The following is a 112,322-nucleotide window of genomic DNA, read 5'->3' as shown; positions in this document are numbered from 1 at the left end:
CAAGGCCGTCGTCGTGCGCACCGCCAAGGAGGTCCGTCGCGAAGACGGCACCGCGATCCGCTTTGATCGCAACGCCGCCGTCATCCTGAACAACAACAACGAACCCGTTGGCACACGTATCTTCGGGCCGGTTGTTCGCGAACTGCGCGGCAAGAACTTCATGAAAATCATCTCGCTCGCCCCGGAGGTGCTGTGATATGGCTGCCAAACTGAAAAAAGGCGACAAGGTCGTCGTTCTCGCTGGCAAGGACAAGGGCAAGGAAGGCACCATTTCTTCCGTGAACCCCAAGGCGAACAAGGCCGTTGTTGATGGCATCAACATCGCCATCCGCGCCACCCGTCAGACCCAGCAAAGCCAAGGTGGTCGCATCCCCAAGGCGATGCCGATCGACCTTAGCAACCTTGCGCTGCTCGACTCCAACGGCAAACCCACCCGCGTGGGCTTCAAGATGGATGGAGACAAGAAAGTGCGCTTTGCCAAGACAACAGGGGACGTGATCTGATGCTCGACACAGCCAACTACACCCCGCGCCTGAAGGCCCAGTACAAGGACAGCATCCGCGCTGCCCTGAAAGAGGAATTCGGCTACAAGAACGACATGCAGATCCCGCGTCTGGACAAGATCGTTCTGAACATCGGTTGCGGCGCTGAAGCTGTCAAAGACAGCAAGAAAGCAAAATCCGCACAGGAAGATCTGACCGCCATCGCCGGTCAAAAGGCCATGACCACCCGCGCCAAGAAGTCCATCGCTGGCTTCCGCGTGCGTGAGGACATGCCCTTGGGTGCGAAGGTTACCCTGCGCGGCGACCGCATGTATGAATTCCTGGACCGTCTGATCACCATCGCGCTGCCCCGCGTCCGCGACTTCCGCGGCGTGTCCGGCACATCCTTTGATGGCCGTGGCAACTACGCCATGGGCATGAAAGAGCACATCGTCTTCCCCGAGATCGACTTCGACAAGGTCGACGAGACCTGGGGGATGGACATCGTGATCACCACGACAGCCGACACCGATGCCGAAGCAAAATCCTTGCTGAAGCACTTCAACATGCCCTTCAACTCGTAAGCGCGGGAGAACAAGATATGGCGAAAAAATCCATGATCGCGCGCGAAGTGAAGCGCGAAAAGCTGGTGAAGAAGTACGCGGCAAAGCGCGCGGCTTTGAAAGAGATCATCAGCGATGAAAGCAAACCGATGGAAGAGCGTTTCCGCGCCTCGCTGAAGCTGGCAAAACTGCCCCGCAACAGCTCGGCCACGCGCCTTCACAATCGCTGCCAGCTGACCGGTCGGCCGCACGCTTACTACCGTAAGCTGAAGATCAGCCGGATCGCGTTGCGGGAGCTTGGCTCTGCCGGCCAGATCCCCGGTCTTGTGAAATCAAGCTGGTAAGGGAGAGATAGTCATGAACGATCCTATCGGCGATATGCTCACCCGTATCCGCAACAGCCAGATGCGCGGCAAATCCGTGGTTGAGACGCCTGCGTCGAAACTGCGCGAGCGCGTGCTGGAAGTGCTGGCGGACGAGGGTTACATCCGTGGTTTCGAGAAAACCACCGGTGCAAACGGCCACCCGGCCATTGAAATCAGCCTGAAGTACTATGAAGGCGAGCCTGTGATCCGCGAACTGAAGCGCGTGTCCAAGCCCGGCCGTCGTGTGTACATGGGTGTGGGCGAGATCCCGCAGGTCCGTCAGGGCCTCGGTGTCGCGATTGTCTCCACCTCCAAGGGCGTGATGTCGGATGCAAGCGCGCGCAGCCAGAATGTTGGCGGCGAAGTGCTTTGCACGATCTTCTAAGGAGAACAGCAGATGTCTCGTATTGGTAAGAAACCGGTCGATCTGCCCTCGGGTGTCTCCGCCACCCTCTCCGGTCAGACGATCGAAGTGAAGGGCCCCAAGGGCACCCGCAGCTTCACCGCCACCGACGACGTGACCCTCAAGGTCGAAGACAACGTTGTCACCATCGAACCCCGCGGCAAGTCCAAGCGCGCGCGCCAGCAGTGGGGCATGTCCCGCACGCAGGTGCAGAACTGCGTGACCGGCGTGACCGAAGGCTTCAAGAAAGAGCTGGAGATCCAGGGTGTGGGTTACCGGGCGCAGATGCAGGGCAACACCCTGAAGCTGAACCTGGGCCTGTCGCACGACGTGGATTTCGTGGCGCCCGAGGGTGTCACCGTGACTGCCCCCAAGCAGACCGAGATTGTGGTCGAGGGCATCGACCAGCAACAGGTTGGCGAAGTGGCCGCGAAAATCCGCGAGTGGCGTAAGCCCGAGCCCTACAAGGGCAAAGGCATCCGCTACAAAGGTGAATTTATCTTCCGCAAGGAAGGTAAGAAGAAGTAAGGACCAGACAGATGGCAAACAGCAAACGGACCCTGTTCCTCAAGCGCCGCCTGCGCGTCCGGAACAAACTGCGCAAGGTCAACGCTGGCCGCGCGCGCCTGAGCGTGCACCGTTCCAACAAGAACATCAGCGTTCAGCTGATCGACGATGTGAACGGCGTGACCCTCGCCTCGGCCTCTTCCCTGGAAAAGGACCTGGGCGTTGTCGGCAAGAATAACATCGACGCGGCCACCAAGGTGGGCACGGCGATTGCCGAGCGCGCGAAGAAAGCTGGCGTGGAAGAAGCGTATTTCGACCGCGGTGGTTTCCTCTTTCATGGCAAGGTGAAGGCTCTGGCCGACGCTGCGCGTGAAGGTGGTTTGAAGATCTAAGACCCTGTGAGGGGCGGCACCGCCCCTCCGATGATCCGGGAGCCTTTGGTTCACTGGGATTGAGTTAAACTGGCGAAAGCCACCTGAGTAAGGATGTGTTCTGATGGCAGAACGTGAAAACCGCCGGGGCAACCGTCGCGACCGCGACGAGGCACCGGAATTTGCAGATCGCCTGGTTGCGATCAACCGCGTGTCGAAAACAACGAAAGGTGGCAAGAACTTCGGTTTCGCCGCGCTCGTCGTTGTGGGCGACCAGAAGGGCCGCGTCGGTTTCGGCAAAGGTAAAGCGAAAGAGGTCCCCGAGGCCATTCGCAAGGCCACCGAGCAAGCCAAGCGCCAGATGATCCGCGTGCAACTGCGCGAAGGCCGCACGCTGCACCACGACATGGAAGGCCGTCACGGCGCCGGTAAGGTCGTCATGCGCACCGCGCCTGAGGGTACCGGGATCATCGCCGGTGGTCCGATGCGTGCCGTGTTCGAGATGCTGGGCGTCAAAGACGTTGTGTCGAAGTCCATCGGTTCGGCCAACCCCTACAACATGATCCGGGCCACCATCGACGGTCTGAAGAAAGAGCAAAGCCCCCGTGGCGTTGCCCAGCGTCGTGGCAAGAAGGTCGCTGACATCCTGCCCAAGCGGGACGAAGCGCCGTCCGAGCAAAGCCAAGTGGCTGAGGAGGCCTGAGACAGATGGCAAAGACAATCGTCGTCAAACAGATCGGCTCGCCCATCCGTCGTCCGCAAGACCAGCGCGCGACCCTGATCGGCCTGGGCCTGAACAAGATGCACAAGACCCGTGAGCTGGAAGATACGCCTTCCGTCCGCGGCATGGTCCGGAAAATCCCGCACCTGGTCGAGATCATCGAAGAGAAGGGCTAAACGCCCCGGCTGTCTGGCGCTGTGCCGGATGACAGACTTTGAACGCCCCGCCTTTTGGTGGGGCGTTTTCGTTTGAGTGCCTACGATACTGTGCGCCTGGGGGTGGTTGATCCGATCAGAGCGCAGCCCAGCGTGGCGCGCAGCGCGTCCGCGAGTTCGTCCACCGTTTCTGTCGAGACGTAGAGCCCACCTGTCCGGTCCGCGAGGCATTTGGCCACCGTGTTGCCTGCGCCCACGTCCACCTGTTCCGGGTTGTCCCAGCTGAAGAAGTCCACGACCACCTGGAAGCCGATGACGTGGACGGTGAGGTCTTTGGCCTCGGACGCGAGTGCTGTTCCAAGCGCGCAAGGCCGTCCGCCGCAGGTCTCATTACCGTCTGTCACCAGCACGACGATGCCGGATCGGTTGCGGTAGTCGAGCGCGTCTGCTGCCGCGCGGACGGAGGCGGCGAGGGCCGTCAGCCCCTTGGGTTGCATCGCGTCGATTTCGGTCAGGATGTCGGTGGCGGCATCGGCGCGAGGGCCGAAGCGGAGGTCGATATTGGCGCAGCTGTCTGCGTTGCTGCCGGGGCCGTAGGTCAGAAGGCCCACGCGGCGGAAGGGGGTGATGTCGGGCAGCGCGTCGCGCAGCGCCTGCCGCGCGTCCACGATGCGGGTCTTGCGCGAGATGTCGAAGCTGAGCTCGTCCATGGAGGCGGAGCCGTCAAAGACCAGCATCGCGTCTCTTGCGCATCCTGCGGCTGTGAGTGCTGAGGGCAGGGCGGTTGCGAGGGCAGCGGCGAGGGTGAGGGCGCGGAACATGGATGCAGAGTGGCATTGCCCGACCCTCATGCGCAACGGTGCATTGTGTGCTTGTGCGTTGCACCCTAGCCTGTGGATCATGACCGAATTGACCTATTACTATTCCGCGCATTCCGCCTTTGCTTATCTTGGTTCAAAACGTGTGATGCAGATTTGTGCCGCGCACGGGCTGACGCTGGTGCATCGCCCCATTCCCCTGTCGCCGGTGGTCGAAGCGCAGGGCAGTCTGCCGTTTCGGCAGCGGACGCAGGCGCATGTGGACTATTTCTTTGGCCGGGAGATCGAGCGGTGGGCGGAGCTGCGGGACGTGCCGGTCGTGTCGTTCCGCCCGACGCATCACGATGCGGATTATACGCTGGCCAGCCACTTAATCCTCGCTCTTGGGGATCGGGGGCCGGATATCGATGCACTGGCGCATGCCATTCTGGAGGCGCACTGGCGGGACGATGCGGACTTGTCGGATGCGTTCACGTTGCGCGCGCTCGTGGCCCGGTTGGGGCATGATGCGGATGCGCTCTTTGCTGCGGCCAGTGCGCCTGATGTGGCGGTGCAGTATGAGGCGAACGCACAGGCCGCGTTGGCGGCCAGTGTGTTTGGCTCACCGACCTATGTGCTGGAGGGGGAGGTGTTTTATGGGCAGGACCGGCTGGAGGTGCTGGAACGCGCGGTCACGCAGCCGTTCACTCCGACGCGCTGGGTGAACCCGCCCGTTGAAACGACATGACCGACAGGGTCAGCTGCTGGCGATGCTCGGGCTCTTCTGCGACCGGGCGCCGCTTTTGCACGAGCCGCCCTGCGGCCATACAGGCCATGATCCCACCAGACAGCGCCATGACATAGAGCGGGTAGGCCAGCAGCAGCCAGTCCGCGCGCCCGACGGCCACGACGGCCAACAGGGCAGAGACGAAGAATGCGGCCCATGTGGCCCACGTTTCAGATTGCGGGTCGAGGAACGCCTTTTTCATCGTCAGAAGCCCGCCCATCATCGACATGGTGATGGTGACGAAGAGGGCATAGGCGGCACTTTCCATCTCGGCCCAGAGCCAGATGCCGACGGCGGTTGCCGTCAGAACCTGGCTGTCCTCGGTCTGGAACTTCAGGCCGGTCGTTTTCCAGAAGGTCAGGGCGCAGATGATGACGGTGCCCGCGGTCTGGATCGCGGCGAAGCCGAGCGACCTGTCGGCGCCTTCATAGACCTGACTGAGCAAGGACACAGCGCTGAGTAGCGCCCAGATCAGCCATGAGGCTCGTTCGGGTCGTGTGCGGTTTGTCAGGATGTCGCGAATGTAGGGCCAGAACGCATAGATGCTGAGCAGGGCCGAGGCGAGCCCGGCGCGGTATGCGACATCAGGATGCTGTGCAATGGCGTGCAGCAAGGGGGGCTCCGGTTGTGTGTGGTGGCCTGTTTCGGTGTGCGTTTGTGCCCATTCGGGTCTGTATTGGGCTGCGAGTATACCCGAAATCTGCCCAAGAACAGCTATATCTTGCGCTGGCCCGCGCTTTTTCTACATGAGGTCCCCGGCGGTTCGCCTTGTGGTCGAAAATACCACCTGACGTCCGCGATTGCGGCCCATGGCCATGGCGAGGATGATCCCGGTGTAGAGGCACAGAAGGTAGAGCGGGTAGGCCAGCAGCACCCGGTCGAGGCTGCCGACCGCGCAGATCGCACAGGCCGACGCCGCCCATGAGATGACCCATGTCGACATCGTCTCGGTCCCCGGCGCGCGGTAGGCTTTGGCGATGGTTGCTGCACCACCCAGCATGGAGATCGAGATGGTGATGAAGAGCGCATAGGCCGCGCTGTCCGTCGTGGCCCAAAGGCCCAGACCGATGGCGGCGGCGGCGAGGATCGACTCGTCACCCGGGTTCAGGAACCGGCCCTGACCGCGCCAGATGGCCAGGCCGAAGATCACGACGGTCCAGCCGACCTGAATGGCCGCAAACCAGAGCGACTCGGTTGCGCCTTCGACGATCTGGGAGACAAGGGCGATGCTGCCGAGGACCGACCAGATCAGCCAGCATGCCCGTTGCGGCTGTGTTCGGCCACGCACCACATCGCGGGCGTAGGGGTAGAAGGCATAGATGCTGAGGACGGCCGAGGCGATGCCGAAAAGGCGCAGGGGGTCGCCGCCTTGGGTAATGGCGTCAAACAATGGATTTCTCCAAAATCAAGTTCGCCCAGCCGGGCAAAAGCGTCATCAAAAAATATGCGGACCACATCCGCCGTGCGTAGGCGTAGCTTTTTCATTGGCGGCGGGGCAGTCCGGTTTTCCATACCCTGGCGAATTGTGCATGCCGGTCGATTCCATATGTGACGCGGCGGCCTGCTTTATTGATTTGCATCGTGGCCAATGCCAAAAAAGTGAAAGGATTGACGATAGAATTGAACCAATTCGCTCGCGTTGGTTGAAGTGAATCCACTGCGGGTAGAATGATTAACGAACGATTAAGTAAACCCTGTACTTCCAGACGATTCGACCGAATATGACTTGTGAATGTTTGGTGTGGATAGTGTGGAAGGGTATAGTTTCATGCGGATTATTCGGAATACTTTGGCAGGCGCAGCCTTTGCAATTGCGGCTATGGGAAGTGCTGCGAGTGCATTGAGCGTGGATTTCACCGGGTCAGATCCGGCTCCGGCCAACCAGTTGATGTTTGACTTTGGCAATCTGACGTTGACCGTTACGGCGGGCACGTTTCCCAGAAATCCAAACCCGGGCAATATCAACTTCAACACCCGCCTCGTCGATCAGGACAATGACGGGCTTGGTGCGGATGCGCCATTTTTTGACAGCGATCAGATTGACGGGTTCTTCGGCAATGATGTTCTTGTGTTCAGCTTCAGCCGCGAGGTGACGCTGGATTCGATCCTGTTCGGGAATGTGGACGGTAACGATGACTTTGCCTTTGGCTCCGTCGTGGGCAGTTCGTTCTCGCGCATCGTGAGCTTTCAGGATGTCCCGACCACATCGTTCGATCTGGCCGGCATTTCGCCCAATGGTGAGAATATCGGCCTGTCCTTCGGGATCGGTGCGATCGGGCGCAACGACGACTTTACGGTTGCCGGTCTGAGTTTCACGCCGACACCCATTCCGCTGCCCGCAACAGGGTTCCTGTTGCTGGGTGCACTTGGCCTGGGTGCTGCTGGAGCCCGGATGCGTCGCAAGCAGGCATAGAATTGTGTGTTAACTGGTGATGGGTCGCGTCCCTTTTGGGGCGCGACTTTTGTTTTGTGTGGTGCCCTGTTGCGCATGTCTGAGGGTTGCCTGAACCGATTGGCCCGTCTATACGCGCCCGGTGGCGCACTGCGCCGCGAGAATCAAAACCAAGAAACGCCGTGGTTGTCCTGTTCACGCTTCGTGGGGCACATCCGGCAAGGAGAAGCGATATGAAACTGAACGAACTGCGCGACAATCCTGGCGCAACCAAGAAACGCACCCGCGTTGGCCGCGGTCCCGGCTCTGGCAAGGGCAAGATGGGTGGCCGTGGTATCAAAGGTCAGAAGTCCCGTTCGGGTGTGGCCATCAACGGCTACGAAGGCGGCCAGATGCCGCTTTACCAACGTCTGCCCAAGCGTGGCTTTAACAAGCCGAACCGCAAGGCTTTCGCCGTTGTGAACCTGGGCCTGATCCAGAAGTTCATCGATGCGGGCAAGCTGGACGCCAAAGCAGCTATTGACGAGGATGCGCTGATCGCATCCGGCCTCGTGCGCCGCAAGCTGGACGGTGTCCGCGTTCTGGCCAAGGGTGAGATCACCACGAAAGTTGAACTTTCGGTGACTGGTGCGTCGAAGTCCGCTGTGGAAGCCGTTGAAAAAGCGGGCGGGTCGCTGACGACCACCGCGGCGGCCGCCGAGTAAGCCAGTTTGACGCCTTGTGAGCTGCAAATTTGCGGCTTACATAGTCTCTAGTCTTTCCTACGCCGCCCGCCGGGAAACCGTGCAGGGCGGCGTTTCGCCATAAAGGAACACACCCGCATGGTATCTGCCGTCGAGAATATGGCCGCCAACACGAGCTGGAGCGCTCTGGGCAAGGCCACCGACCTGCGCAACCGCATCCTTTTTACCCTCGGTCTGCTGATCGTCTACCGCCTTGGCACCTTTATCCCGGTGCCCGGCATTGACGGCGCTGCCCTCCGCGAGTTCATGGAAACCGCGGGTCAGGGGATCGGCGGTATGGTGTCGATGTTCACCGGTGGCGCGCTGGGGCGGATGGGCATCTTTGCCCTGGGTATCATGCCCTACATCTCGGCCTCGATCATCGTGCAGCTTCTGACCTCGATGGTGCCCAAGCTTGAACAGCTCAAGAAAGAGGGCGAGCAGGGGCGCAAGAAGATCAACCAGTACACCCGCTACGGCACAGTGGCGCTGGCCACCTTGCAGGCTTACGGTCTGGCCGTGTCGCTGGAATCCGGCGATCTGGTGACCGATCCGGGCATGTTCTTCCGCATTTCATGCCTCATCACGTTGGTCGGCGGCACCATGTTCCTGATGTGGCTGGGTGAGCAGATCACCGCACGCGGCATCGGCAACGGTATTTCGCTGATCATCTTTGTCGGCATCATTGCCGAGGTGCCTGCAGCACTGGCGCAATTCTTTGCCTCGGGCCGCTCGGGCGCGTTGAGCCCTGCGATCATCGTCGGTGTGATCGTGATGGTCATCGTCACCATCACATTTGTCGTGTTCATGGAACGCGCGCTGCGCAAGATCCACATCCAGTATCCGCGCCGTCAGGTCGGCATGAAAGTCTATGACGGCGGCAAGTCCGACCTGCCGGTCAAGGTGAACCCCGCTGGTGTGATCCCCGCGATCTTTGCATCGTCGCTCTTGCTGTTGCCGGTGACCATCTCGACCTTCTCGGGGGGCTCGACGAGCCCGATCATGTCGTGGCTGCTTGCCAACTTCGGCCCCGGTCAGCCGCTGTATCTGCTGTTCTTTGCGGCGATGATCGTGTTCTTTGCTTACTTCTACACGTTCAACGTCAGCTTCAAACCGGATGACGTGGCGGAGAACCTCAAGAACCAGAACGGCTTTGTTCCCGGTATCCGTCCGGGCAAGCGCACCGCCGAATATCTGGAATACGTGGTCAACCGTGTGCTGGTTCTGGGCTCTGCCTATCTGGCGCTGGTCTGTCTGCTGCCGGAAATCCTGCGTGGTGAGTTTGCCATCCCGTTCTATTTCGGCGGCACATCCGTGCTGATCGTGGTGTCGGTGACCATGGATACGATCCAACAGGTTCAAAGCCATCTGCTGGCGCACCAGTACGAAGGTCTGATTGAGAAATCGCAACTGCGCGGTAAGGGCAACAAGACCCGCCGCAAACGGAGCCCTGTGCGCCGCTAAGGCGGCACAGGGAGGGGACAGCTGATGAACATTATTCTCTTGGGCCCGCCGGGCGCGGGAAAGGGAACGCAGGCGCGTTTTCTGGTGGAAGAGCGCGGCATGGTGCAGTTGAGCACGGGCGATATGCTGCGCGCGGCCAAAGCGTCGGGCACCGAGATGGGCCGGATAGTGGCTGACGTCATGGACCGCGGTGGGCTTGTGACCGACGAGATTGTCATCGGCCTGATCCGCGAACAGCTTGAGACGGTCAAGGCGAACGGCTTCATCTTTGACGGCTTCCCACGCACGCTGGCGCAGGCGGATGCGCTGGCGGATCTGCTGGCGGAGAAGGGCGAGACCCTCGATGCCGTGATCGAACTTGAGGTCAATGACGAGGTTCTGGTGGACCGCATCGTTGGCCGCGCCGCCGAGGCTGCTGCCGCAGGCCAGCCCGTACGTGCGGATGACAACGCCGAGTCGATGAAAGTGCGCCTGATGGAGTACTACAAGAAGACGTCTCCGCTGATTGGGTACTACTATGCCAAGGGGCAGCTGACGAAGGTCGATGGGCTGGGCGAGATCGCGGATGTGAAGGCGGCGATTGCGGGTGTTCTTGGCTGAGTAAGTAAGCCGGTCGAAAAGGGCAAACACTGTGAAAACGAAAGGTTCATACAGAGATGAACTCACGGTGGGAGCCGACGACAGTTTACAGGAACGAGTAAGCCAAGCGTGCTATTTTCTTCTCAGAAGTAAAGGTAAGTATCGCGATAGGCTGGTTGACGTATCGCTAGAGCTCGACCCGCTAAGGCCGGAAGACTTTACGTCCGAAATTGGACCGGCGTTCGCGGAACTTCTTGGCGAGATCGAAGGGTTGCGGAGTGGGATCAACGTTGGATTTGGTCACTTCAATGATCCGACGCCGAAGCAAAAAGATAAAATTGCCAAACTACTCCTGCAGATTCTAAAGGCCTGCTCGGTTGCCGAAAGCTTGTACGACCGCCTCCATGATCAAACAGGCTGATGAGCGCTTGATGGCAGGGGTTGACGCACCCTTAATCAACGCCTATCTCACGCCATCTATAACGAGAATCAAAGACCGGAACGCGTCCGGTCGGATCACCTGATCAGCGGCAGGCCCGGGGGCAAAATCCTTGGGCCTTATGTTGTGAAAAAAGGACCCGGAACTACGGGTTCGCAACGAAAGGAAGCCTTACGTGGCACGTATTGCAGGGGTCAACATCCCCACCGCCAAACGTGTTCCGATCGCCCTGACTTACATCACGGGTATCGGCAACACCTCCGCTCAGAACATCTGCGAAGCTGTCGGCATCGACCTGACGCGCCGCGTGAACGAACTGAGCGATGCAGAAGTTCTGAAAATCCGCGAGCACATCGACGAGAACTACACCGTCGAGGGTGACCTGCGTCGTGACACGCAGATGAACATCAAGCGCCTGATGGACCTGGGCTGCTACCGTGGCCTGCGCCACCGTCGCAACCTGCCTGTCCGCGGTCAGCGCACAAGCACCAACGCTCGCACCCGCAAAGGCCCCGCAAAGGCCATTGCCGGCAAGAAGAAATAAGGAGGCGCACCAATGGCACGTGATACCCGCCGTGGGGGCAAGAAAAAGGTCTCCAAGAACATCGCCGCTGGTGTGGCGCATGTGAACTCTTCGTTCAACAACACCAAGATCCTGATCTCGGACGTGCAAGGCAACGCGATCAGCTGGTCGTCGGCTGGCACCATGGGCTTCAAGGGCTCGCGGAAATCCACGCCTTACGCCGCCCAGATGGCTGCCGAAGATGCGGGCCGCAAGGCGCAGGACCACGGTGTGAAGACGCTGGAAGTCGAAGTGCAGGGCCCCGGTTCGGGCCGTGAAAGCGCACTGCGCGCCCTGGCCGCCGTTGGCTTCAACATCACGTCGATCCGCGACGTGACGCCGATTGCCCACAATGGCTGCCGTCCGCCCAAGCGCCGCCGCGTCTAAGCGACATCTGAACACTCTTTGGGGCCTGCGTTTCGCATGGCCCCAAACCGCTTTTTGAAACCTCGGGAGTTTGCGCGTTTGGACATGGCACGCAGACAGGAATGGAGGGACGCATGATCCACAAGAATTGGGCCGAACTGATCAAGCCGCAGCAGCTTGACGTCAAGCCGGGCAACGAACCCGCGCGACAGGCCACTGTTGTTGCCGAACCGCTGGAGCGCGGCTTTGGCCTGACCATGGGCAACGCGCTGCGCCGCGTGCTGATGTCGTCGCTGCAAGGTGCCGCCATCACATCCGTGCAGATCGACAACGTGCTGCACGAATTCTCAAGCGTGGCCGGTGTCCGCGAAGACGTCACCGACATCATCCTGAACCTCAAGCAGGTGTCCTTGCGCATGGAAGTCGAAGGCCCCAAGCGCCTGTCGATCTCTGCCAAGGGGCCGGGCGTTGTGACCGCTGGTGACATTTCCGAAAGCGCTGGGATTGAGATCCTGAACCGCGATCTGGTCATCTGCCACCTCGACGATGGTGCCGACGTCTACATGGAACTGACGGTCAACACCGGAAAGGGCTATGTGTCGGCAGACAAGAACAAGCCGGAAGACGCGCCCATCGGTCTGATCCCGATCGACGCGATCTATTCGCCCGTCAAGAAGGTCAGCTATGACGTGCAGCCCACCCGCGAGGGCCAGGTGTTGGACTATGACAAGCTGACCATGAAGGTCGAAACCGATGGCTCCATCAGCCCTGACGATGCTGTGGCCTTTGCCGCGCGCATCCTGCAGGACCAGCTGGGCATCTTCGTCAACTTCGACGAGCCGGAAAGCGCCTCGCGTCAGGACGACGACGATGGTCTCGAGTTCAACCCGCTTCTACTGAAGAAAGTGGACGAGTTGGAACTGTCGGTCCGTTCGGCCAACTGCCTGAAGAACGACAACATCGTCTACATTGGCGATCTGATCCAGAAGACCGAGGCAGAGATGCTGCGCACGCCGAACTTCGGCCGCAAGTCGCTGAACGAGATCAAGGAAGTGCTGTCGGGCATGGGCCTGCACCTTGGCATGGATGTCGAGGACTGGCCGCCGGACAACATCGAAGATCTGGCCAAGAAGTTCGAAGATAACTTCTAAGCCATGGTGCGCCCATAGGGCACACCCTACGGTCCATCCGACCGATAAGAACCGTAGGGTGCGCATTCACTGCGCACCTGCCCTGGGTCCAAGACCCCAAGGAGAGTCCGTGACACGCATCGCGGGCCAGACAAAGCAAAACAGCCCGTAGAGGGCACAAAGGAGAAAAGAAAATGCGTCACGCACGTGGTTACCGCCGCCTGAACCGGACACATGAGCACCGCAAGGCTCTGTTCGCAAACATGGCTGGCTCGCTCATCGAACATGAGCAAATCAAGACAACCCTGCCCAAGGCCAAGGAACTCCGCCCGATCATCGAAAAGATGATCACGCTGGCCAAGCGCGGAGACCTGCACGCTCGCCGTCAGGCCGCGGCCAAGCTGAAAGAAGACCAGTATGTCGCCAAGTTGTTCGACGTTCTGGGTCCGCGCTACAAGGACCGCCAGGGCGGTTACGTCCGCGTTCTGAAGGCTGGCTTCCGCTATGGTGACATGGCGCCGATGGCCATCATCGAATTCGTAGACCGCGACCGCGACGCCAAGGGTGCCGCTGACAAGGCCCGCGTTGCTTCTGAGGATGCGGCCGAAGAATAAATCAGGATGTGATGCCTGATCAGAAGCCCTCGCCCCGCGGCGGGGGCTTTTTGTTTTGATGGGCCGCTGCGCTTGTATTGCCCGTACTGGATTTGCATATTTTTGGAACAATGAAGTTTCTGATCCCCCTCCTTCTCTGCTGTCTTCCCTTTGTGGCCAGTGCCGAGACGCGCGTGCCGCAAAGCCAGTCCGAGATTACGCTCAGCTTTGCGCCCCTTGTGCGCGAGACGGCTCCGGCGGTAGTGAACATCTATGTCCGCTTCGTCACGCAGGCCCGCGCGCGGACGCCGTTCATGGACGATCCGTTCTTTGAGCGTCTGTTTGAAGGGTTTGGTCAGCCACAGCCGCGGGTGCAGAACTCCCTCGGCTCTGGCGTAATCCTGAGTGACGATGGGATTGTCGTGTCCAACTATCATGTGGTGGGGCAGGCGACCGACATCCGGATCGTACTGAATGATGGGCGTGAATATGACGCGCGGGTGCTTCTGGGTGATCAGGAGAGTGATCTGGCCATCCTCAAAATCGATGACGTGGATGATCTGCCTTTCCTAGCCCTGCGCGACAGTGAGACGGTTGAGGTCGGCGAGTTGACCCTTGCCATCGGCAACCCCTTCGGTGTGGGGCAGACCGTGTCGTCTGGTATCGTGTCGGGGCTTGCCCGGTCGGGCGGCTCCAACGGGCGTGGAGCGGGCTACTTCATTCAAACCGATGCGCCGATCAATCCTGGCAATTCGGGTGGGGCACTGGTGGACATGCGCGGCGATCTGCTGGGCATCAACACTCGTATCCTGAGCCGCTCGGGTGGCTCGAACGGGATCGGCTTTGCAATCCCGGCTGATCTGGTCGCAGCGTTTGTCAAACAGGCGCGCGATGGGAACGACCGGTTTGTACGGCCCTGGGCCGGAGCGACTGGCCAGGCAGTAGACATTGATCTGGCCGAGACACTGGGCCGTGACCGCCCCGGTGGCATTATGTTGGCGGGATTGCATCCTGCGAGCCCTCTGGCGGATGCTGGTTTCGAAGTGGGCGATGTGGTTCTCTCCGTCGATGGCGCGCCGGTCGGCAGCCCGGGTGAGATGCTGTTCCGCATGAGCGTCGCCAGCGATCAGAACAGCGCCACTATGACCCGCCTGCGCGGTGGGGAAGAGGACGACCTGAACGTCGCCCTGATCCCGCCGCCCGACGATCCGCCGCGGGACGAGACGGTGCTGCCCGAGGACAGCAGCCTGCCCGGGCTGACGCTTGCGCGCATAAACCCGGCGGTGCTGGCGGAGTTGAACCTGCCCATTGCCGCCGAAGGGGTCGTGGTTTTGGACGAAGGGCCAATTGGCCGCCGCGTCGGCCTGCGGAGCGGAGATGTCCTGCAGCGTATCGACCGGCAGGATGTGGATACGCCCGCGCAGGCGGCGGCCATCCTGTCCGAAGCGAGGCGCGGGACAACCGTGCGCGCCATTCGCGGCAACAGCCGCATCGTGTTGCGGTTCTGACGTGACCGATCTCTTTGGATCAGTGCCCGCTGCACCCGATACCGGGCCGCGCCCTCTTGCAGACCGGCTGCGCCCGCAAAGGCTGTCGGAGGTCATCGGACAGGCCCAGGTGCTTGGCCCGGAGGCAGCGCTCACCGTCATGCTGTCCTCGGGCGCGCTGTCGTCGCTGATCTTCTGGGGGCCGCCCGGCGTGGGCAAAACGACCATCGCCCAGCTGCTTGCGCATGAGACAGACCTGCATTTCGTCCAGATCTCGGCGATTTTCACAGGTGTCCCGGACCTAAAGAAAGTGTTCGAGGCGGCCAAGATCCGGCGTCAGAACGGGCAGGGCACGCTGCTGTTCGTGGACGAAATCCACCGCTTCAACAAGGCGCAGCAGGACGGGTTCCTGCCGCATATGGAGGATGGGACGATCCTGCTGGTGGGGGCCACGACCGAGAACCCCAGCTTCGAGTTGAACGCCGCTGTGCTCAGCCGCGCGCAGGTGCTGGTGCTGGAACGGCTGGACCTCAAGGACCTCGAACTGCTGGCCCAACGGGCGGAGCAGGAGTTGGACAAGGCCCTGCCGCTGGATGGCCCCGCCCGCGAGGCGCTGCTGGAAATGGCAGACGGCGATGGGCGCGCGCTGCTCAATCTCATCGAACAGGTCACCGCTTGGACGGTCGCGGGCAAGCTGGATAGGGACGCGCTGGCCACCCGCCTGATGCGCCGCGCGGCGCAATACGACAAGTCGGGCGATGCGCATTACAACCTGATCTCGGCGCTGCACAAATCGGTGCGCGGGTCGGACCCGGATGCGTCGCTGTACTGGTTCGCTCGGATGCTGGAGGGCGGAGAAGATCCGCGCTTTCTCGCCCGCCGTATCACCCGCATGTCGGTTGAGGATATAGGCCTCGCTGACCCGCAGGCGCAGGCGGTGTGCTTGCAGGCGTGGGAAACATATGAACGGCTGGGCTCGCCCGAGGGTGAGTTGGCTCTGGCGCAGGCGCTTGTCTACCTTGCCCTCGCGCCGAAATCGAACGCGACCTACGTGGCCTACAAAGGCGCGCGGAGGGCCGCGAAACAGACCGGGTCGCACCTGCCGCCCAAGCACATCCTGAACGCGCCAACATCGCTGATGAAGGATCAGGGATATGGCAAGGACTATGCCTATGACCACGATGCCGAAGACGGGTTTTCGGGGGCCAGTTACTTCCCCGACGGGATGGAGCGGCCCGAGCTTTACCAACCGGTCGAGCGCGGGTTCGAACGCGAATTGCGCAAGCGGGTCGACTATTTTGCCAAGCTGCGGGCCAAGCGGAACAGCTAGCGCGGCTTGACTCTTTGCGGCGGACCGACGACAGACCGGCCATGTTTTCAACCCTCTCTCTCGTGGCCCTTGGCGGGGCGATTGGCGCGTCTCTGCGTTGGCTGACGGGCGTGGCGATGCTGCGCGCGCTTGGGCCGTCCGACTTTCCGCTCGCCATCATCACGGTCAATATCGTGGGCTCGTTCCTGATGGGTGTCTTTGTCGTGGCCGCAGCGCAAAAGGGGCTTACGCACCTGTCGCCGTTCGTGATGACCGGGGTGCTGGGCGGCTTTACCACGTTCAGCGCTTTTTCACTCGAAACCATGACGCTGATCGAGCGCGGGGAAACAGCCTCCGCCGCGCTTTACATTGCGCTCTCCGTTGGCCTGTCTGTTGGCGCGCTGGCAGTGGGGCTGCTCATCGCAAGGGGGCTCTTCGCATGAGTGGGGTTCAGACCGTGACCGTCGAAGCGGGTGAAGGCGATCAGCGTCTTGACCGCTGGATGAAGCGCCGCTTCCCGCAAGTCAGTCAGGGCATGATCGAAAAGATGTGCCGCAAGGGCGAATGCCGGGTCGATGGGGGCCGCGTCAAATCTTCGACGCGGGTCGAGGAAGGCCAGCAGGTGCGTATCCCGCCGCTGCCCGACCGGCCTGCGCCAGTGGTGAAAAAGACCCGCATTTCCGACAAAGACGCCAAGATGATCCGCGACTGCGTGATCTACAAGGACGATCAGGTCATCGCGATCAACAAGCCGTCGGGCCTGCCGACCCAAGGCGGCTCCGGGCAGACCAAGCACGTCGACGGGTTGGCCGAGGCGTTGACCTTTGATGCCGACGAAAAGCCGCGCCTGGTGCACCGGCTGGACAAGGACACGTCGGGCGTTCTGCTGCTGGCGCGCACCCGCCTCGCGGCCAAGTCGCTGACAGCCGCCATGCGCCACCACGACACGCGCAAGATTTACTGGGCGCTCGTTGCGGGCGTGCCCACGCCCTATCTGGGCGAGATCAAATACGGTCTGGTCAAGGCCCCCGGACGGGGCCGTGGGGGCGAGGGCGAGAAGATGATCGCAGTACACCCGCGTGACATCGACGGCACGCCGGGCGCGAAACGGGCGCATACGCTCTATGCCACGCTCTACCGCGTTGCCTCCCGCGCTGCATGGGTCGCGATGGAGCCGATCACAGGCCGCACCCACCAGTTGCGCGCGCATATGGCCGAGATCGGGCACCCGATTGTCGGTGATGGCAAATATGGTGGATCGAGCCAGGAAAACCTCGGCGATGGCTGGGGGGCCAAGGTCGGCGGCATCATCTCGCAAAAGCTGCACCTGCACGCGCGTATGATGCGGTTCGAGCAGCCAGAGACGCGCAAGGTCATCACCGTGACGGCAGAGCTGCCCGACCACATGAAGCAAAGCTGGGACACGTTCGGCTGGACCGAGGATCTGGCTGCCGAAGACCCGTTTGAGGCGCTTTGAATGAGGCTTGTCGTTTTCGACGTGGATGGCACGCTGGTCGACAGCCAAGCGGATATCGTCGCCAGCATGGCAGCCGCCTTTGGCGCGGTCGAGATGCCCGCACCAACGCGGCAGGACATTCTCGGCATCGTCGGTCTGTCCTTGCCTGTGGCCATGCGGACCCTCGCGCCGGAGGCCGATCACGACCGCATGGTCGCGGTCTACAAGGACAGCTACGCTGATCTGCGATTGAGCAAGGGCGCGGCATCCTCGCCCCTTTATCCCGGTGCGCGCGCGGCACTTGATCGCCTGAATGGACGGGATGACATCCTGTTGGGCATCGCGACAGGCAAATCCAAGCGTGGGCTCGATGGTTTGATCGAGATACATGGGCTGGAGGGGATGTTTGTGACCCGGCAGGTGGCCGACTTCCACCCGTCAAAGCCGCATCCGTCCATGCTGCAGGCCGCGATGGACGAGGCGGGGGTGTATGCGGCGGATGCCGTGATGATCGGCGACACAAGCTTTGATGCCGATATGGCGGAGGCCGCGCGCATGCCATTCATCGGCGTAAGCTGGGGCTATCACCCGGCCTCGCGACTGAACGGTGCGCGGGCGGTTCTGAACAGTTTTGATGACCTTGATGACGCGCTGGGCGCGCTATGGGTGGAATGACATGAGTGAGTGGAAGCAAAAACGGTTCTGGACAGCAGCCACAGCCGAGGAAGTGCCGGGTGGCTGGACGGTCAAGCTGGATGGGCGCGCGGTCAAGACACCGGCCAAGGCGGCCCTGACTCTGCCGACGCGCGCCATGGCTGCGGCCATTGCTGCCGAATGGGACGCGCAGGATGAGGTGGTGAACCCGCTGTCGATGCCGTTTACACGCAGTGCCAATGCAGCGATCGACAAGGTGGCCGTTCAGCACGCCGAGGTGGCGGATATGCTGGCAGCCTATGCTGACGCCGATCTGCTGTGCTACCGGGCGGATGCCCCGCAGGCGCTGATCGACCGGCAGGCGGCGATGTGGGATCCCTATCTGGACTGGGCGGCGCAGACATTGGGCGCGCGCCTGATGCCGCGCACGGGCCTGATGCACGAATCACAGGACGCGGACGCACTTGCCGCCCTTGCGGCACCTGTCCATGCGATGTCGAATTTCCAGCTTGCGGCCTTTCACGACCTGGTCAGCCTGTCGGGGTCCTTGATCCTGGGTTTCGCCGCCGCCCAAGACCTACACCCGCCGCTCACAATTTGGGCAGCTTCCCGGCTGGATGAAACCTGGCAGGAAGAGCAATGGGGCGAGGATGAGGAGGCGCAGGAGGTCGCGAAGCTCAAGGAAGGGTCATTTTTGCACGCAAAAGCCTTTTTTGACGCAACAAAAGCGGCCTGACGTCACGTCAAGGTCTTGCCGTGAAAAGCGCACAATTATGCATCGTTTTTGATGATGCCGCCCTTGACGTTTCGCGATGAATCCCCGCAAACTAACGCCCACCAGTTGGGGATAACCCCGGCTGGATCGCTTTCGACGTGGCATGGGCACTCAGGCTGCGTTGATCGGACCGCTGAAACATGGCGGACAATCAGGAAGAGGTAAAAATGAAAAAAACCGTACTCTTTGGCGCGCTGACCGCCGCTGGCTTGGCTGCCGGCGCTGCGGCTGCTGGCACGCTTGATGACGTGAAAGCACGCGGCACGCTGAACTGCGGCGTTGCTACCGGGCTTGTGGGCTTTGCGACACCTGACGCCAACGGCGAATGGCAAGGCTTTGACGTGGCCGTTTGCCGCGCTGTTGCTGCTGCCGTTCTGGGCGACGCAACTGCCGTCGAATTCGTACCCACCACAGGCAAAACGCGCTTCACCGCGCTCGCCTCGGGTGAAATCGACATGCTGGCACGTAACACCACATGGACCTTCTCGCGCGACGTGGACCTGAAATTCACCTTCGTCGGCGTGAACTACTATGACGGCCAAGGCTTCATGGTGCCCAAGGATCTGGGCGTTTCGTCGGCCAAGGAACTGGACGGCGCGACCGTCTGCATCCAGACCGGCACCACGACCGAGCTGAACCTGGCGGACTTCTTCCGCATCAACGGCATCAGCTACGAGCCCGTTCCGATCGAAACCAACGCCGAAGCGCAGCAGCAGTACCTGGCCGGTGCCTGCGACGTCTACACCACGGACGCGTCCGGCTTGGCCGCGACACGTGCCGCGTTCGAAGCGCCGAACGATCACGTCCTGCTGCCCGAAATCATCTCGAAAGAGCCGCTGGGCCCGCTGGTCCGTCACGGCGACAACGAGTGGGGCGATGTGGTTCGCTGGACTCTGAACGCGCTGATCTCGGCAGAAGAGCTGGGCATCACCTCGGCAAACATCTCCGAGATGTCGGCTGGCACCAACAACCCGGAAATCAACCGTATCCTCGGCACCGAGGGCACGCTGGGCGAGATGCTGGGTCTGGACGCTGACTGGGCCGCGAAAGCCATCACAGCTGGCGGCAACTATGGCGAAATCTTCGAGAAGAACATCGGTGAATCCACTCCGATCGGTCTGGCCCGCGGCCTGAACGCTCAGTGGACCGACGGCGGCCTGCTCTACAGCCCGCCCTTCCGCTAAGATACCAAGCCGAGGGGCGCAGGTTCATCCCTGCGCCCCTCGCGCATCTGGGCACAGGATCGCTGAAAACAGCGGCAGAGATGCCTCAAGGACAGCCAACTTCTGAAAACCCGGCCCCGCGCCTCGGCGCGACAAAAATCAAGGGTCGGAACCACGGGGACCCTCTCCATGACCACGATGACCGACCCTCCACAGGAGTCGTTCCGCCTGTCGATGCTTCTCAACGACACGCGCTACAGATCTTACACATTTCAGTTCATTGCGCTTTTGGCCCTTGTGATGGCCATCGCGTACCTGATGAGCAACATGTTCGCGAACCTGCGCGATCAGGGCCTGTCCCTGAGTTGGGCGTTTCTGGGCGAGCCTGCGGGCTACGACATCAACCAGCGTCTGATTGAATACACCAGCCAGTCCACGCATTGGCGGGCGACTGTGGTGGGTGTGCTGAACACGCTGCTGGTGGCGTTCCTCGCCTGCGTTTCGGCCACTGTGCTGGGGGTGATCGCGGGCGTTCTGCGCCTGTCGAACAACTGGCTCGTGTCCAAGCTGATGTCGGCCTATGTCGAAGCGTTCCGCAACGTGCCGGTCCTGATCTGGATCATCATCATCTTCACCATCATGACGGCCGTCATGCCCGCCCCCCGCGCGTTCCGCGGGGACGAGCCTGACGCCACCATGTTGCTGGGTCTTTTCGCCTTCACCAATCGCGGCGTCTATGTGCCTGCGCCCATCCTCGGCAATCCGCTCTTCGGATCGGCGGCCATGGGGTGGCTCTTGATCCTGCTGGGGCTGGTCGGCTCCTTCTTCGGGGCCAAGGCACTGGGCGCATGGGCCAGTGCCAAACAGGAATTGACGGGTGTGCGTCCGACGACGTGGTATTTCACGCTGGCCATCTGGTTTGTGCCGTTGATCGTCTTGCTGACGATCATGGGCCTGAGCTGGGACATTCCCGCGCTGCGTGGCTTCAACTTCGGCGGTGGCCTGACCATTCGCGGATCGCTGATTGCGCTTTGGTTCGCGCTTGCGATCTACACCGGCGCGTTCATCGCTGAAAACGTGCGCGCAGGCATCCAGGCCATCAACAAGGGTCAGAGCGAGGCCGCGGCGTCGCTTGGACTGCGGCCCGGTCGGATCATGAACCTTGTGATCCTGCCGCAAGCCTTGCGGGTCATCATCCCGCCGCTGATCTCGCAGTATCTGAACATCACCAAGAACTCGTCGCTGGCGATTGCCGTGGGCTACATGGACATCACCGGCACGTTGGGGGGCATCACGCTGAACCAGACGGGCCGGGCCATCGAATGCGTCCTTCTGCTGATGCTGTTCTACCTCACGATCAGCTTGCTGATCTCGGCGGTGATGAACGTCTACAACACCTCTGTGAAGCTGAAGGAGCGGTGAGATGAGCGATACACACGCACAAACCGTCGCTTACGTCCGCGACACACAACTCCCCCCATCCCCGCCGCCCGCGTCCGAGGTCGGACTGGTCGGCTGGCTGCGCGCCAACCTGTTCAACGGTGTCTGGGGCACGGTGCTGACGCTGCTGTCGCTCTATGCGATTTATTCGATCCTGGCGTCATCGCTGCCGTGGATCTTCAACGGGGTCTGGACCACCAAGAGCCTCGCGGAATGCCGTGAAGTGCTGGACGGGGTTCGGGGCGGTTGTTTCTCGGTCCTGACGGAGCGGGTTCACCAACTGCTTTATGGGTTCAAGTACCCGGCCGCCGAATACTGGCGCCCGAACCTGGCCCTGATCCTGCTGTTTGTCGCAGCTCTGCCGGTGCTGATCTACACGTTGCCGCGCAAGCTGCTGATCATCACCGCGCTCTACCCCTTCGTCGCCTTTTGGCTGATCTGGGGTGGCACGATTTTGACACCGCTTCTGGCGCTGGTCGGCTTTGTTGCAGGCTACTTCGTGTTCCAGAAGTTCAGCACATCGAGCTTTGCAGCGGGCTTTTTCGGTGCCGTGATCGTGGCCATCGTGGTCTGGACGATTGGCGGCTGGCTCATCCCCGACAATGCCAATGCCAACGCGATGCTGCGCTATGTGCCCAGCCGTGACCTTGGTGGCTTCATGCTGAACATGATGCTCGGCGTGACCTGCGTGTCGCTGTCGATCCCGCTGGGCATTGTGCTGGCGCTGGGCCGTCAGTCCGACATGCCGATCATCAAGTGGATCTGCGTGGTCTTTATCGAGTTCGTGCGGGGCGTGCCCCTCATCACTTTGCTCTTCGTGGCATCAGTGATGCTGGCCTTTTTCTTCCCGCCGAACAGCACCGTGGATCTGTTCCTGCGCGTGGTGATCATGATCACCATGTTCTCGGCTGCCTATATTGCCGAGGTGATCCGGGGTGGCCTCGCTGCCCTGCCGCGCGGGCAGTACGAGGCGGCGGACAGCCTGGGCCTCGACTATCCGCAGGCCATGCGTCTGATCATCCTGCCGCAAGCGCTCAAGATCTCGATTCCGGGCATCGTGAACGTGGCCGTGGGTCTGTTCAAGGACACGACGCTGGTGTCGGTGATCTCGATGTTCGACCTGGTGGGTATGATCCGCGGACCGATCCTTTCTGCGCAAGAGTGGAACGGCGTTTACTGGGAACTGCTGGGCTTTGCCTCGCTGCTGTTCTTCGTCGTCTGCTACGGCATCTCGCAATACTCGCAATGGCTGGAACGCCAGCTTGCGACAGACCACCGTTAAGGAGTGGGTAACAATGACTGAGACAACAACAAACCTGCCCAACACCGATCTGCCCCACGTGGCGGCCAATGTGTCTGACGAAGTGGCCGTATCCATCGACAAGATGAACAAGTGGTATGGCACCTTCCACGTGCTGCGCGACATCGACCTGACGGTTTATCGCGGCGAGCGGATCGTGATTGCGGGCCCTTCGGGGTCGGGCAAATCCACATTGATCCGCTGCATCAACGCGCTGGAAGAACATCAGCAGGGCACGATCACTGTCGATGGGACGGTCCTGTCCTCGGACCTCAAGAACATCGACAAGATCCGGTCAGAGGTTGGTATGTGCTTCCAGCACTTCAACCTGTTCCCGCATCTGACGATCCTGGAAAACTGCACGCTGGCCCCGATCTGGGTGCGCAAGACGCCCAAGAAGGAAGCCGAGGAAACGGCGATGCACTTCCTGGAAAAGGTGAAGATCCCCGACCAGGCCGACAAGTATCCCGGCCAGCTCTCCGGTGGTCAGCAGCAGCGTGTGGCCATTGCCCGCTCGCTCTGCATGCGGCCGCGGATCATGCTGTTTGACGAGCCCACATCGGCGCTGGACCCTGAGATGATCAAAGAGGTGCTCGACACTATGGTTGAGCTTGCCGAAGAGGGGATGACCATGCTGTGCGTGACGCACGAGATGGGCTTTGCCCGTCAGGTGGCGAACCGCGTGATCTTTATGGATGAGGGCCAGATCGTCGAACAGAACGAGCCCGAAGAGTTCTTCAACAATCCGAAGTCCCCGCGGACGCAATTGTTCCTGAGCCAGATCTTGGGGCACTGACACGTAAGGCGGATCAGGATCCGCCTTACCCCATCACCTCTCGCGGTATCGCGAAATCAATCGGCTGGCCCTCGCGCCAGCCGATGTCGTTCCAGCCCTCGACATCGAAGCGGATCACAGTCGTGGCGCAGGTTGGGTAGTCGGCAAATCTGGGATGCCTTGGCGGTTGCGCGACGAGGCGGTCGGCGAAGTCGGCAATACCTGGGTTGTGCCCAAGCATCAGAACTGTTTCCGCGTTTTGTTCTTGCAGGACCTCCATTATCACCTCTGGTCCGGCATGGTAGAGCGCGCGGGTGAAGGTGATGGGGATGTCTAGGCCTAAGCCGAGGAAGGTCTGCCCGGTGCGTTCGCTGCTGGAACTGACGGCTGCGTCCGGCAGGTGCCCGTTGTCCCGCAGCCATTGTCCCATGGCCTTGGCCGATGCGATGCCCCTGTCATTGAGCGGGCGGTCGTGGTCAGTGAGGTTGGGATGGTCCCAACTGGACTTCGCGTGGCGCATGAGGATGAGTGTGCGGGTCATCCGACGAATGCTCGCATGTGGAAGGCTGATTGCGCCTCGGGTCGGGCGAAAGACTGGCTGACCGGGCAGGCACGGCGGGCGAGGCAGCCGCCTGTCATGCAGGTCGTGCCCTCGGGCGTATCGAGATACGCCTTACAGGCTGGGACGTCGTAGAAATGGGCGTCTGACAGGGCGTCTACGGGGCAGGCGGAGACGCAGGGTTTGGTGGAGCAGGAGGTGCATGGATTTGTCCCCGCGGGGACAGATTGAAATTCTTCAATGAATTCAAGCGCGCAACGTAAAGAAATCATTAAACCGGCTGTTTCGTGGATCATCATGCCGGTTGGGCTTTGCCAGAAACGGCCCGTGTCGAGCGCCCACGCGATGAAGGGGGCGTAGGGTGGGCCGTCGGATGGGTAGTGGGCCTTCGCCCCCATCTCTTTCGCGATGCCGCCCATGACACGCTTGGACCACGTGTCGACGGGATCTTTGACCTTTTTAAGGTATTCGGGGCTTTGCGTGAAGACGTCCCACCAGCCTGCGTCGGTGCCAATCAGGATGCGGTTGCCGCTGTGACCCATGACCATCAGGCCATGTGGCCTCACTGCCGCGGCGACATCCTGAAGTGTCATTTCCGGGCGAAGGGGAGGGCGAGGGACCAGCCGAGCTTGGCAGGGCGGTCGTCTTGCCATTCGAGACCCACCTGCATGTCGTCATGCCCGGCCTCGGGCTGCGCGATATAGGTGCCGAACATGCGGTCCCAGATCGACAGGGAGAAGCCGTAGTTGCTGTCATGCTCGTGCCGGTGGACCGAGTGGTGGACGCGGTGCATGTCGGGCGTGACCAAAACCCGCCGCACGATGGCGTCGAGCCAGAGGGGCAGGCGGATGTTGGCGTGGTTGAACATGGCGGTGCCGTTCAGGATGATCTCGAACAGGATCACGGCGAGGGCGGCGGGGCCGAGCAGGTAGACGGCGCCGATCTTGATCAGCATGGACAGGCCAATTTCGATCGGGTGAAAGCGGATGGCGGTGGTCACGTCCATGTCCACGTCGGCGTGATGGACGCGGTGAAGGCGCCAGAGGAGCGGGACCTTGTGGGTGATCAGGTGCTGCGCCCAGATGATGAAGTCTAGGATCAGGATGGCCACGACGATTTCGATCCAGACGGGCAGCGAGAGTGCATTGAACAGGCCCCAGCCTTGGGTGCTGGCGTCGATGGCGGCACCGACGGCGAGGACCGGCAAGAGGAATGCCATGATCCGGATGAAGATCGTGTTGGCGATGGTGATACCCCAGTTTGTGACCCAGCGTTGCTTGCGCGATTGGGTGCGGGTACGGCGGGGCAGGATCGCCTCGGTCAGTGCAAAGAGTGCAAAGAGGCCGATGAAGACGCTCAAACGGATCAGGGTTTCGTTTTCCATGACCCATATCTACCGCGTCGCCCGTGTCAGGCAATGCGGCGCGCGGACACGTTTGTGTCAGCGTGGGCGGATGATGGAGCCTGCGCCGTGGTCGGTGAAAAGTTCGAGAAGACAGGCATTTGGCGCGCGTCCGTCGAGGATGACGACCGCACGCACGCCGCTTGCTATGGCGTCGAGCGCGGTTTCTGTCTTTGGGATCATGCCGCCTGCGATGGTGCCGTTTGCGGTCAGGTCGCGGATTTGGTCGGCGGTGAGTTCTGTGACGACTTCACCTTCGGCGTTTTTGACTCCGGAGACGTCGGTGAGCAGGAGCAGGCGGTCAGCCTTGAGTGCCCCCGCGATGGCGCCGGCGGCGGTGTCGCCGTTGATGTTGTAGGTTTCGCCGTTCTTGCCCGCGCCGAGGGGCGCAATGACGGGAATCATGGAGCGTTCGAAGAGGGTGGACAGGATCGTTGGGTCCATCTGCGCCGGTGTGCCTACGAGGCCGAGGGCGGCGTCCGTCTGATCGCAGGTGATCAGGTTGGCGTCCTTGCCCGACAGGCCCACGGCCTTGCCGCCTGCGCGGTTAATGGCTTGGACGATCCGTTTGTTGACCACACCCGACAGCACCATTTCAACCACTTCCATGGTGGCCGCGTCCGTCACACGCTTGCCGTTCACGAAGTCGGATTTGATATCGAGCCGCTTGAGCATGTCGTTGATCATGGGGCCGCCGCCGTGGACGATGACCGGGTTCACACCCACCTGCCGCATCAGGACGACGTCATTGGCAAAGCTCTCCATCGCCTCGTCCGAGCCCATGGCGTGACCGCCGAGCTTGATGACGACGGTCGCGCCGGTGTAGCGCTGCATGTAGGGCAGCGCCTGACTGAGCGTGCGGGCGGTGGCGATCCAGTCGCGGTTCATGTTTTGCGTCTTCATCTTGTTGCGGCCTTGGCGGTTTCGCCGCTTATCCGGAATTGCGCGCTGGCGCGCAAGACATGTCCTGCCCCCACCCTGGCCCTCCCCCATGGGGAGGGGACCGCGTGGCGTGGTTGTCCGGCTATTCGAGCGTGGCGATGATGGCGCGGAGGGTTTCTATGCCGTCGCCCTTTTCGCTGCTGGTGAGCACGATTTCGGGGAAGGCTGCTGGGTGTTTGGACAGCGCTTGTCGGACCTGCGCCAGTACCGCCTCGCGGTCCTTGGCCTTCACTTTGTCCGCCTTGGTCAGAACGCATTGGAAGGTGACGGCGGAGTTGTCGAGGAGTTTGAGGATATCCTCATCCACCTTCTTGATCCCGTGGCGCGCGTCGATGAGGACAAAGGCGCGGCGTAGGGTTTGGCGGCCGGACAGGTACTGTTTCAGGAGGCGCTGCCACTTTTCGACCACCGGTAGGGGGGCGTTGGCGTAGCCGTAGCCTGGCAGGTCGACGAGGTAGTGGTCGTCGCCTGCGGTGAAGTAGTTGATTTCCTGCGTGCGGCCCGGCGTGTTTGAGGCGCGCGCAAGCCCTTTGCGTCCCGTCAGTGCGTTGATGAGGGACGACTTGCCCACATTCGAGCGCCCGGCAAAGCAGACCTCGAGCCGGTCGGCGGGGGGCAGGCCGGACATGGCGACCACCCCTTTGACGAACTCGGTTTCGCCCGCGAAGAGGATGCGGCCCTGTTCCGCAGTTTGCGGGTCGGGTGTTTCGGCGATGGGGAAGGGGAGTATCATTGCAGTGTGTCGCCGACGGCGACGGTGCCGCCGGATTTTACTTTGAAATAGACGCCGAAATTACGTGTGTCCCAGCCATCTTCGAGAGCGCGGAGCATGCCGATGTCGCGCTGGCCGTTTTGCGGGTTGGCGTCGGGGGCGCGGCAGCGCTCGATGGGTTCGACCGGTGAGAGCGTCGCGCCGCCGAGGGTGATGTCGCCGCTGAGCAGGTCAATCTCTGCCCATGGGGCGAGGCCGTCGAGCCAGAGGTTGATGCGGAAGCGGCGCATGTCGATGTGCATGCCTGCCTTTTGGCTGAGCGCGCGGAGCGACGAGAGGTTGCCGATGGAGACGGAGGCAAACTCGACATCCGTCATGCCTTGGGTCGGGGATTTGACCAGCCGGGCGGGGCCGGGGCGGTTGCCTGGCCAGAGGTCGCCGACCCATGTGCCGAGGGCTGTCGGGTCGGTTTCTGGTTTGAAGTCCAGTGGGGCGCGGTCGGGGTGCGTGAGCAGCACGCCGTCCGCCGTGGACACTGCGCCGACAGCCGCGAGGGCCGGACCGGAGGCCACTTGCAGGAAGTTGCGGCGCGGTTGCCAGGCGTCTGTATCTTCGGCCTCAGCGTTCAGGAGCGCCCATGCCCGATCGCCCACAACGGCCTGATCCGGGGTAAGGTCAGCGCGCTCACAGGCTTCGGACCCGATCCCTTTGATCGGGTGCCGCCAGATATGGGCGAGGGTGCCGGTCACTTCTTGGCGTCCTCGGCCTGCTTCTTCTTGAAGCCGCTGGTGATGTTGCCCATTAGGTCGGGTTTGTAGCCCTGGCTGCGCATGATCAGGTATTGCTGGGTGAACGTGATCACGTTGTTGGCGATCCAGTAGACGACGAGGCCACTGGCAAAACCGCCCAGCATGAACATGAAGACCCAGGGCATCCAGGCAAAGATCATCTGTTGCGTGGGGTCGGTGGGCGCCGGGTTCAGCTTTTGTTGCAGCCACATGGAGATGCCCAGGAGGATCGGCAGGATGCCGATGAAGATGAGCGCCATGAAGCTGGTCGGATCGGGTGCTTCGTTCGGCAGGAGGCCAAAGAGGTTGATGATCGAGGTGGGGTCAGGCGCACTGAGGTCCTGGAAGGGGCCGAAGAAGGGCGCGTGGCGCAGCTCGATCGTGACGAAGATCACCTTGTAGAGCGAGAAGAAGATCGGGATCTGCAGAAGGATCGGCAGACAGCCCGCGGCGGGGTTCACCTTTTCCTTCTTGTAGAGCTCCATCATGCCTTGCTGGAGTTTCTGCTTGTCGTCGCCTGCGCGCTCTTTCAGCTCCTCCATCTGCGGCTGGAGTTCCTTCATCTTCGCCATGGAGACGTAGGATTTGAAGGCGAGAGGGACGAGCACGGCTTTGATGATGAGCGTGAGGCCGATGATGGCCCAGCCCATGTTGCCGATCAGCAGGTTCAGTTCGTGCAGCAGCCAGAAGATGGGCTTGGTCAGGAAGAAGAACCAGCCCCAGTCGATGCTGTCGATAAAACCCTCGACGCCCGCGGCCTGGTATTCGCGGATGGCTTCCCATTCCTTGGCGCCCGCGAAAAGTTGCGTTTGGATGGCCACGGTTGCACCGACGGCCACATCCTGCGCGGGCAGGCGGGTGACGGCGCGGTAGACATCGCTGCGCGGGTCATAGGTGAGCGCCTGGTCGAAGCTTTGCACGCCGGTGGGGACCAGGATCGACTGCCAGTAGTGGTCGGTGAAGCCGATCCAGCCTTGTGTGACGCCTTCGGTCACAATGGCGGGGCGGCCCCAGGCGGGATCGACGCTGGCATCGGGGATTTCGTCCCAATCGGTTTCGGCCAGTTCGCCATCGGCCATGGCAACCGCACCTTCATGCAGGATGAAAAAGTTCTTGAGATCGGACGGCTCGCCGTGGCGTGTCAGCATGCCGTAAGGTGCTGCGCGGACGGTCGTGTCGCCGTTGTTGGTCACCGACTGGGTGATGCTGAACATGAAATCGGCGTCGATGCTGATTTCGCGTTCAAAGACCAGGCCAGTGCCATTGTCCCATGACAGCGTGACGGGGGAGCCGACGCCGAGGGTGTCGCCCCCTGATTGGGTCCAAAGCGTGTTCGGGCCGGGTACGGCATCTGCATCGAGACCGCCCCCGGGCGCCCAGCCGTAGACGGCATAATAGGCATCCGCAGAGCCAACGGGCGACAGCATCGTTACGATGTCGGCGCCGGGTTCCTGGCTGACACGGTAGTCTTTGAGTTGCAGGTCGTCGATGCGGCCGCCAAGGAGTGAGATCGAGCCCGCCACGCGGTCGGTTTCGATGTCGATGCGGGGCGCATCTGCGGTTTCGGTGGCTGCCTCGGATGCGGTTTGAGGGGCGCCCGGTGCCGGGGGTGCGGCTGGCACTGTGCCCGCATCGTCGGTTTGCGCCGTCGTCGGCGCTGCTGCGTCCAGGGGAACGTCGGGTTCGGGGGGGGGAAACACCACGAACCACACCAGAATGACAAGGAAACTGAGCGCCGTTGCAAGAATGAGGTTCTTGTTCTGATCGTCCATCGGGGACTGCCACCTGCTGTCTGAAACGTTGCACGGGTTCAACAGAGTGCAGGGGCAAAGGTCAAGCGGATTCGGGTGTGAGGCAAGGCCCAAAAGCCGGGGATTTGTTCACGATCAGGCCAAGGTTGGGCGTCGCTTCGGCGCGGGTTTGCAAACAAGCAGGGGGTCAGCCGGTCAGTTTGTGCGCCGGACAGGAAGCGAGGGCGTGTCCTTCAGCTTGGCCTCGTGTGCGCGGACCCAATCCAACGTCTTTTCAAAGGGCATGGGCCGCGCGATGCCAAAGCCTTGTACATAGTCGCACCCAAGCTGCGCCAGCAGGGCGTGTTCCCCCACAGTTTCGACCCCTTCGGCGAGGGTTTCGATCCCCATCCGCTCTGCCATCGTCAGTACGGCGCTGATCATGCGTTGTTGTTCGGGGTCGCGGTCCGCCTTCATCACGAAGGAGCGGTCGATCTTGATCCGACCGACGCCGAACCGCCGAATGGATGAAATCGAGGCATGGCCGGTACCGAAATCGTCAAGATCGACGCGGCAGCCCAGTTTGGTCAGCGCGTTGATGTTGCGCGTGATCGTGTCGCCGGTGTTGTCGGTCACGACGGTTTCAAGGATTTCGACGGCCAGCCGATCTGGTGTCAGGTCGAAGCGGTCGAGTTCCCAGCGCACCTTGTCCACAAGCTTGGGGTTGTTCAGCTCAGATCCGCTGAAGTTCACACCCACATGCGGGACGTGCAGCCCAGCGGAATCCCATGCCTTGAGCGCGGTGAAGCTGTGGTAGATCATGATCTCGGCCAGCCGTTCGAGAAGGCCTGCATCCTCAATCGCGGGCAGAAACTCGGCCGGAGAGATGGCGCCGCGGTCGGGATGTATCCAGCGTGCGAGCGCTTCGAAGCCTCCGACTTTGCCCGTATCGGTCGAAATCTGCGGCTGGAACCAGGGTTGAATATGACCCTGTTCGAGCGCCGTTGCGACCTCGTCCCGCAAATTGGCGCGGTTTTTAAGCCGTGAGTGGAGTTCGGTGGAATAGGCGCGGACGGAGGACGGGCCGCGCCGCTGCGCTTCGGTCAGGGCGGCAAGCGATGCGTTGAGCCAGTCGCGACCCGACCCGCCTGGGGCGCGGTTCAGCAGGCAGAAGCCGACGCTGACAGACACATAGACAGTTGTGCCGTCGAGCGCGATCGGTTCTTCAATCGCTTGTTGGTAGCGCCCTGCCAGTTGAATGCAACTTTCAAGATCGAGATGCTGGACCTGACCCAGACACAGTGAAAAGCGAAAGTCGCCAGTTTTGCAGAGCGTGTCGTGGTCGCGCATCGTCGTGACCAAGCGATCTGCGACGGCCTTGAGAATCCGATCAATCGCTGCCGGTTCGAAGCGGTCGGCAAGCGTGGTGTGGTCATCAAGTTCAATGGAGAAGATGGCGCTGTTTCTGTCTGCGCCAGGCGCATCCTGTCGGATCGTATCGACCTTGTCGCCAAAGGTGTCTTGCGAGACGAGGCCGGGTTGCAGGTCGCGGGCCCTGCGCTGGCGTATCACATCGTCGATCCCGCCGACGGCGAACCAGCCGAGCGGCAGGGCCACCGCCACGGTTGTCAGGGCGATTTCGCCGCCCAACCAATATGCCGCGAGCATAACGGCAGGCACAAAGGCCAGCATTTGCGGACCAGCCAAGGCCGCAGCCATCCTGTGGCGCAGTGTTTTCAGCATCTCTGGCGCGCGGAATTGCATCTTTGACCCCTTTTCCGTCCTGCCCGGTCGCAACCGCAGGCGAGACAAGGACTAGGGGCCCAAGGTAAGTCAGCGCTTAACGCAAATCTGGAATGTTCACGTTTTTTTCTTCAAATTGTTCCGAGCTGCGCATCAGTCCCGCAAAGTCGAACAGTTTGGGGTCCAACAGATGGGACGGGCGCGCGTTCATCAGCGCCCGGAACATGACCTGGCGGCGACCGGGGCTGTTGGCTTCCCATCCGTCGAGGATCTGCTTGACCTGTTGCCGTTGCAGCCCGTCCTGGCTGCCGCAAAGGTCGCAGGGGATGATCGGGTAGTTCATGGACCGGGCGAATTTTTCGCAATCGGCTTCGGCCACGTGGGCGAGGGGGCGGTAGACGAACAGGTCTCCTTCCTCGTTCACGAGCTTCGGGGGCATCGTGGCCAGCCGTCCGCCGTGGAAGAGGTTCATGAAGAACGTCTCGAGGATGTCGTCGCGGTGGTGGCCCAGAACGACTGCGGTGCACCCTTCCTCGCGCGCGATACGGTAGAGGTTGCCGCGTCGGAGCCGCGAGCAGAGCGCGCAGTAGGTGCGCCCTTGCGGGACCTTGTCGACAACGATGGAATAGGTGTCTTGGTATTCGATCCGGTGGGGGACCTGCATGCGTTCCAGGAACTCGGGCAGGACTGTCGCGGGAAAGCCCGGTTGGCCCTGGTCGAGGTTGCAGGCGAGGATGTCGACTGGCAGGAGGCCGCGCCATTTGAGTTCGTGGAGCACCGCGAGCAGCGTGTAGCTGTCCTTGCCCCCCGACAGGCAGACCAACCATTTGCCGCCCGGTTCAATCATCCCATACTGCTCGATCGTCTCGCGCGTGTGGCGGACGATGCGTTTGCGCAGCTTTTTGAATTCGGTGCTTGTTGGCGCACCGGCAAAGAGGGGGTGGATGTCGTCACTGTCGTCAAGCATGGGCCACCTTGAGGGCTGGGATCGCGCTCTCTTACACCAAGGGCGGCGTGAACCAAAAGAGTGCGTGCGCCGTATCCCATGCAAAGCACGAAAGGGCATGCGATGCGGTGGATGATCTTGGTTTTGGGGCTGTTTGTCCTTGGTGCCTGTACCGGCAAGCCGTCGCTGGATGATGAGGTGCTGTCGGATCGTCAGTTGAACCTTGAGGAGTTCTTTGACGGGCGGTTGACGGCCTATGGCCAGTTTCAGGATGTGTTTGGCACGGTGCGCCGTCGCTTTACCGTGGATATTGAGGGGATTTGGGATGGCGAGACGCTGACGCTGGTCGAGGATTTTGTCTACGAGGATCAGAGCACCGAGCGGCGGGTTTGGACCCTGACAAAAACGGGGCCTGACAGTTGGCAGGGGACGGCGCCGGGGGTGATTGGGATCGCGATCGGCGAGGAGAAGGGGGATACGTTCAATTGGCAATACACCATTGATCTGCCGGTGCCGGACGGAACGCTGCGCGTGACATTTGACGACTGGATGTGGTTGCTGAGCGACGACCGATTGCTGAACCGCGCGTATATGAAGCGGGCGGGTGTGGATATTGGCGATGTGATCATCACTTTTGAGAAAGAGCGGTGATCACTTTGTCCACAAAGTGATCCACTAGGGATCGTCGCGCTCGCATTTGCATCTTGGCACCGGGTCATAGCCGCTGCTGCCCCATGGGTGGCAGCGGGCGATGCGGCGGGCGGCGAGCCATGTGCCTTTGATCGCGCCGTGCGTTTCGAGGGCTTCCATTGCATAGGCGCTGCAGGTCGGCTGGTAACGGCAGTTGAAACCGACCCAAGGGGAAAAGATCAGGCGGTAGGCGCGGACGGGCAGGGATACGATGAAGGCGAGGGGCGTCATGGGAGACGTGCCAGCGCGGCTGTGCAATCTGCGATCAGTTGTGCGAAGGGGCGGGTGGCGGTAACTTCGGCGCGGCCCACAAGCACGTAGTCGGTGGCGGGTTTGCCGTGGCGCGTGATGACTTGGCGGGCCACTTCGCGCAGGCGGCGTTTGGCGCGGTTGCGGGCAACTGCGTTACCGACCTTTTTCGAACAGGTGAAGCCGACGCGGATGGGGCCATCGTCGTTGCGGCTGCGCGCCTGAAGGATGAAGCCGGGCATCACGACGCGGCGCCCACGGGACGCCCGAAGGAAATCGGCGCGCTTTTTCAGAACCTCAAAACACAAAGGCCCCGCCGGCGGCATGTCTTCGCCAGCGTCAAAGCTGGGCAAAGCGGCCTCCGGCGGGGTCATTGTCATCCCTTTCGGGGAAAGCTTACGCGCTCAGCGACTTCCGGCCGCGGGCACGGCGGGCGTTGAGGATCTTGCGGCCAGCCTTGGTTGCCATGCGGGCACGGAAACCGTGACGGCGTTTGCGCACGAGGTTCGAAGGTTGATAGGTGCGTTTCATCGCATTGGCTCCGGATGTGTTGACCCATGCACCCGCGGATTCGGGGAAGGGTAGTATTCGAAGCCCGTCCTCTAAAGCCGCATGTGGCTCAAGTAAACCCTTTGGACACCGAAATTCGGCATCCTTGCAACAAATCGGTGCGCGTGCCGGTTGGTATGTTTCAATGCGGTGGTCTGGGCCGAAAAAACCTCACGGAAAGTGGGTTATCCGTTCAAGGGGCTGTGAACACCCTGTTTTGCGGCGTGCGGCAGGCGCATTTTCAGGTCACAAACCGCCGAACATGCGCCGCCCTGATGCTGTGCGATCAAAGGATACGGAATGACTGACACGAGCCAACCCCGCAAGTCGGGCCTGATGCGGAACCTGCCGCTGATCGGTATTCTGATCGTTGCAGCCATAGGCGCATTTACCCTGCGCGACTATCTCAGCTTTCAGACGCTGGCGGACAATCGCGAGGCGCTGATTGATTTCCGCGATACGAACTATCTGCTGACGGCGCTGGTTTACGTTGCGATCTACATCCTGATTGTTGGCTTTTCGCTGCCGGGGGCGAGCATCGCGACCCTGACCGGTGGGTTCCTGTTTGGCACGGTGTTCGGGTCTGTCTTTACCGTGACGGCGGCGACCATTGGCGCGACGGTCATATTCCTTGCCGCGCGTCACGGGTTTGGCGAGACGTTGGGCCAGCGCATGGAAGCGTCCAAGGGCACGATCAAGAAGATCAAGGACGGCATTGATGAAAACCAGTGGTCGATGTTGTTTGTCATCCGGTTGGTGCCTGTGGTCCCGTTCTTTGTGGCTAACCTTGTGCCCGCCTTCATGCAGGTGCCGCTTCACCGCTATGTGATTTCGACCTTTCTGGGCATCATTCCGGGATCGGTTGTATATACATCCGTGGGCGCTGGGTTAGGTGAGGTGTTTGCCCGCGGCGAGACGCCAAATCTCGGCATTATCTTTGAACCTCATGTTCTGCTGCCCATCCTCGGGCTGGCGGCGCTGTCCCTGCTGCCGGTGGTGGTGAAGGCCGTGACGGGCAAGAAAGGTCTGTAATCCCAATGAAACGTATCAAGACCGATATCCTGGTGATCGGCGCCGGGTCAGGTGGCCTGTCCGTTGCAGCCGGTGCCGTGCAAATGGGCGCCAAGGTTGTCCTGCTCGAAGGGCACAAAATGGGTGGCGACTGCCTGAACTATGGGTGCGTGCCGTCGAAGGCGCTGATTGCAAGCGGGAAGGCGGCCTATGGCCAGACCCACAGCGCGGAGTACGGCGTGGCCAATGCCGCCCCGCAGGTGGACTATGCCGCGGCCAAGGATCACGTGGCGCAGGTGATTGCGCAGATTGAACCCGTGGACAGCCAGGAACGGTTCGAGAGTTTGGGCGTGCAGGTCATTCGCGAGTTTGGCGTGTTCATTTCCGAGACCGAGGTGCAGGCGGGAGATACCGTCATCAAGGCCCGGCGCGTGGTGATTGCGACGGGGTCGAGCCCGTTTGTGCCGCCTATCGATGGCATCGATACTGTGCCGTACCTGACGAACGAGACCTTGTGGGAGTTGCGCGAGCGCCCGGATCACCTGCTGATCATTGGCGGTGGTCCTATCGGTATGGAAATGGCGCAGGCGCATCGGCGTCTCGGGTCAAAGGTGACCGTGATCGAAGGCGACAAGGCGCTGGGCAAGGATGATCCTGAGATGGCCGAGGTCGTGCTGACCAACCTGCGCCGCGAGGGGATCGAGATCGTTGAAGGCGCTTTGGCCAAGAAGATCGAAGGTTCGGATGGCTCTGTCACCGTGCACACCAAGGACGGGCGTCGTTTTGATGGCTCGCATCTTTTGGTGGCTGTGGGCCGCAAGTCGAACACCGACAAGCTGAACCTTGAGGCTGCTGGCATCGAGACGACGAAGACTGGCATCAAGGTCGACGACGGCCTGCGCACGACCAACAGTCGTGTCTATGCAGTGGGTGATGTGGCCGGTGGACTGCAATTCACCCATGTGGCGGGCTACCACGCGGGCGTCATCATCCGCTCGCTGCTTTTTGCGCTGCCAGCAAAGACGAAGACCGCGCATATCCCCTGGGCCACCTATACCGACCCGGAATTGGCACAGGTGGGACTGACAGAGGCGCAGGCGCAGGAGCAGTACGGCGACAAGGTGGAGGTGGTGCGCTTTCACTACAACCACAACGACCGCGCTATCGCAGAGCGCAAGACGGACGGGCTGATCAAGGTGATGGTGGTCAAGGGGCGGCCTGTGGGCGTGTCCATTGCTGGGTATCAGGCGGGCGAGTTGATCAACCTGTGGTCGCTGGTCATCGCCAACAACATGAAGATGAGCCAAGTCGCGGCCATGGTGTCACCCTATCCCACCATCGGCGAGGTCAATAAGCGCGCGGCGGGTGCCTATTTCAGCCCGCGACTTTTCGAAAACCCGACGGTGAAGCGCGTCGTGGGACTTGTGCAGCGCCTTATTCCCTGACCACATAGCACGATGATGAATTCACTCTCCGGCCGGTTCCTAATCTTGACCACGATCTTCGTCATGCTGGCGGAGGTGTTGATTTTTGTCCCGTCTATCGCGCGCTTTCGGGAGGAGTATCTTCAGAACCGGCTTGAGCGCGCACAGATTGCATCTCTGGCCTTGCTCGCCGACGACATGATCGACAGCGATCTGGAAGAGGAATTGCTGGAGAACGCGGGTGTCTTCAACGTGGTTCTGCGGCGGGATGAGGTGCGGCAATTGATGCTCGCCTCGCCCATGCCGCAGCCCATCGATGCGACCTTTGATCTGCGTGACGGGACTGCGCCGGTGCTGATCCGCGATGCGCTGATGCGGATTGTCGAACCTGAGAACGAGGTGATCCGCGTGATCGGGGCCCCCACGCGCGAGGCGGGGTTGCTCATCGAGGTGACGATGGAAACCGAGCCGCTGCGCGCGGCGATGATCGACTATGGGATACGCATTCTGGTGCTGTCGGCGGTGATCTCGATTGTCACAGCCGGGCTCTTGTTTATCGCGGTGCGGGCCATTCTGGTGAAGCCTATTCGCGGTGTTGTGGGCCATATGCAGCGCTACGCCGCAGCGCCAGAGGATGCGCGCCGGATCATTACGCCGAATGCGGGTGTGACCGAGTTGCGCGAGGCCGAAGAGGCGTTGCGGAGCCTGCAAACGGAACTTATTTCGGCCCTGCGCCAGAAGGATCGGCTTGCACAGCTTGGGAGTGCGGTTTCGAAGATCAGCCATGATCTGCGCAATATCCTGACCTCGGCCCAGCTGTTCACCGACCGGATCGAAGCGTCCGAAGACCCGCTGGTGCGCCGCATGGCTCCCAAGTTGGTCAATTCGATGACCCGCGCGGTGCACCTGTGTGAAAGCACGCTTGCCTTTGGCAAGGCGGAAGAGCCGAGCCCGACGCTGATGATCTTCACGCTGGATGATCTGGTGGCAGATGTGTTGGACAGCGAGCGATTAGCTGTTGGCGATCACGATTTGTCGCTGAGCGAGAATATCCCGCCACTCTTTTCCCTACGCGCTGATCCAGAGCAGTTGTTCCGCGTCGTGTCCAACTTGGTGCGAAATGCGCGGCAGGCGATCATCGCGACCGGCAAACCCGGTGAGATCAATGTGTCGGCTTATGAGGATGCCGACAATTGGTGGATCGAGATCGCAGACACAGGCCCGGGGCTGCCCCCCAAGGCGCAGGAGCATCTCTTCCAGCCGTTTCAAGGCGGTGTAGCCAAGGGTGGCACGGGTTTGGGTCTTGCCATTGCGCAGGAACTCGTGCGCGGGCATGGCGGGGCGCTTGAGCTGGATCGGACGGGTCCCAAGGGCACCGTATTTTCCATCCGATTGCCGAAAGGTGAAGACATCTAGTGTGATCAGCGAATTTGCTCAGATACCCCCTTGCAAAGCCTCGCGCGCGGGACTAAACCGCCGACCAGTGGACCGATAGCTCAGCTGGATAGAGTACTTGACTACGAATCAAGGGGTCGGGGGTTCGAATCCTCCTCGGTCCGCCACTACCATTGTGTCGAACGTCAGATAATTTTGACCTTTGCGTCATAAACTGACCCGATCCGCCGATTTGGCCCATTTGGGTTGTTTCGTTTGATCCCGTTTCCCAGCCGGAAAATCGGGGGCGATTTGGAGGGCAGACGGCGCAGCCACCTGTTCCTGCAAATCTGCCACGTGGCGAACGCGGGAGGGGGCGAGGCAATGCTATTCGACAGGGGTGGTGCGGCCCGCAGGCGCAGCCGAGGACACGGCCCTGTCTAATAGGGTTGCCCCGAGGGGGAGGGCGGCGCCCTCACCCTGGCGGCGACGGGCATTTGGCTTGTCCAAATCCCGCTGGCCCAAGAAACAAAAGCGGCGGGACCATCGGCCCCGCCTCAATTGATGTCGCAATGCAGAAAACGTCGGCTATGAGCCCAAATCGACCAGCGCTGCGGGATGTACGAAGGTCGGCATTTGGAAGGCCCCAAGTCGTAACCGCTACTAACCGAGGTCCGACAAACGCGGGGGCCAACTAGCTGCGCCTGCGAGCGAAAGCATCCTGCACAGACGGTGTGACGAGCCAGTCAATAGGTTCCCCCATACTATCCAGCTCTTTGGCGGTACTTGATGAGACATGGAGGAATTCTGGCTCGCAGATGAAATGAATCGTTAAAATGCTTGGATCTATCCGCGCTGCCACACCGTGAAGCATGAACTCTTCATTGAAGTCGCTGGCCTCCCGCAAGCCTCTCACAATGTGAGTTGCGCCAATCTGGTTCGCATACCTGATTAGGCTTTTGTTTTCGAACTCGCCAATCTCTAGCGTGCCTTTCAAAAGGGCTCCCTTAGAGTCCTTCCTCGCAGACTGAGGCCAGGTTTCAACGAGTGATTTCTCTATTAAATCAACACTCTCTGCAATTTCGAACATCCGACGCTTCTTGACGTTGGTGCCAATGGCAATATGAACAATATCGAAAGTTTTTAGTGCCTTACTGACAACGTCCAAATGTCCGCGCGTTATGGGGTCGAACGATCCGGCGTATAGGCACTTTGTTGGTTTCAGTCTTGCCATTTTAGCTCCTCGGGTTGAAACTCGATTGGGTACAAGCTTCGGGCACATCAAATGCTTTGTCTGCTGGTGACCGACAACGTTCTGAGCGCGACATAAGCTCCGGGCTGTCCTTCAAGGCGCAAGGTAAAATCGATTGGCAACGCCAGTGGATTGTTGATGTAGTATAGCTGTTACATCCTGAAAAGCTTGAGGTTAGTTGGCCTGTGATCTTGCAGACTGGGCGATGGCCGCCTGCAGAGCTCAGTAGGCAGACCTTGGCGCATGTGCAGCGAAATGGCGCTCCGTCCGCAGATCGGACCTTTGATCAGGGCTCCTTTGTGTTGACCTGACACTAGGCCGGATCGACGTTCAGCCCAAGGCCCGCTTCGAGCCCACTCTGACAAATGCTGCACTCTCTTCGAATGTCCGCTACATTCACCTTGAGATATTGAAGGTCCAAACTGAGCATGTCGCCAACCCGAAATTTGTTTTGGCCAACTATGATGGTGATCGCGCTGTTGGGATCAGATTTGTCTTCGCAAGAAAACGCCAGTCCGCTTTCTTGTTCGGCACACTTTCAAGGAAGAGCAAACTGGCTTCAAACGCTTGGGGGTCATCCTGCCGCCGTCAATTTTATGAACGTCCGAGCGGAAACGCTTTGGTACAGCGTGCCCCGTGATTGCGGGATGTATACAGGTTTTTCTAACCAAGAATGTAACTATGACCCAGCACGTCCGTCAGTGTCTGACGTTATGATCCAGTGGGCGGACTCTAGTCAGGGATACGAGCCAATTCCTACTTGCATGGAGGATAGCTTTTGCTCTGCATGCCTGTCTGTTTATGAAAGAGTTGTCCGTTGAAAGTCATACTGATGATGCCGAGGCCGCAACCGCCCCACCTACCGGTGCTATGCTCAATTGCAGCGCCGTCGCGAAGCCGGCACAGGTGCTTCAAGCTGCGAACCTACCTAATGAGCCCACATTGCGAAATGCTGCGACATCGACCAGACTCAGCTTAATGCTGATCTTTTCATGGATATTTGAGCTTGTGCAGGTTTGCAGATGAACGAATACCAAAGCGTCATTTTGCTGGGAGCTTTAGTAGCGGGATTTGTGCCCGTAACGATCATAGTCGTTTTTTGCCTGTTAACAGGGCGGACGATGGCGCTGTTCTCACGTAACAGCGAAGAACAGCTCAACTCTTCATCGTTCATTAGGTTCATGGGACGCCTATATCTCGTATTGCTGCCCGTGTATTTTACCCTGCTATGCGTGTATGCCGTCCTTAACTTGAGTGGTGCTGGATAAGGCGAATAGGGTGAAGTTTGAACCAATGCAGTCGTTGGTGCAGCCGTGGGGAGCCTGATCTGACTGGTCCGGTTTGATTGTTAGTGCATGACTGGCCTTGGGTCCATGTGGACGATGGTTTCGGGTGCTGGCGGCCGGTATCCTAGGGCACTGTGTGGCCGCTTGGTGTTGTAGTGTTTTCTCCATGCTTCAATGATGATCTGCGCTTCTCTGAGCGAGTAGAAGATTTCTCTGTTCAACAGTTCGTCGCGGAACCGCGCGTTAAAGCTCTCGACATGTCCGTTCTCCCAAGGGCTACCTCGTTCGATGTAAGCCGTCTTAGCGCCAACGGCTCCAATCCAATCCCGAACCGCCTGCGTTCGAGACATCCGCAAATTCTCCTTCATCTGTTCAGATCGTAACCCCATGAATGACCCGATCCAGATTACGCCTTGAACCGTCAGCGCAGGAGCCCAAGACTTGCAAGGAATTGGGCTAAAAAGAACGCAAGTACGCTGTCTATTGTCATTTCTAGTTAGCCAGAAGGCGCGTGATTTCGGGCGTCCTTGGCTACGGCGCGAGCTGTCTCCGCTGGATAGCCTGGCCGTATCGGCGCCACTGAATAATGCGCTTCAATCCCAAATATAGATCTTGCCGCGCTTGAAATCTTTGACAGACAAGCCTGAAGGTCACACGATGGTCCTTCCAGAATAGCATCGTCTGTGCCGCTGAACAGAACTGCTATGTCTGGCCAATCTTCACAGATTCTCGGAATCCGCTGCCGGAAAAACGCGGAAAGTAGAGCGCCGCGGGTTTGCATAGTTGCTAACTTTGGGCCGCACCCGCGGAGAAAGGCACTGCACCCCCGAATGTCCAAGCGCCCGCGCGCTAGACCGGTCTCGTCGCGTACATGCAGCTGGCCATCCAACGCTGCGCCTGTAAGCCATTGGGACTGTGGCAGGCAATGATCTGTGAGATTGATGCTGGAGGGCGCTGTGGTCGCAAAGTAACTGCGATCCCTTATCTTGTGCAACCGTGCCTCGGCGTTGCGCGGGTCGCGGCACAGACGTGTGCGATCCATCTCAGGCGGTCTCCAATACATCTGGGCTGCGATCATCTCCGCCGGTGGCCATAACGCCAAGGCGTTCCTACAAGCATATGCCTCTTTTTCGGTGACGACTAAGTCGAAACGGCCCATGCCAAGAAAGAGTATCCGATGAGTGCCGATACTCGCCGCCTCCCGCGCCGTATGTAGCGCCGCTTCGGTCAGGCCGGCGGCTTGGCGATACCTGAAAAGCGCTCTGCCAATTGTCGCCGTTTCATCCTGTTCGGGGTGCAGGACACCGCGTAGCCCTTTTAGCGAGCACATGGCGACAGTTGCCGGACTATTTTCAAGCTCTACCAACGCGGAGCAGAGAGCCACTGCTATTGAAGCCGGAATGATCTCACCTGCGATCATCGACCGTGTCACTTTAGGGAGATCAAGGACGCTCTCTGAAGTCGCATTGTGGGGACCACAGGTTGTAGCAAGGTCTGCTTCCCATAGAAGCGTGCATGAAGAGATGCCGAGTTGTTTGAGGGCTCGCGCTAGCATCTTTTCGGAAACAGGGCGTTCCAAATGCGCCGATACCGCCTCGGCCAACCTTCCCACTTGTGTGCGCAGGCTCACCCTCTATGCCTCAGGATCCCGATGGTTTTGCGCAGGACGTCTGCGTGGCCGCGGGCGTCATCCAGCCCATGATGTGTGTGCGGAAGCTCAGTGGAAACCTCAGGCGGGTAGCGCCCATGCCGACACAATCCGTAGTCGATGTTTAGCGCACCCGACACAAAAGACGGAAGATCAATACCCGCACCAAAAAACAGCGGATCATCCGTCCCCGGAAACGCCATCAGACCCTGTCCCAGGTATTGCTCCATATAGTGGCTGACCCAATGCCCATCAAAAGCCAGCGGGTGCCCTACGAATAGCCGCCGGCCATCCAGATCTCGTACAAAGCGTTCAAACCGCTCCATTCCAGTTTTGGCAGATATCGGGTCTGCTGTGATCTGTTCCCAGATTTCCGACTGCTCAGTCTGCCACCATTCCAACGTTCCTTGGTCTGGCAAAGTGTGGTCCGGCGGAATGAGATTCAATGAGAGAGAACTTACTTCGAAACCAGCGTCATCCGTCGCGACAGCCGAAAGGTTCCGCATGGCGTGTGTCCCGGGTTCCGGGCCATCCGTCTCGATGTCGACAACTACATAGAAGGTTTGTGTCATACCGTTTGCTTCGCCTCAGGCGACAAAGGCGGGCGGGCCATCCAGCCGCCCGCACAGACGACCATACTGCCAACCAAAGTCATTTCGCCGATCTCCAAGGGTCAGACAACGTTCATCCATAGGAGCGCCCGGCATGCCAAACTGGCGAAGCGTTTCGTAGGTGTAGAAAAGTGCCGGTAGCGTCTCGTAGCGTGTCGCCAAGTCCAAGCAGCGACTAAGGTCCGCCTTTGGAAACAAGCGTGCAAGATAGAAAAGATCCCGCAGCACGGGGCGAGGCTGCTGGCGGACCAAATCGAGATAATAGCGCGTTGCCAAGAGCCAAGCTTCCACAGATGGATCGACAAAGGGTCGATCAGGAGAGCCCGTCCAGAGAGGTTCTACCGGAATATCGTTCGCTGCTCTTAGGTGGACGTCAACGGTGATCAAAAGGACCACCTCGTCATTGTCGAGCCAGATTGGGGCCCGTTGCCATAGATCGGGGCATCGAACCAGCTCCGGCGGAGCTTTGAAGCGCTCAATCTTCGAGAACGCATATAGCTCGTAGCTCCCGCTTTCGTAAGCAGCAATACGGGCCGGCTCAGTGGAACGCAGGTTTTTGCTTGTTATGTCGAAATCCGATTGTTCAAAGCCATGACGCAGGAGCAGTGCGCGCGCCAGTGAAGCCCGCTCAGGTGGAACCAGAATATCGATGTCGCGCATGACGCTGAAGGGTTCTCCCTTCAGGACAGTCTGTATGACTGCGGCACCCTTGTAGTAACGCGAGGCGACATCCAAATACGCCAAATCATCACGCACGGCTTCGATCGCCTTTTTCTGACGTTGAAAAACCTCTCGATAGAGCGTTTGAAACACTGTCGGAGCTGACAAATCCTCAAATGCGGTCTCTATCCGCCACCGCGCCATCGCCTCGCGCTCAGACGCCGTGAGTTCGACGATATGCGTTTTGCCGGTTGCCCAGCTGCCGAGGGCCTCTAGGGCGAGCGGGAGGTGAGGAGAAAGCGGAGCCATTGTGTAGTCCCCAAGCGGGTCAAACAGTGCGTCGGGCCAATCCAGGCCCGACACTTTTTTGCCAGATGCAAGCTATGCGAACGACGAGGAAGAAGAGGAGGAGGAGGCAGAAGCAACGATATAGATGCGTTCCTCGGTTTTCAGAAGTGGTGCTTCAGAAGACGCATCCGGTGCGATGTCAACCGTGGACAACGACTGCAATGGCGCCGTGTCAGCATACGTCAGACCTCCCGCGACAAGCCCAAGGCCGACCGCTACAAAACTGGTTTGTTTCATTTTTTCATCCTTTTGCAATTTCGGTTTCTCAGTCAGAGAACGGGCTAGGTTTTCGGCTGTCACTAGGCTTGTCCCGAGGGCCACCCAATGCGCAGTTATCGGCCAACGCGCAATTCAACGATGCGCGATCTGACGCCGATTTTGCAGCCGCAGCACTATTGCCAATCCGCTACCAGATGGGATGCGCCATGGTGAGGCCATGGCTCAGACAAACAAAAATGCGATCTTCACCTCACAAAGCTCCGGGACGTGGTCGCGGTCATTTGACGACGTATACACACGACATCTGAATCTCGATCTCGAAGGTATTGATGCGGACGTCTTTTGGTTCCGCGAAGATGTACATCACCCTCGTCCCATCTACCCATTCGAAGCAATCGTGCCGGAGGCGATCAAACTTGGTCTGGGGCAGGTCAATACACGGATGCTGGCCTTTCCTATGTCCAACGGCCTCGACATCCGCGTGCACCACGGGCGCGTCTATTTCTCACCGGTCGCGCCGCCGCATGCGGCAGAAGCTGACCGGCGGGCACCCGTTTTCGAAAAACGCACCGCGCATATGTTTGAGCGTTTTGAGGACTACGAGAGCAACTGGCGCCTGAAAGTGAATAGCCTCATTGCGTCGCTCAATCATTTACCGTTGCCAAGGCTTGACGACTTGGAAAATGAGGGCCGGGCACTTGATGGAGGTGGCCTATCGTCAGGACACGATCTTTGCCAATTTCTGTCCAAGTTAGTGGAGGGGCTGTTCCAAGCATACCAGTACCATTTCGAATTGCTCAACATCGGCTATCTAGCGTTGTTGCAGTTTTCCGAAGTGTTTGAGCAAGCGTTTCCGTCGGCCGATCCAGCCACAGTCAATACGTTGCTCCGTTGTGGAGATCTGGAGCTTTACGAGCCGCAACGGCAAATCGACGCTCTTGCGCGTTTGGCGGAGCGCTTGGAGCTTGTTGATAAGGTGCTGAAAGCGGAAAGCCTTGAGGCGATTGCCGTCCGCGGTGAGGAAGACCGGAACACCGGCCTTTGGTGCGCCGAGCTTGATGCAGCGCGGGCGGATTGGTTCGACTATTCTGACGGCATCGGCTTTTCGTATTTCGACAAGGTCTGGAATGACCACCCGTCGATCATTCTGGACCGAATAAAGGACGCGCTTCGCCGGGGGCCAAAGTTAGACAAACAGGAACCTGACCCGGCAGAGATCTTGTCGCGCAGCCTTTCGCTGATCGACAATTCAGAGATGCGAACGCGCTTTGAGGCCGCCTATGATCGCGCGCGGCGGGTGACGCCGTATCTGGAGAACCACAACCTATACATTGAGCATCGTTTTCAGGCTGTGTTTTGGCGACGTCTGCGGGCCTTGGGGAGGGTCTTGCACGATTTGGGATGGTTGGATTCGGTTGATGATATCGTTCTATTGGATCGTTGGTCTCTAGGTGAAATGCTGTATGAAGTAGCTGCTGATTGGGCGGCTGGAACGAAAAGTGCTCGGCCGCAATACTGGACAGACCGACTGGATCGCGCTCGCAGCGCAATGGCGCGCTACGAGGCAGCGCGTCCGCCGGAACGCTTCCTCGGCGACGTACCGGATCATATCAGCGACCCCATACTGATCTGCCTGTTCGGTATCACAGATAAAAATGTCGCTGCGGCGAGACAAGTTTCAGAACGCGGGGGCACGATCTGCGGACAAGGAGCTTCGATTGGTGTTGTGCGCGGGCCGCTTTACTTTGCCACGTGTGCTGAAGATCTCAGCCACGCGCCCGAAGGCGCTATAGTCGTTTGCAGTATTTTGCCGCCGTCCTGGTGCGTCAGCCTGTCGGGCATTGGAGGCGTAATCTGTGAGTACGGGGGCGTGCTGTCCCATGCCGCGATCCTGTGCCGTGAGTTCGGCAAGCCCGCAGTGATTGGTGTACCGGACGCGATGACCAGGTTTCAACCCAGCGAAATGGTGGAGATCGACGGCAAGACAGGAAGAATCAACCTATTGGACAAGAAGGACTGAACGGCAATGCACCAGACTGTTGCCATCTCTGATTGTTACTTTGCTCAGCGGACTTCTTGCTGGCGCACTTTGGGCGGAAAAGCCGCAGGCCTCCTGGCACTGCGGCATCGCGGATTTACCACACCGGATTTCGCGATTGTACCTACCGATGATGTGGCGGCTGCCCGCGAGGATAATCTGGGTCGCGCCGCCGAAGCTTTCATATCGGATAGGATGAACTCTGCGCCCCTGGCTGTCCGATCGAGTTCGGTGCTTGAGGATACCGCAGGGGCGGCGGGTGCGGGACTTGGCCTAAGCCTTCTCAATGTCACCGGCCGACGCGCAATACTGCGCGCAATGCGTAGGGTGGCTGACAGTCTTAGATGCGACAGTCTTCGTTCCTATCGCAAACGCGCTGCCAGCCCACCGAACGACGACAGCGAAGGTACGGTGATTTTGCAAGAAATGATTCATCCAACTGTTTCTGGAGTGTTGTTTACCTGCGATCCATTGACAGGTGACCCGTCGCAAGTCCGGATCGAGGCCGCATATGGTGCGTGTCGGCAGGTTGTAGATGGTTACGCGATGGTCAAGACGGTGGTCGACCGTCTTACAGGTGCACGGATGGTTTCAGGTGAGGATGGCCGCATACTGCCCCCTCGACGTATCGATGCGCTTCTGGAGGTGGCCCTGCGCCATGATGCGGAATTCGGGCTGCGGCACGACATAGAGTTCGCTTTCGCCGATGACACACGGACCGGTGAGGAATACCTAACTCTGCTTCAATCGCGTCCTGTTACAACACCATTGGTACAGCCGTCATGATCGACACAATGCGCCCGCTTGGCATTCGAACCCCACGCGCAGCGATCTGCACCGTATGCGACGACCGGTTTTTACCTGGCCTCGAGACATTGCTTCACTCGCTTGGTGCTAAGATGTCAGGCTTCTCGCAATTGCCTGTCCGAATCTTGCAGAATCAGGATCACGCACGCGTGAGTGACGACGCGCGCGCGCGCATTTTGACGCGGCATGAAAACGTCACTTTCGTCGACTGCCTTTGGCGCGACGCCTATGACGAGGCTTTGGAAGCGGATAAGCACAGGCCTGCCTTCCTTGCTCTGGAAAGCTTCCGCCAGACAGATGTCGAACGGGTAATCTACTTGGACAGCGATACGCTTTGCCTAGGAGATCTGAGCGAGCTGCTGTTTCTTGACTGTGACTTTGCGGCGGTGCCTTGTCGAAGGCCAAAGGCTGGGCACTTCAACTCGGGACTAATGGTTATTGGTTCGCGGCTTTTGTCAGAGAGCGTTGCGGACGAGATGCTGCGTCTCGACAGCGATGCGGGAGGGTATTGGGCGGATCAACCCTTGATCAATGCATATCTCGAGTGCCATTCGGACCTTCGGGTAGAGACCTTACCGGAGATTTACAACTTCATGTATATCGCCGGTCATCCGGAACTGGACGATGACAAAGACTTCCAGGCGCTAAGGCCATTCATTCGTCTGGTGCACTGGGCAGGGCGCGAGGAGAAGCGGCCAAAGCCATGGCATCTGCATACCCCATTGTCCGAAGCGGATGTGCTGTGGAAGGCATCCTATCAAGTGGCGGCTGGACAGCTTTAATGTGCGCAGATTCAACAGACTGGGATACTGCCGCAGACGACTGGAGCAGACAGCTCAACGCGGGGTTTGATAGGGTCCGCGAGGAGTACAACTGGCCTGCATTCGTAGACCTGCTGGGTCCGCTTGATGGCCGTGATGTGATTGACTTGGGATGCGGGAACGGAGCGATGACCCGCCGTCTTGCAACCCACGCCTCTCGGGTCACCGGGCTGGATACATCGCGCAAAATGATAGTGTCGGCGCAAAGAGAAAACGCCGCACCAAACATTCGATACGATGTCGTGTGTGCGGACGCGCCGTTTGCGTTGCAGCAGCGCGAAAGCGCGGATCTGATCGTAGGCTTCATGCTGCTAATGAGCACACGACGTCTCGAGCCGGTCGCTTTTGGTGCAGAGCGCGCTTTGCGGCCAGGCGGTCGTCTATGTTTGGCTCTGCTGCACCCATGTTTCAGTCATGGCGGAATGGAATGGGCCAAGTGCGACGGGGCACATGCTATCAATCTTTTTCGATATTCCTCTCGGTCTGATGTGCCCGGCGTGGTCAGGTTTCAGACAGCGCGGGAAGCGGGTCGTGCCGGATTTTCGGTTAAGCGGCAGGAGCGGACGCTGGAAGACACCCTGCGACCTTTTCTGTCCGCAGGTCTCAGGCTTAGTGCACTGCATGAACCTGTACCTAGTGCCGAAGCCGTAGCGCAGAATGGGCATCTGCGGCGTTGGCGCAATGTTGCGCCTGCCTTTCTACATCTGGTTTTCGAAAAATGAGCCATACAGCGGTAGTACCATTCGAAGTTGGCGGCCTGCGGTTCGATGTATCGAATGCAGACCCTGAGCTTGTCGCTTTCATCCAGCAGGAAACCGAAAACTCCTGGGCGCAGCAAACCGACCGGGTCGCAGATTTGACGATTGAACTCTCTGTCAGCGAGGCGCCCGACGTTTGGGAGCCAGGAACCGAACCAATGTTCGGCATTGGCGAAAATGCGATCTTCGGCAAGCGCCTGCAGCGGGAAGTCCCGACCTGGGGTTGCCAGTCGATGACGATGACCTGTAGGTCACCGACCCGGATCACCTTGTCACTACCTGCGGGGCCATTGCCTGCATTTGTGGCGCTTTACCGGGTGATCTCAACTACGCTTAAGGCTCGTATACTGGCCGCGGGTGGGGGAGAATTGCATGCTTCGGCAGTGTTTCACGACGGGCAGATTGTTGCCTTCGTCGGCCCCAAAGGTGCAGGTAAAACAAGCCTTTGTATGGATTTTGTTCTTTCCCAGAATTGGTCGTTTGTTGCCAATGACCATGTTCTGCTAAAGGCCGGGACTCCCGCTCAGGTTGTCGCGCTGCCAGAGACGCTGCGGATCGGCTTCGGAACGGTCCAGCAGCACGCTGAACTACGCGGCTTGGTGGCAAGTATCGGGCGCGGCTATGGGGATGACGGAAAGACGCGCATATATCTGTCGGAGGTTGCCTCGTTGCTGCCTGAGCGGATCATTCTAAGCGGTGCGTTAAGCGCGATTGTTGTCTGCGCCTTTGATGCGACGGCGCCAAAAGGAGGCACGTTGTCCATGCTTAGCTTAAATGATGACGTTCTTCGGCAAGCTTTGGTTGACTGCCAAGGCTATGTCCGTCCAGCTTGGCTAGAGTTTCTGGATGTGGGTCGATCAAGTGACGCAACTCTTTCGCGCAGCTTGGAAAATATTCCGATTTTGGGCTTGCGACGCGCGCGTGGAGATACCTATGCGGCCGTCAGACTAGCACGCGCTCTTTGAGGCAATTCCAAAAAACGTCTCAACCAGTAGACACTTAGCCGCGCAATTCGGCAATCCGATCCAGTTCGCGAGCGACATGCACACCGCCGATAGATGTGCATACCACAGCTGCATTCAGGCGAATGACGTTCAGCTGCAATCAAGCTGGCCAGGGTGGCAGCATCGCCGAGAACACTCTTAAACTCAGAGACAGCCTGGTGGGACGGCGCATAGCCCGCCACTTCATAGTCGCTCTCTTTTGCATAGGCGTTGACGCGCTCAAGCATGAAGGTCTTGCCGGTTCCTGCAAAGCCTTGCACCCCGACATAGCGCCCTGCACCCGTGAGCGACGTTGTGATCGCCTCTTTTTGTCCCTCTGTCAGAGTGCGAGAAACAGCAAGGCGCCGTGCAAGCAACGCCTCAGGTGTGCGATCTGGTTCCGTCGCCAGGTCGAGGGCAGGTGTCTCCTTTGCGGCGTGGAAGGTCATCAGGATCGAGCTTTCCAAGGCGACGGACGCTTTGTCGGTGATGGTGTGCGCGTCCGTCACAAAGAGGCTGCCCTCGTCGATGCGGCGATCCACTTCCGCAAGGATCTGATCAGGGCTGACACCTTTGCCCCATTGCAACGCCTGCACCTCCAGGTCACTGCGGTTCCAGGACGCCGCGCGTTCGCTCATAGCGGAAGATTTTTTCGAGTCCGATCAACGGGCCGCGTCACGCAAATCTGGCCCTAACGTCAAGCATTTCTGACCCAGACCGCAAAGCGGCCGATCATGAAGATCGCGGCGGATGTCCGTAGCGAGCCCAGACTTCTCGATTTCTGCATTGCCGCGAATGTCAGCTTTTGGGGCGCCTCACGCTCGATGTGTATTGAGAATGCCACATGATGAAGAGCGTCAGCTCTACAATTCGTAGGGTCGCTCAACACCCAAAGCCTCGTTCAACTTCTCCCAGGTTGCGGCTTCAAACTTTTCTGGCCAGTCCACGCCACGCTGTTTCGCGAGTCGCCGCGCGCGCGGCAGATAGGCCTTCGCATAGGCAAGGTGTGTTGTAATCATCGCCTCCCGTTCTGCTACAGGCGCGGGCAAGGCCGTGATCGACGCTTTCTGTTCTTCGGTCAGCAGGCGGTTCAGGTGAAGCGCTCCGCCTCGATCCGGCGAAGCGGTTTCTTCAATCATGAGGTCGATCAGTTTGGTGCGCAGGTTGAAGATACCCGCGACACCGTTGATGTATTCTTCGCGGCCTGCCGCAAGATGCAGAAGCCCCAGTATGCGAATGAACTCCTCGATCCGACGGAACATGCGCGCCGGTGAAGCCTGCGGTTGTGATCGCTCTTTCGGTAGCTGGTCGTAAAGACCGGCATGATCGAAGAGAGGCCGAAGGCTTGCCTTGTTGTGTGCCGCAAACTGTTCAGGCTTCAGGATGATCACATCCGTGCGTGTCCAGTCTGCGGTGATGGCGTTGATCAGAGCAGTACGAACATTCCGATCCCACCACATCACGATATCGCCGGTCCGCGCGACGGCGGCCTTCCATGCTTCGGCAACCTCGTCGGTTAGTCCGTCTTCCGACACCAGCACGAAGTCGATGTCGCTATAGGCATCTGCCCGTCCATTGCCGAAGCTGCCGCTCAGGAAAAGGCCGCGAACGGCGGAATGATCGCGTAGTGCGTTGCTGATCGTCTCTATGACTTGCTCTGACTTCATGAGCTTTTCCTTTCAAAGGCATACAGGTTCGCACTTCAGCGACGTAAAGAAGCCGTTGAGGGCTGCAACTAGAGCGGTATGGCGGGTGCTATCGCTTGATGGACCAGACCATCGCGGTCTCGTAGCCAGCAGCTTCCAGCAACTCGATTTTGGACGTCCATCCCGCCGGACAGACGACAAAGGCGGCGCCCACACCACGATTGGCGAACGCCACCTCGGCCGCGCGCAACAGCGCATTGGAACCCTCACTTCCTCGGTCAAGCGCAGCCGGGTTGGCCAGCTCGGGATGGTAGTAGTCATCGATCACACCCGTTCCCGTGATGTCGTGGGCCGGGGGAAAGTGCAGCCGTGAGGCGGGCTGTGCGATGATGTAGCCCTGCAAACCCTCGGGCGCTCCCAGGACCATCATGTCCCGATCCCGAAGTGTTAGGCTCCGCGTCATCCAGGCCGAAAAACGTGGATCAGCGTCAGGATGAATTTCCCAGAAAGGGTCGATGTCAAAGAGAACCTGCCGGTTCTCGGCGCTGCGTTCAACGATACCTGCAATATCGTCCTCCGTCGCTTGTCGAACAACATCAGGCATTCCCTGAGCGCCAAGGTCACTGCACGACAGATAAAGTGTCAGGGGCTCATAACCGCTTGCCTCAAACGCGGTTCGCAAAGCTTCGCCCGGCACATAGGATGCCAGTTTGATCCGGGCACTGGCTTCGTGAAGGGCGTCCTCGGCTGCGGCCAACAGGCCCTCTACAGTGCCGCTTGGTGCATCGGTTGCCACAAAAGAGTCGGGCAGGATCAGTCCCGGCTCGCCGAACGGGCCTGCATAGATTGGGGGAACCGGCAGCATCATCGAATGAATAACACCCGTGATCTGACCCCCATCGTCCGCGACATGCCAAAACTGTCGAAAAGGTTGTTGCTCGGCCGTTAGCGCAAATGTCAGCGCCTTTTCGATTTGCGCGGGCGCGTCGTCCGCCATCTTCCAGAGGATGGCATTCTTTGCATGGCGCTCCCGCGCATCCAGCATAAGGAGCTCGACCAGGCGCGGCATGTCATCGGGTCTCACTGGTCGGATTGTTTGGGTCATCCCTCGATCTCGTTTAGCTATCGTTGAGTGCTGCGTGCCCGCTTGTATCGGCCACCTGCAGCAAATTGACAAAGCGGGATAATTCTATCAGCGTTTAGAAAAACTATCGCCTCCAAGGTATCGAATGAAGAACGTGAACCTGAACGCGCTCCGTGTGTTCTCTATCGTCGCATCGCATGGGAACCTGCAACGCGCGGCTGAGGATCTGAACCTATCGCGTGGCGCAGTCTCCCAGCGGATCAAGCAGCTCGAAATCGAGTTGGGGGTGGTTCTTCTTGTGCGCGGCGCACGCGGTGTCTCGCTGACGCCGGAAGGTGAGCGCTGTCACGCAGCGATGGAAGACGCTTTGGCGATCCTCGACACTGCCTTTGTGAGCATTGGCGAGGACGTTGATCGTGTCACACTTCACCTTGGGTCTTCCACAGCGACGAAATGGCTGATGCCCCGGATGGACGCTTTCGCGGCCAAGTTTCCGAACGTGTTCCTCACCACACAGGTCCACGAGCAGGTTCTGGCGCGCAGTCTGGGCCGGAATGAGATCGCAATCTGGCCTGGCAAAGCGCACGACACGAATGCAGCTCACGGATCGCGCCGCCTCGCGGACATCCGGCTGGTCGCTGTATGCAGCCCTGATTTTCTGCGACCGGATTGGCCAATCGGACTAGAGACTTTGCTGAAGCTGCCGCTCCTTCAGGATGCGCACCGACGGTGGGAAAAGCTGATTCAGGAAACCGGGCATGGAGACACACACAAGCTGCTCAACTTCGACCGATCTGCCTTAGCGCTCGATGCTGCCATCGGCGGCCATGGCGTTGCAATCGCACCGACATACATGGTGGAGAATGATCTACAAACGAAGAAACTTGTGGAGATTTGGGTCGATCCCGACCCGTCTGATGATGGGCTCTATGTCTCATGGTCCAAGGACCATTTGGGACAGATGCGCATAAGGCGGATCGTTGACTGGATTGCGTCTGAATTCGAGTGATGCGGACCTTCGGTTTTGAAAGGCAAACGGCAGCAAAGTCCGCGGACCAGACCTATCACACCGGCCCAGGCGATGTCGGCAACGCGGACAAAGCCGTCATTCCCACTGCGCGATTGTTACCGCCGCATTTTCGGCGATGCCTTCGTCCGTCCTATCAGTGAAGCAGGCTACAGTGATTGGCTCGGGTAAATCTGGAAAGTGATACACGGCGTTCACGCTGAACGGACCACCACCAGAGTGACCAATCGCGCGACCCACGTTATCCATAGACCCTGACATAAGACCGAGGCCATACCCGCATTCGGACCAAGGACGGCCTTGAATAGGGCCACCGAGAGTTCGTCGTTCGAGCATTTCCCTCAAGGCTTCCGATCCAAGCAGCTGGCCTCGAAAGAGAGCATCCAGCAAACGCGCTGCTTCGGATGCGGTGCCGATCAGACACCCATGATAAACCCAATTTGGATCGCAGCGGTCGGCGGCGTCCCAGTGCAGTCTCGATGACTGAACAGAGCAGTCCCAGAACTCGATGCCAGACAGGCCCAACGGCTCTGGAATGAATGTGGAAATTGCGTCCGCGAGTGATTGACCAGTTCGTTCTTCAATGAGCTCGCGCACGAACATGTAGCCAATGTTCGAATAGGACCAGCCCTGACCAGGGACGAACCGCATCCCTTGTTCCATGGTCGCATTTAGGAGCTCTTCACGAGACCAGGGCGGGTCAGCCCGAGCCACAGCGGCATGATAACTCTCCAGTGTGCCATAGTCGGGCAAACCCAATGTGTGACCTAATATCTGTCTTAACGTGAAGGTTTCTCCGTCCAGCTTCTCATCTAGGCAAAACTGACCGTTCTCCACCAGTCTGAGAGCGCAGATTGAGATAACGGTTTTGGTGAAGCTCCATAGTGGAAAACCGTCCAAGATCTGCGCTCATTGTACGTGCCTAGCCATTCTGTGCATGCCGGATCAGGCCAGCCCTGAAAGCCCTCAGATCCAGCAGACACCAACTTGCCAAGCCGTCACCAGACTGAAGGGCGTGGCCGTAGAACATCTAGTCGCCCTTGCCGTTCACTATCTTGGCCAGATCTGTCTCACGCTCCAAAGCGTGACTCTGCGCGTATGGTAAATTGATGCGGGAAGCGTTCTGCATAGCTTGGACGCCGTACGCGGGCCGTTATAAGAGTTGTCGGTACTTGTGGGGCATGCGTTTGGACGTGCTGAATAACGTTCCAACCTTGGACTGGGCCAGGCATAACCGCATCAGTCAAGACCAAGTCCGGGAACCAATTGTTGGCCATGGCTTCCAGTGCATCTGACCCGCTTTCAAAGATTGATACACTATAGCCTTCCCGCTCAAGCATGATGGCCATTGCGCGAAGCAATTGCTTGTTATCATCAACCAACATAACCGAGAACAATTGCGGCGTGCCGATAGTGTTCAGGTCGATAACTGCTGGGCCTTGAACCTTTTGCGGGATTTGATCAGTTGACGGCAAGACTAGGCTGACGACCGTGCCAAAACCGCGGTTACTGTCAACTTCGACGGTGCCCTGAGACTGCTCAGCGGGCTGCGTCTTCTTATGAGAGAATTTCCACCCAAGGCTGTGCAGAGTTTGTTACCATCTTTCTTCAACGACAGCGGTGTGTTGCAGGTCGCCAACATGCCTGTCAGCCTTTGCAGAGCGCCGGTTGCAGTCTGGCCCCAGCGCTCGCAAACGCCATAGCAGCGGCCAGCGCGCTTCGCGTCACTGCGCAGCCGATGCACGACTTCGTCTGAATACACAAGCCACCGGCAATTTGCCGGGGGCTTTTCGTAGCACATGGCCCAGCGCCTTGCCCGGCCCAGCGGTATTTATCCCAACAAATCCAGTTCGATGATCCGACCAGCCTCGCCCGGTTCGGGAAGGCGAATGACCAGCCGGTCCACCTCGGTCGCATTCGCGATGGCAAAGGGCGTCTGCTCCAACGTGCCGTCATCGCCAAGATACACCAGTTCGAGGCTCCGGAACTCAGCCGGGTTGCCGTTCAAGTCCGTCAGACGGTCACCGCGCAACCGGAAGTTTTCAAAGTCGAACACGGTGCCGTCCAGCACCAGGACATTGCCTTCGGCCGCGTTGTAGTCGGTGACAATCGTGACGTCAGTGAACTCGGTCGAAGCAAAGAACGTGTCTGCGCCTAAACCACCTGTCACTTCGTCAAACCCTTCCGAGGCAAAGATAAAATCGTCGCCGTCTCCGCCCAGGATGACATCCCGGCCCCAACTGCCGATCAGTGTGTCATTGCCTTCTTCACCAAACAACGTGTCGTTGCCTCCGCCGCCAAAGATGCTGTCGTCGCCTTCGCCGCCAAAGAACCAGTCGTTGCCTTGCGTGTTCCAGTCGCCCGCGCGCAAGGTATCGTTACCAGCGCCGCCACCGATCCGGTCGCCGCCGCCGTTGCCATCGATTAGGTCGTCGCCGTCCTGCCCTCCAATCGTATCATTCCGCGAGGAGCCGGTGATCGTGTCCTGGCCGCTCCCCCCATTCAGGATATTTCGGCCGTTGAATTCGGACCCGAACGATCCGAAACGTTCAAAGGTGATGTCAGTCACCATGATCAGGTCGTCACCTTCGCCACCGTTGACTGTGTCCCTACCTGATTGACCGTTCAGGACATCGTCACCGGTCGAGCCCAGAATACTATCATTGTCGATGCCGCCATTGATCGTGTCGTTGCCGTCGCCACCGGTCAGGTAATCCTGACCAGTGTGGCCCAAGATCAAATCGTTTCCATCGCTGCCATGGACTGTGTCGTTTCCAGCCCCGGCAGAAACAGTGTCGTCTCCGCCACCCGTGTTGATGACATCGCTGCCCCCGAAATAGTCGAACGTGAGGTCCTCTTCTGCAGTGTCTCCGGCAATGTTGTCATTGCCATTGCCGGTCGTGATAACGTCTCGTCCATTCTCGCCGATGATGCGGTTTTCGCCTTCTCCGGCGAAAATGATGTCGTCGCCAAATCCACCATCGACAAAGTCATCACCATCCGCTGTGCCGATGCTGTCATTGCCCGCCCCGCCGCGAACAGAATCGTCGCCGGACCCAGCGTTAATGCTGTCGTTGCCATCACCGCCGTCGATTGTGTCATTGCCAGCGTCGCCGATCATACCATCGTCGCCAAAACCACCGGACAGGCTATCGTCACCCTCAAGCCCGCGCAGTGTGTCGTCACCAAATCCGCCGACCAAAATGTCATCCTGCGCGGTCGCAGTGGGGTTCACGCCCGCAAATTGCAGGTCGGCTTGCCGAATAAATCCATCTTCGACGCGAATTTGCCAAACGCCCGTGACGCCTGTGTTGCCTTCGATTTCATCGAGAAGACTTGGCCTGATCGGAGCCGAAAAACCCGCCCATGGCATATCCAGATCAAGGAAAGTATCGCCCCGTTCGAAGTTTCTGAAATCACCGTTGCCTGTCCGACCCGTTGATATGTCTTGAAAGCGATAAATGATTTCCGCATCGCCATCGCCGCGATCAATAATTTCGATCTGGTATGTGCTGGGCGTCTGGACGTTCTGAAAGAATTGCCCAACCCCGTTCCAAGTGATGACCACGGAATCGCGGTCCGTATTCAAATCCACCCAAACCCCGTGGTTGGTCACACCTGGGGGCGCCACTCGCGCATCCTGGTCAAACGTCAGCGCATCGATAAACGCGCTACGCCATTGGCCCTCACGACCCAGTTGGATGTTTCCGTTCGTATTGACGCGTAGAAAGTCATAATCGAACGTGAAAAATGAAAACCCGTTCTCGAAAACCGGTGCGAGGTCGATGCCTGCTCCGTAATTGTCATCACCCAGAGGGACCCGATACGCGTCCTCGGTCGCAAAGGGCAAAAGAGAATTATCGGCTACGACGGAATGATCAATTGACATGGCGTGTCCCTACGTTTTCCTTCTAAAAATGGGCACAGCTTGAAATCAAGCTCCGGTAGCGCACCCTACGGCATCGTTACACTGCGCAACGATTCGTAATAGGCAAAAATCGCAAGTTCCGGTTTGGGCCAAGACGCGCGAATGATGATTTGTATTTGTACGGAAAGGCTCTTGTTCACATGTTAAACGCCGCAGTTCGTTAGAACCGCGGCAGTCTTGGGGTAATGCTCAGTATCAATCGCTGAGCCATTTCGTCTGGACGGTGCGAAAACGGGTGATCAGGCGAGCAGATCAAATTCCTGGCCGCCGATCCGAATGTTGATCTCTGACTGCCCATCACCATCCACAAGGGCCCACAGGATCTGTCCGGTGGGCCGGTAAATGACAAACGCTTCGTCAACATCATCAGCACCGGCATTCGCGGTGTTCGTCACATTTACCTGGAACTGATCCCGCGTCGCATTCCCGCCGTAGACCAACACGTCACCTTCCGCCGCATTGTAATCCTGGATCCAGTCCGAGCCATGGTCCGCGATACCCAGATGAAAGAACCGGTCCCCATCCGCGCCGCCATTCACCCGGTCCGAGCCAAAGCCCCCGTTGATGAAATCAAACCCATCGCTGCCAAAGATCAGGTCTCCAAAGGCGCTGCCTGTTAGCGTATCGTCTCCCGCGCCGCCGATAACTGTGTCAGCGCCAAAGCCCCCTGCAATGCTGTCATTGCCCGCGTCTCCGCGCAGCTCGTCATTGCCATAGCCGCCGTCAATCGTGTCATCGCCAGCACCGCCAAAGACAATATCGCGCAAGTCATCAGTGCTGGTGCCGCCCGTGATACTGTCGTTGCCCGCGCCTCCGATAAGCGTGTCAGCCCCATCACCCCCGTTCAGAGTGTCGTCCCCCGCAAGACCGTCCAGACGGTCCGCTGCGCTATCACCTACAAGCTCGTCATCTCCGCTTGTACCAGTTAAGTCAATTGGAACTGCGTTGTTCAGAACACTGTCCCAAGATATGATATCCAACGGAATTTCGACACCCTGTGCAAATGCTCCGGCCGCAGGGGCAAATAGATCATCAAAAAGGTCATCCAACTGATCGTCTGTAAGGTTTGGGTTGTCGAGCTGTGGAAACTCAGAGGTCAAAAAGCTAAAGAAATCGTCTTCGCTTGTACCGAAGGGAATATCTGGTCCACTGATCACAAAAATATAGTCAACGAACTGTTCAGTACTCGGATTCTCAAAGAAAAAATCCAGCAAAGTGCTCCTACCCTGACTCCAATCCAACTGGCCTAGCAGGGTTTCTGCGAAGGAAAAGCCACCCGCTTCAATATCGTCAAGCTCGACGCCGTTCAATGTCGCGGAAATTGCCGCGGGTGAAGTAAATTCTATACCGGGCAGGAAGTCGTCAAAGCCTGAGAAAGCATATAAAAGCGATGCGACTTCGTCTGCAAAAGTGATCGATAATGTTGCAGGGGTAATGCTGCCTCCAATATCGTCATCAAAATCACCGGAGATTGCAACGCCCTCGATCGTGTAAGTGGTCGTCATAAGAGATATCCTCTCTACTTACCGTCTTTAAGTTTATACTAAAATAAGGTTCGCACTCTTGCTATTGCTGGTTTAGATGATGGTGACTTTTATGCAAGGTTTTTGAGTATGGCGGTTGGCTAGGGGCAAGACTCCTAGCCAGCAAATGACGGGTGCTGAGATTGCGATATCGGACAAGAAGACTTTCGGGCACCTGTCATATCGGGTTGCGACACGCCGCCAGTCTTTCGGCTTACCGAACATGATTTCGAACCGGTTGCGCCGTTTGTAGCGGTGCTTGTCGTATTTTACGGTCTTCTTGCGTTGCTTGCGACCCGGGATGCCGGCGCGTATCCCTTTGTCTTTCAACGCTTCTTGGAACCAGTCAGCGTCATGGCCGCGATCCCCGAGAAGCCATTTGACGTCAAGCAGACCACTAAGCCGGACCAGACCCTCCGTGCGCCGATACAGTCGCTTACCTGCCCGGCAGTGACAAACAGGTCAACCGATCTTCCCTGGCTGTCGCAGATTGCGTGCAGCCACACTGCATGCCACACTCAAAAAAGCTGACCTTGCGCCAGCGCATACATGGACAAAGCGTTGAACCGGTGAGCGCCCACGTCGCTTGCGACAGCAATCTGGTCTACCATATCCACCGTCGCTTCTGGGCGAAGTTCGTTACATCCCCAGAAATCACTAAACCCTACTCGCTGAGTGTCGACGCTGAGACGCTGCCGACCAGATATGGCCAAAGGCGGCTTGCAACCCTTGCTTCTGCCTTAGGAGCACTGACATTCATCAAAAGCGACTTGAACGGCTCTGGGTCGGCGACCGCCTCTGCCATCAAGCGTGATGCTCGGTTTGTTGTTAGACCCGTCGGCATATCCCGAACACGACTAGACGCCATTTGAGCGGTTTGCAGGCTGGTACCGCCTTGCCCAAGGCCCGCGCCACGGTTTGCGGCCACCACACGCGCGGCGAACTAATGACCTTGTTGACCTTTGCGCCGGACAGACTTTCCCCAATTCGACAGCCGATGAACTGAATGTTTCGGCGCAACAAATAAAATCACTGATTGATGCCGGTGTGCTTGAGGCGCAGACGTTTGGTACTAGTTTACGCCCCGTGAATAAATAATCTGCTCGACGCCTTTCTGAAAAGGTAGCGTCGTTGCCTGAGGCCCAGCCGTCCCCTAATATCTTGTCGCTCAAGCAATACTGCCGTTTCGAACGCGTTCCGCTGTTTCGCATTGTCACGGATTGGAGCGAGGCGCGGTTGAGCATGGTTTTGCGCGATCCAAAGGTCGGCGGTCTGCAAGGGCTCTTGATTGATCGAGGTATAGCATTCCGACGAAGCGATATGGTGTTCGTCGGCGACATGAGTCTCGCGGAGGCAGCGCGCTAGCTGCGCAGCAGCATAATCTCGATCCGTAAGCTGCGCGACGCAGGCCTGCTTGAACAGGTAACACGGCGTAATCGGGATACCAATTTTCAGAAGGGCTATATCTCGCGTGACAGTATTGTGAACTTTGAAAGCCGGTATCTGACTCTTGGCCAGATCGCTCATCGAGAGGGGAACGCGCCGATACATGTGGCCAGAAGGCTGGATAGGCATAGTGTGTCGACGATTGAATGTGCTGCTGGATACGTGCGTATCTATGAACGTGAACTGATCGCGGCGGGAGCCAAGTAGCGATGTCACTCTCGAAACAGTGGATAACAAGTATACAGCATAAGCCGGACCTGACGTATGAGGACGCTTAGATCTTTGATGTGTTGAAGGATGTCGGTGACTCCTGAGAACCGCACTGACTCAACCTAAGGGCGGTTGATATAACACCCGTTCAGCGACGTTCGCATTTTGTTACGGCATCGCGAAACACCCATGGGTTGTGATGAACGAGGCGCTGTGACGGATCTCCTGCGCCCGGATCGACATCAGATTCCCGGATGTCGTCTTCCTCACTTTCGGCAAGCGATTTGTCTATGACCTCGAAGAGGAGCTACTCTATCCGGAGTGGCATTTCATAGACGCTCCAGGCCCGCCGCGGGTCTGGCCAAAGCTTGTCGAACAGTTCTTCGGTCATGACCACGTGGGTCACGCGCCCTGCGTGCCGCAGGAAAGTTGGACCATCATGGGCCTGTTTCATCAGGCTGATGGCATTGTATTGAAGCGTTTCGAAGTCGAAGCGTTTGCCTTGGATCGGGGGGAGGTTTGGGCGTTTCATGTGTGTTCCTTTCAAACGCGCAACTCAAGTGTCACGGAGAAGTCCGTTTTGAGCGCGGCTGAATGGAGAACGTTCATGTTGTCACAGTCAGTTTATCGCTGGAAGTCATCGATTGTGCAAGACAATCGCCTCATCCGCTGATCCGTCGCTGTTCAAAAACGGCAAAAGCTGTCTCCAGCAAGGCCTCCGCGGTTTCGATAGCAAGCGCATTGGTCGAGCTCGATGGAGGTTCTTTCATCGAATTAAAGTGATTTTGGAAATTTGACCTTGTTCAACATCGACTTGGCCAGGTTGCGCATCTATGTGAGCACCCAGGCGGGTTCGGCTTTCGAGGTCGCTGTCATGTCAACCCGCTGCGAAAGTAGAAGGCATAGCAAGGCCACGGTAATCGATACAGGCTCAAACCAGGTTCAGCCTTTACCGTTTCGAGGTTGCTGATTATTTCTTTCATCCCCCCGAAAGGGGGTGCCGGGCATCTGGCCCGGCTTGATGGGCCCCGACGGGTTCGCCGCCATTCCCATCACCGCACTTGATCCGCCTCACAGTGTGGCTTCTCCTGCGGTCCCCGCGCTTCATGGGTCCGGGTCCCCAAATCGTTATGGCCGAAGTTGGCAATCAGGACGCGAAAGCCTCCGTTTCAGTGATTTTCTCAAATGCGGGCAAGAACTCTTCGTGATGCAGAGACAAGTATCGCGTCACTCGCTCGCTGCTCATCAGCTTCGAGATGTAGCCGCGCGCCAGAACCAGATCGAGATGGTCCGCGCCGTAACTGTCTTCGACAAGCCGAACCTCTCGTTCCAGGTTGGCGGACTCGCGTTCCATCAGGTCCAGCTGTTCACGCGAAATCCCTTTGATCTTCTTCGGCGTTGCTGCTGACAACAGCAGGTTTTCTGGTGTCGCTGCCAAAAGAGACCGGGCGTAGTTGATGGTGAATTTGTTCATGGCGACCATCAGCTGTGCCGCCTCGATCTGACGTATGGGCTTCATCTTCTTGAGAATTTGAAAGCTGGTCAGGGCAACTTGTTTGTCTTTCAGAAGTTCTGCGGCCTCGTCGCAGATGTCGTCGAGCAAGCGCCGTTTTTCTTTGATCGTTTTGATATTGACGTTCAGCGCACTGGCCAGGCGCTCCTCGGGGACGCCCAAGGACAGCGCCCGCAAGATCATCTTATGCTCCTGAATGGTCGCAAGACGGCTGATCCGCTTGTTGTACGTGAAGGCTTCATCATCGGTCGAAATCAAGCATTGCGTCTCGACATGGCCATGATCTTTCAGCACCTCCAGGCGCAGGTGGCCATCCAGCAATGTGTATTGGTTCGGCTCATGTTTGTCCGGCACCACCACGATGGGTTCAACAAGACCGATCTCGTGAACGGACGCGGCGATCTGTTTGTACTTTGTGCTCGCCTTCTTTTGTGGGGTGACAACATAAAGTGGCGCGATCTGATCAAAGCGAACCGTCAGTAGTTCCTGTTCAAAGGCAGCGACGACCTCTTTTGCAACTGAGTTTGTGGTCATGTCGGCGCACTTTCAGCATGCGAAAGCCGATCGGCAATTGTCTTTGGCAGGCTGGCCAATCCTTCGGCACGCAAAAGCGTGACAAAGTTCTCATCTGCCATCAGTGTTTTGAGCGATTGCGTGAGAAAAAGCATTTCACTGCGCGTGGCATGCGCCTTGCGCAACAGCATCTTCTTCTTTTCGACATCGTTCTCGTAGGTCTTCAGTAGGCTCTCAACCGACAGGTTCTTGCGTGAACGGCCATCGGACGATGCTCGCCCTTTCCCGTGCTTCTGGCGGGCTTCGACAAGGCGCTTGGCCCTCAACAGGCTTCCGCCTCGCAGAAGCTTTTTCTCATAAGCCTGCCTGAGAACCGACTGTACTTCGACGTCATCCGCATCGGCGATATCGACTGCAACACTGACCGGGATCCTTCCACTTTCGACCGCGCGTAACAGGCGATGTTCATGGCTTTCCAACAGCTTGATGACGCCATGCACGTATTTGGCGGAAAGCTGTGTTTTAGCCGCGATCTTCTGTTCCGAATAACCTTCTTCTTTCAGCCGCCGAATGTCTCTCAGTAAGTCGAGCGAATGGTGCTGACGGCGTGCGACATTTTCGACGAGGCTCATCACAAGGCAGTCTTCGCTGCTTGCGTTGATGACGATCGCTGGGATCTCGGATTTGCCGAGAGCTTTGAAAGCCTCCATGCGCCCCTGACCACACACCAACTCATAGTTTGGCTCGTTTCCATCCTTGATTTCTCGGACCGCGACCGTGATCGGCCGCTTTAACCCGAGTTCAGCGATATTGGCCTTGATCTCGTTGAAGACCTTTTGATTGCGAACCCTTGGATTCACGACGGTGATCGCGTCGATCGGAACAAGTACCGTCTGTTTGAGATCGGTGTCGCTCATCACGCTACCTCCAGAAGCGGTGCGCGTGCCGCCATTGCGAAGAAATGTGACAAGTCATCGAAACGGAATGCGTCAAGAGACAGGCCATTGTTCTCTGACAGGCGCAACTTGGATTGGTTCATGTCGAAGGTCGGCAGCAAATAGTAATCCAGTGGCAGTTCATTCATCTTTCCCATCCGCACGACGATTGTCATATCGGGCAAGCGCCCGATATCGAGGCGAATGTTCCATCGAAATGCACCGGCGCCCGTCTGCATGCACCGCGTGATAACGATGGAAACAGTGAACTCATCATTGATGGTGACGATATCTGTTTTTGGATCGCGATCAGCCAGTCCACCGACCGCGTCGACACCGGCGACAACGTCACGAACGATATCCGCATGTACACCTTGTAGGCGTTTGTTGATTTCAATGTAGCGATAGTCTCGGTCCGGTTTGAAATCGACAAGACTGTAGGCCCGCAGGAGGCTGCCAAACCGGCTTTGATACGCGCCACTCGACGGCAGGCCGGCGGCCTCGTCGATCACGAAGCCGGAGAGAAATCCGTGTTGTTCCAGCGTTTCTTTTAGACCTTCAAGCATTTCCGCATCAGACATCCGTTGAGACCGGGCACCGATAATCGCACCTGCAGCCTCGAAAAGGTCTGAACTCACAATCGCTTCAAACGCACCGACAGCGCGCACCCAATTGCTGGGATCATTGCGGACGTGGCGTTTCTTCAGTTTGAAGGAGTTGCGGTTCCAGATGTTGTTGCCGATGTACTTTTCGTTAGTGAGGATTTGGCGCACGACGGTTGGCGTCCAACTTCGGTCCAAATCGGTTCTGATCCCGCGCGCATTAAGATCCGCGGCGATTTCAGCCTCTGATCGGCCATCTTGGACGAATTCCTCGAAGATCTGATTTACAACCGCGATCTCGTTGTCCGGCCCTGGCACGAGAGTCACACGATCGGTCTGAATGCTCTTATGCTCACCGCGGGATAGGATGCCTTTCCTGTGGCCAGCTTCATCAATCAGCATCCGTCTCAGACCAAACCCCGGCGCTCCACCTTGCCGGTAACCCAGTTCAATCAAGCGGCATTGACCCGCAAAGACCTTCTGAGAGAGCTCGCGACTATATTCGCCGGCCATCGCCCGCTTGACGCCTTTGACAATCGTTGAAACTGGGCTGCCATCGTTTTCGAACTGTTCCGCACAGTACTCGACAGACATTCCTGCCCGTTTGCAGATGTACTCATAATATGCGCTTTCATCCGCGTCCTGAAAGCGACCCCAACGGCTGATATCGTAGACCAGAACCGTCTTGAATGCTGTTTGCCCAGCTTCGATGTCTTCGATTAGTTGAGTGAGACCAGCGCGACCTTGAATGCGCAAACCGCTTTTCCCAGCATCAGAATATGTCTGGATAATCTCATACCCGCGCTCATCAGCGTATCGTCGGATCGCGTCTGCCTGGTTTTCAGTCGAGTAACGCTGATGCTCTGTTGACATGCGGACATACTGTGCAGCTTTGCGACGATTTTCCTCCTTTTGATCAGCATCTGACCAGCTCAATGTTGCCGCCCTCCATCATCCAAATTCGCAAATCTGCTCGGGATCTTTGCGATTCCTTTCTCAATCTTAACGAGAGAGGGGCGGAAACATGTTGCATAAGAAGGGCAAGTCGTTTCATCGAGAATGCGCAGGGCGTGTTTCCGCGTCAGAATACCGACAGGCGATCAGTTTGGCGCTGTCTCAAGAGCTCGGCGGTGCAGGCCAAGCGGCAAAAGCAACCATGCGGTGGACTGGAGCGAGTGAGCGAACGGTGAAGAACTGGCTCTCTGCTTCATACGGACCAACAGCCGAACATCTGATCGAACTGATGCGGCATTCAGACACCGTGCTTGCCGTAGTGTTGGAACTGGCAGGCCGCAATGAAGCGATGACGACTGAACGCCTCAAACGAATTAAGGAAGAGTTGGCAGACGTTCTCACCACTTTGGATGTGATCTGCGCCGCTGAGGACAATCAAAGAGCGGAGTAAGAGCATAGTCCCAAAACCGGGCCGGCGCCTGGAATGGAAAGCCTTTGAGCCACAAAAGGTAAGTTTGCTGCGCAGCGTTAAGAGATTTCCTTTTAAAATCAATAGTCCAAAATCCCCAAAAAGGAAAAACTATGTGCCGCTCCACAACATGTAAACTCCTGAGATGTTTGGCTTTTCCGCCACGACGTTGACCTAGCATCTCGTTTTACTCCTGAAGGCTGTTGCATTGATCTGACTTCATTTACGGAAAATCAGGGCTGATTTGCAGGTTCAGACAGCGAAGCCGCCTGTTCCTGCTGATCTGCTACGTGGTAAACGCGGGAGGGGGCGAGGCAATGCTATTGGACAGAGGTGGTGCGGCCCGCAGGCGCAGCCGACGACAACGCCGCCAAAGTTCCCTCGCTTTCCAATATGTCAAAGAGATCTTCAGTTAGCGCACTGCGATAGTCTGCGAGCATCGGCAATGGTGTTCGCCCAAGAATGGGCTCCGACCGCGCATATGCCGCGTCGATCAGCTCCGCGATACTATCGGCATCCTGTTCTGATGCGCGCCGCTCTGCGAAAGACTGGTCTCTGGATGCGGCTATAGATGCTTTGAGCTGGCCCTTTACAGGCCTTTGATCTGCATCGAGACGACCTTGCCTGTGTCATATGTCCGCGTGCCAAGGGGGACAAAACCTGATTTCGCATGGAATGCCAGGGACTGCTCATTCGGCGGATCCAAATCCATCTCTGCGCACATGACCAGATGCCCTTGGGCACGGGCAGCTTCGGCGACGGCTTCATAGAGTTTCACGCCGAGGCCCTGTCGTTGACCTGCAGCTCCGATCACGACGCGGTCGATGTAGACGAAACTGTTCAGACGTGCAGCGAACCAGTTGAAATTATCGTTCGCGTAGCCTGCGCCGATCTGCATGGCGAGGACGAAGCCGATTACCTGCCCGTCCTTCTCTGCGGCGATGCAGGGGTTGCTCAGGCCCAAAAGATGCTTGAACCGGTCGGTATCCATGGGCGAGGTCACCTCGACAACCGCATCATTCAGCGCGCAAATCGCTGGTGCATCTTGTTCGGTTGCATCTCGGAACGTGATCATTGCGCTTGACCCCTTTCGGTACTCATTGGTCCGCTCTTAAACCGCATTTTTACGTTGCGATAAAATGTATATTTTGACTTCGCAGCGTCAGAAAATGTAAAAGCGAGCATGAGGCTCACTTACAAACAAGTTCAGTAACTTAGGGAGGTTGCGCGCCAAGACAGCATCGCAGCAGCGTGCAAGGTTTTGGCGATTTCGCAGTCTTCTGTTCTGGCTGCGATTGACGCCGCTGAGGACGCCACCGGCACGCAGCTATTTACGCGGCGCAAGCGCCACGGGATTTCCCTCACGCCCGCAGGCCGTGTCTTCCTGATTTCTGCCAACCACTTTCTGGCGTCCGGTGAAGAGTTCACACGATCGTTGGAGCAATTCTCGGGCGCGGCGGGCACCTCCCTCCGGATCGGGTGTTTCCTGCCGTTTGGTGCATTGCTGATCCCGCCTGTGCTGCGCCGCTTCCGCGACAGCTATGGCGATTGCGAGATAACTCTTCTGGAGGGAAATCAAACCCAGCTGCGCGCCTGGTTGTCCGCAGGTGAGGTGGATGTGGTCGTGACCTATGACATCGGTCAGGAATTTGGCAGCAACACGATCCCGATCTGCAGGTTTCCGACCCACGCCTTGGTCCATCGCGACAGCGCGCTTGCCAAGCTAGACGTGGTGTCCTTGAAGTCACTCGTTGACCATCCGCTGATCCTGCTCGACCTGCCGGAAACCGGGGTCTACCTTTTGGGGCTATTCGATAGCGTTTCCAGCCGTCCCAGGATTGGGTTGCGGACCCATTCCTATGAGACGGTCCGATCGGCAGTCTCAAATGGGCTTGGCGTGTCGATCCTCAATATCCGGCCAACGCCTGAGACCATTCCTGATAACCCCAACCTTGTGCGCCAGCCAACCTTGTTCGCGGCTGACCCTTACGGTGCTCAAAAGCCTGCAGCGGTGACGGCCTTTATCAAAGAGTTGCACAGCTATTTCGTTGAGCTTGGACCGAGCGCGTTTGCGGTGACGCGAGACGCGGATACCGATGAACTCCTCTTTCCTGCACCGAAATTATAGAACTCCGTTCGCACGCAACTCTTCGTCAAGCCGCGTGACAACTGACGCATGGAAGGCGTCGGCGTATTCGTCCGGCTGCTGGCCTGTGATACGCGCTTTCAAAGGGTCTTCTGCGCGGATGTTTGAACCGGACATTTCTTCCAGCATCGCGTGGCCGCAGAACGGGACATAAAGTTCTGAATACCCACCCTCAGAGTTGAACGTCGGATGACTTTGATCTTTGCGTCGTGAAACCTGCCTTTCTCCTACCGGTCAAGGTGTCGCGTTTGGAGCCAGCATTGCTGCCGTACGATGGTCTTCGGAACCCGCACGGTACGACTGCTTTGAGAAATGAAAGCTGCGCTCATACGTTTTATGACCGCAGTAGCCACAATACTGGGATAAAATCGCCCCAACCTGTCTATCAGCAAAACCGCGAGCGCATGCGTACTCAAGCCGGGGTCACCTTTTGTGCCTCCGTCTCCACCGTCGCCATCTCGCCGCTGCCAAGATCAGAACGGGGGCCGTTGCCACGATCAACGGCATCATGGAGGTGGTCATCGCCACCTCGTGATGCGCATGTGCCTGAGACGCCATCAGCGCCGTCATCATGATCAGGAAAAGGCGTTTCACGTCACATCCCTTGCCGCTGGGTGTTTCTGCAAGACATCTCTCAGATCATTCACCTGCTTGGCTTTGAGTGAGACATACACAAAGCCCATGTTGGTGCGCTCGGTTACCATGTCGCCGGGATAGGGCAGATATGACAGCTCTTGCGACCCGAATGACGGCGACGCTGTGCCCACCTGCCATTCGGTTGTGAGTTGCACATCGACCAACTTCATCTTTGGTCCCCCATCCGGGGCATCGATTTCCAGGGGCACACCCATGAGCCGCAGGTACGACATCTTGTCTTTGGCGGCGACAAAACCGTCGATGAATTGAGTGGTCAGGACAAGTAACTCTTCGGCTTTGTCTGCATCCGGCAAGTGGCTGTGCAGGTGATCGCCGTGGCTGTGGTTGTGGCCGATGTGGCCGTTCACGATATCATGTGGCATTGGACCACCGCTTTCCTTCAAAATCGCCGTGGGGGATGGTGACGGGCTTGTCGATGTGCCGTTTGTGCTTGCCCAGATTGCCCGAGGCCACGAGGCTGCCGAGCACATCCACGATCACGCGCGTCCCCATGAGGGCTGTGATTTCGGACTGGTCATAGGGCGGCGCAACCTCGACCAGCTCCATGCCGCAGATACCTTCGGCCGCAACTTTCGAGGCCAGAGCAAGCGCCTCGCGCGGTAGGAAGCCGCCCGGTTCGGGCCAGCCTGTGCCTGGAACAAAGCCGCAGTCGATACTGTCGATGTCAAAGGACATATAGACCATATCGACCCCGTCCCACGCCATTTCCAGCGCCATTTCGGCGGTTTTGTCGACGCCCATCTTTTCCATATCGGACATCGTGATGATGTTGGTCTCGCGCTCGCGCGCAACAGCGACGGCTTCGCGGGGGACCTGCCAGCCGCCGATGCCGACCTGGACAAGGTTCTTGGCTGGCACATTGGGCAGGTTGGTTGAATGGAACCACGGGGTGGTGTGCATCCGTTCGTCCAGATCTTTTTCCTGTATGTCGGCGTGGCGGTCAAAGTGGACGATGCCGATTTTCTTGGACGTGCATTCGGCGATGCCACGCACACACGGAAAGCCGATGGAGTGATCGCCACCGATCATGATGGGCAATGAGCCAGACGAGGCCACGTGGCTGACTGCACGGCTGATCTGGTCGAATGTCTTTTCGATATTTGCAGGGATGGTAAACACGTCGCCCGCGTCACACAGGGTCATCTGTTCGCGCAGGTCCACACCCATTTCATAGTTATACGGCGTATAGAGCGCCGAGATCTTGCGCACGCCTTGCGGACCAAAGCGTGTGCCTGCCCGGTAGGTTGTGCCACCGTCAAAAGGGATCCCAAGCACCGTCGCATCATAATCGCCCACCTCGGTCACGTCCTCGGCATAGGGCGCCTTCAGGAACGTGTTGATGCCCGCGTAATGGGGCAGTTCCCCACGGGCGAATGTGGGAATGGACTTGTCCTCGATGCTGTCTGCGCCGGTCAGGCCCATGCGCAGGGCCCATTTGCGCTCTTCTTCCCAACGGCTTCCGGGAATGTCTTTTTCGGCGTGCATGGCTTTCCAGCCCAGCAGCTTGGTCAGGTCGGGATGGTGGTGGCGTTCTTCGCTGTGGCGGTGATCCATCGGGTGATGGGATCGGCTACGATCGTGTTTCGTGCAGAACATGAGTGTCTTCCTTTAGCCTTTGGAAAGGGATGCCGCCATCGCGGGCGTCAAAGTCGTATGTGATCGTTGCCCCGTAGAGTGACGGGTCATGTGGGTCCCAGCGCGGTTTGTCGAAAACCAGCACGCGATCGCCCAGCTTGAACGCCTCTTCGAGGTCGTGCGTAACCATAAAGACGGTCATGCCGGTCTCGGCCCGCAACTCCATCAGGAAATCGTGCATCGCCAGTCGTGTGCCGGGGTCGAGCGCGCCAAAGGGCTCATCGAGCAGCAGGACACGCGGTTTTGCAACAAGTGCCTGACCAATGGCCAGCCGTTGCTGCATCCCACCAGACAGCGTTGCCGGATATTGGTCCGCCACGTGGTCCAGCCCGATGCGCGCAAGGGTCGCATCGGCCCGTTTGCGGGCGTCTTTGGCCTCTGCGCCCCAAAAGGTGCCCCATCCCCGCCGCAGGCTTTCGCCTGCCACAATGTTCTGGCGCACGGTCATATGGGGAAAGACCGAGTATTTCTGGAACACGACACCCCGGTCGAGCCCCGGTTCCCGTGCCGGAGGGGCACCTGCGATTTGCACGTCTCCGCGGGTCGGTTGTTCTTGCGCAAGCAGCAGGCGCAGAAAAGTTGATTTGCCACAGCCCGAAGCACCGACGATCGAGATGAACTGGCTTTCGTCCACGCTGACATTCACCCGTTCAAGGATCGGGCGGCCATCGTAGCTCTGAAAGATGTTTGTGACCGTGACAAAGCTCATAACCCATCCTCCGCCCAAGGGAAGAGACGGCGCGACAGGGTGCGCAGGGCCCAATCCATCAGAAAGGCAAGGATGGTGATCCAGATCACATAGGTCAGGATCACGTCCATGGCGAGGAAGCGACGCACAAGGAAGATGCGGTAGCCCAGCCCCAGATCCGAGGCAATCGCCTCTGCTGCAATCAGGAACAGCCACGCGGGGCCCAGCGACAGGCGCACGGCCTGGATCAGCCGCGGCAAGACCTGTGGTATCGCAACGCGCAGGGTGATGACCCAGGTTGACGCGCCCAGTGTCTGCGCCTTGATCAGAAGCTCTTGGGGGATTTCCAGCACCCGCTGGCTGAGATCACGGATAATGAAAGGCAATGTGCCAACCACAATCAAAACAACCTTGGACAACTCCCCCAGGCCAAAAACGATAAACAATATGGGCAGCAACGCCAGCGGCGGGATCATCGAAAGAACGGCGACAAACTGCGCCAGAAAGCTGCGCATGATCGGCAAAAGACCAATGAGCAAACCAAAGACCAGCCCCAGCAAGGCCGAGATGCCGATGCCCATTGCCAGCCGCCCCAGGCTGGCTGTGGTGTCATGCCAGAACAGGATGCGCCCTGACCGAAGGTCAGGCTCGGTGATCAACCGCGCAGCCGTGTCCCAAATCGTCGAAGGCGCAGGTAGCAATTTGTCCGACGGATTTTCCGCCAATCGGATGTCCGAGCCGATGGCATAAGCCACAAACACCACAACGAAAGGCAGCAACGCCAGAAACAGCGCCAGGGGACGGCCAGGTTTTCGGTTGATCAGACGCATGACATCTGGCCGCGACAGTCGCCCATCGCGGCCCACCTTTTGGGCTTACAGCTTGCCGTCGGCAGCCATTTGCATGAACGTCGTATCAAAGCGGAACTTCACATTGCCCGCATCGCCGGTCGTCGCACCCCCCGGATATTCCACGCCGATAAAGTCCGCCGATGGTGCGCCTTCACCCAGGATCCCCTTGTCGAACAGGAACTCTGCCACGCTGACCATGGTCTTGGGCAACTCGTCGCTTGAGGTAAAGGCGACGGCGGCAGCGGGGTCAAAGAACATCTCGGTCGAGGCCAATTGTGCTTTGTACCCGTCAAGATCCGTACCCGAGGCTTCAGCCATGGCGGTTAGAACTTCGACATCGCCCGCCGCCATCAGAGACATCACTTCGTACCATGCGCCCGCCATCGCCTTGCCGAAATTCGGGTTGGCGGCCAGTGTTTCGGTGTTCACAACCATCAGGTCGATGATCTCGCCCTCGATATCCGAGCTGTCGAACAGCTTTTTGGCGTCCGGGCCTTCCATGATCGTTGACACCAGCGGGTTCCAAGTGACCACCGCCTCAACCTCGTCCGTCGCATAGGCTGCAATCATGTCTGCGTCAGAGGTGTTGATCACGCCCCCCAGATCTCGTTCAGCCAAACCTACTGAATCCAGCGCACGTGCCAAAAGGTAGTGAGAGACCGAAAGCTCAACCAAGTTGACCGGTTTACCCGCCAGATCGGCGATGTTGCCATCGCCCTTGACGATCAGCGCGTCATTGCCGTTGGAGTAGTCGCCGACGATCAACGCCGTTGTGTCCACACCGCCGCCCGCCGGGATCGACAGGGTGTCCATGTTCGTGGCGGATACACCGTCAAACTGACCGGCTGTGTATTGGTTGATGGATTCGACGTAGTCGTTGATCTGCACGATTTCGACATCAATGCCGTACTTGTCGGCCCATTTGTCCATGATGCCACTGTCTTCGAGGTATCCCCACGGCATCCATCCGACATAGATCGACCAAGCCACTTTAAAGTCGGTCTTTTCTTGTGCGAACGCGCCCGTTGCAAGGCCAAGTGCCAAAGCCGTTGTTGTTGCGAGTTTTTTCATCGTCAATCCCCTTCAGTTCCAGGTTGTGGATTGACCGCGTGGAGGGCAGATGCGGAGCGCGGGTCAAACCAGCGCAGTAGCCTCCCGGGATTTTGCCCCGCCGTGTACCCAACGGATGTGCCGCCGGGCGATATCTCTCGGACCAGACTTTGCAAATGCAAACGGAACCCTAGACATCCTGCAAACTAAGTGGAGCAAGTGGGCCTGTCTAAATCAATTGTTGAGATCGAGGTCTTACCCGTGTTGCGGGAAAGCGCTGAAAATTTGAGCGTCGCACGGAAATTGGTGCGAAATTTGATCACCTTTGACACCAGGTTCAGCCCCACGACACTGCCAAATCAATGGCAGCTTTGGGTAAATCTGCGGTTTTCAGCGCTAGTTGTCGTGTTTTTTAAGTTGGTCTCGCTGCGGATCCAAGAGCAAAGGCGAAGCGCCGCACTCTTACAAAAGTAAGTTGCTTTGCTCCGCTTCTGCTTTTTGCGCCAGTCTTTTCAACGCACGTAAAAATTAAAGCGTTCTGACACAAGGCATCGCCTGCACACACACGTACTTGAACCACTGATGGCAATCACCTCCGCATGCTATCTGCCCACCAACAGCTCAACTGGCCCCAATGTGATCATCGGCACATACGTGATCAGCATCAGGCATCCAAAGACAACAAGAACGAACCAGACCAACTGCGGAATGATACGCTCGACCGGTATGCCGGCCACAGAGCAGGCCGCAAACAGGTTCACACCAAGCGGTGGCGTGATCATTCCAAGAGCCAGGTTAACTACAACAATCAGTCCGAAATGCACGGGATCTACGCCATAGGCGATGGCGATCGGTGCAAGGATCGGTGCGAGCACGAGGATTGCAGCCGACGTTTCGATGAACATTCCGACCAGCAGCAACAGAAGATTGACCACAAGAAGAAATGCGAAACGGCTTTCGAAAACGGCGCTGAACCATGCCGCAATATCATTCGGCAACCCGGAACGGGTGATGAGGAACGAAAACAGAGCTGCCGCCGAGATGATCAGCATAATGGCCGTCGAAGACACGACAGTACGCTTAAGAATGCTGGGCAGCGCGCGCAGCGGCAGTTCACGATAGAAAACCACGCTGACCAGGATAGCTGCGGCAACGGCGGCTGCGCTGGCCTCGGTCGGGGTAAAGACCCCGGAATAAATCCCGCCAATGATGACAAAGGGGACCAGAAGTGCGGGCAAAGCCGCAAAGAGTGCAGCCCGCAGAGATGGGCGATCTTTGCCATCCTCAAGGCCAAGCCCTCGCATGCGACAGATAACAATCACTGTCACCATCAGTGCCGCCGCCACCAAAAGCCCCGGCCCAATACCCGCAATAAAGAGCTGCTCGATCGATGTATTGGTGGATACCCCATACAGGATCAGCGGAATCGAAGGTGGGATAAGCACACCCAATTCGGCCGAACTGGCCTGAATCGAGGCGGCGAGTGGCTTGGGATATCCGTGCCGTGCCATCGCCGGGATAAGGATCGCACCAATGGCAAAGGTCGTGGCCACGGAAGAGCCAGAGACCGACGCGAACATCATACATGTCAGAACACATGAACAGGCCAGTCCCCCCTGTATGCCGCCCACAAGCGCCTTGGCCAAATCGACCAATCGGCGGGAAATACCCCCTGCGCTCATCAGGTTGCCAGCAAGGATGAAAAGTGGGATCGCCATCAGGGGAAAACTGTCGATACCGGCAAACATGCGCTGTGCCACCAACAGCAGTGGCAAACGTTCTTGTGCGGAAATCCCGACAATTGCGGCAAGCCCAATGGCGACGGCGATAGGGACGCCGATCAGAAAAAAGATCGCAAGCGAAACGGCAATGGCCCCGTTCATTTCGATACCTCGTAGTCCGGTATGGGTTCAACGGCGGCTGTGCTCGATCCCGCAGACCAAGCGCGCAGCGAGCAGCCAAGAATTGCGATGATTGCGAAAACCGCACCCACCGGAAGTGCGGCGTAAACCCAGGCAATCGAAACTTCGAGCGCGGCCAGCGTCTGTCGTGCAACCCGTTCGGTCATGCCCCACCCCTGCCAGAAGAGGATCGCGAAGAACGTGACGGACAAGCCATTCGCTCCAAGGTAGAGCCAGAGACCGAGCCTGCCCGGTAGCGCCCGCTGCACAATTTCCATCGCGATCATCGACCCGTGCCGATAGGTGGCTGCCACACCCAGAAAGACTGACCATATCATGGCCGATCTGGTGATGACCTCCGACCAAGTTGATGGCACACCGATCACGAACCGGGTCGTCACCTGCCACATGGCAAGACTGGCCGCGATGATCAGAAACGCGATGGCAAGTGTCAGCGCGAGCCCAGTGCTCCAGCGCTCAAACGTCAAGAAATGCTGCATTCTGCAATGTCCTTCGGGGGCTTCGCCCGTTCAAAAGCAATGCGGCGGATCCCATAGAATCCGCCGCATTGTCTCATTCGAACGCCTGAATGCGCTCAACCATTTCAGTTCCGTGTTGCGCGGTGAAGACCGCGTAAGCAGCTTCGGCCAATTCCTGGAACGGCGCCTTGTCGATGTCAGTGATGACTTCCATACCGCGCTCACGCATCAGTTCGACGCCTTCTTCTTCCAGCCGCAAAACCTCAGCCCTTGTCGCGGCGACGGACGCTTTACTGGCTTCGCGGAACCAGCCTTGCTCTTCCTCGCTCAGCCCGTCCCAAAGAATGGGCGATACAAGCAAGATGGCTGGGGAATAGACATGACCTGTCAGCGAGACATAGTTCTGCACTTCCCAGAAATTCGAGGTGGTGATCACAACCACCGGGTTTTCCTGACCGTCCACAACGCCTTGTTGCAAGGCGGAAAAGAGTTCCGGAAAGGCCATGGGAGTTGGCGCGGCGCCCATGTTCTGGAACGCCTCCATGTGTACCCGGTTTTCCATCGTCCGCAGTTTAAGTCCGGCGAGGTCATCAGGTGAGGTTACTGGGCGCTGCGAGTTTGTGACGTGGCGAAAGCCATTCTCGCTCCATGCGAGGCCCACAAGGTCAGCGTCACGCATTTTCTCCAGCAGTTCCTGACCGATCTCTCCATCCAAGACGGCGCGGGCATGATCGTAGTCGCGGAACAGAAACGGCAGGTCCAGCGCATAGACCTCTGGCACGAAATTGCCCAAGGGGCCGGTGGATGTGATCACCATGTCGACCGAGCCGATCTGAAGCCCTTCGATCATGTCGCGCTCACCGCCAAGTTGACCGGCCGGTGCCTGCTTTCCTGACCATTCCCCACCCGACAGCTCCGAAAGCGTATCCAAAAAGGCCTGTGCGCCAACGCCGTAGTGGCTGTCAGCCGATACCGTATGGCCGATGGTGATTTGGTTCGCGTGCGCGGTTCCCGCGATCATAGTAGCCGCGACAGCGGCGAGTAACTTCAGTCTCATGGTCGTCCTCCCTTGGTCGTGAATGCCGGTCAAACCGGCGTCGAAAGCGTCTGCCGAAACTGATCCAGCAGGTCGCGAAATGAGTGATCCTTTGCAAAGCCAAGTCTTTCTGCGCGCGGGGTCTCTATCCCGCCGGGCCACGTTTTCACGATGGCTTCTATTGCAGCATCCGGAACGTGCCGGACACGGTCTGCAACCACATCACCTTCTTCAGCGCGCAGCGTTTTGAGCATGTTATCGACCGAAACGGACAGGCCCGGCAATGTGATGGTCGTCTCACCGTCCAATGCGCCCTGCTGCAAGCCGATGGCATGAAGAACATTGTCAATCGCCTGCGCGGGCGAGGCCAGATGCAGGCGCACATCCCGCCCAACCGGCAGATCCGCCGCTTCGCCAGTCATGGGCTCGCGAATGATACCACTGGCAAACGAAGACGCTGCGCGATTTGGCCGACCTGGGCGCACGGAAATTGTCGGCACCCGCAAACTGCGACCTCGAATGATCCCACGGCGGCTTGCATCTCGAACCAGGATTTCACCTATTAGTTTCTGGGCGCCATAGCTGCTGCGAGGGGCTGGTTGTTGGGTCTCGTGAATGACCTCGTTGCTATCGCAGGCAAAGACCGCCACGGACGATGCAAAGATGAAGACTGGCGGGATTGGATGCGCTTCAAGTGACTGGATCAGCGCCATAGTCGCGTCAACATTCACTCGCAGGCCAAGACCGAGGTCCTCCTCCGCTGCGCTCGACACGACGGCTGCCAAATGCACGATCAGATCTGGTTTGGCACTCACGACTTCCGCCAAAACGTCCCGTTGTCCGATCTCGCCCAGTATCGGGCGCACGACGGGGTGTTGCGCGGCCAGCCTCGCCAGCGGCGCTTCGACAACATCACAGGCCAGGATTTCGTCGACCGGGCGAAACTGACCGTCGACACTGACCTCACCGGCAGATGCAAAACGCTCGACCAGCAAACCACCCAGAAAGCCGGCCGAACCCGTGATGGCAACGCGCATAGCGCTCCTCCCTTAGCCATGTCCTCTACGGAGATGACAGCGCTGTCATACCGAAAAGCCATACATTTTTGCTCTATTCTGAAAACATGATCGTCGTTATCATTCCCATATGGGTAGCCTTGCGGAAAATGAAAGATGAGCGCGTCATCAAAAGTTAGATTGGCCGAAGTCGCACAGCTCGCGCAGGTGAGCGAAATCACTGTGTCGCGGGTCGTGCGTGGCGCGGCCAACGTTTCTCCTGAAACGGTGCAGCGCGTTGAAAAGGCGCTCGAACAAACGGGCTATGTCCGCAATCGACTTGCCGGATCATTTGGTGGACGAACGTCGAACCAGATCGCCGTGATCCTGCCATCACTGTCGAACATCGTGTTTCCAGATGTGCTTTACGGGTTGGAAGAACGGCTTGATGCATCAGGCTATCACCCGATCCTTGGCATCTCGAACTATGATGCGGAGCGCGAGACGCGGCTGATCGCGAGCCTGCTTGAATGGCAGCCAGCCGGGATCGTAATCGCCACCGCCAACCTGTCGCAACGGGCCCGAATACTATTGACGCGGGCGCCTTGCCCCGTTGTGGAAATCATGGAGATCGACACCGATCCCGTGGACATGGCGGTGGGTATCTCACAAGTTCAGGCGGGCAAATCGATCGCCTATTACCTGCTTGGGCGTGGCTACACGAGCTTTGGGTATATTGGCCATGACCTGACACGCGACAGAAGGGCCGCGGCCAGACGCGCAGGTTTTCGATCCGCTCTCCAGGAGGCAGGTTTTGAGTTCGACCAGGTGCTGGAAGCAGGAGGCACCTCTTCAGTCACGTTGGGACGGCAGTTGACTGCAGAAATGCTAAGCATGGGCGCGCCGCGCCTCATCTACTACTCCAATGATGACATGGCGATGGGCGGTCAGTTCGAAGCACTTGCGCGGGGAATGGCGGTGCCAGATACGCTCGCTCTGGCAAGCTTCAACGGCCTCGATCTGGGGCAGGCCGCTCCCATCCCGCTGACGACCGTCGGATCGCGTCGCGGCGAGATCGGCACAGCAGCAGCGGACCAGATCCTAAAGCGACTGGCAGGAGAGGACACGTCGCGCTTCATTGATGTCGGCTTCAAACTGATCCCCGGAGCGTCTGCTTGAAGGGGCGGGCCGCCTGTCGGTCTTTCATTGTGGATAGTGGAGGCTTTCAACTATCTTATATCGCCACCGGAAGCGGATCGTCATGAAACGTCCCGCACTCGGTAGGCTCGGTTCATTTGTGACGCGCAACATCACGGCAAAAACTCCTTCTGACCTTCAGGATCTTCGATGACGGTTTCAGGAACACGCGCGTCTCCGGCAATCATCCGAGCTGCCGCAAAGGCTGCGTCGCGGTAGGGCATGAGAACCAGATCAGCGCAATCCGCCCGCAGTGCTTCTGCCGTTGCATCCTGATGCGCGGCGACGGCGACCTTGCCGCCAAAGCCTAGATCGCGCGCTGCTTTCAACAGCGCATGGCGCGGATCATCATGGGTCAGACCGGTTTCGTGTTCCGGCACCGCCATGACCAGCCAATCGGCCTGTTGAAGCGGGAGGTGGCCGAGAAATTCAGGATCGGTCGCATCTCCAAAAACGACGTCGAAACCTTGTTCACGGGCATGACGCACCGCTCTTGGGCTGAAGTCGACGCCGAGGATGCTTTTGCCACTGTCCTGCAAAGACGAGGCGATGCCGAGCCCATAGCGGCCGAGACCAAAGAGCACCACATCGTGGGAGCGGGCCGTATCGGATGCGTCGGTGTCTTCCGCCTGCGGATGCCGGCGTTCGAAAACGCCGAGGACGGGTTCAAAAAAGCTGTAGAGCTGATGGGAATAGGTGATCATGTATGTCGACGCCGCGATAGTGACGAGACCAACAAGAGTGACCAGGCCAAGCGCTTCATCTGTGGCATGCCCAATGGTGACACTCATTGCCATGAAGATCAGTGAAAACTCGCTGATTTGTGCGACGGTCAGACCAGCCAGGAAACCCGTCCGCTTTCGGTACCCCATCGCCCCCATAATCGTGAGCACGATCAGCGGATTGCCAATCAGAACAAAGAGAGACAGGACAAGCGCTGGCCCGACGCTGTCGCCCAAGACGGACAGGTCGAGGGACGCGCCAAGTGCAATGAAGAAGAAGAGCAGCAGAAAGTCACGCAAGCTCGCCAGCCGCGCCGCGATGGCTTCGCGAAACGGTGTCGATGCGAGGGAGACGCCAGCAAGAAGCCCGCCGAGTTCTTTGCCGAACCCAAGATAGTAACCGACCGCTGCCAGAAGCGCCGCCCAACCGATGGCAAACGAGACCAGCAATTCCGGCACGCGAGACAGACGTTCGACCAGTGGATTTGCGACATACCGGATGAACACGACCACAAAGGTCAACATAGCCAACCCATAGCCGAGCACCCGCAACACATCCACGAGCGCACCTTCACCCTCGGCCGCACCTCCCACACCGATCGCCGACAATGCGATCATTGCAACGACAACAACGATATCCTGAACGATGAGAAACCCTAGCGCGATACGCCCGTGAAGCGCGTCGATCTCGCGCTTGTCCGACAGAAGCTTCACGATGATGATCGTTGAGGAAAATGTCAGCGCAATGGCCACGTAGATCGCCGTTACAGCATCAAGGCCGAGCGCGAGCGCAATCAGGAACCCGAAGACAGTGGTAAACACAACCTGACCTAGCCCGGTGACAAGCGCCACCGGGCCGAGCGACCGCACGAGGTTGAAATCAAGCTTGAGGCCGACAAGGAAGAGGAGCACAGCTATGCCCAACTCGGCGAGCAGATCAATCTGCTCATCCGACCGCGCAATATCCAGAATCGACGGACCGGCCAGTATCCCCACCGCGATAAAGCTCACGATGAGGGGCTGTCTTAGAAGAAGTCCGAGAAAGCCAACCCCTGCCGCCAAAACAAGGAGTGCTGCAATCTCGTAAAAAATGTAGTCTTCGATAACTGCGATCACGAGTAGTCCACCAAGGCTGCCATGCGTTCGTCGATCCCAAGAAGCCTGGGCTTTTGGAACACTCGGGACGGCAGCCGACAGACGAAGGCATAGTGCCTTCATGTCTGCCACCATATTATCAGTTGATGGATTTACTCTGGATTACAAGATGGGGCCCGCAGATCTGGCGGACTTTTATTGCTGGAAAATCTGCTAAGTTTTGCAGGCCGTAGATGATCACATGGTGCGTGCCGTGAAAGCCTACAATTTGAGTGGTTATCTGCCAAGTGTAGCAATGACCCAACCGGCATGTCGTCGGAACATAGAGGTCGGGTGAGAGTACAAATGAACCAAAGTGGCTGCGCTTACGGATGAAGGCTCACAGTATTTGTTCGCGGCGACACGAACACCGTCGAAGCAGCCGGTGACCTCAACCTCGACTGAACCGAGTGTGGGGCAATTTGTAGCCAATGTCAGCTGAACTGCCACTGATGTGAGCCAGCAAAATCTACACCTTGCCACTGCTCGACAACATGATGGCCAAAGGCCGAGTCGACCTGATTTCCGCGAGCACAAGCACGAGGCTTGTCGTCATGGGGACCGCCAGAACGGCACCGGGAAGCCCCCACAGTGTGCTCCAGAACAGAAGCGCAAGCAGGATCATGAAGGGACTGAGGTTGAATGCCCGCCCCATCATGCGCGGTTCAAGATAGCCGCCCACGAACATCTGCGCTGCTGTTAGTGAAACAAACACCAAACCGGCCATTGAGAGCGTACCGAACTGCGCGAGGCTTAGCAGGACGGGAAAGATCACACCGATGAGCGAGCCGAGATAGGGGACATAGTTCAGGAACGCGATCAACACCGCCCAGAACAATGCAAACTCGATCCCCAAGGCCAGCATGATAGCGTAGGAGATTGCGCCAAGTATGATGTTCGCGGCTGTTTTGACGGACAGATACCCCCCGATGCGGTCATTGATACGCCGCAGCAGTTCCAGGGCCTTTTCGCCGGAGCCGTCATTGCCGAACGCCAGAAGCAGCTTTTTGGCAAGACTGCCTCTCTCAGCCATGAAGAATGTCGCGAAGAGGATCACGAGAAACAGGAATTTTCCAAGGCCCTGAAGGGAGACGAGCGCTGGCGCGATCCAGGATCTGATGTCGATCTCGTCAAAGGTCATGCGCCTGAGATTTGACCATGTCGGTTCGTCCTGGATGCCCAGAAGACCGGCTGACCGGGTGACGAGCGCGTCCAGATTGGCCTCATATCGCACAAGGGCGGTCATAACCTGAGCGATGTTGTTTGTGACCAGCGCGAACAGCAGGGCGAGGCCGCCTGCAAATGCAATCAAAACGAGGGTATGGCGCGCCCAAAGTGGAAACCGCCGAAGGAGCGGAAACCGCTCCATGTTGGTTGCTGTGGTTGAGAGGATATAAACAGAGATCAAGGCGGCGATGACCGGCAAAAGCACCGGTTGGCCGATCCAAAGTAGCCAGCCGATCATGATGACCAACGCCACCCCGTAACAGACGGCACTGATCTGCATGCGCTGCGGGGGCGATGCACCTTCGTCGGTCGCGGCCCCAACCACATGCTGGCTCTCGTGAGCGTACCGAGGGCGCGGGAGCGTGTTTGATACGTGGACCGACGTCGATGACTTCATAGGGGTTCCTTGCCGTCCTTGACGATCTTGCGTGAAGACGCGCGCAGGTTTGAAGCGCATATATCAACGCCAGGTTTGCGGTCAGACCGGGATGCCGTCCGACTGGGGGTCACGTAGCCATGACGTGACCCCCAACACTGATTGTATCGGCTGCGGGATGTTCCGCCCCCAAAGCTGGACGGGCCTGGACGACAGCCTTCCGCTGCGTTCAGGACCCGCGGCACCGTGACGTTATGATCGCGCTGCATCAAATTGGATGACCGCACCGGGGCGCGTTTTACTGCCCGGTTTTGGCAGCATGAGAACGTCTGCCGAGGTGTCGCGCCGGTCTGCCTCATCCAGGATTTGCAGGACTTCGGCTTCGATGGTCCGACCGGCTTGGATATCCCACATCATCCGCCGGATATCTTGTTCCAGCGTGCGGCGGCGCAGGCCGATCAGATGTAGCCGCCGATCCGACAGCTTTGACAGCGCGCGTTTGATCGCAAGCGTGTCCCGATCTTCGCGCCACTCATGTGCAAGATATTGAATCTCCCGGCTTAGACGACGCCAAACGCCACCCCGTGCACGCCCATTTTCAAAGCCATTCGCGCGTCTGTGTTTTCCAAACAGCATCGTGGTCTCCTTCTATGTGTTGGTCCAAGGTTTCGGGATCAGACCGCCAGCACGCTGACGGCTTCTTCCAATTGCAGGATCGCTCTTTTCAGATAAAACCCTTGCAACATGAGGTGATTGGCGAAGATGCTCCTGTCGCTGTTGCCGTTCAGGACAACCGTCGGCCGCAACTGGGTTGCGCGTTCCAGGTTTTGCAACGCGCGTGTCCAGACAAGGGTCAGGCCACGCTCACGGATGAGATGTTCGAAATCGTGCCCGAGCTCGCTGAGGATCATGTAGTAGGCGTAGAGCATCCCCTTGTTCTGATAGAATACATCGTCCGCAGAGGTGTTGAAGATCCACCAGCCGCCCTGACGGGTACGCTCGATCGCTGCGGTCTGCGCCCCGAGGTCGAGCGAGACCTGCTGGATCGTGCGTCCGAAGGCATCTGCGCGCCGCTCGAATATGGCGTTGCCATTGGCCAGACGTTGGTTGTAGCGCGTCAGGAAGTTCAGGCCGGACCGGTACTGATCTTCGCTTGGCACCATGGGCAGCAACGATTTCTCGAAGTTGAATATCCAGAAATCCGGCGGGAACTGAAGAAATCCCGCCGCCCGCTCAAGGTCGGGATCGTTGCTGGATGATCCGCGTGTGCGCGCGATGCCGTCCAAAAGTTCAAAGCTGAACCGTGCGACGGCCCGCATCACGCCCGTCTGGTAACTGGGCATATTGTCCAAGAACGTGCTGGGCGCGAACCACGGATCATTCGGTGTCCAGGCATTTTCGTTGACCTCACGGTCGATCAGGGCGGCTGCCATCGATACGGCTCTGCTGCCGCCTGTCAGATGGGCGGGGGGCGAAAAGGTGAGATCGTTGTCAATGCGGTGCACCATCAGCGCACCCACGGTCCAGTTGAGCGTGGCTAAGAGCACCAGTAAGACCGCTCCGTTGCGCAGCATGCGCAGGGAAAGACGTGGGCGGAATGAAAGAAAGCGCCTGAGGCCACCGGGGCCGTCCAAATCCGAAAGCGCGTCACGCGGAACAGGGATCAACGCACCCGCCGTGGCCCGACCGGACCCGCCATGAGAGTTTGGGTCTGCGTGGTTGATCGTCATTGCTCTCGCCTCCCGATGTTTTCTGAAAAACGCGGGAGGTCTGACATTCATCCACGAAAACCGACATGGCCGAGAAATGTACTTATCTCAGGGATGAATTTCCCGGCGGGCGCGTTTGTTTGGCCAAAGAGGAAAGGAGCAACCATGGCTGTCATCGCGGAACTGAGCGACAAGATGCAGGATTACGTGAGCGCCCTGCGGCGATACGCGCTGGTTTTGACGCGAAATCGCGATGCGGCCGAGGATCTTGTGCAGGAAACGCTGGTCAAGGCCATTGCGGCGGCCGACAGCTGGGATCCGGAAAGCAACCTGCGTGTCTGGTTGTTCCGCATCATGCATAACACGCATATCAGCGCGATCCGCAAGACCAAGGTTCGGGACGCGGCCAAGCCTGATCTGCCAGAGCCTGTCGATCACACCGATCCGACGGTGCGCGTGGAACTCAATCAGGTTCTCGACGCCCTCGGTCAGTTGCCCGAAGCGCAACGGCGTCCCATCATCTTGGTCGCACTTGAGGACATGAGCTATGCGGAGGCGGCCTCGGTCCTCGATATCCCGATGGGCACGCTTTACAGCCGCCTTGGTCGCGGCAGGGCAGCACTTCGCAAAATTCTGGATCAAAAAAAAGAAGCTGACCCCAAGGTCATCCGGTTAGGAGAACACAAATAATGGGCAAGGATAACACGTCACTGCATGCCTATCTTGACGGCCAACTTGGACCGGAAGAAGCGGCAGACATCGAAGCGCTTCTGGATGAAGATCCAGAGCAACGTGAAACATTCGAGGCCATGGCCCGGCAGAAAGCCTTGATCGCCGAAGCAGCCGAGGCGCTGGACCGCGCACCCGCAAATCTGCGCACAGCGCGGCTTGAGCAGGAGTTGACTGATGCGCTGCACAAAAGAGTGGCTCCATCGAAACCTTTTCAGCCAGCGGGCTGGATGGTTCAGATGGCGGCCGCTCTCGCGCTGGTCAGTTTCGGCTGGGTGGGCCATGATTATTTTTCGGCGTCGGCCACTGCGGGTGTTCCGGGGTACGTTTCCGATGCTGTCGGCGCGCACCGCGTGTTTGCCGAAAGCGGGCCTTATCCATTAGAATTCGATGCCGCCTCGGCGGGTTTGGTGGCAAACTGGTTTGCGGAAAATACCGGTCACACGCTTGGCGTTCCCGGATTGGAAGCCCTTGGCCTGGACCTGGTTGGCGCGCGGCTTCTGGGCAGCGAAGTGGGACCATTTGCGCAGTTTCTCTACGAAGACCAAGAGGGGGGGCGTGTTTCGCTTGTGGTCGCAGACCATCCCGAGCATTTGCCCCTACATGCGCTTGAAGTGGTGAATTATCCCAATCGTGATGTGGCATATTGGCGGAATAGTGATCTGGATTACGCGATTGTTTCCCAGTCAAATTCGGTGGACTTTACTCAAATCGCGATAATGATGAATTAGTTCGAGTAAAATAAAAATGGGAAAAGGAGCGCAGACTTTTGCGCTCCCTTTTTTGTTTTTAGGGCATTTTTGAAATCACGTATCCGTGTAGTCGAAATAAGCGGGGATGGGTCGGCAATATAAAGCGTTATTCTTTTGACCGATCCGAAACGAAGGAGTTCAAGCGAAACCGGGTCTGTCGACATCCTATGACCTAGAAAGGGAAAACGACATGATCAAAATGAAAAACATCAATTTTAGCGACCGTGCAAGCCACCCTGTCCTGCTTGCCCTTATCGCTGGTATCATCATCGGCATGGCCCCCTTCTTTGTGCAGCTTGCTGCGCCGGTGGCACAGGCCGCGCACTTTCTTGGGGCTGTCAGCGCAGTACTTGCTGTGAACAGTCTCTTACGCCCGCACCAATCCGATTGGCTTGGCTTCGTGCTTTTCGGCATCGGTCTTGGCCTTGCCCCATTCTTTGCAGCGGCGGCGCTGCCATTCGAGACGGTGAAATGGCTCATGGTGATCATTGGTGTGACCATGACACTGGCCGGGTTCTGGAAGCGCTGGGTCACTGTCAATCCGCCGGAGGAGAGCCTCGGGATCGACAATGCTGCCGGGAAGATGAAACAGGAGGCCATTGAGCCGTCCTAAACGGAACGCCAGCATTGGACTGAGAGCCGGGGGGCTGTCTTGCAGGACAGCCCCTTTTTCTTTTCCGGGATGAAAATTCCAGCTCGCGCGTATGTGATCCAAAGGGCGGTCGATGTGACGGACCGTACTGCTCTTGCCAGCAAATCCTGCTGGAACACGGATCCGGGCCCCTCTGGCAACCTTGGGCAGCAGGTTGCGATGTCGGAACCTTCATTGGCAACGCGATGCTGCTCCGGAGGTGCCCATGGTCCGTGTGGATGAAAAGGCTAGGTCAAGTCGGCAGAAGCCCGACTTGCTGCCGGTGATTGTGCAGGATCGGTCGTCCCTGCCGGTCAAGGTTGGGGACACACACCCATCGACGATTGCGCGGACAGCGCTTGCTGCTGCCGTTCTGGCGGTTTTGTGGTGGATCCTGAACCCGGGTGATCGGCTGAGCTGGATCATCGGCGTGCCGACGATCCTGTTAGGCACCGGGACGGTGCTGTTGCTGCCGCCTGCGCGATCACAGCATATCTCGGTCGCCGGTTCATTGCGATTTGTTGCCTATTTCATCGTTCAGACCGTTCTGGGCGCTGTCGATGTCGCTCGGCGCGCGTTTCATCCGTTTTGGGTCCAGCAACCAGCCTTTCTGATCTGGGAAACGGACCTGCCTGAAGGTCCTCCGCGCTGGATGTTTGCCAACACCGTCACCCTGCTGCCGGGGACACTTACCGCCGATATCGACGGGCCGCGCCTGACGATCAATCTGCTGGACCGCGATCTTACCCCCGACCTTCCGACGCTCGAAGCCCGTGTTCGGGACCTCTTTGCCTTGTAGAAAATGGAGAAAACCCTTTGATCGTTTTGCCTTTCATCGCCACCCTATTATTGTTGACTGCCCTGGTGGGGCTGATCCGCATTCTGCGCGGTCCGACCACTGCTGACCGTATGCTTGCTGCCCAGTTGATCGGAACGTCCGGGGTTGCGATCCTTTTGGTGATGGGCGTCGCCAGCGGCAATCGGGCGCTTTTCGATGTCGCGCTTGTCTTTGCCATCCTCGCGGCAATCGCGCTGACCACCTTTTTGGCCACCGCCCGTTTGGAGCGGCAGTCATGAGTTGGGCTGAGCTGCTGGGCGTCGGTCTTATGGGGCTGGGCGCGGTTTTCTTTGTGGCCGGAACGGTTGGTATCCTTCGTTTTCCGGACGTGTTCAGCCGTCTGCATGCGGTGACAAAGGCCGACAATCTGGGCCTCGGGCTGGTCGCCGCTGGAACGGGCATTATGACCGCCGACGGGTTCGTTGCGGCCAAATTGGCGCTTGTCTGGCTGCTGATCGCGGTGTCCGGAGCAATCGGGGGCCACCTGATTGCCCGCCATGCCCTGCGTGACAAGACATGACCGACCCCTGGATTGTTTTCGACGTGACCCTCGCCGTGGGTCTGCTCGCCGTGGCATGGCTTTCGCTGGCGTCGCGCGATGCCTTTCGGATGATTGTGCTTTTCATGATGTTCGGTCTTCTGGCTTCACTGGGTTGGGTACGTCTGAACGCGCCGGATGTCGCGCTGGCCGAGGCTGCGGTTGGTGCGGGCATCACCGGGGCATTGCTTTTGCGGACGCTCAGCGCCTTGCGGCATGAGCCGAAGGAGCCTTCGACGGCTTTGCCGACTGCTTTCATCGCAGGCGTGCTGTCTTTGATGATCACCACCGCGCTGGTCGTGGCCTTCATCCTGGCGCCAGACCTTGCCACAGGATATGACCGCGACGTCGGCGCGCGGATGGATCAAAGCGGTGTCACCAATCCTGTCACCGCGGTGCTGCTGAACTTCCGTTCTTACGACACGCTGCTTGAGATCGTCGTGTTGGCCGCCGCGCTGACCATCGTGCTGATGCTGGGCAGCAAACCCATTGCTTTGCGTCCGCTGGGGCCGTTGTTTGTGCCCTTTGCCAAAGTGATCGTGCCGGTCAGCATCATAATCGCGGGCTATCTGCTGTGGCTTGGAGCGAGCCGACCGGGCGGGGCTTTTCAGGCCGCGGCGGTGCTGGGGGCAGGGGGCATCGTCCTGATCCTGGGGCGTCACTATGATCCGCAGGAGCGGCACGGCGGTATGATCCGGCTGATCTGCGCGATCGGTTTGGGTGGTTTCGTTCTGGCCGCAATTGGCGCGCAAATCCTGACCGGAGACATGCTGCGCTACCCGCAAGGGCAGGAAAAGATCTGGATCATCATCATCGAAGCCACGCTTACCGTGTCCGTTGCAGCCACGCTCGCGGCTCTGTTCGTCGGGGCAACAAGAAGGGAGGGCCGTCCATGACCACAGATCTGATTTACGCATTCGCGGGCATTGGGCTGATCGGGATCGGACTGTATCGGCTCGCGGTGTCCTCCAGCGCGCTCTGGCAGCTTGTGGCGGTGAACGTCATTTCGGTGGGCGTTGGCTCGATCATGATCGCGTCGGCTTATCGTGGCCCCAGCGTTCCGGCCGATCCCGTCCCCCAAGCCTTTGTTCTGACGGGCATTGTGGTGCTTGTCGCAACGACCGCTGCGGCCCTCTGCATCGTGCGGCGCATTGATGAGATGAACGACGACCATGACACCTGATTTTCTTGGACTTGATCCCAAAAGCGTTCTGCTTCTCGGGCCGCTTCTGGCTGGCACGCTGAGCGTACTTTTCCAGCGCGCCGCCGCTGTCATCGGTTTGGTGGGCATGGGTGTCGGCCTTTTCGGAGCGGTTGGGCTGGCCGTGACTCTTATGGAGCATGGACCCATGGCCACGCAGCTGGCGGGGTGGGCGCCTCCGCTAGGCATCCAGCTTTATGCCGACGGGCTGGCCGTCTTCATGATCCTGATGACCGCGTGGATCGGTGCTGCGGTTGGTCTGTTTACCGTTGGGTCCTGGGGCATCACGACGTCCGATCAGGATACCGGAGCCCATGTCAGGGCGCGCACCTATTTCTGGCCGCTTTGGATGCTTTTGCTGGCCGGGCTGAACGCGCTGTATCTGGCGACTGATATCTTCAATCTTTTTGTCACGCTTGAGATTGTCGGCCTGACAGCGGTCGGTCTGACGGCCCTGGCCGGGACCAGGCAGTCCCTGCAAGCTGCGCTGCGTTATCTGATCATCGGCCTTGTCGGGAGCCTGATGATCCTACTGGGAGTGGACTACCTCTATACCGCATATGGCCGTGTCGACCTCGGCAGTATTCAGAGCGCCGACACCTCGATCACGGCGACACTGGCATTGCTGATCATGCTGGCCGGACTGGCTATCAAGGCTGCGATCTTTCCGCTGCATTTCTGGATGCCGGATGCGCATTCCAGTGCAACGGTCCCTGCCAGTGCCATCCTGTCCGCTCTCGTGGTGAAGGCTGCGCTTTACATGGCGATGCGGCTTTGGCTGGCCTTTGCACCGCCGACAGACTTTCTGCCGATCCTCTTCGGTGTGATGGGGGCCGGGGCGATCTTCTTCGGTTCGTTCCAAGCGCTCAGGACGCGGCGGCTGAAGATGTTGGTGGCCTATTCGACCGTCGCCCAGGTGGGTCTGGTCACGCTGGTTTTCGCGGCAACCGGCACGATTGAAGCTGCATCCGTCTGGCGTGGCGCGGTCTTTCTGATGCTGGCGCACGCCATCGCAAAAGCGGCGATGTTTCTGGCCGCCGGCCGGTTGATCGAAGAGATGGGGCATGACCGTATTTCAAGCCTGCGCCGCTTGCCTGCTGGGGGTAAACCGGCCGCTTTTGCCTTTGTCATCGCAGCGATAAGCTTGGTGGGGTTGCCGCCGTCGGGGGGCTTTGTCGGAAAGTGGCTGCTGCTGGACGGCATGATCGCGGGAGAGATCTGGATCTGGGTGTCTGTTGTGCTCATCAGCACCGTGTTGAGTGCCAGCTACATGCTGCGGGTGATTGGCCGGTTGCTGCGTCGTAGTGTGTTGCCTTCAGAACGTCAGGACGGCTCTGCCAACTGGCGTTTGGGCGATGGCGTGGCGCTGGGTCTCGCACTTGTAGCCCTCGTTCTGGGTTTTGGATCCTATCTGCCGCTCAACCTGATCGAGATCGGCGCCCCTTTTCCGACCTTCACTGCCGCAGAACCTGCCGTGACCTATGGCGCTGATGGAGCCGATCTATGACCGAGGTCTTCCTGCCGCTTGCCATTCTCTTCACCTCGCTGTGTATCGCACCGGTGATCCTTATGCTGCCCGAGCGCGCCGTGGCCTTGCGCACCGCGATCAACCTCGGGGCTGCCGCGCTGAAGCTCTTTCTCGTGGTTTGGCTGACAATCGGCGTGGTCAACGGTGCGACCTTTCAGGTGGGACTGACCATGTTGCCGGGGCTCGACTTCGTGCTTTACGTTGATGCGTTGTCGGTCCTGTTTCTGGCCCTTTCCGCGCTGCTGTGGTTGCTGACCACGATCTACGCCATTGGCTATCTCGAGGTGGGGCAGAACTGCAGCCGGTTCTTTGGCTTCTTCAGCCTGTGCGTGGCGGCGACAGTTGGGATCGCCATGTCGGGCAATCTCTTTACCTTCCTGATCTTCTTCGAGGTTCTCACGCTTGCCACCTATCCGCTTGTGGTCCATCGCGGCACAGCGGATGCCCTGCGAGCCGGGCGCATCTATCTGGCCTATACGCTGGGGGGCGGGTTAGCACTGACAGTTGGCGTGGTCTGGCTGCACACGCTTGCGGGCCCGTTCCTCTTTACGCCTCAGGGCGTTCTGGGTGAGCTTCCTGTCACCCATGCCGGAACGCTCCAGATCATTTTCGTTCTGCTGATCATGGGGGTTGGGGTGAAGGCCGCGCTTATCCCGCTTCATGCCTGGCTGCCGATTTCCATGGTGGCACCCGCCCCGGTGAGCGCGCTGTTGCATGCAGTTGCCGTGGTCAAGGCAGGGGCGTTCGGGATCATGCGGATCGTTTATGACGTTTACGGCGTAGATGCGACGCAGGCGTTGGGACTTGCCACCCCGCTGGCCGCTGCGGCGGCGGCGACGATCATTTACGGGTCGGTGCGCGCGCTCACCCAAGACGACCTGAAGTCGCGGCTTGCCTTTTCGACGGTCAGCCAGGTTTCTTACATCGCGCTGGGTGTGGCGCTGATCTCGCCCATCGCCGCGACAGGCGGACTGGTCCACCTCATCCATCAGGGCATCATGAAAATCACCCTGTTTCTGTGCGCTGGCAATTTCACCGAAGGTCACGGCGTCAAGAAGATCAGTCAGATGAACGGGATGGGCAAGCTCATGCCGTTGAGTATGCTGTTCTTCACGATTGCCGCCTTTGGTATGATCGGACTGCCGCCCTTGGCCGGGTTTGTCAGCAAATGGTATTTGGGGGCAGGGGGGCTGGATGCCGGTCAGGCGTGGGTCATTGCGATCCTTTTGGGATCGAGCCTGCTGAACGCGGCCTATTTTCTGCCCATCGTCTATCGCGGGTGGTTTCTGCCCCCACAGGCCGCCACCGCAACGCCGGTGCGCCGTATCGGATGGATGTTGCTTCTGCCACCAGCGGCCACGGCGTTGCTGATCGTCCTTGCCGGTGTCTTTGCAAACGCACCCTTCAGCCCCTTGGGCTGGACCCAGTTCATCGTTTCACTGGAATATCAATGACCTCGTTTCCCCTTCTTCTTGTCCCGCTTGTCCCATTGCTGATCGCTGCGCTCGCGGTTTTTCCGGGGTTCCGGTCGAGTTTGCCTTGGGCGGCACTGGTCGCGCCGGCGCCTGCGCTGCTGCTGATCATCCTCTATGCCGGGCCCATCTCTCAGGACGTGCCTGCCCTGCTGTTGGGGGTTCGGCTTGAGCTTGATGCGACCCGTCTTGCCTTTCTGGCGTTCACGGCGTTTTTGTGGACGCTGGCGGCCTGGTCCGCTGTTGCCTACCTGAAAAACGACACGCGCCGCACGCGATTTTGCGTGTTCTTTCTGTTGGCTATGGCGGGCAATTTCGGTCTGATCCTCGCAGGCGATGTCGCATCATTCTACACGTTCTTTTCGATGATGAGCCTCGCCTCATGGGGGCTTGTGGTGCATGAGCGCAGCCGGTTCGCACTCTTTGCCGGGCGAAGCTACATCGTGTTTGCCATTGCGGGGGAGCTTGCCCTGTTCTCTGGCCTGACCATCGCTGCCTATACGGCGGAGTCGTTGTTTTTGGCGGATATTCGGCAGACTGAGCTGGGCGGACTTGGTACGCTTCTACTGCTCCTTGGGTTTGGCATCAAGCTGGGTGTGGTGCCCCTGCACCTGTGGCTGCCGCTTGCCCATGCCGCAGCCCCTGCGCCTGCGAGTGCCGTTTTGAGCGGGGCCATGATCAAGGCCGGGCTCTTTGGTGCGCTGACCATCCTTCCCTTCGGGCTCGTCCAGCATGAGCAGGCGGGTTTGGTCATCATCGCTCTGGGCGGCACCTCTATTGTGCTGGCCGCTCTCATTGGCGCGTCGCAGCGGAACCCCAAGGCTGTCCTGGCCTATTCAAGTGTCGCCCAGATGGGTCTTGTCGCGATGGCACTTGGCACCGGCCTTGCCGTGCCCGTAGCATGGGGTGCAATTCTACCAGCGCTTGTGCTCTTTGCAGCCCACCATGCCTTTGCGAAGGCAGCTCTCTTTCTGGGCGTTCCTGCCTATTGGAGCATGCAGCGCCCTCTGACGCGCACGCTGCTGCTTTTGCTTCTGATCCTTCCGGCGGCTGTCTTGTCGGCTGCACCCTGGACCAGCGGCGCGCTGGCAAAATCAAGTCTAAAGGATGCATTGGGTACCGCGCCTGGATTCTGGGGGCAGGCACTGGATCCGGTCCTACTATTCAGCAGCCTAGGCACGGCGTTGCTGATGCTGCGTTTTCTGGCGCTGATGGGGCGGCAAGAGCCAAAAGCGAACCTCTCAGCGTGGATTACAGGCCCGTGGATGGTCATGACTGTGCTGGCCCTTGGCGGTGTCTGGCTGGCCCCGTTCGCCGCGCCGGAACTTGAGGACGAACAATTGGCGAATGCCGTTCCCATCGCGCTCGCCATCGGAGGGACGATTTGCCTATGGCTTCTGATGCGTGGAACGGGCCTGAGAGTGCGCGAGGTCCCACCCGGTGAAATTCTCGCTTTGTTTCAGTTCTCACGCCGACCGACCCGCTCGGCTGGAACGTTTTCAATCGGGGTGCCGGCAGTTTGGTGGCTATCTGCTTCGGCCTTGTTCCAGCGGCACGCGACTGTGCAGCGGGCAAATGGCGGCATCGCCTTGTTGATCATTTTGGTTGCAATCATTGTCGCTGGTCTTGCGGCACATCCGGATTTGCGAGCTTTGGCCCACCAACCGCTTTCATATCCGAGCTTGTGAGGGCTTACCCTGGTGCCAAAACATGCCAAGGCCCGCTTGATATCTCGCGGCAAGAGTTGGAGGGCTGATAAGCTGTCGCTCACCATGCATCTCAGATCCACTTTGGTGCAGCGCATTGAACGCGTCCCGACCTTTGAAAACCTGTATCACTGCGCGTCGTCTGGTGGTGCTTCAAATCAGGCTTAATGGCAGCCGCAGCACGGGCAACACCCCACAATTGTTTGCGGCAACCCTTTAAAAACGCCCCCTGCATACCAACCTAACTTGCAAGGCTGCGAGGACCAGCCACGCCACCACGCTCTGCCACCTCCCGCTCGCCACCCTTGATCGACGCCATGTCTTGGTGACCTCAAGTTCAGATTGCTTTTAACAGCAAGGAGGCAGCGATGTTGGAGATACGGGATCTTTCTGTTGCGGTCGGGGATAAACCGATCCTAAGTTCGATCAATCTCACCTTGCCCGAGGGCCAACTGCACGTTCTGCTCGGTCCAAATGGATCGGGAAAGTCAAGCTTGCTTGCAACGATCATGGGATTGCCACCCTTTGAGGTTGTGGGCGGCGATATACTATTTGACGGACAACCGATCCAGGATCTTGCGCTGGACGAACGCGCGCGATTGGGCATCGGGTTGGGCTATCAACGTCCGCCACGGCTTGGTGGCGTTTCAGTGCGCAGTTTCGCAGAAGCATTGGGCGCGGGTGAGCGTTTGGAGCGTGAAGCGGCAGCATTGGACCTTGGAGAATTCTTGCACCGAGATATGAATGTTGGATTTTCCGGAGGCGAGAGCAAGCGCTGGGAAGTCCTCAAGCTGGTGCTGCAAGACCCGCGCCTTTTGCTGTTTGACGAGCCTGAGAGCGGCGTTGATCTGGAACATGTGAGCGCTGTTGGCGATGCGATCGCACGGGTTGTGCGCGCACCCGACAAGCAGGGGCGCATATGCTCCGGTCTCGTCATCACGCATACGGGCATGATCCTGAAATATGTGAAGGCCGATTGTGCCCATATCATGCGGGATGGGCGCATCCTGTATTCTGGTGATGCCGAAGAGGCATTTGAGCATATCCAAACCGCTGGCTACACCGCACCCGCAGCTTGAACGCACGGGTCTGATGAGGATTTTGTGACATGATCCCGACCGAACACTCCGTTTCCACCGCGCAGGACCTGAGCAATTCTCAGCGGAATATCCTGTACGATGTAGGGTTTGATGATCAATCGAAACGGGCTGCCACAGGTATCCTGATTGATCGTGCCATGCGTATCGCGCGCTCCAGCGATGCCGGTGTCGAAATCATGCCCCTGGCCGACGCGCTTCGGACCTATGATTTCGTTCAGGACCTCATGTTCGGCCTCGTTGCACCTGATGAGAATGAGCATGTTGCCAAGGTGGCCGAGCATATGCACGATCCGCTTGGCCATTTCATCTGGGTCAAACCGGGTGCCAAGGTGACTTTGCCGGTGCAGAGTTTCACCATTTTGGAAACGCCTCAGGCGCGGCAATTCACGCACGATATCACGCTGATCGACGAGGGCGCGGAGGTCGAGATGATATCGGGTGCCGCAGTGCCACACATCGTGCACAAGGGACGCCATATCTCCATTGGTGAGTGTTACATGCGCGCAGGCTCTTCATGCAAATCGGTGTCGATTGAGCACTGGGGTGAAGGAATGGAGGTGCATTCCTATGGCTACGCAAAGCTCGACGAAGATGCGCAGAGCCAAGCGACGTCCGTTATGATGGCACCTATTGCGCGCAGCGTCAGCTTGTCTGTTTCTAGGCTGGCGGCAGGTGCAAAATCCACAAGTCAGGCCATCGTTTTCGCCCCGGATGGCACCGAACGTCGGATTGAAACGGAGACACATCTGCTGGGTGTGGGCGCCACATCCGAAGACTTGGCGCGTATGGTTGCAGCCGGGGGGACCATCATCAATGTCGCACGCCTTGTTGGCGATGCTGCGGGCAGCAGCGGGTTCCTTGGATGCGATGGGCTGAAGCTGACAGATCGCGGTGATATTGTGGCAGTTCCCGAACTCAAGGCCCGTGCCGAGGGCGCCATGCTGAGCCATGAGGCCAGTGTTGGTATCATTGATGACGAAAAACTCAATTACCTCATGGCCACCGGCATCGGTGAAGATGCAGCGCGCGGTCTTGTCATCAAGGGCTTTTTGTCACTGAACAGTGATGCAATTCCGCCAACCTTGCGGGATCGGGTTGCGCAACTCATCGCGGACTCAAAGTCAGGCGGGATGTGAAAGTATGGAGGGCTTGCTTTGGTGCGGAATTTAACGGCTCCGTCAGAATGAGGTCGAACCAACGGCATGCCGCTCGACCTGGCTGCGTGGCCCCGGCGCAAGCCGAAATCATCCAGGCCAAGTGCCATAGTGCTTCGAACTGCTTTGCGAGCCGATTTAAGTGTAGCTTCGCCTCAGTTGCGAATGGCTCGCAAATATACTAGCCTCAACAAGCACTCAGCCAGCGTCCCCGCCAGCGATTCCCGCGTCACTGGTGAGAATATTCATGATTGGCAAGTTCATTCCCTACGCTATTTTGGCAGTCGTCATGGCTCTAGCGTTGTGGCGCGGCGCGCCCTACGCCAGCCTGCCGTTTCTCGCGTTTATGACGTCTTGGTACACCATTCGGATATGGCTCACGGACTCCACCCCTCTGGACGTATCGGAGGAGCGTGATGCGACCCGAGAACGCCCACTTGCGGCGGCTGTGGGTGTCGGCATGATCATCTTGCCACTTTTCGCGCTCGCCACACCTATGCTTGATTTTGCAGCCTATTCGGCCACTAGTGCGCAGTTCGTGTTGGGCGGTGTGTGCGCACTTGCGGGTCTTTTTGTCTTTTTCCGCTCGCATGCCGATCTTGGCTCATTCTGGTCAGCACACCTAGAACTGCGCGAAGGCCATGCTCTCGTAACGACGGGTATCTACAGCCGCATGCGTCATCCAATGTATACGGCAATCTTTCTCATCACGATTGCCCAGGCGCTGCTCTTGGCCAACTGGGTGGCCGGGCCCGCCGGGCTCGTGATCTTCGCATTGCTTTACGTCGTCCGGGTCGGACCCGAAGAACGCATGATGGCGGAGCGGTTTGGCGCTGAATGGGAGGGCTACGCCAGCCGTACACCCCGCCTGCTCCCTCGGCTCAGGGATTGAAATCGCCGGCGGCGTTGGAAACACCAATTACATCTTTTTTGAGTGGGGCGCCGCGCAACGGCTCTGCACACACAGGCAGCGTCGCGCATCAAATGGCGAGAGAAAGTGAAAGGCGGAAGCTGCACATGCAGCTCCCGCCGAAGAATTGTCAGACAAAACTGAACATATCGGCACTCAACTCATCCAGCTGAGTATCGCGCAATGTCAGGCTGTCTTCTTCGCTGAACTGGAATGTCACAGCGCGTCCCGACTGACTTGCACTGGCAACAAGGTCCTCAAAGTCGCTGCTGCCATCTATATCAATCACGATCTGATCAGATGGACGGCTAAAGAGAAACCAATCAAACTCGGTGTCGAAGTCACGGATCAGGTCATGCCCTCCATTAAAGACGAAGGTGTCACTCCCGAACCCGCCTGTCATCCGGTCGTCGCCAGCACCGCCATCCAAAGTGTCGTTGCCAAAGCCACCGTTCAAGCGGTCGTCGCCCGCACCGCCGAAAAGCACGTCGTCGGACCACCCACCATTCAGCCGGTCATTGTTCGCGCCACCATCCAGCGTGTCCTGACCCCAACCGCCATTCAGGCGATCGCGCCCTGTATTTCCAAGCAGTTCGTCATCCCCCCAGCCACCGTTGAGACGGTCGTTGCCTTCGCCACCTGAGATCAGGTCATCGCCTGCCCGGCCATCTATACGGTCGTCATCCGCGCCGCCGCGCAACAGATCGTCGTCGAAGGTTCCACGATAACGATCCTCAGATGCCGCAGCCTCTTCGGACGTGGTGAAGTTGAAGGTAGATGTATCGCCTTCATCAATCCCTTCAAAGGCTTGCCCCTGATCGTCCAGGAAAGCGCCGTCTTCGATCTCAACGGCGTACCTTGCGTCGGTATCCAAGTGGGACGGCGGCGTGACAGTGACGGTGTCACCGTCAAAGCTGACAAGGCGGCTGTCGGTCACGTCGATCTCGATCCGCTCGCCGGTGTCCCGATTGATCAGAGTGATCAGTCCTTCCCCGGGCTCGACCTCTTCCGTAAAGGTTAGCGTGAGCGCCGCGTCATTTTCCACGTCGCGGCCATTGTCCGAGGGTACAGCCGACAGCAGGAACGGCGCTGGGTCCGCGTCAAAGTCGACTTCGCGCGGGACATACACCGAGCCATCAGTGGAATAGCCAAGACGCCCGTCCGAGTTCGAGCCCCAAGTAAAAATCGCCCCCGTGTCGCTGACCGCAATGATCGAGTTGGGCCCGGTCTGGATTTCGACGATGTGGACGTCATCGAGTTCCGCGATCAGTGTGGGCAGGAAGCTGACATCGCTTTCTGCCGCAGGATCGCCGTCCAGCCCACCGGTTGGACCTTCATCGTTCGGTCCCCAGGCGTAGACATCGCCATCCTCGGTCAGCGCAACGGACCAACGCGCGCCACCCTGAATGTCGATGACACCTTCGGGCAATCCGGTCAGCTCAATCGGCTCGGCCACATCGTCGGGGTTCGGCGTGAATGTGCCGTCACCGTTGTCTTCGCCCTGCAGCAGCTGCCCATTGCGGCTTTCACCCCAGCCGAAGACACGGCCATCGGACGTGATGGCATAGGATGTACGCCCCTCGCCCGAGATGGCCACGATGTTTTCCGGCAACCCTTCAATCAATGTCGGTTCGATCACGCGGCGGTCGTCCGAGCGGCTGACCTGATTGTCGGTGTTGCTGCCGAAGCCATAGACCTCACCATCCGCTGTCAATACCAAGGTGTGCGTGACACCCGCGGATACGGCCACGACGGTTTCGTTGGACAGCGCGCTGATTTCGGTGGGGACAAGACGCTCTTCCTGATCGCCTGTGCCAAGTTGGCCGTTCGTGTTGCTGCCCCAACCATAAAGCGTGCCGTCCGCTGCGATGGCAAAGGATGTGCCATTGCCGTTTTCGATGCCAATGACGTCAATGTCGTCCAAGGCTTCGATCTTTGTTGCCGTCGTCCGCGCCTCTTCGTCGCCCAGGCCCAATGGGCCGCGGTTGTTGAAGCCAAAGGCGTATACATCGCCATCATCTGTCAGGAACGTCGTGTGCAACAACCCGCCCGCAACCGAGGTGATTTCGGCGTCAAACCCTTCGGGCAAAGACACCGGCAGCGGTGCTTTGACGTCGAACCCGGTGGTACCATTGCCCAATTGGCTGACCACGTTTTCACCGGAGCTATACAGCACCCCATCCCTCAGAAAGACGGAGAAGTGGTTGCCCGCGCCCACGGTGCTGGCCACGACCTGAGCCTCACCCTCATAGGCTGCGACCGCGCGGGGGCGGACCAGTTGGCCATCGTATTGGTCCGAGCCTAGGATGGTCGTCTCGCCCGCGTCAAAGAAATCGCCGTCACCGTTGAGGTTGGTCAGTTGGACCACGCTCGCGTCCCCGGCGAAGCTATTGGCGGTGAGGATGAGGCCCCCATCGCCATCTGTGGCCAGCGAGAAGCCGATCTCCGCCGGGATGCCATCTGGCATGGCACTGGCATTCCAAACCTCAACCGCTTCGAACAAGCTGTCGATCTGTCCGGACCCGTCCAGATCATTGAGACGGTAAATCTTCAACTCCTCATCCCCGTCCGGGAACCATGTGAGGGTGTACAGCGAGCCATCGACCGACACAGCACTCGAAATATCCACCGGAGCGCCAAAGCTCATGTCGTCCGAGATAAAGCTGGTCACTTCGTCGGTCTGGATTGTGCCATCACCGTTCGCGTCCTCGATCCGGTAAATGACGTCCGTTCCCGTTCCAGCCAGATCGTTGAGGTAGGCGACGTCGCCGTCAAAGCTGAGATCAAAGGGCACCGATGTGTCGATCACCGTCTGAAGGTCGAGCCAAACAGTTGCTTCGCCCGCGTCGTTCGCGTCCCCATCGCCATTGAGGTCAACGGTACGGTAAATCGCGTCTTGCGGTGCCGACGCGGTGCCCGCGTTTGAGATGTATATGGCACCGTCCGCACCTTCGGCGATGCCGTTGGGTGTTACTGTGGACAGGCCACCTGCGTTGTCCGCCGAGAACCAAACTGTCGCTTCGCCCTCGTCCTGTGCATCGCCGTCGGCGTTGGTGTCGATCAGGCGATAGATCGTATCCGTGGTGCCGTCGCCAACATAGACCGACTTATCATCGGCCTGATGCACCGTAAAGATATTGTTCGTTGGTGTATCGAGCCCGCTCGCGTTGTCCGCGTCAAAGAACACCGTCGTTTCACCCGGCCCCTGCGCAGTGCCATCGCCATCCAGGTCTTGCAAAAGCAACACCTGATCCTTGCGTTGGTCTGCGACCAAAACCCCGGCTATCGTCTGTTTGGATATGCGCCCCATCTGGCAACTCCCGAAAATGAGAGAGTGCCTCGCGAATGGCTGGGTCCTCGATTTGAAAGAAATTGGGTGCCGAGCACCCGCGTGTCATCTGAACCAATTTGGGAGGGAGGTGAAGCCCTCACAAGCACGGTTTCATGACATAATGACGCAAGGCTGACAGTATATCGCAAGCGAGGGAACGGGCAGCGGCCCGCGCCATTTAAATGGACCAAAAAGATGCGGATCCGTATGTCACGTTATCTGGGCTTGATCCGGAAATTTTGCACTCGTGATCTCACTGAAAAGCGCTAATATCACTGGTATCCAGCCGGTCATGCAGTTTGCCTAAGCATGCATGAGGCCAGATAGCATCTGAACCCAAAACGGAACACTGCACATGGGCCTACGGCTGATCTGGTGTTGCCTGGCATTGTGTTGTCACCTCGATATGGCCAGCGCGGATGTCGTCCGCTTCTCGCCATTTGACGATGTGGACACGGCCAAGGGCACTCTCTCCTATACCAACGCATCCGCCCCCAGCAGCGGCACTTTGAGGCTTGGCAGCACCGTCAACTTCGACAGCACGAACCTCATGCGGTTTCCGGGACGCGCGCCCCACGAAATGCGTCATTCGTTCGACACACTTCTGGTGCCTGTTCGTGATCAGACGGCCGTCTTTTACGGGCTGTTGGCCAAAGACCTGGACATCGCCGCCGACTTCAGTTCCGTACGCTTTCATTTAGACCCGGCTGCGCGCTGGCACGATGGACAAGCGGTCACAGCCGAAGACGTTGCCTTCACCTTCGAAAGCCTCCGCGCGCATGGATTGCCGCGCTATCGCAACGCGCTTCGAAACATAGACATTGAAGTTGAAGACGCGCGCACCATCACGTTCAAAAACCGTGGTGCACGATCATGGCGGTACGTCGAACTGCTAGGCACGTTTCCCATTCAGTCCAAGGCCTTCTGGTCCGCGCGCGCAGTGGGTGACATCACACTCGACATCCCCTTGGGCAGCGGCCCGTACCGGGTGTCGGAGTTGAGCTTCAACAAAGAGATGGTTCTGGAGCGGGTTGAGGACTACTGGGCCGCCGATCACTCCGTCAATCAGGGGCGCTGGAACTTCGATGAGATCGTCGTCAGCTACTTCTTTGACGAGACGGCACTCATTGAGGCGTTAAAGAGTGGACGCCTCGACGTGCGGCGGGAGTTCTCCGCTGCGGCTTGGGATGGGCGCTATGACGGCGATGCCTTGAGTTCAAACCGCATCGTTAAGACCACCCTTCCCCGCGCCGATGCAGGCGCGCTTCATACCTTGGTGATCAATCAGCGTCGTCAGCCTTTTGACGACATCAGGGTTCGGGAAGCACTTGGGCTGCTCTTTGACACACAGTGGTATCTTGATCTGTTTGGCGGTGCATATGATGCGCCCGGCAGCTTTTACGGTGATACACCCTTTGCGGCCATTGGTCCGGCGTCAGCAGCAGAACGCGCGTTGCTTGCACAATTCGCAGAACAGCTTCCACAAGACGCTATAGACAGTCCTGCGCCCCAGTGGCCAGAACAGCGACGGCAGCGCATGCGGCGGGCCAATGCCCTTCTGGACGAAGCGGGATTTGAACTTCGCGGCGGTGTGCGGATCAATCCAATCACGGGCGACCCTTGGACCGTTGAGTTTGTAACGGCACACCGCGCCTCCGTGGAACGTCTTGAGCCATACCGCAAAGCACTTGAACAGGCCGGCATTCAGCTTGATCTACGCGCATATGACTACGTATCGGGACGCCGACTGATCCTTGATCACGAATATGACCTCACACTTCTAACCTGGCAGGCTTCCATCCCTCCGGGTGTACAGGAAACCTGGTTCTGGCATAGCGACCAGGCCGGGCCGCACGGTTACGGGCTGGGTGGGCTCGACAACCCAGCTGTTGATTACATGATCGACCGGATGCAGGTCGCAAAAGACCTCGAAGACCTGCAAGCGGCGGCACGTGCGTTTGACCGTTTGATGCGGTGGGGGCACTACGTCGTCCCGATGTGGCACAATGCCAATCTGTGGTATGTGAATGGCTCCGATCTTCGCATCCCCGCAGGCGGACAGGTTGAAATCGACCCGATTGTTCACTGGTGGCGCGCGCCTGCTACTGACAACTGACGGTTGTCTATTGCCTTTCAGCCGGTCGCTGCTAATTTTCAGAAAGACCCACCGTTTTGGCAGGTAGCACAAAACGCTCGGGGGCTATCATGAAGACATCGGTTTCATTCGTTTGGGCACGTGCTTTGTCCATGCAGGTCAGTTGCATGGCCCTGCTCGCGTCGACAGCAAATGCGCAGCAAGGCACTGAAGAACCTTTCCAACTGCCGGACCTGATTTTTGAATCAAACCGGGACGCAACACCGATTGATGAGGTGCCCCGCGCCGTCAAAAGCATCGACCAGACCGAAGTCGAAGATGCGGGCAAGACCAGCACGAATTTCTCGCAGACGCTGCCACAGATCATTCCCGGCTTCGGCACGCCGGTTTTCCAAAATGCGACGCGCGGACTGACGCTCAGAGGACGTGACCCTCTGTTTCTGGTGGATGGCATTCCCTTATCGAGCGCCTTTGGCGTTCAATTCCAGTACTTTGATCAAAGGGCCATCGACAGCATCGAAGTGCTGTACGGACCCACCGCACTTTATGGTCAGGGCGCGTCCGGTGGTGTCATCCAGTTCTTTACCAAAGATCCGACAGAGGAGCAGGTCAACCGGATCACAACGGGCTTTACGACTTCGCTGGCAGATGGGAGCGCCTTTGACAGTGAAAGCTTCAGCTACCGGTTCACCGCGGAAACGTCGGGCCGGGTGGAGGACTTCGGATATGTCGGTGTGCTGAGCCTGGAACGTCACGGTGCCCATTTCCAGCCGGACGGCCAGCGGATCGCGCCAACACGGCTCGATGACTTCGACGACGCCAGTGTCTTTGGCAAGTTTGTCTACGACATCGATGGGGCACAATCCGTCGAGGGCCTGCTGAGCTACGCGCGCTCCACTGCGCGTGCCACGGACTTTACCAATACGGCTTCGGCTGGTCCGAACCCCACGGCAGTCGCGCTCTTTGCCCCACAACAATACACCAATGAACCAAACCAGGAAGGCACGTTTGCCTCGTTCAGTTACCTCAACTCGGATCTGGCAGGGGGTGATTTCAAGTTCCAACTCTACTACTCTAGCGAGGAACTGACGCAGATCGGCGGCGATATTCGCGCAGCACAGGGCCCGGCCCCCGACGATCTCCCGGAGTTCTGGCCGGGTCTATTCCAAACCAATGGCGACACGGAAGCCATCGGTGTCCGCATCGACTACAGCTTTGATGTGACCAACACATTCAAGCTGAACGTAGGCGCAGACTATCGGGACGAAAGTGAGGTGTTGATTGTCGGCATTTCGGACCCGGCGGTGTTTGATGCCACGGGTCTCTTTGATGCCTCGGACAGCGGACCACAAGCGCCGCCCGTCGACATTGAATCCTTTGGCCTGTTTGTGCAGGGTGCCTGGGATGTTGCGGACCGCATCACGCTGACAGGGGGCGTAAGGTATGACAGTTTTGACTTCTCGGTCGGCCCCTCAGAGCCCGTGTTCTCAAGAGACCCGGGGTTCAGACCAGGCGGCGAAGGAAGTTCAGACGGCTTTTCCTACAACCTCGGCGTTCTTTACGATGTGAACCCAAACACCACGCTCTTCGCAAGTTTCGCCCAGGGCTTTTCCTTGCCGACCATTAATTTCGCAGCAGGATTGGTCGCACCGGGTGTCCCGTTGTCGGGGACAAACCTGCTCGAACCAATCGTTGTTGACAGTTACGAGCTCGGTGTGCGCGGAGCGGTCGGACTGACGGAATACTCGTTTGCAGCCTTCTATGCTGAATCGGAACTGGGCTCGTCAGTTCGCGTGGACCCGGCCACCGGCAGTGGACGACTGGAACGCGCGCCGCAGCGGAACTATGGCTTTGAGTTTGAAGCCTCGCGTCCCCTGTCGGACAGCATCAACCTGGGTCTTGGTGTGTCATGGAATGATGGCGAGAATGACGCCAGCAATGACGGGGAATATCTGGCTCTGTCCAGCCTGACTGTCCTGCCTTTGAAGGTCTCTCTGCGCGCCGACTGGCAGGTGACGCCTAATATGAAGCTGGACGCGAGCATTTTCTATCTCGGTGATCGGGACAGGGCATTTGAAGATGGCGTCGATGGCTTTGAAGCCGACGGATATGTGACAGCAGACCTTGGACTGACATATTCCTTCGAAAACGGATCCGACCTTTCTGTCCGCGTCTCCAACATCCTGAACGAAGACTACATACCTCTGGAAAGCCAGTCCCGATTTGGCGTGACCGCCGACCGCCGCTTTGCGGGCCCGGGTAGAGAGCTGTCTGTCAATTATTCATTCAATTTCTAGACAGGCATGCGGATAGGCTAGTTGTGGTGTCGAAGGCGACGGATTTACACCACAGCCGATGGAGTAGAGCGACTGTCTATATGGCTCGCGATCTTATGGATGCATCGCACCGTACCTGCCGCTGACGGAAGCAATACACGCTGTACCGGTAGCATTTGAAGACGGGTCTCCTGGTTGGCTATAGGCCGTGCTTGCACGGATGTGCAGATACCTATTTGGCGCTGTGTTCCCCTAAGTCTTAGATTGGAACGTCCCCAACCAGTCCGAGTTTTCGTTTGTATTCTGCGGCTTGAATTCTGCACCCAGCGGTGCAGTCCAACCCAATGCTTTTGTGTGCGCAAAGATGGTTTTGTAGTTCAACTCGCCTGCTGTTGGCGGCCCGCGGTCCGGAACCGAGGCAAACTGGATATGCCCGATAAAGGGCAGCAAGTTGGTCAGCCGTGTCATCACGTCACCCTCGGTGCGACCGACATGGTAGCAATCGAACATGAGTTTGAGGTTGGGGCGATCTACCGCCTTGATGATCTTTTGCGCCTGATCGGTTGTCTGCAGAAAGTATCCGGGCGCATCGTGCCGATTCAAAGGTTCGATCAGGATGACGCGGTCCGTTCGGTCTACAGCATATGACAGGTTGGCCTCGAAAGCCTGGCGGGCGTCGTCGCCCTGCGCGAAGCCCGCCATTACGTGGATTGCACGCGCGTCCACCGCATCAGCATATGCGATCGCCTGATCTATCGCAGCGCGGGCCTCAACCTCCCGACCTGGCAGGGCCGATAGCCCGTTTTCCCCGGGTTTTCCCCGCACGGTGTTGAGACCCAGCATCGGCAAACCCGTTTCTGAGAGCGCAGCGCTAACGTCGTCATGCGGCGTATCATAGGGCCAATGACATTCGACGGCGTCAAAACCGGCAGCGGATGCGGCACGTATCGCGTCCGGCAAGCTTCGATCAGCCCACAAAAAGCCGAGATTGGCAGAGAATTGTGTCATGTGTCCCATTCCACGTCGAATTTTGTGATCAGACCCTGCACCTGATCGGGTGTCAGGGCGCGTGCGGGTATGCCACGCATCAGCATCGCCAATTTGGCTGTGGCCTCAAGCTCCTCGACGGCATTACAGGCGGCCTCAACCGATTTACCTGTAACCACGGGGCCGTGATTGGCCAGCATCACCGCCGATCGTTTGCCTGCAAGCCCGCGCACCGCGTCTCCCATCGCAGGATCGCCGGGCAAAAAGAAGGGCAGCAGTTTGACTCGACCGAGGAGCATGATGGCGTAGGGTGTCAGAGGCGGCAGAAAGTCATCTTCGTTTGCGTCGGGCATCAGTGACCAGGCGACGGAGTGACAGGAATGCAGATGCACGACCGCACCCGCTGTACTGCGCGTGTCGTAGAAGGCCGTGTGCAGTGGCATTTCCTTGGTCGGGGCATCGCCGTCTATGTGGCGTCCTGCAGCGTCGAACCGGCTGAGGCGCGCGGGATCAAGGCGGCCAAAGCTGGTGCCGGTCGGTGATACCAGCAGGCCGCCATCCTCCGTTCGGGCAGAGATGTTGCCGGTGGACCCATGTGTGAGCCCGCGCTCAAAAAGTGAGGCCGCGAGCGTGCACATCTGATCCCGAAGCGCCGTTTCATTCATCCCGCAAGCACCTTGTCCGCTTTGGCAAAGAAATCTTCTGTTCCGAAGTTGCCGGACTTCAGCGCGACAACAAGATCCTTTCCTGCGCGCAAGGCGGGCACGCCGGGGTCGATTTCAGGTCCGATCTGCAGTTCGCGCAGGCCCAGCCCCTCGACCACCGCGCCTGATGTTTCGCCACCTGCCGTAATCAGCCGAGTGACGCCGTGCGTTACGGCAAGACGGGCGAGTTCGGCGAAAAACTCCTCAATCGCGGCAGCTGCGGTTTCTCGCCCAAACTGATCTTGTACTGCTTTAACCAGCTTCGGATCAGCAGAGCTGTAGATGAGCGGGAGGCCCTTTTGATCAAGCGCCCAGTCCAGCGCGGATTGTGGTGAGACCTGTCCATTGATCACGTCTTTTGCCAGTATCTCAAAGTTTGGATTTGCCTTGGCGTGGTAAGCAACTTGTCCGCGGGTGGCGACGGAGCAAGAGCCCGAAAGCACTAAAGCTTGGCCAGCCTTGCCATGCCAGTCGGCCTTGCGTGGCGTGCAGCCAAAATTCGCAGGCAGCCCAAGAGCCACGCCCGAACCACCGGTAATCAGCGGCAGTCCAGCAGCTGCTCCTCCGATAGCGCGCAAATCCTCGTCGCGGATTGCGTCGACAATGATATGGCGCCTGCTTACGGCTTGCTCCTGCGCAAGCGCGGCGCGGATTGCATCCGGCCCCTGAAAGACGACACGAGCCGGGACATGACCGACACCGTATCGCGACTGCGGTGCAAGCCAGCGACGCAGATCTGCGTCGGTCATCGGCGTCAGTGGATGGTTTTCCATACCACTCTCATTCAAGAGCCGGTCGTTCACGAACAGATGCCCTTGATAGACCGACCGCCCGGTGCCTGGAAAGGCGGGGCAGACGATGACCTGCTCGGCGTTCAATGCCTCTGCCAGCGCGTCAGCCACTGGGCCGATATTGCCTTCAGGTGTTGAATCAAACGTCGAACAATACTTGAAGAAGATCTGAGAACACCCCTGAGCCTTCAGCCAAGTCAATGCCTCCAGCGATTGCTTCACTGCGTCTTCGGGCTCAATTGAGCGAGACTTCAGCGCAATGACGCCAGCCTCAACCTCTGGCCCTGCGGAGGCTTCCGGCACGCCGGTGTATTGCACGACGCGCATACCCTCTTTCGCCAGCGTATTGGCCAGATCGCTGGATCCGGTAAAGTCATCACCAATGCAGCCGAGTTTCATGCGTCTTCTCCCGGGAGGTCCAAACCGCTGGCGTGGGCATAAACCTTTGCCACCGCCGCGTCATCCTCATGGCCCAAGCCTATTTCTACCGCCTTGCGGTACTGCCCAAGAGCCGCCTGGGTAATCGGTGCGTCAAAGCCGGTTGCCTCTGCTGTATCCAGCACGATACCGAGGTCCTTTGGCCAGATATTGACTTGGGAATGGGGCGTGTAGTCGCCCGCCACGATGTGGGGCGCGCGGTTTTCCAGCATCCAGGACGTGCCCGCGCATTTGGAAATGACGTCAAGAAAGCGTTGCGGTGTGATCCCTTGCGTCATTCCGAATGTCATTGCTTCGGCCATGGCCGCGATATGCACTCCTGCCAACAGCTGGTTGACCGCCTTCATCGCCGATCCCGCCCCAGCGGCATCGCCCAGGCGAAACACCGTCTCGGCAGTTGCATCGAGAATGGGTTCAGCGGCCGAAAAAGCCTCTGCATTCCCCGATGCCATGACACTGAGTTTGCCTGCGGCCGCCTTGACCGAACCGCCCGAGATGGGCGCATCAAGGTAATACACACCATGCTCGGCACAGCGTTGCTCCATCTCGCGTGCGAAGTCTGGCGGAACCGTTGCACAGCTTATCACCACTGTACCTTTGCGCAGGTGTGGTACGGCACCATCGGCCCCGAACAGGACGCTTTCAGTCTGCTGTGCATTCAGTACGACCACCACAACGGCGTCCGGGTTGTCCATCGGTTCGGCAACCCCACCGTCCGAGACGAATTGCGCAGCCCGTTCCGGCGCAACGTCTTGACCCAACACGCGGTAGCCAGCACGCAGACAGGATAGCGCCATGCCATACCCCATGGAGCCGAGACCAATCACGGTGACATTTAAGCTCATCTTGATTTCCCTTCGTTGCGCTTGAGCATATGGGCGGCATCGCGGCGCGTGCTGTGGACCCGGTAGACTTTGTCAGATGACGTGATGAAGAGTGTTTTTCCGTCGTCACCTCCGAAACAGATGTTCGAGGTCTGCTGCGGCAGCCAGATTTTTCCGATCAACGCACCTTCCGGTGACAGGCAATGGATGCCATCCAAGGCAGAGGTCCAGACAAACCCTTCATGATCTACCCGGAAGCCATCGGGCACCCCCGGGGCGATGACGGCGAAAACCCGACCATTGCTGAGCTTTGTACCTTCTACGTCAAAAACCCGTATGTGGTGGGGCAGATCATAATCGATACCGGGAAAGCTCGCGCCGCGGATCGCGCCGGAGTCGGCCACATAAAGGCGGCGTTCATCAGGAGAAAATGCGAGGCCGTTTGGTTTGTCGAAATCCGTTGCAACAGCGTGCAATGTGCCGTCTGGCATTGCGCAGAAGACGTTGCAGGACCCAATCTCGCTTTCTGCCGGATAGCCTTCGACATCTGAATTTATGCCGTAGGGCGGATCGGTGAACCATACTGCGCCGTCAGAGCGCACCACCACATCATTGGGCGAATTAAGGCGCTTGCCGTCGAAGCGATCCGCGATGATCTCGATGGCTTTGGGGTCATTGGGGTCGACGCGCCTGATCACCCGGCGCCCACCGTGTTCGCACGACACCATTCGATTTTTGAGGTCCAGCGTATTGCCATTGGCAAACTCGCTATTGGCCAGCGCGACAGAAACTCCCGCACCTTCCGTCCAGCGCATCATCCGCTTGTTGGGAATGTCATTGAAGTACAGGCCGCTATCGAGCCACACGGGCCCTTCTGTCCAGATGCAGCCATCTGCGATCTGATCGGGCGGACGGTTCGTGTCAATGAACTCGCGAAAGCGCGCATCGACAGTGATGAAATGCGGCGTCGTCATTGTGCTGCCCCTTTCCGCAAGGTCTGGAACAGCAGCATGGCCAGAATGATGGCGCCGAAGATAATATTGCGCCAAGCATCACCGATTTGCATCACGGAAAGGATCGACGTCAGCAGCGTGATGAAAAGCGCGCCTCCGATGGTGCCGAAAAGCCCACCGCGACCGCCAAGGATCGACGTGCCACCGATCACCACCGCTGCGATGGTAGGCAACAAAAACGGATCGCCCATGCTCTGATAGGCTTGGTTGGCGTATCCTGCGAGCATTACGCCCCCAAGCGCTGAACACATACCGGCAATGGCGAATGCAGCAAAGACCACAGAGGGCGTCGAGACCCCCGACAGGAACGTCGCTTTTTCGTTGAAGCCAATCGATCGCAAGTATCGCCCGAATGGTGTGCGCACCAGTACCCAAGTCAGACCGACGCAAACCGCAATCCAGATCAGAAAGCTGAGGGGCAGGCCAAGAACGTCACCTGAGGCCATCGCAACCATAAGCGGGCTCGATTCACCCCTTGGGTTGAAACCGCCCGTGTTCAACACGGCGAGTCCCAGCAACATGGAATTGACAGCCAGCGTCCAGACCATGGACGGAATTCGCAGGATCGCTACGCCCATCCCGTTGATCAGACCAATCAGCGCGCCAAAGGCCAGTGCGGCGGGCACCGCCAAGACAGATAGAACTGGATTGCCGGTCCCGACCATTGCTGTTGACAGAATTGCAGCGCCCGTCAGAACCCAAGGCACCGATAAGTCGATGTGACCAAGCAGGATCACGATCGTGGCGCCCGTCGCCAAAAGGCCAAGGAAGGCTGCAATCTGAAGCTGTTGGGTGAGATAGTCGACACTCAAAACCTGTGGAAAGAAGAAGCTGCCTGCGATTATCAGCGCGACCGCGCCAAGATAGGGCATCAGGCTGTCGAGCGTTACTGCGCGGGAGACCGTGCGGATCATTATTTGAACACCTCCAGCTTGTTGCGCGCCCGTAGGACATCGGCCCCGCCAATCGCGATGGCCCCGGCGAGGATGAGGCCCTCGAACAGCGGTTGGGCGAGCGACGGAATGCCCGAGAAAAACATCAGTGATGCAATGGTCTTCAGGATGAAAGCGCCCGCCAGCGCGCCGACCAGAGAGCCAACGCCGCCGCGCAACAACACGCCGCCCAGGACCACCGCCGCGATAGAGTTAAGCGTAAAGCCTGGCCCAATGCCTGCGTCGCCGGTGGTTGTCACAAAGCTGTAAAAGAGCCCCGCCAATCCGGCGAAGATACCGGCGAGCGTAAAGGCAGCCAATCGGACAAGGCGCGTGTCGATACCGGACTGAAAGGCGGCCTGTTCGGATGATCCCAAGGCGTAAAGCCCAAGGCCCAGCCCAGTGCGCCGGAATGGCAGCCAGAACGCGAACACGACAACCGCCGTTATGATAAGGGCCGTCGGAATGCCCAGAACATCAAGCGTCATGGCGTCGGCGAGGTCATAGTTGACCGCACCGCCCGGCGTCGGACGAAGCAGAAGCGCCAGACCAACAAAAATGGAGGCCGTTGCAAGCGTCACGACGATGGGCTGAATGCGGCCAAAGACGATGATCGCGCCATTCAAAAGCCCGCATAATGCACCCGCGCCCACGACAGCGATCATACCAAGGGCAATGCCGCCCGCAGAGCCATCGAGAAGATAGGAGGCGATGGTGTTGGTCAGGGCCATAACAGCGCCCACCGACAAGTCGATGCCCCGCACGACAACGGCGAAGAACTGAGCGCAAGCGGCGAGCCCAAGGATCAGGCACTGGTTGGCCCAGATCGTCATCACATAAGTCGATGCCCCGCGCGGATGGGTTCCGAGATAGGTCGCCAGTAACACGATCAGGACGGCGGCCGCGATGACCTCGCGTCGGTTGGATTTTGCGTACTCAAGCATGTGCCGTGCCTCCGCTCGGAGAGACGTTCAGGGCGGCCGCGATGATGTTTTGCGGCGTGAGATCGTCACCGCTGAGCGAGGCGACAATCTGACCGTCAAAAAACACGTGGGTTTCATCACAGAGCTGGATCAACTCCTCGTAATCGGTGCTCAGCAGGATCACACTCGCCCCCTGATCTGCGAGCTTCCGGAGGATGTTGTAGATCTGGGTTTTCGTCTTAACGTCGATGCCTCGCGTCGGATCGGCCAGAAGCAGGCAGCGTGGGTTCAGCGCCAGCCATTTCGCCAGAACAACCTTCTGCTGATTTCCACCCGAGAGCGATGATACAGGCAAGTTCAACCCGCCATGTTTTAACGCAAGCTGTTCCAGCGAACCTGCATAAAGAGAAGGGTCGCCGGCATCGAGATCCTTTCGGCCAAGGGCGGCCAATTCAAGGTTCTCTTCGATGCTCTGATCAAGGATCAAACCTTCGGTTTTGCGGTCCTCGGGTATATAGGCCAGCCCTAATTCAGATTGCTTGGCCGCTTTGGGGCCAGTTATCGCGGCAGGTGCACCTGCTAAAGCTGTCGTGCCTTGCGTCTTTCTCAGTAGACCGAAAAGCCCCATCATAAAGGCACCTTGTCCCTGACCATCGAGCCCACCAAGGCCAATGATCTGTCCCCGGCGCACGGTCAAATTAACGCTCTTGACGCGATCCTCCCAATTGAGGCCCTCGACATGCAGAACAATCTCGGCTTCAGGGTCAGACGGTGGTTTCGGTGGGAACAGTTCTTCGATTTTCTGGCCCACCATCATGTCAATGATCGCGCCGTAGTCATGTGCACCCTTGGCGAAGGTTTCGACACGCCGCCCGTTTCGAAAGACCGAAATCCGGTCAGCCAGCGCCTCAATCTCATGGAAGCGGTGCGAAATGAATAGAACCGCCGTTCCATTGTCCCGCTCTTCCCGGATAAGATCGAACACCTTCTCGACGACTGAGGCACTCAATGCAGAGGTTGCTTCATCAAGGATCAAAAGGCGCGGTTTCTTCATAATGGCCTTGGCGATCTCGACCTGTTGGCGTTGTGGCAAGGTCAGATCTGCGACGCGCGCGCCCTGTGCGATGTCTTCGCCGCCGATGCGGGCCAAAGTCTGTTGGGCTGCATCCAGCCCTTTGCCTTGCAACCAGCCCAAACCCGCATCACGCGCGCCGAGCAACAGGTTTTCTCGGACCGTCAGGTCCGGTACCAATGAAAGTTCCTGAAACATGCAGACCAGGCCATGGCGCAGTGCGGCCTTTGGGCTGGAAAGGCTCACTTTCTCTCCATCGACGCGGATCATGCCATCCGTCGGCTGCAACACACCTGCGATAAGCTTCATAAGAGTAGACTTACCAGCCCCGTTTTCACCAAGGATGGCGTGGACCTCTCCGGCTTTGCAGACGAAATCGACCTTGTCCAAAGCCTTCGTGGCACCAAAGTGCATGGAGATGCCCTGCATCTCCAAGAGCGGCGGTTTTAAGTTTGTCATTTTCGGGCCTTATTGCGATGGCGTGCAAGCAGCGCCATCGCATGTGTTTCGTACCGATCAGGTGTTGTCTGGCGACTGCCCCAACAGCTCTTCCGGTGTGAAAGGCGCAAAGCAATCCACAAACCCGGTCCCGGTGTTGAACGACTTCGGCAGGTCGGGGAAGTAGTTCGTTCCCGGCTCGAGGTCGTCAGCCGTGACTGACGGAATGGGGAGGAAGACGGTTTGCGGCAGCGCATTGCCTTCCAACAGGGCTACAGCCGCCTGCAGGGCCACCGCTGACATTGCGGGCGCCTGACTGGCGGACACGCCCGGAATGTCGAGTTCATCCATCAGCATTCGAACGCCGTTTTCGCCGTCCACGCCCATTGGAACAATCGGGTGTCCTGCCGCCTGCATCGCGTTGATCGATCCGGCAGATCCGTGCTGCGAGACCACGGCGTCGAATTCACCATGGGTTGCCAGCGCGTCGGCGACGACCTTTTGGCTGGTGCCAGTGTCCCAATTGCCAACAACCTCGACGATCTCGAGACCTTCGACATCTTCGAGGACACTCATCATGCCCAGACGACGGTCACGATCGGTCGCATTGCCGGGCAAGCCGTTCACCATAAGGATCTTGTCCGCCTCTCCGCCGAGAGCATCCATAACCGTCTGCGCCTTCAGCGCGCCGAGTGCCATCTGGCTTTCGTTGATCTGGACCACTTTGTCGGTATCGAGCACGTTGTCGAACGGGACAAGGACCGTGCCAGCCCGTTCGGCGCGGCGGATCACCGGCTCAAAGGCGGTTGGGTTCACGGCGATGAACGTGATCGCATCGTAACCGGCAGCAATGAAATTATCGATTGCAGCGATCTGGGCGGCACTGTCATTGCCCACCGACACAACGGTGAATTCATCGATCTTGGCTGCGTTTTCCGACCGGGCGGCCCAAGCCTTGGCAGATTGGATCGCCTGAATG

The 112,322-nt window shown here is 58.6% G+C and carries 112 protein-coding genes, 1 tRNA gene, 5 pseudogenes and 1 riboswitch (2 of these 119 cut by a window edge); of the genes and pseudogenes, 60 read left to right on the top strand and 58 right to left on the bottom strand.

Translation table 11 applies throughout. The features are described from left to right. The 9 genes from rplN to rpmD all read left to right on the top strand — a co-directional run. A protein-coding gene (gene rplN / locus RA29_RS18185; protein WP_008757934.1) for a 50S ribosomal protein L14 crosses the window boundary here: on the top strand, positions 1–196 show its 3' portion. The gene continues 173 nt to the left of window position 1, outside the view; 196 of the gene's 369 nt are visible here — the last part of the coding sequence; its start codon lies beyond the left edge, outside the window; the stop codon is at positions 194–196. A 1-nt stretch (position 197) separates the two neighbouring features. Further along, a complete protein-coding gene (gene rplX / locus RA29_RS18180) occupies positions 198–503 on the top strand; it encodes a 50S ribosomal protein L24 (RefSeq protein ID WP_039688610.1) in 306 nt (101 codons plus the stop codon). Beyond that, positions 503–1,066, top strand: coding sequence for a 50S ribosomal protein L5 (gene rplE, locus RA29_RS18175; RefSeq protein ID WP_039688608.1), 564 nt, complete (start codon positions 503–505; stop codon positions 1,064–1,066). Before rplX ends, rplE begins: the two co-directional genes overlap by 1 nt. A gap of 17 nt (positions 1,067–1,083) precedes the next feature. Beyond that, positions 1,084–1,389: a 30S ribosomal protein S14 gene (gene rpsN / locus RA29_RS18170; RefSeq protein WP_039688606.1), complete on the top strand. Its 306-nt coding sequence runs from the start codon at positions 1,084–1,086 to the stop codon at positions 1,387–1,389. Between the two features lie 13 nt (positions 1,390–1,402). Beyond that, positions 1,403–1,795, top strand: a complete 393-nt coding sequence (gene rpsH, locus RA29_RS18165) for a 30S ribosomal protein S8 (RefSeq protein WP_039688604.1) — start codon at positions 1,403–1,405, stop codon at positions 1,793–1,795. Between the two features lie 12 nt (positions 1,796–1,807). Next, the gene (gene rplF, locus RA29_RS18160) at positions 1,808–2,341 is read left to right on the top strand and encodes a 50S ribosomal protein L6 (RefSeq protein ID WP_039688602.1); all 534 of its coding nucleotides are present in this window, start codon (positions 1,808–1,810) and stop codon (positions 2,339–2,341) included. Between the two features lie 11 nt (positions 2,342–2,352). Then, the gene (gene rplR, locus RA29_RS18155) at positions 2,353–2,712 is read left to right on the top strand and encodes a 50S ribosomal protein L18 (protein ID WP_039688599.1); all 360 of its coding nucleotides are present in this window, start codon (positions 2,353–2,355) and stop codon (positions 2,710–2,712) included. Between the two features lie 103 nt (positions 2,713–2,815). After that, positions 2,816–3,394, top strand: a complete 579-nt coding sequence (gene rpsE / locus RA29_RS18150; RefSeq protein WP_039688597.1) for a 30S ribosomal protein S5 — start codon at positions 2,816–2,818, stop codon at positions 3,392–3,394. Between the two features lie 5 nt (positions 3,395–3,399). Beyond that, entirely contained in the window at positions 3,400–3,588 is a 189-nt protein-coding gene (gene rpmD, locus RA29_RS18145) for a 50S ribosomal protein L30 (RefSeq protein ID WP_039688595.1), read from the top strand. Between the two features lie 80 nt (positions 3,589–3,668). Here the strand turns inward: rpmD and RA29_RS18140 are convergent, their stop codons facing one another. Then, positions 3,669–4,418 carry a VWA domain-containing protein gene (locus RA29_RS18140; protein ID WP_241462645.1) on the bottom strand — a complete coding sequence of 250 codons (750 nt, stop codon included), beginning with the start codon at positions 4,416–4,418 and terminating at the stop codon, positions 3,669–3,671. 49 nt (positions 4,419–4,467) lie between these two features. On the opposite strand from RA29_RS18140, the gene RA29_RS18135 reads away from it, so the two are divergent. Next, positions 4,468–5,112: a DsbA family protein gene (locus tag RA29_RS18135; RefSeq protein ID WP_039688590.1), complete on the top strand. Its 645-nt coding sequence runs from the start codon at positions 4,468–4,470 to the stop codon at positions 5,110–5,112. Here RA29_RS18135 and RA29_RS18130 read toward each other — a convergent pair. Then, on the bottom strand, positions 5,069–5,764 hold the full coding sequence (locus RA29_RS18130; protein ID WP_039688589.1) for a hypothetical protein: 696 nt from the start codon (positions 5,762–5,764) through the stop codon (positions 5,069–5,071). The genes RA29_RS18135 and RA29_RS18130 overlap by 44 nt on opposite strands. 129 nt (positions 5,765–5,893) lie before the next feature. Then, positions 5,894–6,541: a hypothetical protein gene (locus tag RA29_RS18125; RefSeq protein WP_039688587.1), complete on the bottom strand. Its 648-nt coding sequence runs from the start codon at positions 6,539–6,541 to the stop codon at positions 5,894–5,896. Between the two features lie 378 nt (positions 6,542–6,919). On the opposite strand from RA29_RS18125, the gene RA29_RS18120 reads away from it, so the two are divergent. The 19 genes from RA29_RS18120 to RA29_RS18030 all read left to right on the top strand — a co-directional run bounded on the left by RA29_RS18120 (position 6,920) and on the right by RA29_RS18030 (position 23,778). After that, positions 6,920–7,564, top strand: coding sequence for a hypothetical protein (locus RA29_RS18120; RefSeq protein WP_152613077.1), 645 nt, complete (start codon positions 6,920–6,922; stop codon positions 7,562–7,564). A gap of 212 nt (positions 7,565–7,776) precedes the next feature. Continuing rightward, complete coding sequence (gene rplO, locus RA29_RS18115; RefSeq protein ID WP_039688584.1) at positions 7,777–8,247, top strand: 50S ribosomal protein L15; 471 nt, start codon at positions 7,777–7,779, stop codon at positions 8,245–8,247. Between the two features lie 117 nt (positions 8,248–8,364). Beyond that, positions 8,365–9,729 carry a preprotein translocase subunit SecY gene (gene secY / locus RA29_RS18110; RefSeq protein ID WP_039688581.1) on the top strand — a complete coding sequence of 455 codons (1,365 nt, stop codon included), beginning with the start codon at positions 8,365–8,367 and terminating at the stop codon, positions 9,727–9,729. 24 nt (positions 9,730–9,753) lie between these two features. Beyond that, complete coding sequence (locus RA29_RS18105) at positions 9,754–10,329, top strand: adenylate kinase (protein WP_039688580.1); 576 nt, start codon at positions 9,754–9,756, stop codon at positions 10,327–10,329. A gap of 31 nt (positions 10,330–10,360) precedes the next feature. Beyond that, positions 10,361–10,729, top strand: coding sequence for a hypothetical protein (locus tag RA29_RS18100; protein ID WP_152613076.1), 369 nt, complete (start codon positions 10,361–10,363; stop codon positions 10,727–10,729). 193 nt (positions 10,730–10,922) lie between these two features. Beyond that, entirely contained in the window at positions 10,923–11,291 is a 369-nt protein-coding gene (gene rpsM, locus RA29_RS18095) for a 30S ribosomal protein S13 (RefSeq protein WP_039688576.1), read from the top strand. A gap of 12 nt (positions 11,292–11,303) precedes the next feature. Then, positions 11,304–11,696, top strand: coding sequence for a 30S ribosomal protein S11 (rpsK, locus tag RA29_RS18090; RefSeq protein WP_039688573.1), 393 nt, complete (start codon positions 11,304–11,306; stop codon positions 11,694–11,696). A gap of 113 nt (positions 11,697–11,809) precedes the next feature. Then, positions 11,810–12,826 (top strand): DNA-directed RNA polymerase subunit alpha, encoded by a 1,017-nt coding sequence (locus RA29_RS18085; RefSeq protein WP_039688716.1) that lies wholly within the window; start codon positions 11,810–11,812, stop codon positions 12,824–12,826. A gap of 173 nt (positions 12,827–12,999) precedes the next feature. Beyond that, positions 13,000–13,419: a 50S ribosomal protein L17 gene (rplQ, locus tag RA29_RS18080; protein WP_039688572.1), complete on the top strand. Its 420-nt coding sequence runs from the start codon at positions 13,000–13,002 to the stop codon at positions 13,417–13,419. A 110-nt stretch (positions 13,420–13,529) separates the two neighbouring features. Continuing rightward, on the top strand, positions 13,530–14,906 hold the full coding sequence (locus RA29_RS18075; protein WP_039688570.1) for a trypsin-like peptidase domain-containing protein: 1,377 nt from the start codon (positions 13,530–13,532) through the stop codon (positions 14,904–14,906). A gap of 1 nt (position 14,907) precedes the next feature. Beyond that, a complete protein-coding gene (locus RA29_RS18070) occupies positions 14,908–16,215 on the top strand; it encodes a replication-associated recombination protein A (RefSeq protein ID WP_039688568.1) in 1,308 nt (435 codons plus the stop codon). A gap of 41 nt (positions 16,216–16,256) precedes the next feature. After that, on the top strand, positions 16,257–16,637 hold the full coding sequence (gene crcB / locus RA29_RS18065; RefSeq protein WP_039688566.1) for a fluoride efflux transporter CrcB: 381 nt from the start codon (positions 16,257–16,259) through the stop codon (positions 16,635–16,637). Beyond that, a complete protein-coding gene (locus RA29_RS18060; RefSeq protein WP_039688564.1) occupies positions 16,634–17,671 on the top strand; it encodes an RluA family pseudouridine synthase in 1,038 nt (345 codons plus the stop codon). Before crcB ends, RA29_RS18060 begins: the two co-directional genes overlap by 4 nt. After that, complete coding sequence (locus tag RA29_RS18055) at positions 17,672–18,325, top strand: HAD-IA family hydrolase (RefSeq protein ID WP_039688562.1); 654 nt, start codon at positions 17,672–17,674, stop codon at positions 18,323–18,325. A gap of 1 nt (position 18,326) precedes the next feature. Then, a complete protein-coding gene (locus RA29_RS18050; protein ID WP_039688713.1) occupies positions 18,327–19,040 on the top strand; it encodes an ATP12 family protein in 714 nt (237 codons plus the stop codon). Between the two features lie 206 nt (positions 19,041–19,246). Beyond that, the gene (locus tag RA29_RS18045) at positions 19,247–20,263 is read left to right on the top strand and encodes an amino acid ABC transporter substrate-binding protein (protein ID WP_039688711.1); all 1,017 of its coding nucleotides are present in this window, start codon (positions 19,247–19,249) and stop codon (positions 20,261–20,263) included. A gap of 168 nt (positions 20,264–20,431) precedes the next feature. Continuing rightward, entirely contained in the window at positions 20,432–21,664 is a 1,233-nt protein-coding gene (locus RA29_RS18040; RefSeq protein ID WP_039688560.1) for an ABC transporter permease subunit, read from the top strand. A 1-nt stretch (position 21,665) separates the two neighbouring features. Beyond that, positions 21,666–22,964, top strand: coding sequence for an amino acid ABC transporter permease (locus tag RA29_RS18035; protein WP_039688558.1), 1,299 nt, complete (start codon positions 21,666–21,668; stop codon positions 22,962–22,964). Positions 22,965–22,977: 13 nt separating this feature from the next. Continuing rightward, the gene (locus RA29_RS18030) at positions 22,978–23,778 is read left to right on the top strand and encodes an amino acid ABC transporter ATP-binding protein (protein WP_052249764.1); all 801 of its coding nucleotides are present in this window, start codon (positions 22,978–22,980) and stop codon (positions 23,776–23,778) included. A 25-nt stretch (positions 23,779–23,803) separates the two neighbouring features. Here the strand turns inward: RA29_RS18030 and RA29_RS18025 are convergent, their stop codons facing one another. The 9 genes from RA29_RS18025 to ttcA form a co-directional block, all read right to left on the bottom strand. Then, a complete protein-coding gene (locus tag RA29_RS18025) occupies positions 23,804–24,298 on the bottom strand; it encodes a histidine phosphatase family protein (protein WP_039688556.1) in 495 nt (164 codons plus the stop codon). Continuing rightward, entirely contained in the window at positions 24,295–24,909 is a 615-nt protein-coding gene (locus RA29_RS18020) for a hypothetical protein (protein ID WP_039688554.1), read from the bottom strand. The genes RA29_RS18025 and RA29_RS18020 overlap by 4 nt, the downstream gene beginning before the upstream one ends. Continuing rightward, positions 24,906–25,700, bottom strand: a complete 795-nt coding sequence (locus RA29_RS18015) for a sterol desaturase family protein (RefSeq protein WP_039688552.1) — start codon at positions 25,698–25,700, stop codon at positions 24,906–24,908. The genes RA29_RS18020 and RA29_RS18015 overlap by 4 nt, the downstream gene beginning before the upstream one ends. A 57-nt stretch (positions 25,701–25,757) precedes the next feature. Continuing rightward, the gene (argB, locus tag RA29_RS18010) at positions 25,758–26,621 is read right to left on the bottom strand and encodes an acetylglutamate kinase (protein ID WP_039688550.1); all 864 of its coding nucleotides are present in this window, start codon (positions 26,619–26,621) and stop codon (positions 25,758–25,760) included. 121 nt (positions 26,622–26,742) lie between these two features. Next, positions 26,743–27,393 (bottom strand): ribosome biogenesis GTP-binding protein YihA/YsxC, encoded by a 651-nt coding sequence (gene yihA / locus RA29_RS18005; RefSeq protein ID WP_039688548.1) that lies wholly within the window; start codon positions 27,391–27,393, stop codon positions 26,743–26,745. Beyond that, on the bottom strand, positions 27,390–28,121 hold the full coding sequence (locus RA29_RS22985; RefSeq protein WP_039688546.1) for an MOSC N-terminal beta barrel domain-containing protein: 732 nt from the start codon (positions 28,119–28,121) through the stop codon (positions 27,390–27,392). The genes yihA and RA29_RS22985 overlap by 4 nt, the downstream gene beginning before the upstream one ends. Beyond that, entirely contained in the window at positions 28,118–29,932 is a 1,815-nt protein-coding gene (yidC, locus tag RA29_RS17995) for a membrane protein insertase YidC (RefSeq protein ID WP_039688544.1), read from the bottom strand. Before yidC ends, RA29_RS22985 begins: the two co-directional genes overlap by 4 nt. A gap of 174 nt (positions 29,933–30,106) precedes the next feature. Beyond that, entirely contained in the window at positions 30,107–31,654 is a 1,548-nt protein-coding gene (locus tag RA29_RS17990; protein WP_039688542.1) for a GGDEF domain-containing phosphodiesterase, read from the bottom strand. A gap of 76 nt (positions 31,655–31,730) precedes the next feature. Then, positions 31,731–32,600 (bottom strand): tRNA 2-thiocytidine(32) synthetase TtcA, encoded by an 870-nt coding sequence (gene ttcA, locus RA29_RS17985; protein ID WP_039688541.1) that lies wholly within the window; start codon positions 32,598–32,600, stop codon positions 31,731–31,733. Positions 32,601–32,702: 102 nt separating this feature from the next. Between ttcA and RA29_RS17980 the strand changes: the two genes are divergently transcribed. Beyond that, positions 32,703–33,230 carry a DUF3833 domain-containing protein gene (locus RA29_RS17980; RefSeq protein WP_039688707.1) on the top strand — a complete coding sequence of 176 codons (528 nt, stop codon included), beginning with the start codon at positions 32,703–32,705 and terminating at the stop codon, positions 33,228–33,230. Positions 33,231–33,254: 24 nt separating this feature from the next. Here the strand turns inward: RA29_RS17980 and yidD are convergent, their stop codons facing one another. The 3 genes from yidD to rpmH form a co-directional block, all read right to left on the bottom strand. Beyond that, on the bottom strand, positions 33,255–33,500 hold the full coding sequence (gene yidD / locus RA29_RS17975; protein ID WP_039688539.1) for a membrane protein insertion efficiency factor YidD: 246 nt from the start codon (positions 33,498–33,500) through the stop codon (positions 33,255–33,257). Then, positions 33,497–33,844, bottom strand: coding sequence for a ribonuclease P protein component (gene rnpA / locus RA29_RS17970; RefSeq protein WP_241462652.1), 348 nt, complete (start codon positions 33,842–33,844; stop codon positions 33,497–33,499). Before rnpA ends, yidD begins: the two co-directional genes overlap by 4 nt. Positions 33,845–33,914: 70 nt before the next feature. Beyond that, positions 33,915–34,049, bottom strand: a complete 135-nt coding sequence (gene rpmH, locus RA29_RS17965) for a 50S ribosomal protein L34 (RefSeq protein ID WP_005980833.1) — start codon at positions 34,047–34,049, stop codon at positions 33,915–33,917. A 318-nt stretch (positions 34,050–34,367) separates the two neighbouring features. Here rpmH and RA29_RS17960 point away from each other — a divergent pair, with 318 nt between their 5' ends. The 4 genes from RA29_RS17960 to RA29_RS17945 all read left to right on the top strand — a co-directional run bounded on the left by RA29_RS17960 (position 34,368) and on the right by RA29_RS17945 (position 38,064). Then, positions 34,368–35,099, top strand: a complete 732-nt coding sequence (locus RA29_RS17960) for a TVP38/TMEM64 family protein (protein ID WP_039688536.1) — start codon at positions 34,368–34,370, stop codon at positions 35,097–35,099. 5 nt (positions 35,100–35,104) lie between these two features. After that, on the top strand, positions 35,105–36,523 hold the full coding sequence (locus RA29_RS17955) for an FAD-dependent oxidoreductase (RefSeq protein ID WP_039688534.1): 1,419 nt from the start codon (positions 35,105–35,107) through the stop codon (positions 36,521–36,523). A 12-nt stretch (positions 36,524–36,535) separates the two neighbouring features. After that, positions 36,536–37,918 carry a HAMP domain-containing sensor histidine kinase gene (locus tag RA29_RS17950; protein ID WP_039688533.1) on the top strand — a complete coding sequence of 461 codons (1,383 nt, stop codon included), beginning with the start codon at positions 36,536–36,538 and terminating at the stop codon, positions 37,916–37,918. A gap of 69 nt (positions 37,919–37,987) precedes the next feature. Continuing rightward, a tRNA-Arg gene (locus RA29_RS17945) sits at positions 37,988–38,064 on the top strand. Positions 38,065–38,570: 506 nt separating this feature from the next. Here the strand turns inward: RA29_RS17945 and coaD are convergent. From coaD to RA29_RS17910, 5 genes and pseudogenes are all read right to left on the bottom strand, one after another. Further along, positions 38,571–39,110 (bottom strand): pantetheine-phosphate adenylyltransferase, encoded by a 540-nt coding sequence (gene coaD, locus RA29_RS22090; RefSeq protein WP_052249762.1) that lies wholly within the window; start codon positions 39,108–39,110, stop codon positions 38,571–38,573. 1,366 nt (positions 39,111–40,476) lie between these two features. Beyond that, positions 40,477–40,749: pseudogene (locus RA29_RS17930) on the bottom strand (transposase); the annotation flags it as partial. 1,291 nt (positions 40,750–42,040) lie between these two features. Next, complete coding sequence (locus RA29_RS17920) at positions 42,041–42,634, bottom strand: 3'-5' exoribonuclease (RefSeq protein WP_039688527.1); 594 nt, start codon at positions 42,632–42,634, stop codon at positions 42,041–42,043. Between the two features lie 15 nt (positions 42,635–42,649). Beyond that, positions 42,650–43,642 (bottom strand): hypothetical protein, encoded by a 993-nt coding sequence (locus RA29_RS17915; protein WP_152613074.1) that lies wholly within the window; start codon positions 43,640–43,642, stop codon positions 42,650–42,652. A gap of 72 nt (positions 43,643–43,714) precedes the next feature. Then, positions 43,715–43,981 carry a hypothetical protein gene (locus tag RA29_RS17910; RefSeq protein ID WP_039688523.1) on the bottom strand — a complete coding sequence of 89 codons (267 nt, stop codon included), beginning with the start codon at positions 43,979–43,981 and terminating at the stop codon, positions 43,715–43,717. 136 nt (positions 43,982–44,117) lie between these two features. Here RA29_RS17910 and RA29_RS17905 point away from each other — a divergent pair, with 136 nt between their 5' ends. From RA29_RS17905 to RA29_RS17885, 5 genes are read left to right on the top strand one after another with little or no spacing between them, the layout of a single operon-like run. Then, the gene (locus tag RA29_RS17905; RefSeq protein WP_193743577.1) at positions 44,118–45,920 is read left to right on the top strand and encodes a PEP-utilizing enzyme; all 1,803 of its coding nucleotides are present in this window, start codon (positions 44,118–44,120) and stop codon (positions 45,918–45,920) included. A 6-nt stretch (positions 45,921–45,926) separates the two neighbouring features. Next, a complete protein-coding gene (locus RA29_RS22570) occupies positions 45,927–46,724 on the top strand; it encodes a PEP/pyruvate-binding domain-containing protein (RefSeq protein ID WP_082029601.1) in 798 nt (265 codons plus the stop codon). Continuing rightward, positions 46,721–47,527 carry a glycosyltransferase gene (locus tag RA29_RS17895; protein WP_039688517.1) on the top strand — a complete coding sequence of 269 codons (807 nt, stop codon included), beginning with the start codon at positions 46,721–46,723 and terminating at the stop codon, positions 47,525–47,527. The genes RA29_RS22570 and RA29_RS17895 overlap by 4 nt, the downstream gene beginning before the upstream one ends. Next, a complete protein-coding gene (locus RA29_RS17890; protein ID WP_082029600.1) occupies positions 47,449–48,288 on the top strand; it encodes a class I SAM-dependent methyltransferase in 840 nt (279 codons plus the stop codon). Before RA29_RS17895 ends, RA29_RS17890 begins: the two co-directional genes overlap by 79 nt. Beyond that, a complete protein-coding gene (locus RA29_RS17885; protein ID WP_039688513.1) occupies positions 48,285–49,289 on the top strand; it encodes a hypothetical protein in 1,005 nt (334 codons plus the stop codon). The genes RA29_RS17890 and RA29_RS17885 overlap by 4 nt, the downstream gene beginning before the upstream one ends. A gap of 137 nt (positions 49,290–49,426) precedes the next feature. Here RA29_RS17885 and RA29_RS23665 read toward each other — a convergent pair. The 3 genes and pseudogenes from RA29_RS23665 to RA29_RS17870 all read right to left on the bottom strand — a co-directional run. Continuing rightward, positions 49,427–49,756 (bottom strand): annotated as a pseudogene (locus RA29_RS23665) (AAA family ATPase); the annotation flags it as partial. Between the two features lie 414 nt (positions 49,757–50,170). Next, complete coding sequence (locus tag RA29_RS17875; RefSeq protein ID WP_039688509.1) at positions 50,171–50,974, bottom strand: nucleotidyltransferase domain-containing protein; 804 nt, start codon at positions 50,972–50,974, stop codon at positions 50,171–50,173. A gap of 88 nt (positions 50,975–51,062) precedes the next feature. Further along, positions 51,063–52,058 (bottom strand): hypothetical protein, encoded by a 996-nt coding sequence (locus RA29_RS17870; RefSeq protein ID WP_193743575.1) that lies wholly within the window; start codon positions 52,056–52,058, stop codon positions 51,063–51,065. A 124-nt stretch (positions 52,059–52,182) separates the two neighbouring features. Here RA29_RS17870 and RA29_RS17865 point away from each other — a divergent pair, with 124 nt between their 5' ends. Next, entirely contained in the window at positions 52,183–53,046 is an 864-nt protein-coding gene (locus RA29_RS17865) for a LysR family transcriptional regulator (RefSeq protein ID WP_039688505.1), read from the top strand. Positions 53,047–53,142: 96 nt separating this feature from the next. On the opposite strand, the gene RA29_RS17860 is transcribed toward RA29_RS17865, so the two are convergent. From RA29_RS17860 to RA29_RS17820, 9 genes and pseudogenes are all read right to left on the bottom strand, one after another. Beyond that, positions 53,143–53,964, bottom strand: coding sequence for a serine hydrolase domain-containing protein (locus RA29_RS17860; RefSeq protein ID WP_241462644.1), 822 nt, complete (start codon positions 53,962–53,964; stop codon positions 53,143–53,145). A gap of 931 nt (positions 53,965–54,895) precedes the next feature. After that, the gene (locus RA29_RS22085) at positions 54,896–56,953 is read right to left on the bottom strand and encodes a calcium-binding protein (RefSeq protein ID WP_052249761.1); all 2,058 of its coding nucleotides are present in this window, start codon (positions 56,951–56,953) and stop codon (positions 54,896–54,898) included. Positions 56,954–57,231: 278 nt separating this feature from the next. Next, on the bottom strand, positions 57,232–58,497 hold the full coding sequence (locus tag RA29_RS22980) for a calcium-binding protein (RefSeq protein WP_052249760.1): 1,266 nt from the start codon (positions 58,495–58,497) through the stop codon (positions 57,232–57,234). Between the two features lie 135 nt (positions 58,498–58,632). Next, a pseudogene (locus tag RA29_RS22555) lies at positions 58,633–59,015 on the bottom strand (transposase); the annotation flags it as partial. Positions 59,016–59,592: 577 nt separating this feature from the next. Next, a complete protein-coding gene (locus RA29_RS17840) occupies positions 59,593–60,042 on the bottom strand; it encodes a hypothetical protein (protein WP_039688500.1) in 450 nt (149 codons plus the stop codon). A gap of 436 nt (positions 60,043–60,478) precedes the next feature. Beyond that, on the bottom strand, positions 60,479–60,703 hold the full coding sequence (locus RA29_RS17835) for a hypothetical protein (protein ID WP_039688498.1): 225 nt from the start codon (positions 60,701–60,703) through the stop codon (positions 60,479–60,481). A 615-nt stretch (positions 60,704–61,318) separates the two neighbouring features. After that, positions 61,319–62,218 carry a plasmid partitioning protein RepB C-terminal domain-containing protein gene (locus RA29_RS17830; protein WP_039688496.1) on the bottom strand — a complete coding sequence of 300 codons (900 nt, stop codon included), beginning with the start codon at positions 62,216–62,218 and terminating at the stop codon, positions 61,319–61,321. Next, a complete protein-coding gene (locus tag RA29_RS17825; protein ID WP_039688494.1) occupies positions 62,215–63,114 on the bottom strand; it encodes a ParB/RepB/Spo0J family partition protein in 900 nt (299 codons plus the stop codon). Before RA29_RS17825 ends, RA29_RS17830 begins: the two co-directional genes overlap by 4 nt. Continuing rightward, on the bottom strand, positions 63,114–64,670 hold the full coding sequence (locus tag RA29_RS17820; protein WP_275041513.1) for a recombinase family protein: 1,557 nt from the start codon (positions 64,668–64,670) through the stop codon (positions 63,114–63,116). Before RA29_RS17820 ends, RA29_RS17825 begins: the two co-directional genes overlap by 1 nt. 88 nt (positions 64,671–64,758) lie before the next feature. Here RA29_RS17820 and RA29_RS17815 point away from each other — a divergent pair, with 88 nt between their 5' ends. Continuing rightward, the gene (locus RA29_RS17815) at positions 64,759–65,139 is read left to right on the top strand and encodes a hypothetical protein (RefSeq protein WP_039688492.1); all 381 of its coding nucleotides are present in this window, start codon (positions 64,759–64,761) and stop codon (positions 65,137–65,139) included. 607 nt (positions 65,140–65,746) lie between these two features. On the opposite strand, the gene RA29_RS17810 is transcribed toward RA29_RS17815, so the two are convergent. Further along, positions 65,747–66,232: a GNAT family N-acetyltransferase gene (locus RA29_RS17810; RefSeq protein WP_039688490.1), complete on the bottom strand. Its 486-nt coding sequence runs from the start codon at positions 66,230–66,232 to the stop codon at positions 65,747–65,749. Positions 66,233–66,385: 153 nt separating this feature from the next. On the opposite strand from RA29_RS17810, the pseudogene RA29_RS23790 reads away from it, so the two are divergent. Both RA29_RS23790 and RA29_RS17805 read left to right on the top strand, forming a co-directional pair. Next, a pseudogene (locus tag RA29_RS23790) lies at positions 66,386–66,523 on the top strand (LysR family transcriptional regulator); the annotation flags it as partial. 69 nt (positions 66,524–66,592) lie between these two features. Further along, positions 66,593–67,285: a LysR substrate-binding domain-containing protein gene (locus RA29_RS17805; protein ID WP_275041514.1), complete on the top strand. Its 693-nt coding sequence runs from the start codon at positions 66,593–66,595 to the stop codon at positions 67,283–67,285. Here RA29_RS17805 and RA29_RS22550 read toward each other — a convergent pair. From RA29_RS22550 to denD, 11 genes and pseudogenes are all read right to left on the bottom strand, one after another. Then, positions 67,280–67,477 (bottom strand): annotated as a pseudogene (locus RA29_RS22550) (class II histone deacetylase); the annotation flags it as partial. The gene RA29_RS17805 and the pseudogene RA29_RS22550 sit on opposite strands and share 6 nt — an antisense overlap. Before the next feature lie 249 nt (positions 67,478–67,726). Further along, the gene (locus RA29_RS23315; RefSeq protein WP_193743574.1) at positions 67,727–67,897 is read right to left on the bottom strand and encodes a hypothetical protein; all 171 of its coding nucleotides are present in this window, start codon (positions 67,895–67,897) and stop codon (positions 67,727–67,729) included. After that, positions 67,894–68,322: a hypothetical protein gene (locus RA29_RS17800; RefSeq protein WP_039688487.1), complete on the bottom strand. Its 429-nt coding sequence runs from the start codon at positions 68,320–68,322 to the stop codon at positions 67,894–67,896. Before RA29_RS17800 ends, RA29_RS23315 begins: the two co-directional genes overlap by 4 nt. Continuing rightward, positions 68,312–69,556, bottom strand: a complete 1,245-nt coding sequence (locus RA29_RS17795) for an agmatinase family protein (RefSeq protein ID WP_039688485.1) — start codon at positions 69,554–69,556, stop codon at positions 68,312–68,314. The genes RA29_RS17800 and RA29_RS17795 overlap by 11 nt, the downstream gene beginning before the upstream one ends. Then, a complete protein-coding gene (locus RA29_RS17790; protein ID WP_039688483.1) occupies positions 69,531–70,304 on the bottom strand; it encodes an ATP-binding cassette domain-containing protein in 774 nt (257 codons plus the stop codon). Before RA29_RS17790 ends, RA29_RS17795 begins: the two co-directional genes overlap by 26 nt. Beyond that, entirely contained in the window at positions 70,301–71,113 is an 813-nt protein-coding gene (locus RA29_RS17785; RefSeq protein ID WP_039688481.1) for an ABC transporter permease, read from the bottom strand. The genes RA29_RS17790 and RA29_RS17785 overlap by 4 nt, the downstream gene beginning before the upstream one ends. 45 nt (positions 71,114–71,158) lie before the next feature. Next, complete coding sequence (locus tag RA29_RS17780; RefSeq protein ID WP_039688479.1) at positions 71,159–72,205, bottom strand: putative urea ABC transporter substrate-binding protein; 1,047 nt, start codon at positions 72,203–72,205, stop codon at positions 71,159–71,161. A 79-nt stretch (positions 72,206–72,284) separates the two neighbouring features. Beyond that, a riboswitch (guanidine-I (ykkC/yxkD leader) is annotated at positions 72,285–72,389 on the bottom strand. 397 nt (positions 72,390–72,786) lie between these two features. Next, entirely contained in the window at positions 72,787–74,067 is a 1,281-nt protein-coding gene (locus RA29_RS17775) for a TRAP transporter large permease (protein WP_039688477.1), read from the bottom strand. Further along, positions 74,064–74,585: a TRAP transporter small permease gene (locus tag RA29_RS17770; protein ID WP_039688475.1), complete on the bottom strand. Its 522-nt coding sequence runs from the start codon at positions 74,583–74,585 to the stop codon at positions 74,064–74,066. The genes RA29_RS17775 and RA29_RS17770 overlap by 4 nt, the downstream gene beginning before the upstream one ends. 73 nt (positions 74,586–74,658) lie before the next feature. Continuing rightward, the gene (locus RA29_RS17765) at positions 74,659–75,621 is read right to left on the bottom strand and encodes a TRAP transporter substrate-binding protein (RefSeq protein ID WP_039688473.1); all 963 of its coding nucleotides are present in this window, start codon (positions 75,619–75,621) and stop codon (positions 74,659–74,661) included. Between the two features lie 29 nt (positions 75,622–75,650). Then, entirely contained in the window at positions 75,651–76,637 is a 987-nt protein-coding gene (gene denD / locus RA29_RS17760) for a D-erythronate dehydrogenase (protein WP_039688471.1), read from the bottom strand. Positions 76,638–76,772: 135 nt separating this feature from the next. On the opposite strand from denD, the gene RA29_RS17755 reads away from it, so the two are divergent. Beyond that, positions 76,773–77,774, top strand: a complete 1,002-nt coding sequence (locus tag RA29_RS17755; RefSeq protein WP_052249759.1) for a LacI family DNA-binding transcriptional regulator — start codon at positions 76,773–76,775, stop codon at positions 77,772–77,774. Between the two features lie 131 nt (positions 77,775–77,905). On the opposite strand, the gene RA29_RS17750 is transcribed toward RA29_RS17755, so the two are convergent. The 4 genes from RA29_RS17750 to RA29_RS17735 all read right to left on the bottom strand — a co-directional run bounded on the left by RA29_RS17750 (position 77,906) and on the right by RA29_RS17735 (position 82,885). Beyond that, entirely contained in the window at positions 77,906–79,630 is a 1,725-nt protein-coding gene (locus RA29_RS17750) for a cation:proton antiporter family protein (RefSeq protein WP_039688469.1), read from the bottom strand. Positions 79,631–80,117: 487 nt separating this feature from the next. Then, positions 80,118–81,272 (bottom strand): AI-2E family transporter, encoded by a 1,155-nt coding sequence (locus RA29_RS17745; RefSeq protein WP_241462643.1) that lies wholly within the window; start codon positions 81,270–81,272, stop codon positions 80,118–80,120. A 231-nt stretch (positions 81,273–81,503) separates the two neighbouring features. Continuing rightward, on the bottom strand, positions 81,504–81,887 hold the full coding sequence (locus RA29_RS17740; protein WP_039688466.1) for a hypothetical protein: 384 nt from the start codon (positions 81,885–81,887) through the stop codon (positions 81,504–81,506). A gap of 38 nt (positions 81,888–81,925) precedes the next feature. Further along, positions 81,926–82,885, bottom strand: coding sequence for a DUF2333 family protein (locus RA29_RS17735; RefSeq protein ID WP_039688694.1), 960 nt, complete (start codon positions 82,883–82,885; stop codon positions 81,926–81,928). Positions 82,886–83,125: 240 nt separating this feature from the next. Between RA29_RS17735 and RA29_RS17730 the strand changes: the two genes are divergently transcribed. From RA29_RS17730 to RA29_RS17665, 14 genes are all read left to right on the top strand, one after another. Continuing rightward, positions 83,126–83,650: a sigma-70 family RNA polymerase sigma factor gene (locus RA29_RS17730; RefSeq protein WP_052249758.1), complete on the top strand. Its 525-nt coding sequence runs from the start codon at positions 83,126–83,128 to the stop codon at positions 83,648–83,650. Beyond that, complete coding sequence (locus RA29_RS22075) at positions 83,650–84,420, top strand: anti-sigma factor (protein ID WP_052249757.1); 771 nt, start codon at positions 83,650–83,652, stop codon at positions 84,418–84,420. The genes RA29_RS17730 and RA29_RS22075 overlap by 1 nt, the downstream gene beginning before the upstream one ends. Positions 84,421–84,631: 211 nt before the next feature. Further along, complete coding sequence (locus tag RA29_RS17720) at positions 84,632–85,054, top strand: hypothetical protein (RefSeq protein ID WP_039688464.1); 423 nt, start codon at positions 84,632–84,634, stop codon at positions 85,052–85,054. A gap of 244 nt (positions 85,055–85,298) precedes the next feature. Further along, positions 85,299–85,871: a Na+/H+ antiporter subunit E gene (locus RA29_RS17715; protein ID WP_052249756.1), complete on the top strand. Its 573-nt coding sequence runs from the start codon at positions 85,299–85,301 to the stop codon at positions 85,869–85,871. 17 nt (positions 85,872–85,888) lie between these two features. Next, on the top strand, positions 85,889–86,149 hold the full coding sequence (locus RA29_RS22975; RefSeq protein WP_039688462.1) for a monovalent cation/H+ antiporter complex subunit F: 261 nt from the start codon (positions 85,889–85,891) through the stop codon (positions 86,147–86,149). Beyond that, entirely contained in the window at positions 86,146–86,430 is a 285-nt protein-coding gene (locus RA29_RS17705; RefSeq protein WP_039688460.1) for a monovalent cation/H(+) antiporter subunit G, read from the top strand. The genes RA29_RS22975 and RA29_RS17705 overlap by 4 nt, the downstream gene beginning before the upstream one ends. Then, positions 86,427–87,344, top strand: a complete 918-nt coding sequence (locus RA29_RS17700) for a Na(+)/H(+) antiporter subunit B (RefSeq protein WP_039688457.1) — start codon at positions 86,427–86,429, stop codon at positions 87,342–87,344. Before RA29_RS17705 ends, RA29_RS17700 begins: the two co-directional genes overlap by 4 nt. Beyond that, positions 87,341–87,631, top strand: a complete 291-nt coding sequence (locus RA29_RS17695; RefSeq protein WP_039688456.1) for an NADH-quinone oxidoreductase subunit K — start codon at positions 87,341–87,343, stop codon at positions 87,629–87,631. The genes RA29_RS17700 and RA29_RS17695 overlap by 4 nt, the downstream gene beginning before the upstream one ends. Further along, complete coding sequence (locus RA29_RS17690) at positions 87,621–89,156, top strand: proton-conducting transporter membrane subunit (protein WP_052249755.1); 1,536 nt, start codon at positions 87,621–87,623, stop codon at positions 89,154–89,156. Before RA29_RS17695 ends, RA29_RS17690 begins: the two co-directional genes overlap by 11 nt. Further along, the gene (locus tag RA29_RS17685) at positions 89,153–90,631 is read left to right on the top strand and encodes a proton-conducting transporter membrane subunit (protein ID WP_039688454.1); all 1,479 of its coding nucleotides are present in this window, start codon (positions 89,153–89,155) and stop codon (positions 90,629–90,631) included. The genes RA29_RS17690 and RA29_RS17685 overlap by 4 nt, the downstream gene beginning before the upstream one ends. Next, entirely contained in the window at positions 90,628–92,337 is a 1,710-nt protein-coding gene (locus RA29_RS17680; RefSeq protein WP_052249754.1) for a proton-conducting transporter membrane subunit, read from the top strand. The genes RA29_RS17685 and RA29_RS17680 overlap by 4 nt, the downstream gene beginning before the upstream one ends. Positions 92,338–92,723: 386 nt before the next feature. After that, positions 92,724–93,434 (top strand): ATP-binding cassette domain-containing protein, encoded by a 711-nt coding sequence (locus RA29_RS17675; protein ID WP_039688452.1) that lies wholly within the window; start codon positions 92,724–92,726, stop codon positions 93,432–93,434. Between the two features lie 29 nt (positions 93,435–93,463). Beyond that, a complete protein-coding gene (locus tag RA29_RS17670; protein ID WP_052249753.1) occupies positions 93,464–94,591 on the top strand; it encodes a SufD family Fe-S cluster assembly protein in 1,128 nt (375 codons plus the stop codon). 265 nt (positions 94,592–94,856) lie between these two features. Next, positions 94,857–95,501 (top strand): protein-S-isoprenylcysteine O-methyltransferase, encoded by a 645-nt coding sequence (locus RA29_RS17665; RefSeq protein ID WP_052249752.1) that lies wholly within the window; start codon positions 94,857–94,859, stop codon positions 95,499–95,501. A 148-nt stretch (positions 95,502–95,649) separates the two neighbouring features. Here the strand turns inward: RA29_RS17665 and RA29_RS17660 are convergent, their stop codons facing one another. Further along, positions 95,650–98,829 carry an Ig-like domain-containing protein gene (locus RA29_RS17660; protein ID WP_039688451.1) on the bottom strand — a complete coding sequence of 1,060 codons (3,180 nt, stop codon included), beginning with the start codon at positions 98,827–98,829 and terminating at the stop codon, positions 95,650–95,652. 427 nt (positions 98,830–99,256) lie between these two features. Between RA29_RS17660 and RA29_RS17655 the strand changes: the two genes are divergently transcribed. Further along, positions 99,257–100,966, top strand: coding sequence for an extracellular solute-binding protein (locus tag RA29_RS17655; RefSeq protein WP_039688448.1), 1,710 nt, complete (start codon positions 99,257–99,259; stop codon positions 100,964–100,966). Positions 100,967–101,112: 146 nt separating this feature from the next. Then, positions 101,113–103,242, top strand: coding sequence for a TonB-dependent receptor (locus RA29_RS17650; RefSeq protein WP_039688446.1), 2,130 nt, complete (start codon positions 101,113–101,115; stop codon positions 103,240–103,242). A gap of 231 nt (positions 103,243–103,473) precedes the next feature. Here the strand turns inward: RA29_RS17650 and RA29_RS17645 are convergent, their stop codons facing one another. The 9 genes in view from RA29_RS17645 to RA29_RS17605 are tightly spaced (at most 57 nt apart) and all read right to left on the bottom strand, a layout consistent with a single transcriptional unit that may run on beyond the window. Then, the gene (locus tag RA29_RS17645; RefSeq protein WP_039688444.1) at positions 103,474–104,229 is read right to left on the bottom strand and encodes a TIM barrel protein; all 756 of its coding nucleotides are present in this window, start codon (positions 104,227–104,229) and stop codon (positions 103,474–103,476) included. Beyond that, positions 104,226–104,873, bottom strand: a complete 648-nt coding sequence (locus RA29_RS17640) for an aldolase (protein ID WP_039688442.1) — start codon at positions 104,871–104,873, stop codon at positions 104,226–104,228. The genes RA29_RS17645 and RA29_RS17640 overlap by 4 nt, the downstream gene beginning before the upstream one ends. After that, the gene (otnK, locus tag RA29_RS17635; RefSeq protein ID WP_039688440.1) at positions 104,870–106,102 is read right to left on the bottom strand and encodes a 3-oxo-tetronate kinase; all 1,233 of its coding nucleotides are present in this window, start codon (positions 106,100–106,102) and stop codon (positions 104,870–104,872) included. The genes RA29_RS17640 and otnK overlap by 4 nt, the downstream gene beginning before the upstream one ends. Continuing rightward, positions 106,099–106,986 carry an L-threonate dehydrogenase gene (ltnD, locus tag RA29_RS17630; protein WP_039688438.1) on the bottom strand — a complete coding sequence of 296 codons (888 nt, stop codon included), beginning with the start codon at positions 106,984–106,986 and terminating at the stop codon, positions 106,099–106,101. The genes otnK and ltnD overlap by 4 nt, the downstream gene beginning before the upstream one ends. After that, positions 106,983–107,939 carry an SMP-30/gluconolactonase/LRE family protein gene (locus tag RA29_RS17625; RefSeq protein WP_052249751.1) on the bottom strand — a complete coding sequence of 319 codons (957 nt, stop codon included), beginning with the start codon at positions 107,937–107,939 and terminating at the stop codon, positions 106,983–106,985. Before RA29_RS17625 ends, ltnD begins: the two co-directional genes overlap by 4 nt. After that, on the bottom strand, positions 107,936–108,892 hold the full coding sequence (locus RA29_RS17620) for an ABC transporter permease (RefSeq protein WP_039688436.1): 957 nt from the start codon (positions 108,890–108,892) through the stop codon (positions 107,936–107,938). Before RA29_RS17620 ends, RA29_RS17625 begins: the two co-directional genes overlap by 4 nt. Next, on the bottom strand, positions 108,892–109,854 hold the full coding sequence (locus RA29_RS17615) for an ABC transporter permease (RefSeq protein WP_039688434.1): 963 nt from the start codon (positions 109,852–109,854) through the stop codon (positions 108,892–108,894). Before RA29_RS17615 ends, RA29_RS17620 begins: the two co-directional genes overlap by 1 nt. Further along, positions 109,847–111,364, bottom strand: a complete 1,518-nt coding sequence (locus RA29_RS17610; RefSeq protein WP_039688433.1) for a sugar ABC transporter ATP-binding protein — start codon at positions 111,362–111,364, stop codon at positions 109,847–109,849. The genes RA29_RS17615 and RA29_RS17610 overlap by 8 nt, the downstream gene beginning before the upstream one ends. Before the next feature lie 57 nt (positions 111,365–111,421). Further along, positions 111,422–112,322: the 3' portion of a sugar ABC transporter substrate-binding protein gene (locus RA29_RS17605; RefSeq protein WP_039688431.1), read on the bottom strand. 179 nt of this gene lie beyond the right edge of the window; only the last 901 of its 1,080 coding nucleotides appear in the window; its start codon lies beyond the right edge, outside the window; its stop codon occupies positions 111,422–111,424.

It is taken from the genome of Tateyamaria sp. ANG-S1 (genome assembly GCF_000814025.1).
In the GTDB taxonomy this organism is placed as follows: Bacteria; Pseudomonadota; Alphaproteobacteria; order Rhodobacterales; family Rhodobacteraceae; genus Tateyamaria.
The sequence above is the reverse complement of the archived record's forward strand: the minus strand, read 5'-3'. Positions and strand labels throughout refer to the sequence as shown.

Excerpts from the sequence above, each read along its gene's own strand:
- crcB (WP_039688566.1), top strand. The coding sequence starts at position 16,257 with ATGTTTTCAACCCTCTCTCTCGTGGCCCTTGGCGGGGCGATTGGCGCG.
- RA29_RS17625 (WP_052249751.1), bottom strand. The coding sequence starts at position 107,939 with ATGACGACGCCGCATTTCATCACTGTCGATGCGCGCTTTCGCGAGTTC.
- RA29_RS17700 (WP_039688457.1), top strand. The coding sequence starts at position 86,427 with ATGACCGACCCCTGGATTGTTTTCGACGTGACCCTCGCCGTGGGTCTG.
- RA29_RS17655 (WP_039688448.1), top strand. The coding sequence starts at position 99,257 with ATGGCCAGCGCGGATGTCGTCCGCTTCTCGCCATTTGACGATGTGGAC.
- RA29_RS17915 (WP_152613074.1), bottom strand. The coding sequence starts at position 43,642 with ATGGCTCCGCTTTCTCCTCACCTCCCGCTCGCCCTAGAGGCCCTCGGC.
- RA29_RS17920 (WP_039688527.1), bottom strand. The coding sequence starts at position 42,634 with ATGACACAAACCTTCTATGTAGTTGTCGACATCGAGACGGATGGCCCG.
- RA29_RS18025 (WP_039688556.1), bottom strand. The coding sequence starts at position 24,298 with ATGACCCGCACACTCATCCTCATGCGCCACGCGAAGTCCAGTTGGGAC.
- yihA (WP_039688548.1), bottom strand. The coding sequence starts at position 27,393 with ATGATACTCCCCTTCCCCATCGCCGAAACACCCGACCCGCAAACTGCG.
- RA29_RS22075 (WP_052249757.1), top strand. The coding sequence starts at position 83,650 with ATGGGCAAGGATAACACGTCACTGCATGCCTATCTTGACGGCCAACTT.
- RA29_RS17865 (WP_039688505.1), top strand. The coding sequence starts at position 52,183 with ATGAAGAACGTGAACCTGAACGCGCTCCGTGTGTTCTCTATCGTCGCA.
- RA29_RS22085 (WP_052249761.1), bottom strand. The coding sequence starts at position 56,953 with ATGTCAATTGATCATTCCGTCGTAGCCGATAATTCTCTTTTGCCCTTT.
- RA29_RS17665 (WP_052249752.1), top strand. The coding sequence starts at position 94,857 with ATGATTGGCAAGTTCATTCCCTACGCTATTTTGGCAGTCGTCATGGCT.
- RA29_RS18020 (WP_039688554.1), bottom strand. The coding sequence starts at position 24,909 with ATGACACTTCAGGATGTCGCCGCGGCAGTGAGGCCACATGGCCTGATG.
- RA29_RS17795 (WP_039688485.1), bottom strand. The coding sequence starts at position 69,556 with ATGTTCTGCACGAAACACGATCGTAGCCGATCCCATCACCCGATGGAT.
- RA29_RS17770 (WP_039688475.1), bottom strand. The coding sequence starts at position 74,585 with ATGCAGCATTTCTTGACGTTTGAGCGCTGGAGCACTGGGCTCGCGCTG.
- RA29_RS17950 (WP_039688533.1), top strand. The coding sequence starts at position 36,536 with ATGATGAATTCACTCTCCGGCCGGTTCCTAATCTTGACCACGATCTTC.
- RA29_RS17765 (WP_039688473.1), bottom strand. The coding sequence starts at position 75,621 with ATGAGACTGAAGTTACTCGCCGCTGTCGCGGCTACTATGATCGCGGGA.
- RA29_RS18105 (WP_039688580.1), top strand. The coding sequence starts at position 9,754 with ATGAACATTATTCTCTTGGGCCCGCCGGGCGCGGGAAAGGGAACGCAG.
- ltnD (WP_039688438.1), bottom strand. The coding sequence starts at position 106,986 with ATGAGCTTAAATGTCACCGTGATTGGTCTCGGCTCCATGGGGTATGGC.
- RA29_RS17695 (WP_039688456.1), top strand. The coding sequence starts at position 87,341 with ATGACCACAGATCTGATTTACGCATTCGCGGGCATTGGGCTGATCGGG.
- rplO (WP_039688584.1), top strand. The coding sequence starts at position 7,777 with ATGAAACTGAACGAACTGCGCGACAATCCTGGCGCAACCAAGAAACGC.
- RA29_RS22980 (WP_052249760.1), bottom strand. The coding sequence starts at position 58,497 with ATGACGACCACTTACACGATCGAGGGCGTTGCAATCTCCGGTGATTTT.
- rpsE (WP_039688597.1), top strand. The coding sequence starts at position 2,816 with ATGGCAGAACGTGAAAACCGCCGGGGCAACCGTCGCGACCGCGACGAG.
- RA29_RS17755 (WP_052249759.1), top strand. The coding sequence starts at position 76,773 with ATGAGCGCGTCATCAAAAGTTAGATTGGCCGAAGTCGCACAGCTCGCG.
- RA29_RS17785 (WP_039688481.1), bottom strand. The coding sequence starts at position 71,113 with ATGCGTCTGATCAACCGAAAACCTGGCCGTCCCCTGGCGCTGTTTCTG.
- RA29_RS18120 (WP_152613077.1), top strand. The coding sequence starts at position 6,920 with ATGCGGATTATTCGGAATACTTTGGCAGGCGCAGCCTTTGCAATTGCG.
- RA29_RS17905 (WP_193743577.1), top strand. The coding sequence starts at position 44,118 with ATGGCTCAGACAAACAAAAATGCGATCTTCACCTCACAAAGCTCCGGG.
- rnpA (WP_241462652.1), bottom strand. The coding sequence starts at position 33,844 with ATGCCGCCGGCGGGGCCTTTGTGTTTTGAGGTTCTGAAAAAGCGCGCC.
- RA29_RS17640 (WP_039688442.1), bottom strand. The coding sequence starts at position 104,873 with ATGAATGAAACGGCGCTTCGGGATCAGATGTGCACGCTCGCGGCCTCA.
- RA29_RS17620 (WP_039688436.1), bottom strand. The coding sequence starts at position 108,892 with ATGATCCGCACGGTCTCCCGCGCAGTAACGCTCGACAGCCTGATGCCC.
- RA29_RS17720 (WP_039688464.1), top strand. The coding sequence starts at position 84,632 with ATGATCAAAATGAAAAACATCAATTTTAGCGACCGTGCAAGCCACCCT.
- rplX (WP_039688610.1), top strand. The coding sequence starts at position 198 with ATGGCTGCCAAACTGAAAAAAGGCGACAAGGTCGTCGTTCTCGCTGGC.
- rplF (WP_039688602.1), top strand. The coding sequence starts at position 1,808 with ATGTCTCGTATTGGTAAGAAACCGGTCGATCTGCCCTCGGGTGTCTCC.
- secY (WP_039688581.1), top strand. The coding sequence starts at position 8,365 with ATGGTATCTGCCGTCGAGAATATGGCCGCCAACACGAGCTGGAGCGCT.
- rpmD (WP_039688595.1), top strand. The coding sequence starts at position 3,400 with ATGGCAAAGACAATCGTCGTCAAACAGATCGGCTCGCCCATCCGTCGT.
- RA29_RS17680 (WP_052249754.1), top strand. The coding sequence starts at position 90,628 with ATGACCTCGTTTCCCCTTCTTCTTGTCCCGCTTGTCCCATTGCTGATC.
- RA29_RS22570 (WP_082029601.1), top strand. The coding sequence starts at position 45,927 with ATGCACCAGACTGTTGCCATCTCTGATTGTTACTTTGCTCAGCGGACT.
- denD (WP_039688471.1), bottom strand. The coding sequence starts at position 76,637 with ATGCGCGTTGCCATCACGGGTTCGGCCGGCTTTCTGGGTGGTTTGCTG.
- RA29_RS17685 (WP_039688454.1), top strand. The coding sequence starts at position 89,153 with ATGACCGAGGTCTTCCTGCCGCTTGCCATTCTCTTCACCTCGCTGTGT.
- rplQ (WP_039688572.1), top strand. The coding sequence starts at position 13,000 with ATGCGTCACGCACGTGGTTACCGCCGCCTGAACCGGACACATGAGCAC.
- RA29_RS18075 (WP_039688570.1), top strand. The coding sequence starts at position 13,530 with ATGAAGTTTCTGATCCCCCTCCTTCTCTGCTGTCTTCCCTTTGTGGCC.
- rpsH (WP_039688604.1), top strand. The coding sequence starts at position 1,403 with ATGAACGATCCTATCGGCGATATGCTCACCCGTATCCGCAACAGCCAG.
- RA29_RS17780 (WP_039688479.1), bottom strand. The coding sequence starts at position 72,205 with ATGAAAAAACTCGCAACAACAACGGCTTTGGCACTTGGCCTTGCAACG.
- RA29_RS18135 (WP_039688590.1), top strand. The coding sequence starts at position 4,468 with ATGACCGAATTGACCTATTACTATTCCGCGCATTCCGCCTTTGCTTAT.
- RA29_RS17830 (WP_039688496.1), bottom strand. The coding sequence starts at position 62,218 with ATGACCACAAACTCAGTTGCAAAAGAGGTCGTCGCTGCCTTTGAACAG.
- RA29_RS17955 (WP_039688534.1), top strand. The coding sequence starts at position 35,105 with ATGAAACGTATCAAGACCGATATCCTGGTGATCGGCGCCGGGTCAGGT.
- rpsK (WP_039688573.1), top strand. The coding sequence starts at position 11,304 with ATGGCACGTGATACCCGCCGTGGGGGCAAGAAAAAGGTCTCCAAGAAC.
- RA29_RS17740 (WP_039688466.1), bottom strand. The coding sequence starts at position 81,887 with ATGCTGTTTGGAAAACACAGACGCGCGAATGGCTTTGAAAATGGGCGT.
- RA29_RS17810 (WP_039688490.1), bottom strand. The coding sequence starts at position 66,232 with ATGATCACGTTCCGAGATGCAACCGAACAAGATGCACCAGCGATTTGC.
- RA29_RS17650 (WP_039688446.1), top strand. The coding sequence starts at position 101,113 with ATGGCCCTGCTCGCGTCGACAGCAAATGCGCAGCAAGGCACTGAAGAA.
- RA29_RS17960 (WP_039688536.1), top strand. The coding sequence starts at position 34,368 with ATGACTGACACGAGCCAACCCCGCAAGTCGGGCCTGATGCGGAACCTG.
- RA29_RS17990 (WP_039688542.1), bottom strand. The coding sequence starts at position 31,654 with ATGCAATTCCGCGCGCCAGAGATGCTGAAAACACTGCGCCACAGGATG.
- yidC (WP_039688544.1), bottom strand. The coding sequence starts at position 29,932 with ATGGACGATCAGAACAAGAACCTCATTCTTGCAACGGCGCTCAGTTTC.
- RA29_RS17800 (WP_039688487.1), bottom strand. The coding sequence starts at position 68,322 with ATGCCACATGATATCGTGAACGGCCACATCGGCCACAACCACAGCCAC.
- RA29_RS17885 (WP_039688513.1), top strand. The coding sequence starts at position 48,285 with ATGAGCCATACAGCGGTAGTACCATTCGAAGTTGGCGGCCTGCGGTTC.
- argB (WP_039688550.1), bottom strand. The coding sequence starts at position 26,621 with ATGAAGACGCAAAACATGAACCGCGACTGGATCGCCACCGCCCGCACG.
- rpsN (WP_039688606.1), top strand. The coding sequence starts at position 1,084 with ATGGCGAAAAAATCCATGATCGCGCGCGAAGTGAAGCGCGAAAAGCTG.
- RA29_RS17895 (WP_039688517.1), top strand. The coding sequence starts at position 46,721 with ATGATCGACACAATGCGCCCGCTTGGCATTCGAACCCCACGCGCAGCG.
- ttcA (WP_039688541.1), bottom strand. The coding sequence starts at position 32,600 with ATGCTTGACGACAGTGACGACATCCACCCCCTCTTTGCCGGTGCGCCA.
- RA29_RS17825 (WP_039688494.1), bottom strand. The coding sequence starts at position 63,114 with ATGAGCGACACCGATCTCAAACAGACGGTACTTGTTCCGATCGACGCG.
- RA29_RS18030 (WP_052249764.1), top strand. The coding sequence starts at position 22,978 with ATGACTGAGACAACAACAAACCTGCCCAACACCGATCTGCCCCACGTG.
- RA29_RS17980 (WP_039688707.1), top strand. The coding sequence starts at position 32,703 with ATGCGGTGGATGATCTTGGTTTTGGGGCTGTTTGTCCTTGGTGCCTGT.
- RA29_RS18140 (WP_241462645.1), bottom strand. The coding sequence starts at position 4,418 with ATGAGGGTCGGGCAATGCCACTCTGCATCCATGTTCCGCGCCCTCACC.
- RA29_RS17715 (WP_052249756.1), top strand. The coding sequence starts at position 85,299 with ATGGTCCGTGTGGATGAAAAGGCTAGGTCAAGTCGGCAGAAGCCCGAC.
- RA29_RS17610 (WP_039688433.1), bottom strand. The coding sequence starts at position 111,364 with ATGACAAACTTAAAACCGCCGCTCTTGGAGATGCAGGGCATCTCCATG.
- RA29_RS17890 (WP_082029600.1), top strand. The coding sequence starts at position 47,449 with ATGGCATCTGCATACCCCATTGTCCGAAGCGGATGTGCTGTGGAAGGC.
- RA29_RS17660 (WP_039688451.1), bottom strand. The coding sequence starts at position 98,829 with ATGGGGCGCATATCCAAACAGACGATAGCCGGGGTTTTGGTCGCAGAC.
- RA29_RS18040 (WP_039688560.1), top strand. The coding sequence starts at position 20,432 with ATGACCACGATGACCGACCCTCCACAGGAGTCGTTCCGCCTGTCGATG.
- RA29_RS17790 (WP_039688483.1), bottom strand. The coding sequence starts at position 70,304 with ATGAGCTTTGTCACGGTCACAAACATCTTTCAGAGCTACGATGGCCGC.
- coaD (WP_052249762.1), bottom strand. The coding sequence starts at position 39,110 with ATGGCAAGACTGAAACCAACAAAGTGCCTATACGCCGGATCGTTCGAC.
- RA29_RS17835 (WP_039688498.1), bottom strand. The coding sequence starts at position 60,703 with ATGAAACGCCCAAACCTCCCCCCGATCCAAGGCAAACGCTTCGACTTC.
- rpmH (WP_005980833.1), bottom strand. The coding sequence starts at position 34,049 with ATGAAACGCACCTATCAACCTTCGAACCTCGTGCGCAAACGCCGTCAC.
- RA29_RS17730 (WP_052249758.1), top strand. The coding sequence starts at position 83,126 with ATGGCTGTCATCGCGGAACTGAGCGACAAGATGCAGGATTACGTGAGC.
- RA29_RS17670 (WP_052249753.1), top strand. The coding sequence starts at position 93,464 with ATGATCCCGACCGAACACTCCGTTTCCACCGCGCAGGACCTGAGCAAT.
- rplR (WP_039688599.1), top strand. The coding sequence starts at position 2,353 with ATGGCAAACAGCAAACGGACCCTGTTCCTCAAGCGCCGCCTGCGCGTC.
- RA29_RS17775 (WP_039688477.1), bottom strand. The coding sequence starts at position 74,067 with ATGAACGGGGCCATTGCCGTTTCGCTTGCGATCTTTTTTCTGATCGGC.
- RA29_RS17745 (WP_241462643.1), bottom strand. The coding sequence starts at position 81,272 with ATGAAGTCATCGACGTCGGTCCACGTATCAAACACGCTCCCGCGCCCT.
- RA29_RS17870 (WP_193743575.1), bottom strand. The coding sequence starts at position 52,058 with ATGACCCAAACAATCCGACCAGTGAGACCCGATGACATGCCGCGCCTG.
- RA29_RS17875 (WP_039688509.1), bottom strand. The coding sequence starts at position 50,974 with ATGAAGTCAGAGCAAGTCATAGAGACGATCAGCAACGCACTACGCGAT.
- RA29_RS17815 (WP_039688492.1), top strand. The coding sequence starts at position 64,759 with ATGTTGCATAAGAAGGGCAAGTCGTTTCATCGAGAATGCGCAGGGCGT.
- RA29_RS18050 (WP_039688713.1), top strand. The coding sequence starts at position 18,327 with ATGAGTGAGTGGAAGCAAAAACGGTTCTGGACAGCAGCCACAGCCGAG.
- otnK (WP_039688440.1), bottom strand. The coding sequence starts at position 106,102 with ATGAAACTCGGCTGCATTGGTGATGACTTTACCGGATCCAGCGATCTG.
- yidD (WP_039688539.1), bottom strand. The coding sequence starts at position 33,500 with ATGACGCCCCTCGCCTTCATCGTATCCCTGCCCGTCCGCGCCTACCGC.
- RA29_RS18060 (WP_039688564.1), top strand. The coding sequence starts at position 16,634 with ATGAGTGGGGTTCAGACCGTGACCGTCGAAGCGGGTGAAGGCGATCAG.
- RA29_RS18035 (WP_039688558.1), top strand. The coding sequence starts at position 21,666 with ATGAGCGATACACACGCACAAACCGTCGCTTACGTCCGCGACACACAA.
- RA29_RS17675 (WP_039688452.1), top strand. The coding sequence starts at position 92,724 with ATGTTGGAGATACGGGATCTTTCTGTTGCGGTCGGGGATAAACCGATC.
- RA29_RS17840 (WP_039688500.1), bottom strand. The coding sequence starts at position 60,042 with ATGAGCGATCTGGCCAAGAGTCAGATACCGGCTTTCAAAGTTCACAAT.
- RA29_RS18045 (WP_039688711.1), top strand. The coding sequence starts at position 19,247 with ATGAAAAAAACCGTACTCTTTGGCGCGCTGACCGCCGCTGGCTTGGCT.
- RA29_RS17705 (WP_039688460.1), top strand. The coding sequence starts at position 86,146 with ATGAGTTGGGCTGAGCTGCTGGGCGTCGGTCTTATGGGGCTGGGCGCG.
- RA29_RS18015 (WP_039688552.1), bottom strand. The coding sequence starts at position 25,700 with ATGGAAAACGAAACCCTGATCCGTTTGAGCGTCTTCATCGGCCTCTTT.
- RA29_RS17645 (WP_039688444.1), bottom strand. The coding sequence starts at position 104,229 with ATGACACAATTCTCTGCCAATCTCGGCTTTTTGTGGGCTGATCGAAGC.
- rplE (WP_039688608.1), top strand. The coding sequence starts at position 503 with ATGCTCGACACAGCCAACTACACCCCGCGCCTGAAGGCCCAGTACAAG.
- RA29_RS18085 (WP_039688716.1), top strand. The coding sequence starts at position 11,810 with ATGATCCACAAGAATTGGGCCGAACTGATCAAGCCGCAGCAGCTTGAC.
- RA29_RS17690 (WP_052249755.1), top strand. The coding sequence starts at position 87,621 with ATGACACCTGATTTTCTTGGACTTGATCCCAAAAGCGTTCTGCTTCTC.
- RA29_RS18055 (WP_039688562.1), top strand. The coding sequence starts at position 17,672 with ATGAGGCTTGTCGTTTTCGACGTGGATGGCACGCTGGTCGACAGCCAA.
- RA29_RS17615 (WP_039688434.1), bottom strand. The coding sequence starts at position 109,854 with ATGCTTGAGTACGCAAAATCCAACCGACGCGAGGTCATCGCGGCCGCC.